Consider the following 110,433-nt stretch of genomic DNA (forward strand, 5'->3'; position numbering starts at 1 on the left):
CGCTCTCGGCGATCCAGGCGCCGGGCTGTTCCAGCCCGAGCAGCTTCGCCCAGTCGTCATAGACGCTCGTCTGGCGCGGCCGCGCGCGGCCCTGCAGCCATTTGTCGGCGCGGCCGAGATCGAACGCCGTCTTCGGGTTGACGGCGCGGAATGCCGCCGCAAGGTCCTTGCGGGTCACCGTTCCCAGCAAGGCCGAAGTCAGCCTCAGTTTTTGCGCGATGTGCTGCGCCATGCCACAAGCCCCTCGATGCTTCGCCGCTTCAGGTCCCTGTTTCGATGCATGTCGTTCTCCCAAAACCGCTTCGCACTTTTGGGCGACATGCACCTGTTTCGATGCATGTCGTTCTCCCAAAACCGCTTCGCACTTTTGGGCGACATGCATCTGAGCATTTCGGCGTTTGGCGGGAATCGCCGAGCTGCCCTAAGGATGTGGTTTAGCACGCCGGCAGACAGTCTCCATTCCCGGCCAGGCCGATTTTCCATGGCCTAATATTCCAGGAAATCCAGAGAATTCCACAGCGTTCCGCGCGCGCCACCTTTGCGGCCTGATGGCCAACGCTAGGTTCGCCTCGGGGTGGGTGCAGGGGAAGCTGTCATGAAGATCGTTCTATCCGCGCTCGTTGTGGCGCTCGCGCTATCGCAAGCCGCTGAAGCCAAAATGAAAATCCTGGCGACCGAGACAAAGACCAGCACCGAGAAAGCCCGGCCGCTCGATGGGACAGCCACCGGCGGCATCGCGCCTTCGGCCGATACGATGGCGAAGGAACCGGGCCAAGCCTATCCGCCGCCGCTGGATCTGCATTTCTAGAAGCGAGCCGGGAAAGTGCTCAGCGGTTTTTCGTCCGGAATTGCGCAAAACAAAAGGGAGCCGTTTGCCGGACGACCGCGTGGCGGTCGCCGGTCGACAGGCGAGGAAAAACGATCGGCCGGGCAAGGGCCGAACCGAACAGCCACCCGGCCAGCCTGAGCGTTGGGGGGCTTGGCGCCGCCGCGGGGGCAGGCGCCCGCCCGCGCGAACCGCAAAGCTGCGGTCCGCGCGGGCCATGCCAATCCGGTCAATTCCTGCGGTCTTGACGAAAGGACGGCGAACCGGAAAGCTCGGCATGGTCGCGGCCGGGCGCTGCAACGGCGCCGTGCGACGAGGCTCCGAGGGAGGCCATGCCATGCCGGGTGCCGACGAAAAGCTTGCCGCGCTCGGCATCGTGCTGCCGCCGCCGCTGAAACTGCCGCCGGGCATGGTGCTGCCCTTTCCCTGGGTGAACGTGCGCGGCGACCGCGCCTATATCTCCGGCCACGGACCGCAGGAGCCGGACGGTTCGCTCGCCGGCCCGTTCGGCATCGTCGGCAAGAGCGTGTCGCCGGAAGAAGCGCGGGCCTCCGCCCGCAAGGTCGGGCTGTCGATGCTCGCCAGCCTGAAGCGCGAGCTCGGCAGCCTCGACCGGATCACCGGCTGGTGCCGCGTGCACGGCATGGTCAATTCGGCGCCGGGCTTTATCCAGACGCCGGCTGTGATGAACGGCTTTTCCGATCTCATCCTCGAGGTCTTCGGGCCGGAGATCGGCCGCCACGCCCGCACCGCCATCGGCGTCGCGGCGCTACCCTTCGATCTCCCGGTCGAGATCGAGGCGGAGGTGACGATCAAGGAGCGAATGGCTTGACCAGATTGTCGTCGGCGCGATAGGCGGACGCACAGCCACCCAACCGATGAAAGACCCGCCATGACAGACGCCATCGTAAAGGACAGCAACGGCACGCCGCTGAAGGATGGCGACTCCGTCACCCTGATCAAGGACCTCAAGGTCAAGGGCACGTCCGAGACGATCAAGCGCGGCACGCTGGTGAAGAACATCCGCCTCAACGGCAATCCCGGCGAGATCGAATGCAACACCAAGCAGGTGAAGGGCCTGGTGCTGAAGACGGAGTTTTTGAAGAAGGCGTGAGTGCGGGGGCGCCGGCGCCCAGTCTCCCCTCAAGGCCTTGTAGGGAGGATGTCCGGCAGGACAAAGGGGCACTCCAACCCCTTCCTTCGTCATCCTAGGGTCTGCGCGCGTCGCTTCGCTCCTTGTTCCGTCCTAGGATGACGAAGACGAGATAGGCGGCGCCTTTAAGCCCTCGGTCCTGCCCGTCCTCCGCTGAAGCTGCGGAGGGTGGACCGGACATCTCCCCACAAGGACGAGATCGGCAGCTTTGGCGCTGCGCTGCCCCTCCATTTCGTCTTCGTCTCCCTCCCCTTATGTTGCACTGCGTTAGATTTGTTGCATTGCGATATAGACCCGTAGGCGCGAGGCTTGACCCCAGGCGGGATACGAACGACCGTTGCGAGGTTCGTCTTCGTGTCAGCACCATCGCCGGATTTCCGGCCAGACATCGAGGGGTTGCGAGCGCTTGCCGTGGCGGGCGTCGTCGCCTTCCATTTCGGCCTCGCCGCGCTGCCCGGCGGCTTTGCCGGCGTCGACATCTTCTTCGTCATCTCCGGCTATCTGATCACCCGCCATCTGACCACCGAGATTTCGCAGACCGGCCGGCTCGACTTCCTGCGCTTCTATGCCCGGCGCGCGCGCAGGCTGCTGCCGGTTGCGCTCTTCGTCATCGCCGCCACGCTTGCCGCGGGCGCGATCATCCTGTCGCCGGAGGAGCAGGCGCTTTATTCCAAAGGCGCGATGTGGGCCTCGGCCTATATCATCAACCTGTGGCTGATCCGCTGGTCGTTCGACTATTTCGCCAATGACGCCGCCAACAATCCTTTCATCCACTACTGGTCGCTGTCGGTGGAGGAGCAATTCTATCTCGCCTGGCCGGCGCTGTTGATGCTGGCGGCCTGGCTGAGACCGGGCAAGCGGACGATCATGCTTGCAATCGGCATTGCCGGCCTCGTCTCCTTCGCGGTCTGCGCGTGGCTGACGACCGTGTCGCAGCCCTGGGCCTTCTACTTCTCGCCGCTGCGCGCCTGGGAGTTCGCCGCCGGCGGGCTGGCCTCGATGGCGCCCGCATGGCTGCTCCAGAAGCGCCCGCGGCTCGCCCTGGCGTTCAGCCTGGCCGGGCTGGCGCTGATCGCTTTCGCATACCTCACCTTCAGCGAGGAGGCTCCCTTCCCCGGTCTCCTGGCACTGGTGCCGGTGGCCGGCACCGTCCTTCTTCTGCTGGCGGGAGCGGCAGGCGTCAGGGATGGCATTTTTTCACGCAATTCCGAACGGAAAACCGCGGGGCACTTTTCCTGGAGTTGCGTCAATGCCGCCCTGGCGCTGCCACCCTTGCAGTGGGTCGGAAAACTTTCCTATTCGCTCTATCTCTGGCACTGGCCGGTCATCGTCTATGCCGGCATGCTGGTGGAGGAGCTGACGCTCGCCCAACGCCTCGCCTGCCTCGGGCTGACGTTGGCGCTCTCGGCGCTGAGCTACCATTTCATCGAGAATCCGATCCGTCGCAACGGCTGGCTTATGGCCAATGCGGCGCGGGCGCTGGTGCCGGCCCTCCTCCTGACCGGCACCGGCGTCGCAGCCGCCTACGGCAATGCAGCACTTGCGGTGCGCCACCAGAACCCCGAGCAGCGCAGCATCGCGGCAAGTGCGGCCGAACCCGCCACCGCGCGCGCCAAGGCCTGCGTGGAGGGCTACGACACGGTGACGCCGAAACCCTGCGTGTTTGGCAATGGCCAGCGCATGATCGCGCTGTTCGGCGATTCCCATGCCGATCACTGGTCGACGCCGCTGATCGAGGCGGGAAAGAAGAACGGCTACCGCGTCGAAACTTGGCTGAAGAGCTCGTGCCGTCCCTCGCGCTACTCCTACTTCGTCACGAAGCTCAACCGCGACTACCGCGAATGCGACCAATGGCGCGAGCAGGCGATCAAGGAGATCATCGCCGCGAAGCCTTCGCTGGTGGTGATCTCGGAGCTGGCGCTGACCTCCTCACGCAAGATGGCGGCCGGCAAGGGCCAGCCGGACACGCCGGACGCCGTGTGGCGGGCCGGCCTGCGCTCGACGCTTACGAGCCTGAGCAAGGCCGGGCTGAAGATCGCCTTCATCCGCGACGTGCCGTTCAACGACGAGAACATCGACACCTGCGTGTCGCGCGCGCTGTGGCGCGACAAGGCGCCTTCGCTCTGCGACCAGACCCGCGCCGATGCCGCCAACGACAAGATGGCGGCGGTCGAGCGCGATATCGTGACCAGCGTGCCCAACGCCTCTTACGTCGACCTCACCGACCGTTTCTGCAACGCCACCACCTGCCACGTCTTCATCGACGGCCAGCTCGCCTTCCGCGACCAGCACCATCTGGCGACGCCATTCGCGGAATCGCTGGAGCCGGAGGTGGAGAAAAGGGTGATTTCGAAGGTGGGGAGGTAGGGCGAGCCTGTCTCCCCCCTTGAGGGGGAGATGTCGCCGAAGGCGACAGAGGGTCGCCGCGCGTGAAGCGCCTGCGTCTTTCTTGCAGAGACAGAGGGCGTTGGCGCTCTACGTGAGACGACCCCCTCTGGCCGTTTCACGGCCATCTCCCCCTCAATGGGGGAGATCGGCGCCACATTTTCCCGGGAACACCGCCCGTCCCGAAACCGTTTATCCGTCGAAGGGGCAACCATCGAAAGAGGAGGCAGCGATGAAAAAGCTTCTGCTTGCTTCGATGATCGCCATCGCCTCGGCGTTTGCGATCGCGCCGGCCAGCGCCGCCAGTGTCGAGTTCGGCATCGGCGTCGGTCCCGGCTACGACTATGGAGACTATTACGACGGGTATTACCCGCACCGTTATTACCGGACCGTCTATGATGACGACTACTACGCTCCCAGCGATCGTTACGTGGCTCGCTATCATCACCGGTATTATCGCGACAATTGCCGGGTCGAGTACGTAAGGCACTGGCGCCATCACCACCGCGTGATCGAGCGAGTGCGCGTTTGCGACTAACCGGCAATAGCTGATCTCCCCCTTCGCGGGGCAGATGCCGCCGAAAGCGGCAAAGGGGTCGCCGCGCGTGAAGCGCCAACGGCTTTTCTGCGACACGACGGCGATTTATGCGAGACGATCGGCCGCTTTGCGGTCATCTCCCCCTCAGAACCAATCGCCGCCCGTCCCGGGCGGCGACCCGGGCGGCGAATATTAGCGATCGGGAACATAGGCTGCCTCCGGCGCGTTGATGAGCTACCCCCAAGGAGGGAGGTAGCCATGAAAAAGCTCCTGCTTGCCTCCGTCATAGCCATTGCGTCGGCGGCCGCCGTGACCGCTCCCGCCAATGCCGGCCGCATCGAGTTCGGGATCGGCATCGGCGATGGCTATTACAATGACTATTATGACGACTACGGCCCTTACTACGGCGACTATTACGGCGATCGCTACATGTATAGACCGTATTATGGCGGATATTACAGCTACAGGCCGCATTACTATTATCGCCACTACTACGTTCGGCATCACTACTACTACAGGCACCACAGGCGCTGCCATGTCGAATATGTGCGGCGGCACCACAGGTTCTACGAGGCAATTCGCGTCTGCAGGTACTGAGCCGTGCGGCCGGCTTAAAGCGCGTCGCGCCCATACGGATCAGACGACGGCCGCCATGGATGCGTGGCGGCGGGCTGATTTGCCGCGCAAGCGTTGCCACGGGAAGCCTTTCGGCGCCGCACGCGTTGTCATGACGAACCTTCAGGAGGAGATCGTCATGAGAAAGCTTCTACTTGTTTCGACGATCGTCATCGCCGCGGCTGCGACCATGGCCCCGCCGGCGGAGGCGCGCGTGTTCCTCGGCAGCGGCGGCTATTTCGGTTTTGGCCCGTTCGGCGACTTCTACGACAGCTACGGCGAATATCCGTCCTACGGTCCCTATTGGGGCGGGCCCTATTACGACTACGGCCCTCGCGCCTACAACGACTATGACGGCAGCTACGTGGCGCGCTACGCCTACGGCCGACACTGCCGGCTGGAGCGGGTGAGCCACTGGCGCCACCACCACCGCGTGGTTGAACGCGTGCGCGTATGCGGGTAATGCGGCCTCCGAAAACCGGGCTTGGACAAGTTCAGCATTTGAATCGCTGAAGCGGTCCAAGTATTTGTTTCCACGCGATTTCGGCCGCGAACCCGCCAGACGGATTTCCTGGAATTCGCCTTGGCCGGCGCTGGGCCGGGTCGGTCTTCCCATGCCGCCGATTTCCGGTTGAACCGCGCGCAGGAAGCCTTTCGCAATCCTGAGCGTTATCACGGTGAACCTTCAGGAGGAGGTTGCCATGAAAAAACTCTTACTTGCATCGGCGATCGCCATCGCCTCGGCAGCGGCAACCGTCGCGCCGGCGGATGCGCACGGATTCTTCGGTTTCGGTCTCGGTTTCGGACCGTTCGGCGGCTATCCGTTCTACGGCGGCCCATTCTGCGGCGGCCCGTTCTGCGACTATGGCGGCCGCTACTACGGCCCGCGCTACTACGACGACTATTATCCCGGCTACGTGGTCCGCTATCCGCACTACTATCGGTACCATAGGCACTACTATTACAGGCACCACCACCGGTATCATCACCACTACCGGCACCACCATCGGTACTATTACAGGTATTAGATAGAAGCCGCAGCGGGCCGCTGGCGATCTCCCCCTTGAGGGGGAGATGTCGCCGAAGGCGACAGAGGGGGTCGCCGCGCGTGAAGCGTCAACGCGTTCCGCGACAAAAGACAACGCCGGCGCTTCATGGGAGACGACCCCCTCTGGCCGCTTCGGCCATCTCCCCCTCAAGGGGGGAAATTTGCGCCCACCTTGCAAATCCCCGCCAAAATGCCATCTAGAAAGCCGGCATTCACGGAGAAGCACACGTGACGCAGCGAAGCGGCAGCGCCGACCTGCCGCTGCATGGCGGGCGGGTTCCGAAATGGCTGGGCGAGCGCATGACCAGGCTCGGCGCGGTGTTGTGCGAAGCCATCATCCATCACTACGGCCGCGACGAGCTTTTGCGGCGCCTCGCCCATCCCTTCTGGTTCCAGTCCTTCGGCGCCGTGATGGGCATGGACTGGCATTCCTCCGGCATCACCACCTCGGTCATCGGCGCGCTGAAGCGCGGGCTGAACCCGATGTCCGGCGAGCTCGGCATCCATGTCTGCGGCGGGCGCGGCGCGCATTCGCGCAAGACGCCGGGCGAGCTCGTCGCCATCGGCGACCGCATCGGCCTCGACGGCGAGGCTCTCGCCACTGCCAGCCGCCTCGTCGCCAAGGTGGACAGCGCCGCCGTGCAGGACGGCTACGATCTCTATCTGCACGGCTTCATCGTCACCGATGACGGGCGCTGGGTGGTGGTGCAGCAGGGCATGAACGGCGAAGCCCGCCAGGCGCGCCGCTACCACTGGCGGTCGGAGGGGCTCAAAAGCTTCGTCGACCAGCCGCATGCGGCGATCGAGGGCGAGACGCAAGGCGAGATCGTCAACCTCACCGACCATCGCGCGGAGAAAGCGCGTGGAAGCCAGATCCAGCTTTTGAAGACGATGAGCCCGGAGAAGATCCTGAGCGAGCTTGCGGTGCTGGAGCCGCCGGCCGAAGCGCCCGAGCCCGCCGCGCAGCCGCTGTTGCCCAATCTCGTCATGCCCGCGCATCACGACGTGCGCGAAAGCGATATCGTCATGCGCCGCCTGCACGGCAATATCGCCTCCGCGATCGAAAGCGGCCCCAAGGATTTCCCCGAACTGCTCCTGGTGCCTGGCGTCGGCCCGCGCACCGTGCGCGCTCTGGCCATGGTCTCGGAAGTGGTGCACGGCGCGCCCTGCCGCTTCTCCGACCCGGCCCGCTTTTCGCTAGCCCACGGCGGCAAGGACCGCCACCCCTTCCCCGTGCCGCTGAAGGTCTATGACGAGACGATCGCGGTGCTGAAATCGGCGGTGGCGAAGGCAAAGCTCGGGCGGGACGAAGAGCTGCAGGCGCTCAAGCGGCTGGATGGGGAGTCGCGGCGGATGGAGCGGTATGTGACCGGGCCGAGCTTGAAGGAGATTGTGGCTGGGGAGATGGACCAGTCGCATCTGCTGGGCGGGCGGAGTGTGTTTGGGTGGGAGCCACATGACGGTGAGCCGAAGGCGCCGAAGAAAGGCGCTTGAGGCGCCGCGCTGTAACGCGCTGACAACGACCATCGGCCGGCGCTGCCCCTCATTGCCCTGCCGGGCATTTCTCCCCGTATAGTGACGGGGAGAAAGATGCTGTCATCGCCGCTTTCGCCAATTTTCAACGCTGCTATGGGCGCCAGCGTCGCGGCCAGCCACCTTCTCCCCGTCACTATACGGGGAGAAGGTGCCGGCAGGCGGATGAGGGGCAGCGCCAGCGTATGTGATCTGGGAATCAAGCGGTCGCGCAACTCACACTTTGATTCACCAAGCTACACCAAGCGGCTGATTTCGCGATATCGATTGGCTCCGTCACCCCGCCTTCCTCCCCATTATCCCGTAGTGCACCGTCAGCAGATCCAGCCCGATCTTCAGCAGCTTGACCACCACGTCGCGTCCGTCGCCGGTGCGTTCGGCGATGGCCTTCACCGACTGGCCTTCGAGGCAGATTCTTCGCACCACTTCCGCCACCTCCCAGTGGGCAAGCACGGCTGCGGCCTGCGCGTGGGCGCGGCCGGCTGACAGCACGCGGTCGGGGATGCCGCCGCCGACGCGGCCGCCGTCGACGCGCTCGCTCCAGGATTGCGGCTGCAGGCCCTCGCGGGCGGCGCGCTCGAAATCGTCGCGGAAGCGTTGGCCGGCCTCGCGCTGCTGGCGAGAGAGCGAGGTGATGCCCACCAGCGGATCGACATTGCGCAGGCGCACGATGCCGCCGGTGGAGGTGTAGCCGCCGTTCGACACCTCGTAGACGCGGCGCGCCTCGGCCGTGCCGGGGGTGAGGCGCTGGCGGCCGAAGCGGTCCTCCTTCAGCGCGAAGTCGTGGCCGATCTCGCGGCGTATGCGCACCTGCTCGGCCTCGCCCTTGGGGAGTTTCGGCGGTTGCGCTTTTTTCGAGGGTTTGCGGGGCATGAGGCGGTCCTTGGGTTGGGTGGCAATTGGCAAGGCTGGCGGGACAGCGCCCCCTCTGCCCTGCCGGGCATCTCCCCCACTTGGGGGGAGATTGGCTGTGTTGTTCGCCCCACCTTCTCCTGCAACGTAGGCGCTTAGCGAAAGCGGTGGCGAAAGCTGATCTCCCCCCTTGAGGGGGAGATGGCCGGCAGGCCAGAGGGGGGTGCCTGGCGCCGGCGTATCATCATTGCCGGCGGCGCTCCCCCTCTCCGTCCCGGCTGCGCCGCGCCACCTCGCTCTCGCGTTGCGGGGGCGAGGAAAGGAGCGCCCTTTTCGCCATCAACCCCCGCATCAGGCGTCTTTCCCGCACCTCGATCGAAAGCTGCGCGCTGGACGGACAGAACTGGACGTTGTCGACCTTGGCCTCGCCGCGGATGAAACGCTGGATCGCAGCCTGCACGTCGCAGAGCTCGGCGTCCTGCACGGCGGCCAGATAGCCGCGCAGCTGCATCTCGGCGTCAGCCAGTGCGGATTGCGGGAAGCAACTGAACATCGCGGCCAGTGCTTTCGCCGCCTGCTGCAATTCGGCTGCGGTCATTGATCTCCTCGATGATTGCGTTGGCGGCATCGACATGGGTCCTGCGGCGATGCCAGTTCTGTCCGGCTGAACGGCCCGAAGATGATTTCCCGTTCTTTTCCCGCGGAGCGGCAATCCTGGGAGAAAACGCCAGGGCGTTTTCTCCCGATGGATCTATGGCTTGTGGATTCATGGATTCTAGACTCTGGGATTCTGGACTCTGGGGTTTATCCTCCGCCTTATCCCCGCCCTTAACCCGTCGCTTATCAGACGGCGAAAAAAACCTTTCCTTCGAGAGGCTTGGGTTGCCGCCCTTCAAGCCGTTGCGGCGCGCCGCGCGGGCCTTGCGGGCGTCGGCGATCATGCGCCTGGAATAGATGCGGCCGTGGCGATCGCGCGAGAAGACGCGGTTCTGCTCGAGCTCGGCAAGCAGGAGCCCAAGCTCCGTTTCCGCGCAGCCGGCAAGGCGGGCAAGCGCCGCCTCGTCCAGCCCCTTGCCGGCGATCGCGACATAGCCGACCGGCTCGTGCGCGGCGGCAACGCACAGCATGCGCATCCACAGCCCCTGGGCTGCCAGCGAGCAGAGGCGCAGGTTCGGATCGGACTCCCAGTCCGACCAGAAGAATCTCGACCAGACCGTGCCGCTCATGGGGAGGGCTCGCAAAGGCGGCTGGGCTCGAATCTCCCCCCTCGAGGGGGAGATGGCCGGCAGGCCAGAGGGGTCGCCGCGCATGAAGCGCCAACGTCATCTCTGTCGCCGATGAGGCTGGCGCTCCATGCGCTAGGACCCCCTCTGTCGCCTTCGGCGACATCTCCCCCTCAAGGGGGGAGATTAACAGCGCCATCATCACATCCCCCTCCCACGATGGCCGTGAAACCTGGCATGGTGATGCGCGCAATAGCTCCGCGTGCCCGTGGTCGGCAGCCCACAGCACAGCATCTCCGGCCCCGGGCGCGCGCCGGGCGGATCGTCCTCGGCATCCTCGCGCAGTGCCAGGTCGATCGGCGCGCGGCAGCGGTTGAACAGGCAATCGAGGAAGCGCATGGCCGCGACATGCGGCTGGCGGCCGGGATTTACCGGGGGCGGCGGCGCGGGGAGCTTGTAGAGCTGGGCTTCGGATTTTTCGCGCGCGCCGGGGGCGAGCCAGGCGGGCGGCAAGCTGCGCGCGGGTTTTCGCGACTTGGGCTTCTTGGGTTTGGGTGGGGTGCGGGCATTCGGCGGCGTGGAGAGCTCACTTCTTGAGAGGTCGGCGGGACAGCGCCCCTTTCTGTCCTGCCGGACATCTCCCCCACGAGGGGGGAGATTGGCGGTTGCGGCGCTGGCGACCACCCTTCCCCGACGATCCGGCCGTGCGTGCTTCCTCGGCCTGCCGCCGGCGCGACCGCCTTTGGGGTTGGCGAAGCCGATGGCTCTAAGCCCGGCATTGCGATGCACGATGCCGATGATGGCGTTGCGCGAGACCGCGCTGCCGCGCAGCGCGCTGAAGCGGCCGGCGATGCGCGAGGCCGAAAGCCCCTCCCTCAGCCAGGCGGCGATCTCGTCGATTTCCTTTTCGGTGTAGGCGGCAGGCATGTCTCATTCCATTGCTTGCGAAAGGCTTGGGCTTGCGAAGCGCTTGGCTTGCGGCCACGCGCCAGGGTTCGGCCGCGAGGCCGTTGGTCAGGTCAGGGAAAGGGTTGGAATCAGGCGGCGCCGGGCGCCGCACCAAGCAGTCGAAGAAGCGCGGCTTCGGCCGCCGCGCGCGTCAGGCCCGACACCGCCCGGCCCGTCATCCGGTCGAACAGGATGACGGTGCCGTCCTCGGTGCGGATGCAGCTTGTGCCGCCCGAATTTGGGGCCGGAGAATTGGGGGCCGGAGCCGGGGGAGGAACGGCTCCGGCCGTTCCGGTGAACCGGGGTGCGGGCGGTTCGACCGGATCCGGGGCAAAAGCCCCGGAATGCGCCCGGACCGGGGAGGAGGACAGTCCGGACGATTGGAATTCGTGGATAGAGGGACGCGCGTTCATGCCGCCTCCCCTTGCATTGCGGCGGCGCGGCCGGCCAGCCACTCGTAGCTTACGCCGGCAATGCCCAGCCTGCGGCTTGCGGCCACCACATGCGGCCAGTGCTGCGGCGCGATGCGGCCACGGCGGCGCATCTGGCGGGCGGCCTCGTAGCCGCAGCCGACATCGGCGGCGAAGGCGCCGATGCTCTGCCAGGAATCAATTAGCTCCGAGATACTCGTGGGCAGCCCCGAGATGCTCGTGGGCGGCCGCGAGATGCTCGTGGGCGACCGCGAGATGATCACGGGTGATGCGGAAATGCTTGCGGGATGCTCATTCATGCGCTAAGCGTACGTTATGTACGAATGGCGCGCAAGCGAAATCGTACAATTCGGACGATAATTTTCAGGCATTTTGTACGATGATGGATTCCCGGCACCGATTGCAGCAGGCGCGCGCCCAGGCCGGCTATGCCACGCCCAGCGATGCGGCGCGCGCGCTGCGCGACATCAACAAGAACACCCTGATCAGCCACGAGAACGGCAACCGGCCGCTGTCGCGCAAGGCGGCTGAGAAATACGGCCGGCTGTTCAACGTCGACCCCGGCTGGCTCCTTTTCGATGCTGGCTTGGGGGGCGACGGCGCCGAAGCCGCGCCGGTGCACCTTGCCGCCTCGCCGGTCACCATCGACGTGCCGATCGTGTCCTGGATCAGCGCCGGCGAGCTCGGCAGCCAGGACAGCGTCGTCAACCTCTCGGACTATCCGACCATCCCGACCGCCGACCTCGAGGAAGGCGAGTGGATCGCGCTGCGCGTCGACGGTCCGTCGATGAACAAGATCTCGCCGCCGGATTCGATCATCTTCGTCAACCTGCGCGACAAGCGGCTGGTGACCAATGGCTGCTACGTGATCGCCGACGAGACGGGCCGCGCCACCTACAAGCGCTACCGCCCGAACGACACCCCGCCCTTCCAGCCGGCGTCCTATCTCGACATCCCGCCGCCGGAGCTGGAGGGGGCGATCACCATCATTGGGCGGGTGAGAAGGTCGATAATCGATATGTGAGGATAATATCGATCGAGGAGGAGAAAGCGCCTCGCAGTAGCGTCGCGGCTTCGCCGAAGAACAAAAAAAGAACTTCGGACTTGTACTTGTCCTCAAAATCCCCTTAGATCACGGATACGTGGGATTGGGGTCCCGTTTGCCGGGAGGGGGTCATGTACAAATCGATCAGGGGAAATCTGCGTTTCATCGTGCTGGCGCAGGCCTTTGTGCTGACGGAGCCGGCCGTCCTGCATGCCGAGGACGCGGACTATCATCCGCAGAACTTCACCCAGCCGCTGAGCGTCGCCAGGGGCACGATTAACCCGGCTGGCGGCGGCGCCGTCTACCTGAAGCCGGAGGACAGGTGCAATCTGGTGGTGAAGGAGTTCGGCTGGGACCGTGACCAGTGCGGCACGATCGACCAGCTGATCTTCGGCTTCACGCCGGAGATCGACAACCTCACCGTCGAGCAGCCCGTCTCGGACGGCTATGTCAGCCTGGCCGACTGGGACAGCGCCGGCCGCGGCGAAGAGATCAGCGCCATCGAGGAGAGCTTCAAGGAATCGGTGAAGGCGCAATCCGAGCGCGTCGGACAGGAGATCCGCTTCGACGGCTGGCTGGTCTATCCGCAAATCGACAAGGCCAGGAACATCCTCTATTACGCCAACATCCTGAACTGGGGCGGCGACAGGACGATCAACATCTCCGTCTCGATCTTCGACCGGCAGGGCTATGTCCCGATGAAGATCGTGCCGGTGAACGGCAACATCGCGGCCGAGTCCGTGCTGAAGATCGTCGAAGCATCGGCCACAGCCTACAAGCCGAAGGCCGGCTCTTCCTATTTCGAACATTCCAGCGGCGACAAGGTCGCCGGCTACGGCGCGCTGGGCGTGCTGGCGGCGATGCTCGGCGTCAAATTCGGCAAGGCCGCCGGCGTCGGCCTCATCGCGCTCGCCCTGGTGGTGCTGAAGAAAGGCGCCTTCCTGCTGTTGCTTCCGCTGGTCTGGCTGAGAAAGCTGTTCAGCAGGAACAAGGCGGACAGTTGAGCTTGGGAGGCCGGCAAATAGCAGACCGGGCGGATGAAAGCAGTCTGATACAGCTGATGCGAAAATGGCGCCTGCCGTTGTTGCTGCTGCTGGCCTGCCTTGTCGCGCTCGACGTCCGCGGCGCCATGGGGATCGCCGCCAATCTCACTTACGCGGCCTGCCTCGGCAATCCGGCTGACCCAGCCCAGCGGATCGAAGCCTGCACACAAATCATCGACAACAAGGCTGAGGGTCCAGACAAGCGCGCGACGGCCTACTTCAAGCGTGCCTACGCCTGGTCAATGGAAGGCGATCTCGACCGCGCCATCTCCGATAGCGACCAGGCGATAAGCCTCAATCCCGAATACGCATCCGCTTACTACAACCGAGGCTATGACTGGGCGCTAAAGGGCGATTACGACCGGGCTATTGCCGATTATGGTCAGGCGATCGCCTTCGATCCGACGCTCGTCGGAGTCTATGAAAATCGTGGCCAGAGCTGGGGCGGCAAAGGCGACTATGACCGCGCCATTGCCGACTTCAACGTGGCAATCGGGCTCGATCCGAAAGGCGCCTACGCCTATTACGGACGGGGCTTAGCCTGGTCCTACAAGGGCGACGACGACCTTGCGATCGCGGACTACGACCGGGCCGTGGACCTCGATCCGACGCTGGCCGATGCATATTACGCGCTGGGTCTCGCCTGGGCACACAAGGGCGACCACGACCAGGCCATTGTCGACTACGGCCGGGCAATCGCGCTCAATCAGAAATCCGCCGATTTCTACAACGCCCGAAGCAAATCATGGACGGCGAAGGGGAACCGCGAACGCGCCGAGGCCGACCGGAAGATGGCGGCCGGCATCCAAGGAAAGTAGCGCGCCGCCAGGGCCTTAGAAGCGCCGGCAGATCACGGTGCGGGAGTGCGAGAGCTCGTGTTGTAAGATCTCGCGGCTTTCTGAAACCATCGTTCAAATTGTACGAATCTTGCTTGACCGTATTTCGTACATAAAGTACGATAGTCTCTCCTCCGAGGGGACGTCCTTGAACACCGCGAACCATGCCGCTTTCGCCGATCTCTCCCGCCCATTGCTCTCGCCACTGCCGCTCGCCGTGCGTGAGCGGTTGGCCGGCGCCTGGCGCATGGCCAGCCAGGACATTGCCGACGACATCCGCTTCATCCGGCAATATCTGAAGGTGATCGCCGAGAAAGACGAGCGGCTTTCGACCGGCACGCTGGTGCACGGCCGCGCCTATGTCGAGGCCTGCGCGGCCTGGCTGCCGGAAACGGTGGCGCGATATTTGCGGAACCTCAGGCTGATCAGCGAGTGCGAATGCGCGATGACCGCGGCCGGCGTGCGGTTCGCGAAGTCGAGCGATGCGTGGGAATGATGCGCCCCTTCCTTTGCTCGGCAAAGAGAAGAACAAGACCGAACGCCGGCGGGACGGCGCCCCCCTGTCCTGCCGGACGTCTCCCCCACTTGGGGGAAGATTGGCAGTTTTGGCGACGGCGCCTTTCTTGCAACGTTGGCGATTAGCGAAAGCGACCGCGACAATCCGATCTCCCCACCTGTGGGGGAGATCTCCGGCAGGACAGAGGGGGCGCGAAGGAACGCGGCGAAGACAATTGCCGCCGCCGGAACGCGAACAATCATGGCCTCTGCAACCTTCGGCTCCGCGCCGCAAGAAATGCATCGTTTCACACAATTGCCAATTGGTGGACGCAGGCGAGCGGGCGGTAGTTAATTCGTCTCAGCGAACGAGGGTAAGCCGTAATACCAGGAGGAACTGGTTTGATGGACCACCAAATCGACATCGGCATACAGCCCGACGATCAGCCTTACGAAATCGCCTCATTTGCGAGGAAGCACGGCCTGACGATTCCCGTCGCGGACGCGGTCCTTTTCGCCAAGGGGCCGTCGCCGTCGCGGGCCGCCTGCGATACGGCAGCGCTGGCCCTCCTCTGCGCGGTCGCCCAATACGCCAGGAAGCAAGGGGCGCGCTAGAGCGTTTCACGGTTTCACGGAAACGGCGAACCGCTCTATCTCTTTGTTCTGACGCAATTCCGGACGGAAAACCGCTACGCACTTTTCCTGGAATTGCGCTAAAGCGGTCGTGATCTTTCAGATTCGCTCCATGCGCTTTAGGCTTTTGATCTTACGCATGTCTTTGTCCCGAAACCGGTTCCCGCTTTCGGGAGACATGATCTAACCGTTCGGAGCCCCTCCCTTCTCCTCTTGCAGGAGAAGGAAAGGGCGCGGCGTTCTCGTGCCCTTTCGGCTGTTGTCGGGATGGCCGGCGGCGCGTGGGCCGCCCGCTTGGGGCCGCCTGAAATCAGGCCTTGGCTTTCGGTTTGGCCGCCTTCGCGGGTTTGGCTGCCTTGGCGGGCTTTTCAGCCTTCGCCGCCTTTGGCTTGGCGGCCTTGGCGGCGGCCGCCTTCTTCGGCGCGGCCTTGGCTTTCGGCTTTGCAGCGCCGTCGATCTCGGCGGTCGCCTGGTCCCAGTGCTCCATATGCGCGCCCTCCGGCCGCCCTGCCTGTTCCCAGATCTCATGCGCCCGCCGGCGAATGCGTTCCTGCCTGTCGTCCGTCACTGTCGCCTCCATTTGGTTGGGGCCGTTCCCCGACGGAAACATTAGCCGAATTTTTCGGTGGCGTCTTGCGCATCGACGCTAGGGGGTCGGCAGCGATTTTCTTCAGTGCACGTCGGAGACGACGGCGACGCCGAGATGTGCTGCCTTTTTTGTGATCAATCCGGCCAGGTCGGCATCAGAGCGCTCGGTTCCCGTGCGCTCGCGCAAGATGGCGATCGCATCCTTCATCGACAGCAGGCCCGTGCAATGTTCGGCGAGAAGCTTGTCGACGTTCTTGGCGATGTCAGGTGATTCGACATGGGGATGGTGCATGGCTGCGACTCCTTTCTAGGAGCCGGCATCCCCCCGCCGGGCATGGCGGGAGGATCGGGGCTCGTAAGCACAAAGGTTTACTCGATAACCTGTACCACTCTGCGTGTGCCGGGGTCGACAAGAACCGTGTGGTCGTTGACGACAGTATACCTGTACTGAACGTCCGGCACCGTCTGCAATTCAACCGTATCCGGCACCGTCGAGCCTATGCCGAGCTCGAGGCCCAGAACGTTGACCGAAGCAACCGGGTGCCTGTGGACATATTCCTTGACGACGGTCTGCTGCTCAGGGGTGACGATCACCTCGTCCGCAGCCGCAACGCCGATACCGGCCATCAAAGCCAGGCCGGCGACAGCAGGAATGAGGGTGGTTTTCATCATAAGTCTCCTGTTGCGTTGGCGAGCTCCACACTGCCTCCGCCAGAGCGGAAACAGCGGCAGATCGAACATGGGAGCTCGTGGAGCAAACGCCCGCGGAAGACTCTTGTTCCGTCGGCGGCGGCCAATGGTTTTCTTCTCCCGCTTGCCGGCAGGGAACCGTCGCGGCGGCTTCGCATTGTTTGCGTTGAGCGATTCCAGATGCCGAGGGCCGCCGCCATGAGCAAGCCTACCGTCACAAGCGACATGCCGCTCCGCGCCCCGGTGGCGATCGCCGTGGGCGCGGGATTCAAGCGCGAGATCGCCTCGTTGGCGGCGATGCAGAATTTCCTCAAGGAATGGCCGCAGGCGGCGCGCGGCGACTGCTATGTCGCGGCGGCGCAGGCCTGCGAGGCGGCTTGGACCGGAGAGAGGAAACTCAAGGAAGCACGACAGGCTTTCCTCTGCTTCGCGGAGAAGGCCGGCATTCTGTGGACCGGCGTCGATCCGGTGACGGCGCTGCGCGAAGCCAAGATCAGGCGCGGCAAGACCAGGCGCGCAATCGCACCGCGGCAGCGCGCAAACCAACCGAGGCAGTAGGAAGAAAAAGCCCCCGCGCGAAGGGCTATGGCGCGCGAGCGACGCCGCACACTGCCGCCCATTTCCGGACGGCAGCTGGTCGACATCGGATGGCGGGGGAAGGCTTATTGTCAGTTAGGCGACGATTCGCCAAACGCCTCGGTGACGAAGGATGCGGCGATCAGGTCGTCCGCATCGATGCGTAGGGAGCCCTCGCCGCCCCCCATGATGGCCGCGACCTTCTGGAAGGTCTTCATCTCGTGTTCGGTGATCCGGGCGTCCCGCATCCTGGCTTTCAGATCGGCGACACGCATCCCGAGCGAACGGGATGTTCCGATTTCTCGTTTCGACATATTGGTCAGTCCTCCTCCCCCCAGCCCGTGCCTGTCTGTGCCTGTCTGCCGCCGCCCGAACGAATCCGCATGCTGCCGATGGCTTATGTTGCTTATGAGGCAACCGCGAACCCAGAGGCGGCAACGCGCTCCCGAACGGAAGGTTCCGTAAGCGTATGGTAACAAAATAATACTGCGCTGTGGCCCGCCGGCCGCAAGCAGGCGACGGGCCATTCGGTTTTGCCGGCCGAAATCAGCGGCCGGCTACTGCAGCACCTCGACGATCTTGCGGGTGCCGGGGTCGACGATCACGGTCTGGTTATCGACGACGACATAGCGGTATTTGACGTTCGGCACTTCGTGCAGTTCGACCGTATCTGGCAGGGTGCTGCCGACACTGAGCTTCACGCCGGGAACCTCTATCGAGGCCAGCGGCTGCTTGTGCACATATTCCTTGATGACGGTTTCCTGCTCGGGCTCGATGACAACGTCCTGCGCGGCTACGGCGCCAGCGCCGGCCAGAAGCAGAAGGCCTGCGGCAGCTGTGGTGATGTGCATTCTCATAGTCGTCTCCTTTTGCGGATAAAAGACGCCTCCTCCGCTGCGCCTGCGATTTTCCACAGCCGGTCGGCACTTGGTCTAACGCCATGTGCCCACGGCTTGTTCCGGCAAAATTGCCGACCGCGTTGTTCGCGAAGAACCTCCAAAGGGTCCGCCAAAACAATTTCGGAACAATGCTTTTCAGCCCGGGTTATCCGAATGAAGGGACCGACTTTCCGAGGAGGAATCCGATGAAACACCTGTTGATCACGAGCATGCTCGCGCTCGGCGTTTCTTGCGGCGCCGCGATGGCGCAGACCGAATCCACGCAGCCCAGCGGCGGCGACAATTGCGCCGCAGGTCAGGCCGACTGCCAGAAGGGCGGCAAGGCCCAGGGTGGGATGAAGTCGCAAACCGAGGAGAACACCCAGGGCGGGGCCAGCACCGAGCAGAAAGCCCAGGGCGGCACCAAGATGCAGACCAATGAGCAGGCTCAAGGTCAGGCCGGCACCAGCACCGAGCAGCAGGCCCAAGGCAAGGCCAAGATGAAGACCGACGAGCAGGCCCAGGGTCAGGCTGGCACCAAGACCGAGGAGCAGGCTCGGGGCACGGCCAAGTGCAAGACCGGCGAGACCAACTGCCCGAAGACGAACGAACAGGCCCAGGGCAAGGCCAAGATGAAGACCACCGAGCAGAACGCGCAGGGCAAGACTGGTACCAGCACTGAGCAGAATGCCCAGGGCACCACCAAGATGCAGACCCAGCAGAACGCCCAGGGCAAGACCGGTACCAGCACTGAGCAGAACGCCCAGGGCACCACCAAGATGCAGACCCAGCAGAATGCCCAGGGCAAGACCGGCACAACCACCGAGCAGAACGCTCAGGGCACCAACGTCCAGACCGATCAGAACAAGACGGCCTCGATCACCAATGTGACGGTCGAGCAGAAGACGCAGATCACGCAGATCATCCACGAGACCCACGTCAAGCCGGTCGCGAGTGTCGACTTCGACATCTCGGTCGGCGTCGAGATCCCGCGGCACAAGATCCGCCTGCATCGCGTGCCGGCCCGCATCGTCAAGATCGTCCCGGCCTATGAATCCTACGAGTATTTCGTGCTGGCCGACGGACGCATCGTCATCGTCGATCCGGACACCTACGAGATCGTGGCGATCCTGGAGGCTTGATCCGGACGGCGTTCCCGTCAGGAGGAGGCCCGCCGCGCCGCAAGGCCCGGCGGGTCGTTTTTGGTTCCTGCGCCAGCACGCCATCGAAGCTTAGCAGCCATCGATTCCGGCGAGAGATCGGACAAGGCCATATTCAGAAAGAGCCGGGAACCCGGACAGCCCGACCTGCTTATCGTGATGACACAGGATTTCGCAGGCCGGGCCGTGTCCAGCAGTGAATGCCGGGCATGAAGAATTTGCATCTATCAGGCTGGACGCGCAACTCACGGTATGCGAGGGGCTGAAATCTGGTTCGCCTTACAATCCCACCGCCTATCCATCGACCGGCTTCCGAGGACAGCAAACCGGCCGCGCCGCCTTCGCAGGAAGCAGCGGGCCGGCCCTCCCGCCGATGAAGGGACGTTCTCGGCGGTCGTGCGGGATTGCGCGATGGCTGAGGACAGGTTCTAGCCGAGCAGGATTCCGGCAGCCGCGAAGGCGATGCAGAAGCCGAAAACAGGCACGAGAAGCCACCGCGCCTCATAGACGCTGCGGTCCATCAGTTCCTCCTGATTAACGTAATGAAAGGGAACAGATCCGCCTCGGCTTGGTTCCTTAGTCAGAGGTCCCGGGCCGCAGGTCCTGATCGCATCGGCCCTAAGGCCTACGGCACCGAGGCTGCCTGAAGTCTTGCGATCCCGCCGGAAAAGGTGCAAGGGTCGAGACGGGTAGAGAAAAGGGCGAGATCGCCGGAGCCGGAAGCGGTTGCGGCGCTCGGTTGGGCAAATGTATTTTCCGCAGTTCCTTGTGGGAATGACGGCAACGCTCCTGGTGGTCCTGGGCTGGACCTACGCGTCCACGGGATCGGTCTGGGCGTCGCTGGGCTGGACATTCCTGGCGGGCGTGGTGCTGCAGGCAGGCTACTTCGTGGCCGTGCTGTGGCTCGTGAACGCCGAAAGCCGGGTGACGGACGAGAGCAAGGCGACCGACGCCGGCGCACCCGCCAAGCTGCCCGGCTCGTTCGAGCGCGACGGCATCATCCACGCGCTGATCTCGCGGCTGTTCCCGAGGCTGCTGCCCTGAGCAATTCCGTCAGGAATTGCGACAAGACAAAGACAGCAATTTCAGGAAAAGTGCGCAGCGGTTTTCCGCCGGGGACGCAATATCTGGCCAGCTCGGCGTTTTGGGAGGCGCGGGAGTTTCGGCATTCGCCGGCGCCGCGACCCTGCCGGCGCAATTGCACCCAAAAGTAGTCAAGCCGCCGGCTTGCTGACCGGAGCCGTTGCTGCATATATCGGCGTATAACCATTGCCAACGGCAACACGCGATGGATGACCCGAAACCAACAAGCAAGAAACAGCGCCGACTGTCGGCTTTCGAACTCGATTCCGTGCGGGAAGCCTTCCGGCGGTCGGTCCGCGAGAACAACGTCACGGAAGCCGACTGGGCCGAACACGCCAAGACGTTCATCCAGAACATGATCGGCAAACATGGCGGCATCAAGCAGCGCTGACTGCCCGGGGCGGGAGCGGCCCGGCGCCCTCATCAGTTTCGGGGAGTGAGAGCTACCGGGCCTAACCGGCGGGGACCGCTTACGGGGACTTCGCTACTTGGGCACACCGGCTAGCGAAGAAATATACGCTCCCGCTAATGTAATCGGAACGCATCCATAAGGACGAAGGCGGGAGTAGCTCGCCATGCCGGAACAGCTCGGCAAGGCCGATCGCCACGACCGGCTCGGCCCCTGACAGTCTCTCGCCGCTGCGCAAAGGCAGTTCTTCAATCGAAGCGGGCAAATTACGGCAAGTCCCGTTTTAAGTCAGCTTTAATACGTTTGGGTGCGAGATTGGCGGAAGCGCTCCCAACCTCTCGCGCAATTGGCGCTCGCGGGCGGGACTGGCCTCATCAGACCGGCGTTTATATGAAACGGTTGAAGGACGTTAGTGTCGGAACCAAGCTCTCTCTGGGCTTTGGATTGGCATTGCTGTGCATCGTCGGATTAGGAGTATTTGGGGTCGAGCAACTGCGATCGCTCAACAAGGTCACGAGCGAGATCACCGGCGTTTGGTTGCCGCAGGTCCAGATCGTGGAGGAGATGAAGCGCAACCTCGCGGAACACCAGCTCTATGCAACGCTGCGCATGCGCAGCGCCGATATTCGGCAGACGCCGGGTATCGATGACGAGATGGCAAAGGCGAGCGAAGAAATACTTCGAGACCGGCGTGCCTACCGCAGGAGTGCCGGATCGCCGGCCGAGCAGGACCTGTTCGATCAGTTCGTCTATCTGTGGACGGCCTATGAGGACTCCCTGACAACGATTTTCCCGCTGCTCGAAACAGGGGAGCAAGCGAAGGCCGTCAAAGAATTCGAAACGGTATCGCTGCCGACCGTGGCGGAGGCGGCTCAGCGGCTGGACGGACTGCTGGCCCTCACCAATCAGCGCAGCATGTCCGCCGCAGCCATGGCGGATCGTACCTATACCGTCGCGCAGCGGCTGGCCTGGGCCGCGATCGTCTTTGCCGCCGGGTGCCTCGGCATGCTTGTCGCCTGGATCCGACACAATGTCAGCAAGCCGATCCTCACCGTGAGCGAGGCGATGCATCGGTTGACGCTGGGTGACCGCCGCTCAACCCTCGTTGCGCTGAAAAGGGACCGGCGCGACGAGGTTGGGCTCTTGTTCTCGGCTTTTGCCGGCTACCGTGCCAGCCTGGAGCGGAGCGACGCCTTGGTCCGCGAGGCCGAGCTGGAACGGCAGCATCTGGCCGCCGCCGCCGCGAACATGCCGGTGGGTCTGTGCATGTTCGATGCCGAGCGACGGCTGGTTTTCTGCAACCAGGCCTACGGCGACCTCTACCACCTGCCGGAGACGCTGACCCGCCCCGGATCGCGGTGGGTCGATCTGATGCGGTTCCGGATCGCCGCCGGGCTTTATGTAGGCCAGGACCCGGACAGGTATCTGGAAGAGCTCTCGGCGACCATCGACCGCGCCGAACGTGTGGTGAGCCTGGTGGAGCTCAGGGACGGGCGCACCATCGACCTCATTCATCAGCCGTTGCCGGGCGGCGGGTGGCTCGCCACGCATCACGACGTGACCGACTTGCGGCGCAGCGAAGCCCGCATCTCCCATATGGCGCGCCATGACGGGCTTACTGATCTTCCAAACCGCATATTGTTCCGTGAACGTGCCGAGGAAGCCTTGGCCGAGATGGAACGCAGAGATGGCAAAGCCGCCTTCCTTTGCCTCGATCTCGATCATTTCAAGATGGTCAACGACACGCTCGGACATCCGATCGGCGACGCCTTGCTGAAGGAGGTTGCCTCCAGGCTGAGACAGGTCGTGCGTGAAGACGACACGGTGGCCAGGCTCGGCGGCGACGAGTTCGTGATCATTCAAAGGGAGGCTGGTCAGCCGGTCGAGGCCACGGCGCTTGCGCAACGGGTCATCGATGCGCTGAGCGCGCCTTACGTCGTCGATGGTCATGGAGTTGTGATCAGCGCCAGCGTCGGCATCTCGATTGCGCCGAACGATAGCAGGAACGCCGACCAGCTGCTCAAGAACGGCGACATGGCGCTCTATCGGGCAAAGGCGGAGGGACGCGGGACGTACAGGTTCTTCGAGCCGGAAATGGATGCCCGCATGCAGGCGCGGCGGTTTCTCGAACTCGACCTGCGCGAGGCGCTGGTCCGAGGGCAATTCGAGATCTACTACCAGCCGCTCCTCAATCTCGGCCGCGGCGAGGTCAGCTGCTTCGAGGCGCTGCTGCGCTGGCATCATCCGACGCGCGGCATTGTCTCCCCGGCCGAGTTCATTGCCCTGGCCGAGGAGATCGGCCTGATCGTCCCGATCGGCGAATGGGTGATCAAGCAGGCCTGTCTCGACGCGGCACGCTGGCCCGATGGCATCAAGGTTGCCGTCAATCTGTCGCCGACGCAGTTTCGCAGCTCGCGCTTGCTTTCGACGATCGTCGAGGCATTGGACGTCTCGGGGCTGCCCCCGAGCCGGCTCGAGCTCGAAATCACCGAGACGGTGCTGCTGGCCAACACCCAGGCGACCCTGGCGATGCTGCAGCATATCCACATGCTGGGCGTGCACATCGCGATGGACGACTTCGGAACCGGGTATTCGAGCTTGAGCTATCTGCGCTCGTTCCCGTTCGACAAGATCAAAATCGACCAGTCCTTCGTCAAGGATGCCAATGACGTCGACAGCTCGGTCGCCATCATCCGAGCCGTCACGAGCCTTGGCAGCAGCCTCGGAATGCAGACCACAGCCGAGGGGATCGAGACAGCCGAGCAGCTCGAGCGGGTACGAACGGAAGGCTGCACCGAGGCACAGGGCTTCCTGCTCAGTCGGCCGCTGCCTGCCCGGGAGATCCCCGCAATGCTGAAGCGGGTGCGTGCCGTCGTGGCCGGCGACCTCATCAGGCCTGCGCCCGAAATGACAGCAGGGCGGCGTCGCAGGAATGCAGCCGCCAGCGCTTAAAGCGCGTCGCGTTGAAACGCCTTGGCAGCCCATACCCTTCGATCGTCATCCTCGGGCTTGACCATGCCGTGATGGTGGCCGAGGAATGCGGTCGATCAAATTCTGCACCGTTGCACGGCTCAAAGGTAACGACATGGATCCTAGGGTCTGCGCTCCGCTTCGCGTCGCTCCGCCCTAGGATGATGGGTGGACGGCCCCTTGCGGCATCGAATGTGCCAAACTGGTCGTGTTGGAACCCAGCGGAGGAGACCGTCCGTCATGCAAGCTATCAGATTTGGAATCGATTTGGCCAAGAACGTGTTTCAGGTGCACGGCGTGGATGCAGCCGGGCAGGTGGTGGTGCAGCGCCAGCTGCGGCGCGCGCAGGTGGAGAAGTTCTTCGCCGCGCAGCCGCCGGCGCTGATCGGCATGGAGGCGTGCGGCTCGGCCCATCATTGGGCCCGCACGCTGAGCGCGCTCGGCCACGAGGTCAAGCTGATGCCGCCGGCCTATGTGAAGCCCTATGTTGCGCGCAACAAGAACGATGCCCGCGATGCGCAAGGCTGTTGCGAGGCGGTGAGCCGGCCCGACATGCGCTTCGTGCCGATCAAGACGGTCGAACAGCAATGGGCCCGAGCGCTGCATCGCACACGTGACCTTCTGGTGCGCCAGCGCACGCAACTGGCCAACGCCATGCGTGGGCAGCTCTATGAGATGGGTCTGATAGGTGCCAAGGGGGCCGCAGGCATCGAGGCCCTGCTGCAGCGCATCGAGGCAGCCGATGAAGCCATTCCCGCGGCGCTGTTGATCTGTCTGGCGCCTCTGGCCGGGCAATGGCGGGCGCTGGATGGCGAGATCGGCAAGCTGGACAAGCAGATCCTGGCTCAGGTCAGGCAGCAGCGAGCGGCCTTGCGGCTGACGACGATCCCGAGCGTCGGCCCGATCATCGCGCATGCAGCCGTCGCCACCATCGGCGATGGCCGCCAGTTCGCTTCGGCCAGGGACTTCGCCGCCTGGCTGGGCCTGACCCGCAAGAGCCATGACACCGGCGGCAAGCACAGCTTGACGGGCCATATCAGCCGCGCCGGCGACAGGGACCTGCGAAGGCTGCTCATTCTGGGCGCCAGTTCCTGGTTGCGCCAGGTCAGGGCCAAACCCGACAAGGGCTCACCCTGGGTTCGCGGCCTGCTGGCCAGGCGGCCGGTCAAGGTCGCCGTCGTCGCCCAAGACCGCCCGCATCATCTGGGCAATGCTGCAATCGGGACAGGAATACAGGGCGCCGACTGCGGCATAAACGCAAATCGAGGCCCTCAACAAGCGTAAGGAGCAAAAAGCAGCACGGCAAAATGGTCAGGACCTGGGTCGAGACACTCCGCCTTCGTCATCGCGATACAAAGCGCGCTAGAATGATTGGAACTCGATCCGCGTAACCCTTGCGGGCCAGCGGTCTTCGAAATCGACCGCACTAAAGGCCGAATACATGACCGCTCCAGACCTGCGCCGTCGTTGCCATTTTGCCTCTTGCCCAAAAGGGGCCGTCCATACATGACGAAGTGATGGCGTTCCGCCTCGCTGTTGGACGGACATCGAAACGCCGTGCGAACTTTCCGACTTTCCGCGCGGCGTTCGACTGCGTTTCGCTGCTGCCTCGGTCAGCGCGCGGCGGCCGGCGTGGCCGAACGCACCGTTTCCGGCGACGAGAAGACCACGAAGGCGAAGACCAGCACCGCGGCGGCAACGATCAGCGAGCCGATCGCCACGACCGGCTCGATCTGCGGATGGCCGCCCGCCAGCATCCAGTAGAGCGCCGGCAGCATGATGACGAGGCCGACCGTGTAGAGGCCGTAATGGATCATTGCGACGCGGCGCTCCGCCTTCGCGGGATTGAGCGCGTAATAGCCGCCGAAGATCGCGCTGGTGACCCAGCCGAGAAGGTTGATGTGGGCATGCGCCGGGAAGGCGCCGTGATCGCCCGAGATCGCCATCTGCAGCCCGGCCGCGATGCCGAGGATGAGAAACACGACGGCCGTCTTGAAGAAAAGTTCCGAAACCCGCGGCATTTGTTGTCCTCCCAATGCCCTGTGACTCCCTCACCCGCCAAGTCTACACGCCGCAATGCATATTAGCCACGACGCATTGAGGGCGAAGGCAGGTTTGGTGTGGATTGTGGGTCGTCGTGGACATTGCGGACGCAAGGATGCGCGAATGCGAACCATCTGCGTCGGCGGGACAGCGCCCCCTCCGTCTTGCCGGACAGAGGGGGCGCGAAGGAGTGCGGCGCTCGCCTTCTACCTAGCGGCGCCACGCTCAGCATTCGCGACGGTGACGACGATCGTCGACGATGCGTGCAAGCGCCTCGGTGGGGTCGCGGTCGACAGGCAGCGCGAGTGCGTTTTCGATGTCGAAGGCGGTGACGCCGATGTCGCGGCGCTCGCATTCGCTCATGGCGGCAAGGGCGGCGAGGTCGCGGCGCGCCTTCCAGAAGCGCGGCAGCCACAGCAGAGCCGACGTCACCGCGGCGAGCAACCGGAAAGGCCGCGAGGGAGAAGCATGCGACGGGCAGCCGGCTGCTATGCTGATGAGAGGAACCGTCGTGGTCATGATGTTGTCTCCATCCTCGAAACTGTCCGGGCGACAGCAAGGATGACGGTAGCCGGCTCTCGGCCGGAGATCGTGAGACCGTGGCGAAACTTCGGGGAAATTGCGGCGAAATCGGTAGGCGGGGGACCGGCCCCGGATCAGTCGGTTCGGCTGGATCACTCCGGCAGGCCGGCCTCGCGCAGGCCGGCGGCGATGCGTTCGCTCGTGCCCGCATCGAAGGGCGAGGCGTCGCCGACCCTGGCAATGGTGAGCCCCGGGTAGTTTTCCATGAGCCTGCGGCAAGCGCGCCGTGCCTCGTCCTTGCGACCGGCATGAACCAGCGCCGTGACTAGCAGGCGCAGTCCCCACCAGGCGCCTGGTTGCCGGCTAAGGCCGCGCTGCATCAGCGCCACCGCCTCGTCATAGCGCGCGGCGATGAAATGCGCCGTGCCGATGCCGATCTCGGCCATGTAGCCCATCGGGTCGCGCGGGCTCAGCCGTTCGAAATGCTCGAACTTCTCTATCGCCGCCTCGGGCCGCTCGCGATAGACGTCCAGCCAGGCGCTGCGCAGCCAGGCCCAGGCGGAATTCGGATCGAGCGCGCGCGCCCGCGCCAGATGCATGTCGGCGACATCGTAGTCGCGGGCAAAGGAATGCGCCGCACCCAGCACGGCAAGCACCATCGGGTCGTCGCCGGACAGCGCCGCGCCCTTCTGCGCCAGGCGCAGCCCCTCCTCCCGTGAAGCGGCCGGCGTTTCGGTCCAACGGTAGCCAGCGCGCTGCAGATGGCACCAGGCCAGCAGCGAAAGCGCCAGCGGATAGTCCGGCTCGATCGCGATCGCATGGTCAAGCAGCGTCCCTGCCTCCTCGTTCTGTGCCCGCTCGAGCGACCAGGTGAGCGGAAAGGCGCGCAGCACGTAGTCGTAGGCGGCGAGGCTTTCCGGCCGCTTGCGCCGCGAGCGCTCGATCTCGGCCGACAGGATGGAAGGCTGGATAGCGCCGACGACGCTCTCCGCAAGCCGGTCCTGCAGGTCGAACACGTCGGCCATGGTTCCGTCATAGCGGTTGGCCCAGATCGTCTTGCCGGACGACTGATCGATGAGCTGCCCCGTTAGACGGACGTGGTCGCCGGCCTTGCGGACGCTGCCGGTCAGCAGGTAGCGCACGCCGAGTTCGGCTCCGGCCCGTTTCAAGCCATCGGCCTGCCCCTTGTAGGCGAAGCTCGAATTGCGGGCGATGACAAACAGCCAACGCATGCGCGACAAGGCGGTGATGATCTCGTCGACCATGCCGTCGGCGAAATAGTCCTGCGCCGGATCGCCGCTGAGATTCTCGAAGGGCAGCACGGCGATCGACGGCGCGTCGCGGGCGCCCTGCCCCGCTTCCGTGGCCGGCGCATCGCGATCCCCCATGCGACGGACGCGATCCTCGTCTATCACATAGCCTCGCCGCAGCACGGTGCGGATCAGACCGTCCGCGTCCGGGCCGAGTGCCTTGCGGATATCCTTCATGCACTGAGTAAGGGAATCGTCGGAGACGGCGATGTTGGGCCAGACGGCGTTGACCAGCTCATCCTTGCCGACGACGCGGCCGGCGTTCTCCAGCAGATAGATGAGCAGCGAGAGCGATTTGGCGCGCAGGTCGACGTCGTGCCCGCCCCTCTGCAGCCTGCCCTTGTGCAGATCGAGCCTGTGGCCGGAGAATTCGAACGTCGTCATGTCGCCCCCAGGGAGACGTCCAGCCAGTTCGGCCGCGCGACGGAGAGCTGTCGATCAACACCCTAGCACATCCGAAGCCATCAAGCCTGTCCCGCGACATCGGGCCTCCGTCCGCTGAAGATCGCGTGGCCGGCGAACAGCCAGGCGCAATCGACTGCGGCGAACCCAACTTCGGCCAGCCAGGCAAGCTGCTCGGCCAGCGAGGACGGTTTGTCGATCGGCTCGCCGTCGGGATTGCGGAAATAGTTCCAGCCGAGGCGGTTGAACTCGGCGAAGGCCGCCAGGTCGCCGTCGATCGCGAGCGAGCGCGAACTCACCGCCTCGTCCCACTGCCGCGCGGCGATGGCGAGGCCCGCGGCGCTCGGCGGACGCACGATGTCGGCCACCACGAAGACGCCGCCCGGGCGCAATGCCGCCGCGACGTCCGCAAACAGCATCCGCTTCTGCCGGCCGTCGAGGTGGTGGATGGCGAGCGAAGAGACGATCGCTTGCGGCGGCTCGGAAAAGCTCCGCCAATCGCGATCCGCCAGATCGAAGGCGGCCGTGGTCAGGCGGCTTCCATGGTCGCTGCAGGTTTTTTGCGTCTGCTCGCGCATCCGCTCCGAACCGTCGAGCGCCAGCACCCGGCAATCGGGAAACCGCTCCAGCAAGGCGCGGCTGAGCAGCCCCTCGCCGCAGCAGAGCTCGACCATCAGGCCGTCAGGTGCGGCAGGGATCAGGTCGGCGATGATGTCGATCTGGCGCTCGCGCTCGGGAACGAAGTAGCGGCCATAGTCGAGAAAGCTGCGGGAATGGTTCTCGTCCCAATGCCGATCGCCTTGCATGTCCGCCATGATGCAATCCTTCCATTTTCGCCGACCCTGCCCGAGGCTGGGCCGACCGTCGTGATGCCCGGCTGAAATTCGGCTGAAATCGGCGTGAGGAGTGAATGGCGCCTTGTAGTGCTGGTCGACCCCCACTCCGTCTCGGCTTCGCCGAGCCACCTCTCCCCCGATCGACGGGGTAGAGGAAAGGCGCCAAGCTTCTTGCCGTCAACGCTTGTCCGGCAGCGCTCCCTTCCTTTCCCTCCGGAGGGGGGAAAGGTGGCGCTGCGAAGCAGCGACGGATTGGGGGAACCACGTGGCAATCAAGCCGCGGCCCGATCAGTCACGCCAGTCACAGAAGATGTGTGCATAGCGTAGTCCAAGTGGGGAGATGCCCGGCACGCCAGCTTTCGCCAATCGCCAAACAACAAAATGCCGCCGGGCGAGGCCCGGCGGCATGGCAGTCCACCCTCTGGCAGGTTCGCCGCTGTCGCGCCTTACGGCGTTGCCGCGGCTGCCTGGTCGATCTTGTCGGCCAGCACGCCCTTGGCCCAGTCGGTGACTTCGGCGTCGACCGGCTTGTTGGCCATGTCCTGGAGAGCGGCGTCGAGCGAGGCGTCGTCGGGGGCGACAGCGGCGTCTGCCGCGGCCTGGGCATCCGCGACCGCCTGGGTGTCAGCGGTGATTGTTGCGTTCTGGGCGTCGATCTGCGCCTGAACGTCGGCGATCTGCGCGGCCAGAGCCGCCTTCTCTTCGTCCGTCATGCTGGATTGGTCGATCGCGTTGAGATCGGTGAGCTGCTGATTGAGTGTGTCGAGCTGGGTCTGGTCGGCGGCCAGCTTGGCGTTCGCCTCGTCGAGCTTGGCCTGCGCCTTCTGGGCCGCAGCCGCCTGCGTCACATAGGCCTGGATGCCCGCGAACTTCTTGCTCTTGGAGTTCATGTAGGCGTTGATGTTGCGCTGCAAGGAGTTCAGCCGGCCGAGCTTGGCATGCAGGTTCTTTTCCTTCGGCGTCGCGGCGGTGGTCGTGTCGTCCGTGGTGTCGTCGGTCGTATCGTCCTGCGACTTCGCCAGCTGACCCGGCGCCGATGCCTTGCCACGCGAGGCACCGCTGTTGCCCTTGCCGCCACCGTTGCCGCCACCATTGCCATTGCCGCCGCCGTGGTCGCCGCTATTGCCGTGGCCGCCGCCATTGCCGCCTCCGTTGCCGCCGGCGCCGGCAAGCGCCGGAGCAGTCGCGAGTGCCAGGACGGCAAGTGAAGCCAGAAGTGTCTTTCGGATCGTCATCATGTTTCTCCGCAAGGTGAATCGCCACCACTGCCCAACCGCTAGGCCGCCTCATATGAGAATTCCCTAATGGCTTGGAGTAACTTTTAAACAAATTCGGTCGCGGCAAGAGAGCTACCGGAGAAACGATCGCGGCATTGGTCGAAAAGCTTCCTTAACTCACTGAAATCATTTGATAAATAATTGGGCCGGGCGTGATTCCGCCCTCTGGAACAATGAAGGCCCATGCCCCGTCGGACCATAGGCCCAACGCCATCCGGCCTGCGTCTGTCGAAGGGCTCCAGGCCCTTGTTTATGCATGTGATTTCCGCGCCAACGCGGCACAATTTCGGGTGCCATCCATGGGAGCCGTCAAAACGGCCGTCAGCGCCCTTCGACGGCCAGGCGCCGATGCCATTCCGGACGAAGGCTATCATATATTTATATATATTCTCGCATATACTTATATATATTCTTACTGGTACGCCCTTAGCTGTTGATCAGCGGCACGGTGACGGTCGTCGAGTAATTGATCGGGTAATCGCTGAAATAGGGGAAGTCGATGACGAAGGCGTAGCTGGCGCTGACATGCGCCATCTTGAAGCCGCCGCTCGGCGGGTCGGTGGTGATCGTGACTGTCACGTTCTGCAGGCCGAGCCCCTGCAGTTTCTGCGTCGCGATCGTCTGGATCTGAGCCTGGGTCAGCGTCTTGTCGAGCTGCAGCGAGCGGGCGGAGGCTTCCAGCGCGTAGCGCACGCTGGACTCGTTGTTCATCGACCAGCCGAAGGCGAAGATGCCGAACAAGAGCATGATAAGGAAAGGCGCGATCAGCGCGAATTCGATCGCGGCTCCGCCGGAGGCATTGCCGGCAAACGCCTTCGCTCTCCGTCTAGCGGACACGGATCACCTGCTGGTGATCGAGTGCGGTATTCTTTGGGAAGGGGCCGAAAGTGAAAGGCGGAACCCAGGTGCCCGACGCCGCGATCTGTACGAAGACCGAGGGCACCTTCGGCCCCGCGCAGATGGTCGTCGACGTGACCACGGTCGTTCCGCACTTGTAGGTGCGGGTTACTGCGACCGCCGCGTCGTCCGGCTTCTTTTCCCAGCTCGCAAGAGCAGCCGCCTGGACGGCAGTATCGTCGCTCGCGCCGGCCAGAAGCAGGTTTGCCGCCGTCTTCACGCCCGCCCGCATCGCCATCGAGCTGGTGGTATAGGACCAGCCATCGGCGACGCCGAAGAGCGCGGCGCACAGCACCGGCAGCACCAGCGCGAATTCCACCGCGGCGGCGCCGGAGCGGTTCTTGCGGAAGCGGGCTGCCGGCGTCCCCATGCGGCTACTCGACGATCGCAATCGACGGGGCGGCCGGTATGTCCTTCATCCCGAGGCTCGAGCAGTCCTGGTTGATGGTCGAACTGCCCGACCACTGGATGGTGTCGGCGACGACCTGCGTGCAGCCGTTCTTGCCGGAGAAATTGCCGAGATAGTCGACCTCCTGCCTGGGGAAGTAGATCGCGCCGGTCAGCAAGGAGTCCGCGGTGCCGTTGAAGTTGCTTTTTGCGCTGGTGCCATTCCTGTCACCATAGAACAGCACCCCCGAATAGATGCCCGAGGTCTGCGCGCTGAGCGTCACGGTGGCGTTGCCGTTCATGCTGACGGTGTTGCTGCCGGTCATGTAGATGGTAACCCCGCTGCCGGAGACGACCGCGCCCGCGTTGATCTTCAGGCTGCCCTGGACGACATAGATGCCGGGAGAAAGCGTGACATTGCCGCTTAGGTTCATGCCGTTGCAATAGGTGCCCTGGGTGAGTATTTGCGACGTTTTGTTCGCGTTGACTTTCGAGCACGAGTTCGAGGCTGCGGGCGCCGGCAGGCTGGAGAACGGATCTGACGTAGGCAAGGCCTGGGTGATCGGGCTCTTGCAGACCATGCTCACCGGATTGTTCAGCACGACGCCGCCCGCCGAGATCAGGCAGTCGGTCTGCAGAGACGCCGAACCCTGCACCTTGATGGCATCGCTGGCGATCGAATTCGCCATGGTGACGCAGCCGTTCTGCTTGACGGTGGTGCTGCCGGAATAGAGCACCGCCTGCGAGGCCGACTGACTAAGCGCGACGTTGCAGGCCTTGGAGGCGTCGGTGATGAGCGCCACCGCCCTCGCCTGTTCCGGCACCTTGCTCTGGGAGAAGATAGAGGTGAACACCCGGTCCAGGTTCTGGTTCAGAATCACCTCGACCGCCTTGTTGGCCGTGTTCGGCCCCGAGGTGGGAGGCGTGTGGACGACGATGGTGCCGGTGCCCAGCCCGTTGTCGGTTGCCGACTGCGTGGCGGCCGTCGTAATCGTCGCCGTGTCGGATCCCTGGATCTTCTCCAGAGCGCCGGCATAGGCGGCGGCGTCGGCCGTCGCCTGCAGCTTCAGGCTCGAATAGTACCAATAGGAGGTCTCGACGCCGAGCCCCGCCCCGCCGACGACGACCGGCAGGGTGAGCGCGAAGATGGTCGCGACGTTGCCGCCCTCGCCGCTTCGCAGGCGACGGAAGGCAAAGTGTCTCAAGATGCGACTGAATGACGCCATGGCCCAGCACGCCCAAGCTATCCCGGCTAACACGTTCAACATCCGCCGATAAACGAATGGCTAATTTTTTTGCTCGACTTGCGCCGGTCAGACCCCTGGAGGCATTTTTCTGCACCTTGTGTGCAAACGCTAGGACCTTAGGCCCAACCCCTATAGGACCTAAGGCTAAGCATCGGAAAACCCACCAATTTTAGGACTTTCTGCATTTTAACTTTTTCGGAAATCGCTCGTAGAGACGGCCGTCGTATCTCTGTCCCATCTCCGGTGAGGGCGGCTCCGATGATTGGACGGTTCTGGGCTTCGAAGCGTGGCAATTTCGCGCTGACGACCGCGATCGCCGTGGTGCCGCTGATGCTTGCCGTGGCTGGCGCCGTCGACCTGGTGGGTACCAGCGACGATGCCGCGCAGCTGCAGAACTCGCTGGACGCGGCCGGCCTTGCGATCGGCACGAAATACCAGGCGGGCATGTCGGCGAACGATGTGCGGCAGCTCGGCCAGACGTTGTTCGCGGCCAATATGAGCGCCGCCGACGCCGGGGAATATTCGGGCAGCGTCGCCGCCTTCCAGGCGACGGCGAGCGGCGATCCGAGCGCCTACTATATTTCGCTGTCGTCCGCCATCAGCCGGCCGGCCTTCGTCAGCGGCACGCCGGCCTGGCAGGCGACGCGCTCCGCCTCCGTCAAGATCAAGCCCGGGGCGCAGGCCTGCGTGCTGGCGCTCGATCCGCATGTGAGTTCCGCCGTCAGCCTGCAGGGATCCACCAATGTCGCCATGAAGGGCTGCGTGATCGCCGCCAACTCGGACGCAGCCGACGCCGTCAGCCGGGGCGGCTCGGCGATCGTCAGCGCCGGATGCGTCTCGACGGTCGGCGCGACCTCGGGCTTGACGCCACCCAACGCCACGCTTTCCTGCGGCACGCCGCAGGAAAGCCAGTACGCGTCCTTCGATCCGCTGGCCAACGTCACCCCGCCCGCCTACGGGCTCTGCCAGCCGATGCCCAACGGCAAGACGGTCACGCTCTCGCAAGGCACCTATTGCGACAAGACCTGGTCGGGAAAGATCACGCTCAATCCGGGCATCTACGTCCTGCGCAACGTCACCATAAAACCCGGCGGCAACGGCAGCCTGACCGGCCAGGGCGTGACGATCTTCCTGATGGAGAACTCGCAGCTCTATATCAACGCCAACGAGACGGTGAACCTCTCGCCGACCACCAGCGGCCCCTATGCCGGCATCACGATCTTCCAGGACCACGGCAACACGCAGGCGCTGACGCTGAACGGCGGAGCGGGTTCCGTGGTGAGCGGCTTCATCTACGCCCCCGACGCGGCCATCACCTATGCCGGCAATTCGGACATGAGCTCGCAGGGCAGCTGCCTGCGGCTGGTCGGCAAAACCGTCGATATAACGGGGAACTCGGCAGTGAAGTCGGACTGCGCGGCCGAGCTCGGCAACCGCGAAATGTATGCCGGCAGGATGATCACACTGGTGAAGTAGCGCCGGCCAATCCCGCTCCTCGATTGGCTTCAGCGGCAAGCATTTCAGAGTCCAGGAATATCAGGTTTTCGCCGTTCACCAGGCTGTCGATTCTCCTTCCGCTCATCGTCAACCATGAATACACATGGGTGAGGCAACCTCTGCCGGGGAACATGAAGTCGTGCGGTTCGACGATGACGCAAGGCGCACCCTTCAGGATATTGCCGTCTCGCGTTGCCTCCAGTTCGGCGCCTTCGATGTCCATTTTCAACATCAACAATTTCGCCCTGGGAAATTCGGCAAGAAGCCTCTTGAGGGTGATCGACCGAACGCCTTGTCCATCCGATACGGCCCGCGCCCAGGAAGGAGCCTCGCTGTTGACGAGTGCAACCTCACCGTCATGGCTCCAAAGCGCGCCGTGAACCGGTGCGATCCGGTCCAGATCGGCACAGTTCAATTGCAACGCTTCAAAGGTCTGACGGTCCGGTTCGACAGCTATCACGATGGCATCGGGATAGCCGTCTCGAAGGAAAATCGATGAGTAGCCGACGTTGGCGCCCGCGTCGACGATCATGGGTACGAGCCCCTCCTTCCTCCATTGAGCAGCAAGGCGGGTAAGCGCGTCGCGGCCCAGTTTTCCAATTTCGTATTCGCAATGCCCAAACACCTGGGAGACAACAAACAAGTCGCTGTCGGTCGGCCGCAGAAGCAGTTCGTGGCCCCGACAGCGAACTCTTATTGCCCGCCCGATCCCCAGGGCGCGACGGAGCAGCAGCGAGAACGTCGTTGTCCAACCGACAGCCCGCACGAGGCCGTCCAAATGATAGAGCTTGGGGTAGTCCATGGCTCAACTATTCCCATGAGGGTTGGAGTGGTCTGTGCCGACGCTCCGACCGGGGGCATGCCGTGCCATAGCCAGGTCATATGACTCTTCGAGGTAACGTTCCCCCGCCGCCAAACGGACCATGCAAGGTCCTCCATTTTTTAGCGTCAACGTGCAGCGCGGAACTGGCCGATGAAGGGCAGGAGCGAGAGCGGAAAGCAAGACAACCGAAGGAGGTAGAAGTACTTCTCAGGGTCGTGCTCCCTTAGGCGCATAGGAGCCGGCAACGGTCCATCCGCGCATGCGACGCAAGGCGCATCGAACTTACGCAGCAGCGACCAAGCCGGTGCGGTGAAGCGAACCGCTGCCGGCGATCGGCGATTTCAAGGCTCCGGCACGATATCCGCGCCCGGCTGTTCGTCGAACAGCACCGTGCAGCCGCGCTCCAGCGCCACCTGGCTCAAGGCATTCGCGGCGGCTTCGTCGGACGAGACGAAGTCGCCGGTCAGCACGCGCAGTTCCTCGACGGCTTTCGACATCGAGATGAGGCGTCCGGCCGCGCGATCGCTCGCGCAGGCGTCGACGACGCAGAGGAGATCGATGAGTTCGAAGCTATCCATGGTGGCCTCCGCCCACAGCATCCCTTCGCGGGAATCAACGGCGTGGCGGGCGGCGAGGTTCCGCCTTGAGTGTCCCCCGCTCACGAATCCGACGGCGGCCTTTGTGGTGCAAGCTTGAGATCGAAGCGGGGCGGCAGGCATGGGTCGAAGCAGACGCCGCGCACCGATCCAGCGGTCGTCGGATCGACCGGAAGCAGTACGACCATCTGCGCCTCACGGGCGGGCCATAGCGGCCTGCCGAAAAGCAGGAAGATGCCGGTGATCAGTGCCGCCAGCAAGAGTGCTGCGAATAGGTTCGCGATCATCTCGCCGAGCTGCATAGGCATCTCCTGGAGGGATGGGAACTGCCCGCCACATCGCAGGAAATGGCGGGCACTCCACTCTTGGTCGCCGATGAAGGGACATTGTTCGACGGCCTGTGAGGCAATGAATTGCCCGCGCACTTGTTTCCAGAAATCCGGCCGTTCGGGCCTCTGCGTTGCGAGGTGCGACTTCAGTCCGACCGGCACCATGGGACCGTAGCCCCGATGCGCAACCAGTTGCCAGGAGAACACGTTGACTGGGAGGCTACTCCAGCACCTGCCCGCGTCGGAAGGCGCGGGCTCTTTTTTCCGGGCTGCAACCGGCCCGCCCGCAATTACATTAGCAATCACTCATTGAAAGGCGTATGAATCCGGCAGCGGTCGCCGACGATCGCGTCCAGGCTGCGCTTGCAATCCTTGGAAATGGGAGGATGCCATGGCCGAAGCTGCAATGAACGTCACCAAACTCGAATCCAAGTCGCACAACAATCCCGACGAGGTCCGCTCGCCCGCCAAGACGCGCGTCGAAATCGTGCGGCTGCCGGGCTTCACGCTCGGGCGGATGAACATGCAGCCGGGCTGGAAATGGTCCGAATGCGTGAAGCCGGTGGTCAAGACCGAAAGCTGCCAAGTCTCGCATGTCGGCTATGTCGTGTCCGGGACGATCACCGTGCGCATGAACGACGGCACGCAAAAGACCTTCGAGGCCGGCACGTCCTACACCATTCCGCCCGGCCATGACGCCTGGGTGGAAGGCAATCAGCCGTTCCAGTGCATCGAGGTGCTCAGCGCAGAACAATACGCCAAGCCGGCATAAGCGCGGCACGTTGAATTCGGGCGGCATTCGAGGCGAAGGCCGGCACAGCTTGCTTGGCGCTGGCAGGCGGCATGGCCGCGGTGGCGGCACTTTTTCTGGCGGACGGACCATGGCCGAGCTTGCCCGGCTTCGTCCTTTTGGATGCATATCGATATCTTAGCAGGAGCGTATATTTCTCATCAGCCGGCGCCGTGTTTTTCTTCCGAGCCCCCGCCGGTCAGGCCCGGCGCATGCTGGCCTACCCCGCCAGAGCGCCGGGCCGCTCCCGCGTCGTGGTCTCCGTCGCCTCTCATCCGGAGTTTACGGCATGGTTCGTGAATTGCAGGCGTTGACGCCGCGGCCGGCGGCATGGCATTGCCGCAGAGTATCATATCAATCGATGCAGATTTGCCACACCCGACGACCGTTTAGCGACTGCTAACGTTAATTGATGCGGCCTGTCGGGCTGCTGGGGTGATATATGGTTATCACCCACGTCGGCGGGGGCTTTGGGTGAGGCCCGACCTGCAGGTGCCTTTGCGCGATCCTTCCGCGGCATGGCCTGCAAGTCGGGTCTTTTTTGTTCGGCAAGGGCCGTGCCGACGTCATATTCAAGAAACTCGCCGGGCGAGACCCAAGCTCCTCAAGCCAGCGAGCTCATCCTGGAACGCGACAGAAAGGCGGTCGGCCAGAAACAGGGGAAAACGTGCGGCCAGGGTTTGGATGCAGGGTCGCTAATATTACGATGTACCTAGCCGACTCGCACCAGTCGGTTAGGCCCGGCGGTCGGTGACCCTACCCACCCCAACGGACTGTCGGGCCGCTAGAGCTTCACCGTTTCACGGAAACGGCGAAGCGCTCTATCTCTTTGTTTTGACGCAATTCCGGACGGAAAGCCGCTCACACCTTTCCTGGAATTGCTTTGACTCTTTGTTTTGACGCAATTCCGGGCGGAAAGCCGCTCACACCTTTCCCGGAATTGCTTTAAAGGGGCGCGCCTCAAGCGCCGCGCACCGCCGAGATTTGCCAGCAAAAGCCCACCAGCCGCTGCCAATTTTGCAGCATGGGGCCATGCTCGCGCGTAAAGAGTATATGCGCAGGCGGATCATCCAAAAACCGTAGCGGAAGTTCCTACCTCTTTCCGCCAAGCACCCTAATCCAAAAGGCCGTGAACAAACTCATATTAGAAGCGGCTTCTATTTCGAACATGGGGAGAACAGAAAGGAACCGTCGCAGGGGCGCCGCGGGGCGACTTCGGGCCAGAGATCGCCGCCAGCAAACGCTCCGGTTGTGCGATACTGTGCAAGGTTGCAGATTTCAGCGTGGCAGGTTGACACAAGGCGCCTTTTGTTCTCTTTATGTTCGCCAAATCTCCCTTACGATAGACGCTGCTAATGCTGCAACGCCGCACAAATGGGGACGGAGCGCGATGCCCGCCACGAACGTCGCTTCAGCCGCCACCATCCTGCATGCCGACCTCGACGCCTTCTACGCCTCGGTCGAGCAGCTGCTCGATCCGTCGCTGCGCGGCAAGCCGATCGCGGTCGGCGGCGGCGTGGTGCTGGCCGCCTCCTATGAGGCGAAGGTTTTTGGCGTGCGCGGCGGCATGCCCGGCCGCAAGGCGCGCGAGCTTTGCCCGCAGCTGATCTTCGTCGGCGGCCGCTTCAGCGAATACCAGCGCCTCGGCGACGCCGCGATCAAGGTGCTCGACGATTTCACGCCGCTGGTCGAGCGCATCTCGATCGACGAGGCCTTTGCCGATGTGGCCGGCTGCACGCACCTGTTCGGGCCGCCGGAGGAGATTGCCAGAAGAATCCGCAGCCGCGTGAAGGCCGAGCTCGGCCTGCCGATCTCGATCGGCGTGGCGCGAACGAAGCATCTCGCCAAGATCGCGTCGCAGGTGGCGAAGCCCGATGGGCTGGTGGTGGTCGAGCCCGGCACCGAGCTCGCCTTCCTGCACGATCTGCCGGTGTCGCTGATGTGGGGCGTCGGCCCGGCGACCAAGGCCAGGCTCGCCGAGATCGGCGTCGAGACCATCGGCCAACTGGCGCGCACCCATAGCGGCGCGCTGGAGCGGCTGATCGGCCATGCCGCCGGCCAGAAGCTTGCGGCGCTCGCCTGGAACCGCGACCCGCGCCGGTTGGAGACGCATCGCCGCGCGCATTCCGCCGGCGCGCAGTCGGCGCTTGGCCGCAAGCCCGCGCTGCCGCGTGTCTTCGTGCCGACGCTCTTGCATCTCGCCGACCGCGTCGCCAGCCGCCTGCGCGCCAAGGACCGGCCGGGCCGCACGGTAACGGTGCGCGTGCGCTTCGCCGACCTGCGCGCGGTCACCCGCTCGGTGACGCTGGAACAGCCGATCCAGGCCACCACGATGCTCGCCGAAATCGCCGAGGAACTGGTGCGCGGCGTGCTCGCCGCCAACCGACACGAGAAGGAGATCTCGCTGCTCGCGATCTCGGTCTCGCATCTGGAAGAAAGTGCCGCGCTGCAGCTCGAACTGCCGCTCGGCCTGGCGGACGAGAAGCTGAAGCCCGGAAGCCGGCAGGGGCTCGCCCGCTTCGGCGCCGACCGCGCCGTCGACAAGATCCGCCAGCGCTTCGGCAAGGAGGCTGTCGGCTACGGCGCCGCGGCGCTGGAAGCAGCACGCTCGGTGCCGGATGAATTCAGGGAACTGGCGGAGAAGGAGCTGTGAGGAGAGCTGCTCCCGCGTCTGGCGTTGCAATGTTGGAGATTGGCGAAGGCTGACGTGACGTCCAATCTTCCCCCTTGTGGGGGAGATGCCCGGCAGGGCAGAGGGCTTAGGAGCGCCGCCCATCGTCTTCGTCATCCTAGGGCGGAGCAAGGAGCGAAGCGACGCGCGCAGACCCTAGGATCCATGCCGTGACGTTGGCCATAGAATGCAACTGTGCAGAATGGTCGCTTTGCAGCAGTGCCAGCTAACATCGATCCATGACCGGTTACGTCTACATGACCGCAAGCCAGAAGGGCGGCACGATCTATATCGGTGTCACCAATGATCTCGGACGTCGCATGCCCGAGCATAAGACCGGTCAGGGCTCGCGCTTCACCAGCCGCTACGGCGTGCAACGTCTGGTCTGGTATGAGGAACACTTCGACATCGCTGACGCCATCCAGCGCGAGAAGTCGCTGAAGCGCTGGCCACGCCAATGGAAGGTGGAACTGATCGAGAAGAACAATCCGGAATGGTTTGAACTCTTTCGCGGAGCCGGATGGTGAGGGTTCTGCACCGTTGTGGCGCCCGCAGGTCACGGCATGGATCCTAGGGTCTGCGCGCGTCGCTTCGCTCCTTGCTCCGCCCTAGGATGACGAAGGAAGGGTTGGCACGCCTCTGTCCTGCCGGACATCTCCCCACTTGGGGAAGATCAGCAGCTTAGGCGCTTTCGCCAATCTCCAATGCTTCCAGAATTACGCCTTCGCCGACGGCGCCCATCCCCTCAAGGGGCAGATTACGCTCCGCCGCCAGCGCTCAGTCAGTCTCCGCAATCTGCCAGTCCAATATCATGCCGGCGCTCATCGTCTCCCCATCATCCAGCGCCGTCAGCCCTGCGCCGTGATGCGCGTCGACCGGGTGCGAGACCGGTTCGAAGCAGAAGAAGCCGGCGTCGGGCGACGGCGAATAGAGGATGTAGACGGTAAGCTCCGGCGAGGCGCTCAGCGCAATCTTGATTCCATCCTCGAGCTGCGTGATCGAGGCGCGGCGGTCCCAGCCGTCGAAGGCGTTGTTCACCTACTCCAGCGGCAGCGGAATGGGGCGCTCGAAATTCCAGTCCGGACGCTCGCGCACCGGCACGACGCCGACAGGCAAATGGCGCTCGTCCTCAAGCCAGACGCGCCTGGCCCTTGCCTGCAGCAGCGTCGTGTCGCCACGCGGGAACCAGGGATGGAAGCCGAGACCGTAAGGCAAGCGCATGCCGGCGCGGTTCTCCACCGTGAGCTTGGCCTCGAGTGACCCATCGCGCAGCGCATAGGCGACCGATGCGGCATAACGATAAGGCCCGATCGCGCCGTCTTCGAGCACCAGCTCCGCCTCGGTGTCGGTGCGGCGGGCAAGCCGCCACGGTTTCTGGAAACCGTCGCCGTGGATCGGAAATGCTTCGCCTGGCACGTTCGGCGGGACGGCATGGAAGCGGCCGTCGAAGGTGAAACCGCCACCGGAAATGCGGTTCGACCACGGCACCAGGAGCTGGCAGCCGGACGCGCCGGTGCCGTCCCCGGGCTTAAGCAGCGCGACCGGCGCGCTGCCGATGACCAGCGCGTCGTAGCGGGTGATCGCGGCGCCGTTTTCCGGCGCCAGGACCAGCCGGGCGCGGCCGTCATCAAGCTCCACCATGCAGGTCCTCCTCGATGGCGATGTCGCCGCTCTTCTTTATGCGAACTGCCGGAAGAAGAGATGCAAAGTCCACGACCGCTTTCAAAAATCTTCTCCATCGATGTCGGGCTGGCCAAGCCTCGTTCGTCATAGGAGCATAGACCGGCAATCAACAGGAGAAACGATATGCCCAGCACTGTCCGCCTGCATCGCGTCCTCGCTACCAAGCCCGAGAAAGTCTATCGCGCCTTCGTCGAGGCGGACGCGCTGGCGAAATGGCTTCCGCCGAACGGCTTCACCTGCACCGTCCATCATTTCGAGGGGAAGGTCGGCGGCAATTTCAAAATGTCCTTCCGCAACTTCACCACGGGCGAGAGCCATTCCTTCGGCGGCGACTATGTCGAGCTCGTCCCGGGCGAGCTCGTGCGCTACACGGACAAGTTCGACGATCCCAACCTGCCCGGCGAGATGCAGGTGACCGTGAGCCTGAAGAAGGTCTCGGTCGGCACGGAGATGGAGATCACCCAGGCCGGCATTCCGGACGCCATTCCGGCCGAAGCCTGCTATCTCGGCTGGCAGGAATCGCTCAAGAACCTGGCAAGACTCGTCGAGCCAGAGATCAATCAGTAGAGGCCGATCGCGAGCGGTCGGCGCCGAACCATAAAGCGGCGGAGCGCCTAATCTCCCCCATGTTTGGCTACGCTGTGACTGGCGTGACTGATCGGGCTGAGGCTTGATTGCCAGGTGGTTCCCCCAATCCGTCGCTGCTTCGCAGCGCCACCTTTCCCCCCCTCCGGAGGGAAAGGAAGGGAGCCTTGCTGGACGAGCATTGACGGCAAAAAGCCTGGCGCCTTTCCTCTACCCCGTCGATCGGGGGAGAGGTGGCTCGGCGAAGCCGAGACGGAGTGGGGGTCGAGCAGCGCTACATTAGACAATGCATGCGCCAAGCCGCCATGCACGCTATCGCCAAAGACCAGCCGCTTGGAAATGTGTACATCTTGTTTGGGGGAGATTGCGCTCCGCCGCCGTCGCTCACTACCCCTTACGACAGAAAATAGTCGCGACTGGTCGGGATCGGATTCGGCTTGAACCAGCGCGCCTGCCAGTCGGCCGTGGTCCTCAGGAACCCGCCCGAATTGGCGACCGGCGGCTTTCCCGTCTCAAGCAACGACTTGCGCAGCCTGTCCGAGAGTTTCGCCCGCATCAGATAGTGATCATAGACATCCAGGACATGGACCGCATAGGCAATCGCAAGCGGCTGGTTGCCACGAATGACAAGCAGGTTCTCGTCGTTCTGGTAGGAGGCCTTGTAGCCGAAGTTGTGGCTGCCGGTGATCACCGTGCAACCCTGGGCGTCCAGCGGATCTATGACGATGATCTTGTCATGGATGATGGCATGGCCAGCCGAGAGAAGTTCCGGCCGCAAGTCCCCGGTCTGCATTGTGACCGCGGCGGCGCGGATGACCGCGATGCGGCTGGCATCGCCTCCCGGCCACCAGACCGCCGGCTGCGGCAGTTTCTTCGTCGTTCCATCGGGCGCTGTGTAGGTTGTGGGCTCGCCGGCCCTGGCCCGCGGCGGCAGGGCCTTCGGGTCGCTCACCGCCCCCTGGACCAGGAGTTCCGGGCGCTCGGCGGCAAGCTTCGCCGCCTCGCCGATGATGTTCTGGACGCCGTTGTAGCCGGGCAGGAAAGCCAGGAACAGGATCGCGTGGTTGGCGTGCTCCATCAGCGAATAGACCCGGCTGAGATCGACGGGCGTCGGTGAATCGGCGTTCTTCGTCTTCGCCTTGGTGTTCGGCGAGAACAGGACTTCTACGCTGGCGCCGCCGGCGAGAGTACCTGGTTTGGCGGGCGTTGCGTTCGCGGCGCGGAGCGCGGCTCCCTGCACGCCGTTGTTCTTTTCGAAGCCCGTCAGCGGCTTTTTCTTGTAGGTGATGGTGAGCTCCTGGCCGGCCGGTTGCGGATCTTCGAGCAGGCGCTTCCAATAGGCCAGATATTGTGCGGCTACCTGCTTGTCGTCGATGATGATGGCGTTGTTGGACTGCGTGCACAGGCCGGTTTCGGTCCAGTTCGTGCTGCCGGTCAGGACGGATTTCGCAACGCCGTTCTCCACATAGACGGCGAATTTGTTGTGACCGATATGCGCCGTGTTGTTGAAGAGCCTGTCCTGCACATTGGCGGCCGAGGCCCCGTGCAGGCCGGCGCGCGCCGCATGGTTCTCGGTATCCCAGACGACAGGCTGCTTCTGCTCGGGCGGCGTCTTCGGCGGGTTCGGGTCAGTGGAGCCCGCCGTCGACAGGATAACATGTGCCTTGCCTGCCTTGGTCAGCTTCGTCAGGCGCTCGATGAGTTCCGGATCATGCAACTCATAAAGAGCCATGTAGAGTTCGGCGCCCCTTTTCTTTTCGGCGCGATCGATCATCGACAGGAGGAACCCCAGCACATCGGCGGTGAGAAAGGTTCTGATCTCGTCGTCCTTGATCGGGATGTGCTTCAGCAGCGTCTCCAACAGGCCGGGCGTGATCTTGGTGGTCGGGCCGGCGGCAACGTTCTTGGGCTTGTTTCCCTGGACCGCCTCCAGCTGCTGCAGGAGATTTTGGGTGGACAGTATGCCGTTCGTGTAAGTGGCACGCACGCCGGCGTAGTCATGCGTGACGTCGATTGACAGCGTGTCGATGGGATCACCGACCTTGGCCAATGGATGCTGCGGCCCCTGATAACGAGGTTTGCCCTTGTCGTCGAGAAAGGGCGCCGTCGGCGACGCCGGAAGCGCAGGGCGCCCCGGGCCCGCCAGGCCCACGGGCGTGATCTCGTAGTGGACCCTGAAGTCGATGGGGCGCACCTTGGCCGTGTCGCGCGAACGCCGCAGCGTCAGGTCGCGCCATTCATATTGCTGGATCGGCCAGACCGAGCTGTCCTGGTCCAGCCAATCCGGATTGGATTGGTCGGTAAAACCGATCCACGTGGGCAGTATTCGGCGCTGCCCGGCGTCCGGACCCGTCTCATGTACGCGTGTTATCATGAAACCAACGCAATCGGCGATCGGCCCGTCGGCCTGCCACGACAGATAGGCGACCTCGCCGTTGCACCAAGCACGCGCCTTGATCAGCTTCCCCATGCCTCACCCCTCCGACGGCAAGCAAACGATACTTCTCTACTTACCTTGCGCTCTCTTCGAACATACAACTATTTCGCCGGCAAACGGCCAAAGCGCCTAATTCAACCTAATTTCGGTATGTAATACTTTGGTTTATTATGCTCGCAGATTTTCAAGACAACAACATGTGATCTATTTCACAGTTCCCTAATGAAATTTCGGCACCTTCGGCCTCTGCCCGTTTGCGCTCGATGGCCGGCCGGGTATGCTCGTCGCCTACGACACGCCGGACGGGCGCCGGCGCTCGGGCACCAAGGTGACCGTCGACTGGTTCGCATAAGCTCGCCGGCCGGCGAGGAGGCAGGGGGGACTACGATGGGCCCGGATACGGTCGAGGTCTTATCCGCGAACGGGGAGATGGCAACCCGCCAGGGCCTCGGCCTCTGCCTCTCGGGCGGCGGCTACCGTGCCATGCTCTTCCATGCCGGCGTGCTCGCGCGGCTCAGCGAGGCCGGGCTGCTCGGCAAGCTCGACATGGTGAGCTCGGTCTCCGGAGGATCGATCGCCGCCGGCCTGCTCGCCGTCATGTGGCCGAGGCTGGGCGTCGGCGACGACGGTGTCGCGGCCAATTTCGATGTCTATCTCAACAAGATCCTCGCCTTCTCGGAAGTCTTCCTCGATTTCCCCTCGACCCTCAAGGGCATCCTCAACCCGTTCTCCAGCGCGGCACACGAAGTTGCCGCCTGCTATGAGCGGCATCTGTTCGATGGCTCGAGGCCGATGCTGAAGAGCCTGGTCGACCGTCCATGGTTCGTGTTCTGCTCCAGCAATCTCGGCACCGGCTCGCTGTTTCGCATGTCGAACCGATACATCGCCGACTACCGGATCGGCATGGCCGAGGATGCCGATCTTCCAGTCGCGACGGCGATCGCGGCGTCCTCGGCCTTTCCGCCGTTCCTGTCGCCGCTGAGACTGGGCCTCGTTCCCTCCCAATGGGAAGACAAGAAGCTGGACCCCACGGTAGGACCGCGGATCGGCAAGGCGCGCCGCGCCGTGCTCACCGATGGCGGCGTCTACGACAATCACGGCATCGAGCCGGCGCTGAAACGCTGCCGCTGGCTTTTGGTCAGCGACGCCGGCGCGCCGTGGAGCGAATCCAGACGCGGCTACTGGAACTGGTTCTCGCAGTTGAAGCGCGTGCTCGACACCACCGACAACCAGGTCCGCTCGCTCAGGCGGCGCGATCTCAGCGCCCGTTTCCAGGCGGCGAAGGACGCCGACGAAAAAGCCTCCCCCAACGATCGCACAAGGCTCGAGAACGCGGCCACCCGCGGCGTCTACTGGTCTATCGCCAGCAAGCCGGACGCGACCGAACCGACCTTCGTGCGGAGCGCGGCCACCGCGCCCGCCGATATCGGCACCTCGCTGCATTTTCTCGGGGCCAAGGAAACGGTCGACCTCGTCAACTGGGGCTATTGCGCCAGCGACCAGGCCCTGCGCGCCTGGTACGAGCCGGCGGTGGTCGCCGGCAAGGGCGTGCCGCTGGAAGCAGGCGCGGTGAAGCCCGGCCGGTGCGCGGTGGTGTCGAAGGCGCTGATGAGCATGTTCAAGGTCTGAGGCGGTGGAGCTGCTAATCTCCCCCCTTGTGGGGGAGATGTCGCCGAAGGCGACAGAGGGGGTCGTCTCACGTAGAGCGCCAACCTGTCCTGCAACTTCAAGAAGACGCTGGTGCTTCACGCGCGGCGACGCCCTCTGGCCGCTTTGCGGCCATCTCCCCCTCAAGGGGGGAGATAACGCGCTCCGCCCTTGGCGCAATCCAAACCGGTTCGTGCTTTCCCGGCTCCATGCTAACAGAGGCGCCTTCATCAACAGGCGGCCTCCCCGCCTCAACGAATGGATAGAGAGATGGCGGACAAAGTAGCACTGGTGACGGCGGGCGGCAGCGGCATGGGGGCGGCGGCGGCGAAGCGGCTGGCGGCGGACGGCTTCAAGGTCGGCGTGCTGTCCTCCTCCGGCAAGGGCGAGGCGCTGGGCAACGAACTGGGTGGCTTCGGCGTCACCGGCTCCAACCAGTCGAACGAGGATTTGAAGCGTCTCACCGACGGCGCGCTCGAACGCTGGGGCCGCATCGACGTCCTGGTCAACAGCGCCGGGCACGGGCCGCGCGCGCAGATCATCGAGATCAGCGACGAGGACTGGCACAAGGGCATCGACACCTATTTCCTCAACGTCGTGCGCCCGACCCGGCTGGTGACGCCGGTGATGCAAAAACAGAAGTCGGGCGCCATCGTCAACATCTCGACCGCCTGGGCGTTCGAGCCGAGCGTCGCCTTCCCGACCTCGGCGGTGGCGCGCGCCGGGCTCGCCGCCTTCACCAAAATCTTCGCCGATACCTATGCCGCCGACAACATCCGCATGAACAACGTGCTGCCCGGCTGGATCGACAGCCTGCCCGCCGTGGAAGAGCGCCGCCAGAGCGTGCCGATGAAGCGCTACGGCACATCGGAGGAAGTGGCGGCGACGATTTCCTTCCTCGCTTCCGAGGGCGCGGCCTACATCACCGGCGAGAATATCCGTGTCGATGGCGGATTGATGCGGGGCTACTGAGCGCTTGAATGGAGCCTTGCCTCCGTTCGCAATTGCCTGTTTGATTTCAAATGCGGCCTTGGAGAGGCCAAATGGATGAGAGGGTCGAACAGCTTCGAAGCGCTGAGCGAGCCAGGATTGCTGGAGAGGCGATTGTCGCCCACCTTCTGGATGCTGCGTTTGCAGTTGTTTCTTACAATGATTTCCATCGGCGGTTCGGCCCGCTTCCTCATCCGCCTCCGATAGATTTAGATATCCTGAGGCACCGTTACTCCTGGGGCGAAATCAGCGAAGCATGCCGCAAGGCAAGGGCTCTTTTGCAGGATGCCTACTAAGTCGGCGACGATCTACTATCAGGGCGATCTACGCGTGCTGAGGCCGCCCGCAAGCTGCGGCAGAGTCATCCCGGCTTCTCCGAGAAGTGTTACGAGGATACCATCGGCCAAGGATGCTTCATGGCCCGCTGACACCGGCTGTTTGCGCCCTCTTCCCAAGAGGGTGACTCCCTCCGCTCATTCGAACCGTCGCTCGGATGAGACCGCCGAGCCGCGATAAATGCATTCATCCGCGCCGGCCTGCCCAATCTTTCGGCAGGGGTTTCTTGCAATATTGAGTAAAATTTACTAAGGCTCGCGCTTAGATTGCATTAGAACTCCCTTATTCTATCCCGCTTAAAGAATTGATCGCTGAAATGTATTTTTTGTCTGTACTATAGGACGAATCCTTGGAACGATAACCTGAATTATAAGTTGATCCGCAGCGATCGGTCGAAAACGCGCATCGGCCGGTTCAAGTGAGATGACGCTCCACGGAGGGTTCGGACTATGACCACCATCGTCAACGCGGTAGGCGTTCCTCTTGCCTATAGCGGCACGTCCACCCATTGGTTCTCGGCATCAGGGTCCGGGCCGGACTTGTGGGGCACCTCCGGCAACGACACCTTCTATGGAGCCTCCGGCGTCAACGTCACCATGCATGGCAGCTATGGCGATGACATCTATTACCTTTATGCCGCGGGCAACAAGGTGGCCGAGGGTTATGGGGCAGGCATCGACACGATCAGCACATGGATGAGCTACAAGCTCCCCGCCAACGTCGAGAACCTCATCGTCACCAACGCCAAGAACTTCGCCTTCGGAAACGACCTGGACAACATCATCACGGCCAAGGCCGGCCATCAGACGCTGGACGGCGGCAAGGGCAATGACGTTCTGATCGACGGCGGCGGCGGTTACGACACTTTCATCGTCGCAAAGGGCAATGGAAGCGACCTGATCGCCAATTTTGCCGCGACCGACACCGTCCGCCTCGATGGCTATGGGTTCACTTCCTTCGATGCCATTCACTCGAACATGGTCCAGGCGGGATCGAACGTGATCCTGAACCTCGGATCCGGCGAGATCCTCGAGTTCAAGGACACCACCGTCGACAAATTCCTGCCCAGCCAGTTCGAGCTGCCGATCGACAAGTCCGCAATGACGCTGTCCTTCGGCGACGAGTTCAACACGCTGAACCTTCACAACAGCCAAGGCGGCACCTGGGACACCAACTTCTGGTGGGGCGCGCCGAACGGCAGCACGCTCACCCGGAACAACGAGCTGCAGTGGTATATCGACGCCAATTACGCGCCGACGAGCTCGGTCCATCCGTTCAGCGTCAACAACGGCGTGCTCACCATCACCGCGGCACAGGCGCCGGCGGACATCAAGCCGCTGATCAACAATTACGAATACACCTCCGGCATCCTGACCACCCACGACACCTTCTCGCAGACCTACGGCTATTTCGAAATGCGCGCCGATCTGCCGGAGAACGCCGGCGCCTGGCCGGCCTTCTGGCTGCTGCCCGAGGACGGCTCGTGGCCGCCGGAGCTGGACGTCGTGGAGATGTACGGCCAGAGCCCGAATTCGCTGCTGATGACCGCGCATACGCTTCAGACCGGGACGCACACCACGGTCGGGTCCACGGTGAATGTCATGGATACCGCAGGTTTCCACACCTATGGCCTCTTGTGGACGCCGGACAAGCTGGTGTGGACCTATGACGGCGTGCAGGTCGCGGAGGCGGCGACGCCGTCCGACATGAACAAGCCGATGTACATGCTGGTCGATCTCGCGGTCGGCGGTCAGGCCGGCGCGCCGCCGGACCATCTGGCGACGCCGGCTCAGATGAAGATCGACTACATCCACGCCTACACGCTGGACAGCGCGCCGGCGACCGCGCTGAGCGTCGCCAGCAGCAGCACCACCACGCAGAGCGTAGCCACGCACAGTATCGCCGTCAGCACGCACGGCGGTTCCGAGTTCGGGGGCCACTCATAAGGTCCCGGGATCATGCAGCAGCGGGGAATGGGCGAATGACTGGACCGTCGAGCCTGCGGCCGGTCTTCCTGCGCGCCGTCACCGATGTCGGCGTCTTCTCGTTGCTGATCAACATCCTGCTGCTGGTGATCCCACTCTACCTGCTGCAGGTCTATGACCGCGTGCTGCCGTCCTCGAGCGTCGAGACGCTCCTTTACCTCTCGCTCATCGCGGTTCTGGCGCTCGCCTTCCTCGGCTTCCTGGACGCGGTGCGCGCCGTCTACACGCAGCGCGTCGCTGCGACCGTCGACCGTAGGCTGGGCGCCAAAACGTTCGCCCTTTCGCTTGCCGCCAAACAAGCCGGCGGCCTGTCGCCGCTGCACGACCTCGCCTCGGTCTGCGCCTTCATCCGCTCGCGCGGCGTGGCGGTGCTGTTCGACCTACCCTTCGCACCCGTCTTCCTCGCTCTGCTCTACCTCATCCATCCGGTCCTGTTCTGGGTGACGCTCGCCGGCACGGTGCTGCTCGTCGCGCTGGTCGTCGCAAACCAGCTTGCCATCGGCAGGAACGATGCCTTGTCCGCGGAACGTTCGGCATTGGCTGCCCAAGCGGAACAAGTCTTTGCCCGCAATGCCGAAACGCTGCGCGCCATGGGCATGGTCGGGAACGCTGCGCGAGTCTGGGGCCGGCATGTCGGCGATGCGCTCGTCCTGCACGACCGCTCCGCGAGCGCCAATGCGATCTTCAGCGGCACTTCCAGGGCGCTGCGCATGATGCTGCAGCTCGCGATCCTCGGCGCCGGCGCGTGGCTGGTGCTCGAGGGGCAGATGACGGCCGGAATGATCTTCGCCTCCTCGCTGGTGTCGTCGCGCGCGATGCAGCCGCTCGACCAGCTGATCGGCGCCTGGCGGCAGATCGTCGAGGCCAGGCGAGCTTGGAAGCGGCTGGATACGGCGCTTGCGGCGCATCCGGCTGAAGCGCGGAAACTGACCCTGCCCGATCCGTCCGGCGCGATCGCCGTGCAGGACGTCTTCTTCATGGCGCCGAATGCTCGGCCCGGCACCGAGCCGATCCTCAAGCGGCTGAACTTCCAGATCGGCGCCGGCGAGGCGGTGGCGATCGTCGGCCCGAGCGGCGCCGGCAAATCCACTTTGGCGCGGCTGCTTGTCGGCGCTGCCCAGCCGACCGGCGGCGCGGTCAGGATCGACAGCGCCGATCTCCGAACCTGGGACGAAGACCAGCTCGGAAAACACATCGGCTATCTCGCGCAGGAGGTGGAGCTTTTCCCCGGATCGATCGGCGAAAACGTCGCCCGCTTCGACGCGCAGGCGGATGACGCCGCGATCATCGAGGCGGCACGGCGTGCCCAGGCGCATGACGTGATCCTGGCGCTGCGCGACGGCTACCAGACCAAGGTCGGCCCGTCGGACAGAACGCTGTCGGGCGGCGAGCGCCAGCGGATCGGGCTGGCGCGCGCCTTCTACGGCAATCCGCGCATCCTGGTGCTCGACGAGCCCAGCACCCATCTCGACGGCAGCGGCGAAGCGGCGCTCGAAACGGTGCTTGCCGCCGCGCGGATCGCGGGCGTCACGACCATCGTCATCACGCATCGCCCTTCGATCGCCGCCGCCTGCAACCGCGTGATGCTTTTGCGCGGGGGCGTCATCGAAGCCTTCGGCCCGAGCGCCGAGGTGCTGCGGCAGCCAATTGCCGACAAGGGCGCCGGCAAGACCGCCGCCGCGCAGCAGGGCACGGTGGTGACGGGCTCGTTCGCCCCGACGATCCGCGCGCACGGCGTCCGGCTGGGATCGTAGACTATGACGATTGAGAGCCTCGCCTGGGACAGCCGGCCACGCACCGACTTCCGGCGCGTGGCCTTCGCCGGATATGCCGCAGTCGCACTCTTCGTCGGCTGCTTCGGCTATTGGGGAGCAAGCGCGCCGCTGTCCGGCGCGGTGATCACGCAAGGCACGATCTCGGCGACCGGCGGCAATATCCTCATCCAGCAGCCAGAGGGCGGCATCATCCAGCAACTGCTCGTCCATGAAGGGGACCGTGTGGAGCAAGGCCAAGACCTGATCCTCCTCGACCGGACGGCGGCGCAGGCGGACCTCAACCGGCTGACCAGGCAGTCGATCGCGCTCAAGGCGAGCGCGGCGCGGCTGGAGGCCGAGCGCGACGGGCTGGACTGGCTGGCGCCGATCACCGACGCGGCACCGGCGCCGTTCCAGCAGGACTTCCAGAATCTCATCCGCGAGCAGCAGAAGGAGTTCGACGCCAGGCTTGCCCGCTTCCGCTCCGAACAGTCGATCATGGCGCAGCGGATCGCCATGCATCGCGAGTCGGTCGTCGGCCTGAATGCCCAGAAGCTCGCCATCGAGCAGCAGTCGGAAGTGGTGAAGAAGGAGCTCGGCATCAAGACCGGCCTCTTGGACAAGGGGCTCACCAACCGCACCGAGTACTCCCAGCTTTTGCGCTCGGAGGCCGATCTCGTCGGGCAGGCCGGCGCGCTGGAGGCAAACCTCGCCGCGGCCAACAGCCAGATCGTCGAAGCCCAGGTGCAGGTCGAGCGCCTGACCACGCAACGGGTAGAAGAGGCGCTGGGCAAGCTCGATGAGGTCCGCACCAACCTCGCCGACATCGGGGAACAGATGCGGGCGGCCGAGGCGGTGCTTCGGCGCACGACGATCAAGGCGCCGGCGGCGGGCATCGTGGTGTCGTCGACCTATAATTCGAAAGGCAGCGTGATCGCCCCCGGCGAGAAGATCATGGAGATCCTGCCCACCGCATCTGGCCTCAACGTCGATGCCAAGCTGCGGCCGAAGGACGTCGACCAGGTGCGCGTCGGCCAGCTGGCGAAACTCAGACTGTCGGCGCTGAACATGCGCCTGACGCCCGAAGTGTCGGCAACGGTCACGCAGATCTCCGCCGACCGGCTGGTCGACCAGGTCACGCACGAACCTTATTTCCGCGCCAAGCTGAAGATCGGCGACACCCTGCCGCCCGGCGTGAAGGCCGAGCAGCTTTATCCCGGGACGCCGGTCGAAGCCTTCATCAGCACCGGCGACCGGACCTTCTTCCAGTATCTCGCCCGGCCGATGATGGATTCCTTCGCGCGGGCGTTCGCGGAGCGGTAGAAGACAAGCGTACCCCGCGGCTCGCGAGCCCTGGAACCAAAGACGTGCGAGACTGTTCAGCTATAGCTGACGCCGTCGTGCCCGCCGGTTGGGCAAGCGGCGCTCTCGAGGAGTCTCATCATGTCCAGATTTCGTTCAGTCGCGGTTGCGGTCATCGCGGCCGCAGGAATTAGCTTTGCCAGTGCCGCGCACGCCGACACCGGTTCGATCCGCTTCTCCGTCTACAAGGCTGCCTTCTTCATCGGCGGCGCCGGCGGCGAAGGCACGCTGACCTTCCATGGTCGCCGCTATCCCATCTCGATCGGCGGCATCTCGGGCGGCCTCGCCTTCGGCGCCTCCAAGACCTATTTCCAAGGCACCGTGCGCCATATTCGCCGCGCCCGGGACGTAACGGGGGTGTACGGCGCGGCAGGCGGCGGCGGCGCGCTCGGCAGGGGAGCCCAGGTCATCGTCATGACCAACGACAAGGGCGCCGAACTCCAACTCACGGGCCGGCAGGTGGGCCTGCAGGTCAACGCCGATCTCAGCGGCATGAGCATAGGGCTGAGGTAAGGGCGGTCACCCCGCTCGCCGTTCCTGGACGGGCCTGATTTGCCAGGGCGAGCCGCTGGCGGCACGACCGCCCTCAGCTCCCCTGCACTGCCTTTGGCGCAATCGCGAGCACCGGTCTGGCAGAATGGAATTTGGACCGCCGCCTGTGGACATGGCGGCGGCAATGAAACAATCTTCACTGCGGGAACAAGAAGCGCTTCGAAGAAAGCGCGGACCTTCGGGTGCGCATGAAAAATCGATGGACCTTGTATGATCCACGGCTGGCCTGGATGCTGATCGCGCCGGTGCTGTTGCTGCTGATCTTCTTCCTGGTGCTGCCGATCGCCGTGATGGCGGCCTACACCTTCTTCACCTTCGTCACCGCCGGCGTGGAGACCAGCCAGCTCACGAGCGCCAACTGGCACGAATTCCTCACCGACAGCTACTATCACGGCTTCCTCTTGAAGACGCTGAGGGTCGGCGCCATCACCGCCCTGCTCTGCGGCGTGCTCGGTTATTTTCCGGCCTATTTCATCTGGGCCACCAGCTTCAAGCACAAGTGGCTGCTTTTGCTTCTGCTGATCGTGCCGTTCTGGATCAGCTTCACCATCCGCACCTTTTCCTGGATCAACATCCTGGGCGAACAGGGCGTCATCAACGTCGCGCTCATGAAAATGGGCATCATCAGCGAGCCGCTGCCGATGCTCTACACCGAGGGGGCGGTGATCATGGGGCTGCTGCACTTCCTGCTGCCCTACATGATCCTCAACGTCTATGTCAGCCTGGAAAGCATCGACCGCACGCTGATTTCGGCGGCCCGCTCGATGGGCTGCACCAGCGCGCAGGCGTTCCGCGAGGTCACGCTGCCGCTCTCCCTGCCAGGCCTCGCAGCTGGCCTGCTGCTCTGCTTCGTGCTGGCCGCCGGCAGCTACGTGACGCCGCAGCTTCTGGGATCGGGGCGCGACGCGCTGTTCGGCAATCTGATCTACGACACCATCATGGGCGAGCTGAACTGGCCGATGGGCGCCACGCTTTCCATCGTGCTGTTCGTCGTGCTCGGCTTCTTCGCCGCCATCTACACCCGCTACATGGGCATGTCGCAGATCGTGAAAGGCCTTGGAGGATGACGGGGATTGGGCGGATGAAAGCGGCACGGCCGAACCAGGAAGGCAAATGGGCCTGGCGGCTGACCCGCTTCGTCACCTTGTGCGTCTACATCTTCATGTTCGCGCCGATCGCGGCGACCGTGATCCTGTCGTTCAACGCCTCGATGTTCGGCGGCTTCCCGATGACCGGCTTTTCCCTGCAATGGTACGGCAAGCTGATGGCCAACGAGGCAGTTTTGGCCGCGTTCCGCACCTCGCTGTGGATCGCCCTGGTCACGGCGGTCGCCACCACGGCGATCGGCGTCGTCACCTCATTCGCGCTGGTGCGCTTCGACTTCCCCGGCAAGCAGATGCTGAGCACGCTAGTGATCCTGCCGGCGCTGGTGCCGGAAACCATCCTGGGCGTCGGCCTGCTGGTGCTGATCAAGGCGGTCGACCAGCCGCGGACGTTGCTTCTCCTGGTGCTCGGCCACATCCTGCTTGCCGTGCCCTACGTGGTGCTGATCACCCAGGCGCGCATGGTCGGTATCCGGCGCGTCTTTGAGGAGGCGGCACTTTCGCTCGGCGCCTCGCGCTTCTCGTCCTTCCGCGAGATCACGCTGCCGCTGCTCATCCCGGCGGTCGTGGCGGGCGCGCTGCTCGCCTTCACCATCTCGTTCGACAACACCTCGGCCAGCCTGTTCTGGCGGCCGGCCGGCGTCGAGACGATGCCGACGCAGATCCTGTCGATGCTGAAAATCTCGATCAGCCCCGAGATCAACGCGCTCGGCACCGTCATGATCCTGGTGACCGTCGGCATCCCGCTGATCGGCGGCGTGCTCATGCAAAGCCTGACCAGATTGAAGAGACGAGGCGAACCAAAGGAGGAAGCACGATGAAACTATCCACCACCAAGCGGCTGGAACGGCTGCACGATAGATATGTCAACGGCGATCTCAGCCGCCGCACTTTCCTGAGCCTGACCGCCGCCGCCGCGGCCTCGGCGGGCCTTTCCATGCCGTGGATGAGCCGGGCGCTCGCCGCGGTCGAACAGGTCCGCTTCGACGGCTGGGGCGGGACGGTGCAGGACGCGATCGACAAATACGCCTTCCAGCCCTACACGGCCAAGACCAAGATCAAGGTGGTCCAGGGCACGTTCGGCGACGAGAACGAGCTCATCACCAAGATCAAGACGGCGAAGCCCGGCGACTTCCAGATCGTGCATTCGTCCGGCGTCAACTACTACATCAAATACATCAACGCCGGCATGAACTCGGAGATCAACGAAGCCAACATTCCCAACATGGCGAATGTGCTGCAGCCGATGATCGAGCCGTTCCGCAAGCTGACGCCAAAACTCTCGGCCGTGCCTTACGACTACGGCACCACCGGCATCGCCTACAACACCAAGGTGATCTCGCCGGAGGAGGCGAAGGAGAAGGGTGCTGCCCTGCTGCTCGACAAGAAATATGCCGGCAAGGTCGGCGGCTATGCCGACATGACCACGCGCGTCTGGTACGCGGCCCTGGCCACCGGGCAGGACCCCAACAACATCAAGGACATGGACACGATCTGGGCCAAGGTGCGCGAGACGCGCGACCTCGCCAAGAAGTTCTGGAGCTCCGGCGCGGAGCTGATGGACCTGCTCTCCAAGGGCGAGATCGTGGTGACCGATGCCTGGTCGGGCCGCGTCGCCGCGCTCCAGGATCAGGGCCATCCGATCGGCTATCTCGATCCGGCCGGCTCCTACGCCTGGATGGAGGACATGCTGATCCTGAAAGGCTCGCCGATGGCCGAGTGCGAGGAGCTGATCAATTTCATGCTCGATCCGGCGACCTCGATCGCGGTTGCCGAGGGCCAGAGCTATCCGCCGTCGCTCGACCCGACCAAGGTCAAGCTCACCGAGAAGATCGAGAAGCTGCCGGCCTTCGACAAGACCGGCTCGATGAAGGCGCTGACCTTCGCCGATCCGGTCTACTGGGCGACCAACGAGGACGCCTGGACCAAGCAGTGGGACAGGATCGCGAAAGGTGCCTGACAGAAGCGAAGCGTCAACCAGTCCCCGGCCGGCCTCGGCCGGGGCACCCTCCCCCGGCGCGGCTTCCGGTACGGGCGCGGACAAGCCGGCGGTCGAGTTCCGCGACATCGACATCGCCTATGGCAAGTTCGTCGCGGTGCGCGATTTCTCGCTGTCGATCCGCAAGGGCAGCTTCGTCACGCTGCTCGGGCCGTCGGGCTGCGGCAAGACGACCATCCTGCGCTCTATCGCCGGGCTGGTCGACATTTCGGGCGGCCAGATCATGATCGACGGGCGACGCGTTGACGACGTGCCGATCTACAAGCGCAATATCGGGCTGGTGTTCCAGAGCTACGCGCTGTTCCCGCACAAGACCGTGTTCGACAATGTCGCCTTCGGCCTGAAATACCGCAACGTGCCGAAGCCGGAAATCGCGCGCAAGGTGGGCCAGGTGCTCGACATGGTGCGGCTGCCGGGCAGCGAGAAGAAGCTGCCCTCGCAATTGTCGGGCGGCCAGCAGCAGCGCATCGCGCTGGCACGGGCCATCGTCTTCGAGCCGCAGGTGCTCTTGCTCGACGAGCCGCTGTCGGCGCTCGACGCCAACATGCGCGAGGAGATGCGCGTCGAGATCAAGAAGATCCAGAAGGCGACCGGCATCACCGCCATCTTCGTCACGCACGACCAGGAAGAAGCGCTCTCCATGTCGGACCGCATCGTGGTGATGAACGCCGGTTCGGTGGAACAGATCGGCACGCCGGAAGAAGTCTATGAGACGCCCGCCACCGCCTTCGTCGCCGATTTCCTCGGCAAGGCCAACATGCTTGCCGGCACCGTCAGCAAATCCGATCGCACGACGGCTGTCGCGCTTGCCGCCGGCCAGACGGTCGACGTGACGCCGCCCAGGCCGCTGGTGCCCGGCAGCAAGGTCACCGTCGTGGTCCGGCCGCAGAAGCTGTCGGTCGGCGCAGGCGCCAACCGGCTGTCCGGCCGCGTCGTGTCGACCTCCTATCTCGGCGGCAGCGCCATCTACGAGATCGACATTGGCGGCAAGACCAGCGTGCGGGCCAACGCGGCGATCAATGGCCGCATTGTCCGCGAGGGCGAGACCATCGAGGTCGGCTTCGATCCGGGCGGCTGCGTTCTGCTCGACGAAAGCGGGCAGCGGATCTCGTAGGGCGTGTTGATATTCAGGCGACGCCGGCCTGACCTGAATCTCGACACACCCTGGGACGCCGCGCGTCGCTTGCAGAAGCATCATTTCGCCGCTTGAGCAGCCAAGCGGTTGGGATGCCTGAGATGGGTCGGCGTGATGCCGGTGTGCTGGCGGAACACCCGGCTGAAATGCCCGGCATTTTCGAAGCCGCATCTGTAGGCGATGTCCCCGACTGCCAAGTCGCTGCCTTCCAGCAGCGACTTGGCGTAATGCACCCGCAGCGCCAGATAGGCGGCCATCGGGCTGGTGCCCAGTTCGGTCGCGAAAAGACGCTCGAGCTGGCGCCGCGAGCAATTCAGGCGGCTGGCGATCTCGGTGACCGACACCTTCTCCTGGAGGTTGCTTTCCATCAAGAGCAAGGCCCGCTTGACCGCGCGGCTCGCGGCCTCGGGAAACAGGTCGCCCACGGGCTGCACGTCCGTGATGTTGCGGATGCGATCCAGCACCAGGATCTTGGCGGCCTTCTCCGCCGCCTTCTGGCCGATGAACTGCGACACGAAATAGCCGGCGAGGTCCGCCGCGCCGGCGCCGCCGGCGCATGTCGCGCGACCGCGGTCGACGGAAAACAAACTGTCCGCATGCGCGTTCACGTCGGGGAATTGGGCGCGAAAATCCTTGATGTGGAACCAGCTGACGGCGGCGCTGTAGCCGTCCAGCAAGCCGTAGCGGGCCAGCACGAAGCTTCCCGTGCACAGCGCGGTTATGGGCACGCCCTTTTCGGCTGCCCGCAAAAGGAAGGCCTCCTTTTCGGCGCTCAGATTGCGGTTGGTGTCGAGCAGGCCGCCGACCACGACGACGTTGTCGAAATCCTCCGGATTGCCGACCGCCCTAGTCGGCAGCAATTCGACGCCGCAGCTCGCCCTGATCGGCAGGCCGCGCTCGCCGACGATCTGCCAGTCGAACTCCACTCTGCGGCTGCGATCGCCCTCATCGCCAGCCAGGCGCAGCGTGTCGATGAAAAGCGACAGCGGCGACAAGGTGAAGTCGCGCACCAGGAGAAACGCAAACTTCTTGGCCATTGGTTTCCGGGACCGTCACATGTTTTATCCGGCGCTTATTCCGCGAGGACACTATCCTCGAGCGCTGGTCGACGCATTTATCAAAAGCGGCACTGGATTTCTCCGAATATTTTGATCGTCGTTGCGGGTCCTCGCGATCCAGCGCTACGCGTTCGCCGCGGACAAGGTCGGTGCCGCCGAGGTGTTCAAGCTGCCGATGCGGGCGTCGCCGGCGTTCGTCAATGATGCGTTCGTCGATCGGGTTCGGGACGCTGGGCTGCGGGCGGTGTCGTTCAAGCCCAGATGGACATCGGACGGAAGCATCGGGGATGAACGACCCTCGGCAGAGCCCCCCGCGCCGCTGTCGGAGAACCGCGGCCTAAGCGACGCGAGCAGGGCTCGGCTTGGGCTTGACTATCGTGGCAAGCACGATGCCCACGACGATGAAGGCGGCGCCGACGAGGTCGTAGTCGTGCAGGCTCTCGCCGAGCAGCAGATAAGCGAGGATGGCGACGAACAGCGTCTGCAGGTAGAGCAGCATGCTCGCCCGGCTGGCGCCGAGCGTCTCGACGCTGCGGTTGTAGAGATAGTACATCAGGGCGCCGCCGGGGCCGGCCAGATAGGCGAGCGCGAGCCAGCCATGGACGTTCAAGGCGGAGCGTTCGTCGTTGAACAGTTCCCACAGATGGAAAGGCAGGGCGACCAGCGCGCCGGCGCCGAGCAGGAGCACGACCAGCGGCAGCAATTCGATGCCGAATTTGGACCGGCGCACCAGCACGGTGTAGAGCGCCCAGCAGAAGGCGCTGCCGACGATCCATAATTCGCCGAGGTTGAACTTGAGCTGCACCAGCGCCGTCAGGTCGCTTTGCGCGACGATGACCAGCATGCCGGCGAGCGCCGCCAGCGCGCCGAGCGCCTGCCAGAGTCCGAGCGGCTCGCCGAGCACGATACGCGCGAGCACCATTGTCATGACCGGAGACAGCGCCATGATGATGCCGGCCGTGGTCGCGTCTGTGTCGGCGAGGCCGCGATAGATCATGCCCTGGCAGAACGTGAGCCCAATCGCGCCCACGGCGACGATCTCCAGCGGCCGGGATTTGAGCAGCGCCAGCATCGCGCCGTGATGGCGATGCACGATCGGCAGCAAGATGGCGCAGGCGAGCGCAAGCCGCCAGAAGCAGAGCCCCCAAGGCGGCATTTCCGGCGCCACCCATTTGGCCGCGATATAGACGCCGGCCGACAGAAGCCAGCACAGCACGGCGGCCGGATAGCCGGAGAGCGAAGGCGTCGACGCGACCGCGGGTAGTTCCGCCGGATGAGCTATCGGCACTGCCTGCATGCCATCCCCCCGTCGATGAATGTCCGCCCAAGGACGCGACCGAAGTATAGCATCAGGCGTGACGGCTTAATACGTCTCCGATCGCCCGATGCTCTCCCGCACGCGTTGTTGTGTCCAACTCAATTGTGGATCAGCCGACATGAGCTTGTGACCGGAAGCAACAACGACAATTGTCCGCGTTGCGCGATTGCCGCGATTTGATCGAGCGGGTCTGGTCCGGATCAGTGCGGCGTGCCGTCTGACAGGTGCAGAAGCTCCCAGGTCAAGCCGACGCGACCGCGGAACCTCGAAGCGAATTGTTCGGCCTCGACGTTCTCCAAACCATCATCGACCAGAGCCTCGATGCTTCGTTCCATCAAGGCGAGCTGCATCGCCCGGGCGTGCGCCGGGTTGGTCTCTCTCATGATTGCGGTGACGTGGTAGGCAACGACGGGCTGGCCGAGGCAAGACACAAGCGTGCCGGCGTCGGCCGTCGCTTGGGTGACTGCTTCTTCGATCTGCATTTGGCGCTCCTCATCAAAGCCGATGACGGCGCCTCCCCGGGGAGACGACGGTGGTCCGTCGCTTCTTTTCAACGTCAGCCGCACTGACGACTCGCGGCCTGGTCCACTATCCTCCAGAACCTTATTGAAGGCCACCGGATAGTTAACTGATGGTTAACACGAAGGCTCGCATCTTAAGCGTCGGCGCAGCGGGCCCGGCGCGCGTCCGGCGCACCAGACGCGCCCGTCAATTGACAGCGATGTTGCGTCCTGCCGACGGCAGCAGGCTCTCCGTGCCGGGCGCGGAAACCGGAGCGCCGTGAAGAACCCAGTCGGCCGCGATCTGGCCGATCACCGGGGCAAGTTGGATACCATAGCCGCCGGCGCCCGCGGCGGTCACCAGGCTTGGCTCGGACGCATCGATCGGGCCGACGAAAGGGCGATGGTCGGCGGTCACCGGGTAAAGCCCCGCCCAGCCGCGGCCAAGCCGCGCGCCGGGCAAATCGGGCAGCCGCTCGAGCAGGAGTTCCGCCAGTCTGACCTTCGACTGTTCCTCGCACTGGTCGTTGTAGTTGTCGGGGTCCTCCGGCGCGGCCGAGTCCACCTTGTGGATCTCGGCGATCAGTTCGGTGCGCTTCTCGTGGCGGAAATTGAGGCCGCTTCCCTCGCCGTTCACGAGATCCATGACCATCGGCATCGTGTAATCGAGCGGCTCGTCGAGATGGACGACGACCGCCTCGTGACGCTCGGGCCAAATGTGCAGGCGCTGGCCGAAGAGTTCGGCGACCTGAGGCGCCCAGGCGCCGCCCGCATTGACCACGACATCGCAATCGATCGGATCGCCACTGGTCTCCAGCGTGTAGCCGCCTGACCGCCGCTTCGCCCCGAGCAGCTTGCGATACTGGCGTATTTCGCCGCCCTGGGCGCGGACCATCCGCGCCAGGAAATCGCACATCTCGTGAGGATCGAGGAAGCCATTGTCGGGTCCGAACAGCCCACCTTCCAGCCCATCCGGGCTGATATGAGGAACCAGTTGCTTGAGTTCGTCCGCACGATAGAGGCGCGACCGCAGGCCGGCCTCTTCCTGGATTTCCGCCGACTTCGCAAACAGCTCCATCTGCTTTTGCGTCCTTGCCAGCCGCAAATAGCCGATATGGTTGAAGCCAAGCCCCTGGCTCTCCCATTGACGGAAGCGGCGCAGCGAATGAACGCGAAGCATGATCTCGAACGGATCGGTGAATTGCGATCCGACCACGCCGACCGCCCTGCCGCTCGACCCGGAAGCGATCGACTGGCCTTCAAGCACCGTCACGCGCGCGCCCTGTTCGACCAGGTGGAGCGCCGAGCACAAGCCCAGCGTGCCCGCGCCGATCACCACGACATGAGGAGAAGCTGTCATCCATGGTCCTCCTGGCGGTTCGTCTCAGAACTGCCGGGCGATGTCGCCCAGGATCTCGTCGATCGCCCGCAGAATGGCTCGAGCGTCCTCCTCGGTCATGGGCGTCGACAGCGCGAACAGGCCATAGCTAGCGGACAGGACGCCGCGGCCGAGCAGGCCCTTATGAAAGGCATCGAGCTTCCGGCGCTCGGACTGGCCGGGATAGACGGACCTATAATCCGTGACGGGATGGGCCGTGAAATGGACCTTGAACAGCGAGCCCAGGCCGACGCATTGGCCGGCAAGACCATGCTTGTCGAACGAGGCGGCGACGCCGTCGCGCAGCAGCGTCCCGAGATGATCGAGATGGACAAAGCTTTCCCTGGTAAGCGCCCGCATGGCGACCAGCCCGGCGCGCATCGTCACCGGATTGGCGGTGAAGGTGCCGCCATGCGGAAGCGCGGGCTTGCCCCGGGTAGGATCGAACACCGCCATGATGTCGGCCCGGCCGCCGACGGCGCCCACGGGGAATCCCCCGCCGATGATCTTGCCGAGCGCGGTCAGGTCCGGCACGATTCCCCACAGCCCCTGCGCGCCGGAGTAGCCGAGGCGAAAAGAGATGACCTCGTCGAAGATGACCAGGGCGCCCGCCGCGTGGGCGATCTCGACCATGGCGCGCAGATAGTCCTGCCGCGCCGGGATCAGCCCGGCGCGGTTCGGCATGGGATCGATCAGCACGCCGGCAATCGAATCGCCCTGAGCGGCGAAGACCGCGCGCAAGGCCTCCGTGTCGTTGAAGGGCACGGCGATCACGTCGTCCAGCACCCCGCGCGGCGTGCCCCTCGCATAGGGCGTCGAATTCGGCAGGTCGCCCCAGTTGGCGGGAGAACTGTCCAGGCTGACTTCAGCGAAGTCGTAGGAGCCGTGATAGGCGCCCTCGATCTTGACGATCCTGGGTCGCCCGGTGAAGGCGCGAGCGGCCTTGATGGCCATCATCACGCCCTCGGTTCCCGAGTTGGCGAAGCGGATCTGGTCGACCGAGGGCAGCCGTTCGACCAAGAGTTCGGCAAGCTCGATCTCGCTGACCGTCGGCGCGCCGAAGGCCGTGCCGAACGGCAGCTGATCAACCACCGCCACCGCTACATCCGGCTGCGTGTAGCCATGGATCATGGCCGTGAAATTGTTGATGCAGTCGTAGTAGACGTTGCCGTCCACGTCCCAGACCCTGCATCCCTCGCCTCTCGCGGCATAGATCGGAAAGGGATCGACGAAGACCGTCGTGCGCGTGTTGCCGCCCGGCATCACCTTTTTGGCGCGCTCGAACAGGCTCTTCGATAGGGGCATGTCGTTTGGATAGTGCGGCATGGCTCGATCGTATGGCTTCGTTGGCGCAGTGTGCAATCGGCCACGGAAGACATGCAACGTGACCACACCCACCTATCTTCGCAAGATCGAGCGCCAAGGCGCGACATGACTTCCATGCCTATCATTTTAGTAAATTGTGATATAAAGCTTCCCGACATAGAGTGGAGAGTAAAGCGTATGGGTGAGAAGTCAGGGTTCACAGACAAGGAAGTCGAAGAGCATCTTAGAACACGCCGCCAAGTGGCCTTTCACCGTGACGGCGGTTCCGTTTCCAAGGTCGAATGCATTCATTGCGGCCAGCCCTTCGACCCTATACTCGCAACCGCAAGCCATCTTGGTCTTTGCAACTATTGTTTCGACAAAGACTAGTCTGTCGCCGGTCTGATCCGGTGCAATTGGTCGCGGACAAACCCGTGATCGGCGCAGCGCCGCCGGATTTTGTGCCGGCTGAGACGAGCACTACGACAGCCCGGCCGCGCGAAGGCCGCCGATGTAAAGCGCGCGCTTCTCCGGCTTCACGATCGGATGGTGTTCCTCCACCCATGCAACCGAAAGGTTCGGCTGCAGACGCAGCGCTTCCTGGAGGGCAGCCGCGGCAGTAGCAGTGTCTCCGGCCAGGGCGGCGGTTGCAGCATAGGTGCGCCACGCCGTGCCGAAAGTCGGCCTGAGCTGAATTGCCCTGCGCTCCAGATCGGCGGCCACGTCGAACCGCCCGGCAGTGAAATGGCATATGCCCATGGTGGAAAAGATCGCCGCCTGAATGAAGTCGCGCGGGCTGAGGCGCGCGGCAATCCCGAGATGATGCAGGCCGTCCTCGGCCATGTCGCCATAGCCGTAAGTCGAGCCCAGAATGCAGTGCGCCAGCGACAGGCCGGGATTGCGTTCGATCGCTTCCAGCAACTCGTCGACGGCAGAGCGGAAATTGCGCGACACCATATGGACATAGCCGGCCGACAGGTGCGCCCAGGGATCGTCCTGGTCGCGCACGATAGCCGCCTGGGCCCTCGCCAGCGCCGAGGCCAGCAGTTCTCGGGGCGTGGGCGTCAGGCCGAGCGCCGCCCGCGCGCCGGTCGTCCAGGCAAGCAGGCTGTTGGCGCGGGCATAGTCGGGATCGATCTCGAGGGCCTTGACGAGCAGATCCTCGGCGAGATCGAGGTCTTTCTGCGATCCCCACGTCCAGACATGCGGCATCGCCTTCATGACGAAGCCCCAGGCGTCGAGTTTCTCAGCGGGACGGCTGTGCAGGCGCAGCCGCTCGGCTTCGTAAAGCTGGGGCTCGATCGAGGCCATCACCTTGTGGGTGATCTGGTCCTGCAGCGCCAGGAATTCGCCGCTTTCGACATCGAAGCGTTCCGCCCACACCTGCGTACCCGCGCTGGCGTCGCTCAGCGTCGCCGTGATCCTCAGAGCCTGACCGGACTGGCGCACGCTGCCTTGGAGCACGTAGCGAACCTTCAACTCGCGGCGCAACCGATCGAGCTCGATACGCTGCGGATCGTAGGCGAAGGAAGAGCTGCGGTCGCGCACATGCAGGCCGCGCAACCGCGACAGGCCGGTGATGATGTCCTCGGATAGCCCGTCGGCGAAATAGGCCTTGTCGGGATCATCGCCGATCAAGCGAAAGCGGGTCACCGCGATCGACGGCCCCTCGTCCGCTTCGGCCGCGCCGTTCCGCGCATCGCTTGCGTCAAGCCGCACCTCGCCGGTCAGCCGGTAGCCCACGCGCGCGACCGACAGGATCGAATGCGAGGCGTCGGGCCCCTCGTCCAGGACCTTGCGCAAGGCTGCGATCTGCACCGACAGGTTGCCTTCCTCGACCGCCAGCCCGTTCCAGGCTGCATCGAGCAGTTCATCCTTGCCGACCACGGTTCCGGCCGAGCGCAACAGGCGCTCCAGAAGCAGCATGGCCCGGTAGCCTACCGAAATCGGCACTCCGCGTCGGTAAAGCATTCCCGCTCCCGCATCGAGCAAGAAGGGACCAAAACTGTAGCGCCGCTCCTCCATGAGCTCACGCTAATGCAACAAGGCTTTTTTTGGAAGTTTTCGGAAGTTTTAGCACCTCGGTTCGCTACATTTAGCGGCCCGCATTTCACCTTGATTGCTCCAGACCGAGAGGAGCGATCCCATGACCGCCGCCACAAAAATCGAACTTGCCGTGACCCCCTCCGCCCTGTTCCAAGAGATGTGGGGCATCTATCGCAAGGTCTTGGACAACAACTACCTGTTTCACCGTGAAGCTTATGCAGTGCTTCGCCAGTTGCTGCAAAGCCAACGCCCCGGCTTCACTTTCCTGGACATTGCGTGCGGAGACGCCTCGTTCAGCGCGGCTGCCTTGGAGGGCTTGCCCGTCGGTCGCTATGTCGGCATCGACCTGTCGCCGACAGCGCTTGACGAGGCGACCGCCAATATCGCCGGTCTGCCATGCGCCGCCGAACTGCGGCGCGGGGATTTCGTAGAGTGGCTGACCGCCTCGGAGGAGGCTGTCGATGTCGCCTGGGTCGGCCTGTCCTTGCACCATTTATCCTTCGACAAAAAACTCGAGGTGATGCACCAGTTGCGGCGCCTTGTCGGCCCATCAGGGACGCTCCTGGTCTACGAGAATACATGCAAAATGTGGGAGAGCCGGGCCGGCTGGATGAGACGATGGGAACGGCAGCGCAAAGATTTTGCAGCGCTCAGCAGCCTCGAATGGTTGCTGCTCGCCACCCACGTGCATAGCATGGACCACCCTGAGACGGCATCTTCCTGGCGGAATCTTGGCCAGCGAGCCGGCTTCCGCGAGGTGCGGGAGCACTACAGGAGTCCTTCGAACCTGTTCCGGCTGTTCAGCTTCAAGGGTTAGCGGCTGACGCGGCCGACAACTTCACCGCGTCGAGGAGCCGGGCCGGCGAATACACACGTGAACCAAGGCGGCGCGAGCGGGGCGGGAAACCTGAGTTTCTTCACACGGTGACGATCGTATGGCTCGCCTCCGAATATCCGCAGCGGCCAGACCGGCCAGGCGACGCGGGCCACAGATATCCTTTTCCGTCGCAACATCGAGCTGCGAGGTCAGGGAATTCGCTCATGGACTATTTGAATTGATCGGCGTGGCACGGCACGAGCAAAACCCTATTGTGTTGGTTTGGGCTGCATCAAACGGAGCGCCAAACCCATGACCCTGACCAATCGAGATCTCGTCGAGCTGACGGAATGGCGCCGCAAGCTGCACCGGCAGCCGGAGATCTCCAACGAGGAGGAGAAGACGGCGCGCGAGGTCGTCGATTTCCTCGCCGATACCGGGCCGGACAAGGTGCTGACCGGACTGGGCGGCCACGGCGTGGCGGCGGTCTATGACAGCGGTGAAGCCGGGCCGACGGTGCTGTTCCGCTCGGAGCTCGACGCGTTGCCGATCCACGAGCTTTCGGGCGTGGCGCATTCATCGCAGGTGCCGGGCAAGTCGCATATGTGCGGCCATGACGGACACACGGCGATCCTTGCCGCGCTCGGCCGCCAGCTTGGGCGCCAGAGGCCGGCGCGCGGCCGCGTAGTGCTGATGTTCCAGCCGGCGGAGGAGACCGGCAACGGTGCGGCCGGCGTCGTCGCCGATCCGCGCTTTTGCGAGATCCAGCCTGATTTCGCCTTCTCGCTGCACAATCTGCCGGGCGTGCCGTTCGGCGAGGTGCGGCTCAAAGCCGGCGTGGTGAACTGCGCCTCGCGCGGCATGCGGATCGTGCTCGAGGGCAAGACCGCGCACTCCTCCATGCCCGAAACCGGCACCTCGCCGATGCTGGCGGTGAGCGAGCTGATGCCGCAGCTTCCGGCGCTCGGACGCGGCACCTTTGCCGATGACGATTTCGGCATGGTGACCGTCACCCATTGCTCGATGGGCGAAGCGGTGTTCGGCATCGCGCCCGGCCATGCCGAGGTGTGGGCGACGCTGCGCACCCGCCGCGACGAGCGCATGACGTATCTGTGCACCGCCGCGGAGGCACTGACGGCGAAGATCGCCGCCCAGCACGGCCTTTCCGCCCGCCACGACTATCACGAGATTTTCGTCGCCAGCGTCAACGCGCCGGACGCGGTGGAGCATCTGAACCGGGCGCTGGACGAGGAAGGCGTGACACGCAGCGAGGAAGCGCTGCCGATGCGCGCCTCGGAGGATTTCGGCATCTTCGGCCACAACGCCAAGTCGGCGATGTTCTTCCTCGGCGCCGGCGAGCGCCACCCTTCGCTCCACAATCCCGACTACGATTTTCCGGACGACCTGATCCCGATCGGCTCGCGGATATTCATGCGCACGGCGCGCAATCTGCTCGGCTGATCGTCTCGAGGGAAAGGCGTATCAGTTTACGGAAAATCTGAACCGGTCCGACTGTTCGTCGCCGGTTTCCAGCGCGTCCGGCGCAAGGATGCCTTGAGCCAGGGCGAAGGCTTCGAAGGCAAGGCGCGCCGATTCCACATCGGTTTTGCCAGCCAGGGCGGACCGGCAGGCAGCGGATGTGGCTGCATGGATCGAGGTGCGGCTGCCCGACCACTCGTCCAAGACCTGACAGGCTTCCATCACGGACGATATCTCGTATGGGAAGCCAAGCCCGACAAACACGTGAATTGGATGGGAAAAGGATCCGACCTTCATCGCTAACCCTGCCGTTGTGGACGCGAGACTTTGTCTTGGCAAGCCAAACCGCGTCGCGCGGAAACGGATTCACGCGCCGCGCTTAAGTTTTGTTCGATGCATGTCGTTCTCCCAAAACCGCTGCGCACTTTTGGGCGACATGCATTGGTCACCGGGAGGCCCGACTGCCTGGAGGCCAGAAATAAAGCCGAGCAGTCGGGCCGAGGACCATTGCTGGCCCTCAGAAAATGCCTCACGTCAAATCTACTCTTCAAGTCAGCCAATCGGCGGTCGGATATAGCCGAACGAGGTGTGAGCCACGCTTGCGCCTCAACCCCGGGAGAAATTGCGCAATGAAAATGCCCGCCGGCCGAAGCCGGCGGGCATTGCCCCCTACCCCAAGAATAGGTCGCCTTGTACCAGGCTTCCGCCGGATGGTCCGCCCAATGGATGATCCAGCATTCCTATGCCGTGAAGACTACGCCTGTTGGGGGAAAAGCGCTGTAACCCCGCCGCAACAGCACGGGGGATTCGCAGGTTCCGCGTTGCGGTTCAGCGCGTCACGCGCCGCCCCCTCGCGCACATATATTGTTATGTCGGCTTACCGCCTGTATGAGCGGGGATGATTTCGATCTCCCGCCTTGCCGCGCTCGTCCTGCTTGCGGCGATCACCTTCGCCACGCTTTCGCCGATCCAGATGCGGCCGCATTTGAGCGACGCGAACGTGGAACGTGCGCTGGCCTATATCCTGTTCGGCCTTGCGCTTGCCCTCGGCTTCCCAGCCCGCCTTGTGCAGACGATGCTGTTCGTCTGCGCCGTGGCAGGCGTGCTGGAGTTGCTTCAGGTGATCGATCCCGGCCGGCATGCCCGGCTGCAAGATGGCCTCCTGAAAGCAGCGGCCGGTCTCATTGGGATAGCGATGGGAAGGCTCATCCTTGCAGCCGCGAAGAGGGCCGCCGCACGCCGCAATCCAGGCAACCGCGATCGCCCTCTAAGCCCCACTCGATCGGGAAACCCCACTTGATCGAGATGATTGTCGGCCGTGTTCAGTGTTTCCGGCGAGCGGGCGATCGACCAGTGCCGCAGGATAATCATGGCCTGTCCGACCAGCGTTGATCGCCATGCCGCCTGGAGCCGGTTCCGATGCGCTACGCGACTTCTTTGCCCGCGATGCAACCTTGGTGGCGCGTGCATTGATCGGCGCGCGGCTCGGGCTCGCCGGCGTCGGCGGCATCATCGTCGAGACCGAGGCCTATCGGCCCGACGATCCGGCCTCGCACAGTTATCGCGGCCGCACGCCGCGCAACGCGCCGATGTATGGCGCTCCCGGCAGCGCCTATGTCTACCGCTCCTACGGCCTGCACTGGTGCCTGAACGCGGTGTGCCTGCCCGGCAGCGCGGTACTGATCCGCGCGATCCAGCCGCAATCCGGCATCGCAGCCATGCGCGACAGGCGAGGAACCGACGACGACCGGCTGCTTTGCTCCGGTCCGGGCAAGCTCTGCCAGGCGCTCGGCATCGACGGCTCGCATAACGGGCTGTTGCTCACCGCACCGCCTTTCGAACTTGCCCGCTCCGAGACCACAGCGGCGGCGATCGTCACGGGGCGCAGGATCGGAATTTCGAGAGGCGTGGAAGCGCTATGGCGTTTCGGGCTCGCGGTTTCCCCCTATCTCAGCCGGAAATTTTGAGGCATCGGGCAGAGGCGACGCAACCGAAAGCATGCCGCGCTGAAATGGATTCAAACTTCTGGCGACAGGCAATAGAGTGTGGGAACCCGACACGACTTGGTTTGCGCGACCGCTGGTAGTGTGCTGAGAGTTCTGCAAATTCGCTGAGAGAGGGCGGTCATGGCAGGCTGGTGATTGTTCACGTCACCTGATTCCCGCGAAGGAACGCCACCATGACCAAGATCGAAGATAAATCCGCCATAGCTGCCGTCAAAGACATTCTGCTTTCGAACCCGGATGGGCTGCACGAAGTGATCCGCGCAGTGATGCAGGAGGTCCTCGAGGCCGAGATGGACGAGGCGCTGGGCGCTTCGAAGAGCGAACGGACACCGGAGCGGCTCGGCTATCGCTCTGGGTATTACGGCCGCACGCTTGTCACCCGTGTCGGCAAGCTGGAGCTGCGGGTTCCGCAGGACCGGCAGGGGCGCTTCTCCACCGAGCTGTTCGAGCGCTACCAGCGCTCCGAGCGGGCCTTGGTGGCGACGCTTGCCGAGATGTACGTGCAAGGCGTGTCGACCCGCAAGGTCAAGGCGATCACCGAGGAGCTGTGCGGGCATGCCTTCTCGGCCTCGTCGATCTCGGCCATCAACAAACGGCTGGACGAAAGCCTGAAGGCCTTTGCCGAGCGCCCGCTTCAAGAGCCCTTTGCTTACCTCGTGCTCGATGCCCGCTACGAGAAGGTGCGCGAGGCCGGCATCGTCATGAGCCAGGCGGTGCTGATCGCGGTCGGCATCGACTGGGACGGGCGGCGCCAGATCCTGGCCGTGGAGATGGCCAATCGCGAGAGCCGCTCGGCCTGGAAGGACTTCCTCGTGGCGCTCAAGGCGCGCGGTCTCAGGGGCGTCGAACTGGTCGTGTCCGACGACCATGCCGGCCTGGTCGCGGCGATCGGCGAGGTGATTCCGGAAGCGGCCTGGCAACGCTGCTACGTGCACTTCCTCAGGAACGCGCTCGATCACCTGCCGCGCAAGCACGGCGACGACTGCCTGCAGGAGCTCAGATGGCTCTACGACCGGCGCGACCTCGCCGAGGCCAAGGCCGATCTCGCCGCGTGGCTTGCCAAATGGTCGGGCCGCTATCCGCGGCTGACGACGTGGGTGGAGGAGACCATCGAGCGCACGCTGACCTTCTTTCGCCTGCCGCGCCAGCACCACAAGCACCTGAAGTCGACCAACATGCTGGAACGCCTCAACGAAGAGATCAGGCGCCGCACCTATGTCGTGCGCATCTTTCCCAACGCCGAAAGCTGCCTGCGCCTGGTCAGGGCGCTGGCCGTCGAAACCAACGAAAACTGGATGGAGGCCAACCGCTACATCAACATGGACGACCTGCGCGAGCACAAGAAGCTCGCTCTGCGCCAAGCCGCATGACCAGCCTCATGGCCGCCCCTTTTTGCAGAACTTGACGCACACAACCCGACCGCTGCGCTTACTCATGGTTTTTACCCATGGTTTTGCACGAACTTTCGGCAAGCGGGCGATAATTGTTCGATCCTCTCCGCAAGGTCGCACTTTCCCATCGGTATCGTGGGGCAAAGCCGTGCGTAGTCGCGACGACATGCCTTGCCTTCGAAAAGTTTGAAGGTTCTTACCTGCTTCGGGTTAGTTCCGCTGACTGAACTGGGCACCAGCCCCGTACCGATGTCCATCGCTCCATCGCGGCCGGCGCCTTTGCCGCCTCCTCCTTTCGCGCATGCAGCACCGCCAAAGGCGGCGGAAACAAAACTTGCACCCAACATGGAAAGCAAAGCACGGCGTAACATAAACATTGTCCGATCTCCCCTCCACTAGCACGCTACGAACTGCCGTTTGCAGCAGCTCCCGAAACTACTCGGGCGAAACGGAACCGACGTGCCCTAGCCGGAACGGCAGCCTCATCTGCTTGGACGACATCGCCGACAAAGCCCGTCGCGACGAGCCCCCCGACCACTGCTTGTCTGCCGAGCTCATGAACTGGGGAGGCGTCATCCGGTCGACGCACGCGGTCGTCAACTTGCGTGTGGGATTTGCCAGGAAATCGGCAACCACCTCAGACCCGCAAGGATCGGAATCGATTACATCGTGCCCAATTCCGCGAAAGACGACCACTTGCCCGAGAGCAAGCGCTTCGGCCGCGCGGTTTGCCCACTCGGTCGGAGTCGCCGGATCGTACTCACCCGACAACAAAAGAGTGGGTATGTCGGTATGGCGCGGCCGGATTTGAGGCGTCGATCCGTTGATATCTTTCCAAATGGGGCACCCCCACGAATATTCATCCGACTGAGCCCATTTCACCCAGTATTTGCTACTTTCTTTGCTCCAATCCGGGCGACCATTATCTGAACATGTCACAGAATAATCCATCCCCTGTGAAATCTCCAGATCCTCTGGTTCAAATGCCAACTCAGCCAGCGGTTCGTAATCCTGCTTATATGTCCTCTCGATCAACTCCGGCAACATTAAGATATCTTCACGGTCATATAGCATTCCAAAAATAAGCTCCAGGAAATCCACTCCGGAAAAGTACTTGTATCGATATTTCTTTTCTTTACTTCTCAACAACAACGGCTGCCTGTCTAACTGAGTAGAAATCAACTGAACCGCTTTCGATATGTTTTCCATGCATATATCTTGCTTCCGACAATCTCTCTCAAGTACTTTTAACGACTTTTCAAGACTTTCACCGTCTTCTGCAATATAATTAACGTCTAATGGAACAACAGAATCGAGTATGCTTGCCGAAATCCCTTCCGGGTGCCGATTCATCACTTCCAGTGCAAGTCTGGTTCCGTAGGAAACACCGTAGAGAACCCATTTCTCTATGCCGAGAGCGCTTCGAAGGTCATTGATGTCCTCGGCATTTTCCCCGGTATTGTAGGAGTCGAGATCAACCCCCCTGGCGATCAGCGCGGTCTTACACGCGATAAGCTCTTTCTGCCGGAAGGTGTCAAAGCCGGCATCGGCAGCGACATCCGAAAGAATGGAGTTCCAATGGTCAGGCTCGAAATATCGAGTGCAACCCAGATTTGGGGCAGACCTGCCAATTCCACGCTGATCGACGACAACGACCCGGCGTCCAATCATCCAGCTTTGGGTGCTGATGAATTCCCACCAGTCATCGATGTCTTCCCTATCTGCAATATCGGTGGGTTGGCCCGGACCGCCTGTAAGAAAGACAACAGGCTCATGCCGTTCGCGGTCCGGATCGAAAATCACAATCGATAGTACAATTTGATTGCCGCTCGGTTTCTTACGGTTTTCCGGGACACTCAGCGTCCCGCACGTCATCGCGCGGTCCTGCGGTATTTCGAACCAGCAGTCAGTCTTCTTGAACTCTCTGGCAAAAAGCGGCCGGCAGTAAAGAACAAGCGCAATGGATGCGATGGCAAGGAAGAGCAACTTATCAGACTTTAAGATGTATCGAATAAGCATTCTGCCATTCGTCAACATATGTCGCCCCAGAAGTGCGCAGCGGTTCTACGCACAGTGCCCCACGAAAGCACTGCAGGCGCATTGCTACACCCGACCAATGCTTTCAAGATCGAATTACCGATCAATGTCGTCAGGCACAGCCGCTAAAGTTGTGGTCGAATTCCATAGATACCTGAGGCTTGTTAACGCCCCTCATTCGGTTTACCCAAGCTATTAAATATTAGTGTATTCTAACACTCAAAGCAAGCCGGATGAGGTTGTCGCGGCGATCTTTGCGGCCCGACGCTCTCGCGTCAAACATCGCGGCGCCCGCTCCGAGACCGATCCGGCCGCGATCGTCTCGGGGCGCAGGATCGGCCTTACCAAGGGCGTGGAGGCGGAGTGGCGCTTCGGCCCCGGGGGATCGCCTTATCTCAGCCGCAGGTTCTGAGCCGTTTCGTGACACGTCCCATTCAGCCAATCGCGGCGGCGATTTCGAAGCCCTCGACGAGATGATCGCTGTGTTCCGGCCTTTCGAATTCGATACTCGTGCGCAAGTGGCTCGCCGGCGAGAAGCCAGGGTCGGATCTGCGAACGTGTTCGACGCATTCCCGCGCCCCTGCCCTGTCGCCCGCGCGCGCCAGCGCAGCCGCAAGCAGCGACCACCGTCGAGGCCCGTAAGGCAGGCGCCGTATCGCCGTCGCGGCGCCGGCATAGTCGCCGGCGGCGTAGAGCGCGAGGGCGCGATCGCAATGATACCATTCGGCATGAAGAGGATTTGCGGCGACCGCCCTGTCCATCAGCTCCAGCCCGTCGCGCGGCCGCCCGCGCAAGGACAGCAGGTGCCCCATCTGCATCATCGTGTCGGCATCGTAGGGGTTGATGTCGAGCGCGCGCCGCATGTGGTGCTCGGCAGCCGCATGATCGCGCGCCGCAAGCCGCGCCTGTGCCAGGATACGATGGCAGCGGGGCTCATCCGGCGCCAGCGCCACGGCGAGCGAGGCGCGCTCGGTACAGCTTGCGATGACATCCTCCGGCGCGCTTCCGTAGTCGGCAATCGCCAGCTCCACCAGCGCCATGTAGGCATGGGCAAGCCCATAGTCCGGGTCGCGTGAAATCGCTGCCTTGAGCAGGCTCAAGGCTTCGCTATTGTCGTCGGGCCGATAACCGCGGAAGCGCACGATCGCTCGCGTCACCAGTTCGTAGGCCGCGAGGTCCCGCGTCGGCTTACCGGCGGTTCGCCGCAACGCGGCCGCCTCAAGGTTTGAAACCAGCCGGTTCACGACACGATAGGCAATGTCATCCTGAACGGCGAACAGGTCCGGCCCGGCCGCCGTGTAGCTCTCGCCCCAGACCAGCGTTCCGGCTCGAGCGTCGACCAGCTTGGCGCTGATCTTCAACTGGTCGCCGCCGCGAACGACGGACCCTCGCACGAAGTAGTCCGGCCGCACCGTCACCGGCGGTCCGTTGTCCTGCGCCTGCCGGAATGCGGCAAGCGCCGTCTCCCGGTTCAGGATCGTCAACGTGCGGAAGCGAGCGAGCCTGTCCGCCACATCCTCCGCGAAGGCGCTGCTTACGGGATCCGACGTCCCGCCGTGCGCCCGGCCATCCTCGAACGGCACGACCGCGACGACCGGTTGCGATGCCGGCGAAGGCTTGCGACAGGGAGGCGAAAGCACATAGCCGCGCTTGGGGACGGCCTTCAGAATCGCTTGGTCGCCGTCGTCGAGCGCCTTCCTTATGTCCCGCACCGCCTGCGTGAGGGAATCCTCGGTGACGGTTATGTTGCCCCAGACCGCGGAGATCAGGTCGGATTTGGTGACGACCTTGCCGTCGTTTCGAGCCAGATATGAAAGCAGGCTGAACGCCTTCGAGCGTAGCGGCACCGTTGCCCCATCCCGCAGCAGCAGGCCGCGCTCCAGGTCAAGCTGGCAGTCGCCGAGTTGCAAGACTCCCTGCGATGCGGATTCCGCCATGGAACAGCGCCCTGCCCTTGCGCAACATCCAGTAGCCTATTCGCCTACCATTCCGCGCCGGGGTCAAGATGTCCGTTGGACTGGGGGCGCGGTCGGCCTTCAGGTCCATCGCCGCGATCTCGAGCATTTCGATGAGCGCGCCGGGCGGCGCATAGCCGGGATTGACCATTCCGCCGACGACAATCTCGAAGAGTTCCTGGCGTGCAAGGGCGCGGGCTTGATCGTCGAGCATGGCTGCCTCCGTCTATTGGAGCAGCATGCCCGACATCGCCCGCGCCGTACCGACGGAGTTCTGAAATTCTGCTGAAATGCGAACGGTCTGCATTGCAATTGGCGAGTATTGCGGCGGGCTCGGCAACGAGCGCGTTGATCGAGGCCGTGTCACCTGTTCGCCTTTCGGCCACCGCCGCCTGACGCAAAACCGAGATGGCCAACAGGCCGGAATCCGTCAGAGCTTGTTTTCCGAGAACGGCAAGTAGACCGTTACGAGAGATAGCGGGTTTAGACGTCGATGTTGCGTGGTTATCGACTGACCAGCGATAAGAAGTTCTGCGACGGGCGGAAAATAAAAGCGGACGGAAGTCTTGTTTAATCGGCAATTCGGGTCTAGATGTAAAATTCGTTGATTTGGCCGATTTGGCTTTAGCGGTGTCAGAGACCCGCCATTTTACTCCGAATTTTCGACGATAGCGCGTTGCCGGGCCGGCACAACCGCTCGCACGTCCCGACCTCGGAACAATCGCTGCTGACCACGGATGTACTGGCAGCAGATATGTCGCTCCGAAAGTCGGGGCGGAACACTTCGGCGCACTTTCCGTCTTTCGGGAGGATCATGCGCACGAATATCCGCACCGCACAGAGGCTGGCCCACGGCGCCAGAGACGCCGCTATTTCGGGGCGCTACCTCGGCAAGAACGCCTCGTCGATTGCGACCAGCCGAGCGAATTGGCTCAAGGCTGATTGACCGATCGATCCGCCTTCTCGAAGGCCCAGTGCAGCAGGAGGAGTAAACAATCATGATCTCGACACACCCTGAGAGGCTTAATAGCCGCTTGACCCGCCGCGAGGCTGCAACCCATCGCTACTCCCTGGGGCAAAGTGTCCGGCTGAAGAGCAGCTTCAACACGGTTCAGGATTCGCGCGAAATCTATCAGATCACCGCAAGGCTGCCGGCTCGGGGAGACTCCCTCCAGTATCGCATCCGAAGTGAGGCCGAGCGCCACGAGCGCATGGCGACAGAGGACAGCCTCGAACCCGTGCGCGCGTCGCGGGATGATGAAGATGCAGCTCTTCTCAAAAGGACATTCGACAATGGCCAAGGGACAAAGGCGTAGCAATCGCGATATCCGAAAACCGAAACAGGCCAAGGCATTCCCGAAGGCCCGCCGGTTTGGCAACCCGGTCAAGATTGCGTCGCCGGCTACAGAGCAGTGATCGCCTAAAGCGCGTCGCGCTGAAACGGACCCAGGCGACGCGCTTTAGGTCTTTGTTTTTATGCATGTCGTTTTCGCAAAACCGCTGCACACTTTCTGCGCGACATGCATTAAGCCGATGGAGAGTGACCATGCCGCTCGAATTTCCCAATCCAAGTCGAAGTTTCGACGAAGTGCGCAATGCGGTCCGTTTCATCGGCCACGACGGCATGTTTGCGGTGCCATTCTTCATCGAAGCCGGTGCGTTGGGCGCAAGCGGCCGTAAGGGGCCGGAAACGGCGGAAGCCGCATGCCTGGCGGCCTTCGACGCGGCGCGGCATTCCATCCATATCAGCGCACGGAAGCTCTACTCGGGTGGGAAGCGGACCACCTATACCATAACCGCCGCCGATATGCGGTGACGATGAACTCACACATCCGCGACATGAGGATTGAACGTGCGGATGCCGTCTACTTAGTCGCATTTGTTGGGGACCGACCGGGCTTGGGTGGACCAGTCCCGGATAACAGCCGCAGCCCTTGAGGCTGGCGGCAGCTGAGGAGATGAATTGCGAGTTGACGTGCGGAACAATGATGTCGATCAGGCCCTGCGGGCGCTGAAAAGGAAACTGCAGCGCGAGGGTCTTCTTCGCGAACTGAAGCGGCGCCGAGCCTACGAGAAACCCTCGGAACGGCGTATCCGGGAAAGGGACGATGCCATCCGGAGGGCGCGTAAGCTCGCCCGCAAGCAGGCGCAACGCGAAGGACTGCTTCCCGCTCCGAAGAAAAAGCTCCCGCTTGTCGCCCGTCATGGACGGAACGGTCCTGCCCGATCCGGCTGAATCAGTATCCCGTCAATCTGTCGGGCAGTTCGGTTTCGTCTATCCGAAAGCGAAAAAGCGGCGCACAGTGAAGTCTCGCTGGTGCGGCGAGGACAGTCCGGCTTTTGAGCCTCTTGCCAGCAGGCCGGGCTGTCCGGGTTCCTTCACTCGATCTCGACTGCGCGCTTTTGCAGGAACCACGCTTGCCTTCAAACTGAGATTTCCGAAAAGCTCGAAAAATCCCTTGAAAGCACCTTGCTAAAGCGCGTCGCGATCCTTCGGATTCGCTCCATGCGCTTTAGGCTTTTGATTTTGCGCATGTCTTTGTCCCGAAACCGGTTCCCACTTTCGGGAGACATGCTTTAAGCCTCCGAGGTCCGTCCTCCGCCGGTGGCGATCCTGCGGAAGTTTCTGCTCTCGACATCGATAATGGCCCCGCAGCCCTGGCATTCCACCTGCGTATGCGCGCGCAGCCAACCGACGCTCTTGCGCGTCTCATAGGCGCAGTCCGCACAGACGACGCCTATCTCGTCGTCTTCGAGCGATCTGTCGGTTTCCACGGATTTGCCGCTTAGATCAACCGGTGACGCGCCGCCGTCTCGCGGTCGCGCCGTCGCATTCCACATGTGTCGTTGTCGATCCAGCGCCGCGCCTCGGTTCGCGGTTCTGTTCCGATAGCGCCGCCATCACTTTTCCATTGAGCGAGGGCGTCCTGGTGCGAGTCCAAGCGTTTCACGTATGCGTTGAGGATCGTGCACAAATGCGTTTTCGATTCGCCATCGAAGCGTTCGACAAGAAAGCGTGCGGCAGCCGTTCGACGGCGGCTGCCCTGGATCAACGCTGGGCGAAACTCGGCGAGAATTTTCTCGATCGCCGTCATTTGCTCGGTTGTCGGATAGATGGAAGACACGGCGCCCTCCTTCCCGTTGGGGCTAGGGCACTCTGGCCGCCCTCGGTCGGCATCGCCCGTTGCAGAAGCTGCCGACAAACGACGATACGCCTGTTGCGGATGAATAGCGATGACCAATCGGGAAATAGTCAGCGGAGTCGGCATGCCGGTCCAGCCGTCTCCTTGCCCGAAGAAGCGTTCTGTGTTTTCTCCCGCGCACATTAGGAAAGGCTTGCGGATGCGAATTGCAATGGTCGCCGCGTTTTGCGCGGCGGTGGCTGGATGTGTGACGTCTCCGGTCGACTACGAAGCGAGGCTTTCGCAGCAGGACCCGAAATGGGCGTCGCCGGAATGCCAGCAGGCCCGCATGGCGGCCGCGGACTATGCCCGGCGCGAGAAGGACCACCCCGGCTGGGGGTTTGGCGTGCTGCTCGGGCCTTACAGCATGGGGATGGTGGCGGCGGTGAAAGAGCATGAGCGGCAGCAGCGAAGGCTTCTCGCCCGCCAGGTGCATCTGCAATGCTCCAGCCAGCCGCTGCCGAAGGAGCTGGATTTCGACCCGGCGATCTACGCACCGAAGAAGGCGCGGTACCCGTAGAGGGAACGGCCCGATGCCGTTCTCAGGTCAGCGAGCGGCTGTTTCCTGAACGTCGAACACATAGGTGAGGATAGCCACGCCCGTTGTGGTTACGACGTGGCTCGACAGTTTGAGCCTCGAGGGCACCTGCCCAGCTTCGAAAAGGCGAATGCCTTCGCCCAGCACCAGCGGATGGATCATCAACATCAGTTCGTCGACGAGCCCATGCTGCATCAGCGTGCGCAACAACGCACCGCTGCCGAACATGATCAGCGACTTGTCGTGATCTTGCTTGAGCTCGCGCACGGTCGCCGCCGCCTCGCCGGAGAGCAACGTCGAATTCTCCCAGAGGAGCGCGTAACGCGCGTCATGGGAAACGACGAACTTGCTCACGTCGGTCAGCGCTTTTGTCATCGGACTGGCAGGCTGGCGGACCGCCCAGCCTTCGTAGAGATCCTCATAGGTCGTTCGGCCAGCGAGCAGCGACCATCCGCCGGCCATGGCTCGGCCAATGGCCTCCTGCATCTTGAGGTCGCTGCCAGGATTGCCCCAGCCGCCGTGTTCGAAACCATTGCGCGTGTCTTCGTCGGCACGCGCCGGCGCCTGGAAAACACCGTCGAGGGTCAGATGCTCGATGGCGACGATCCGTGCCACTCCGTCAGCCTTCGCTCCACGCCGCTAGCAGCGGGCCTTCGCTGCCATAGACCGGGTCCTTCTCCGGACGGCCGACATTGGGAATCGTGCGCAGCGCCTCGGCGTGCTGCTCGGCGCGCGTGCACAAATCATAGGTGCCGAAGGGCGGATAGGCGCCGACGACGAGCAAATCGGCCGACGAGGACAGGCGGTGGTGGCCGGTGCCGGCCGGCAGGATCGCCACGTCGCCGGCCTTGACCGTCAGCACCTCACCCCTCTCGCCGCCGAAGCGTACCTTGGCGTTGCCGCGCGCGATGCCCAGCACTTCGTGGATGCGCGAATGGTAATGGACGTAGTCATAGATGCCGTTCCGCCAGCCGTCGCCCCAGCCATTCGTGCTGAATAGATCCTCGAAGACGGCCGCCGGATTGAGATCGTCCGGCAGCGTCACGGCCCCAGGGTAGACGATCATCGGCCAGCGCGGGTGGTTGGGCACAAGGCCGTCGTCCTCGAAGCGGAGGGTGAGCGGTTCCCGCCGCTCGACAAGTTCCGCAAGTTTCGCTGCTCCTGGCATGGCGTGACCTTTCCGCCGCTTTCCCGCTCAAGGCACCAGTGCCTCCTGATGAACCCGCAAAGCGCGGCCGCTCGATTGCTGACCGTTCTCAACCGGCGGCGGCGCGCTTTGTTCCCGGCGCGCGCCTTGCGGCGGAGCACGTAGTCTCCCCCCATGTGGGCTACGGCATGCACACATTTCCAAGCGGCCGGTCTTTGGCGATAGCGTGCATGGCGGCTTGGCGCATGCATTGTCTAATGTAGCGCTGGTCGACCCCCACTCCGTCTCGGCTTCGCCGAGCCACCTCTCCCCCGATCGACGGGGTAGAGGAAAGGCGCCAGGCTTTTTGCCGTCAACGCTCGTCCAGCAAGGCTCCCTTCCTTTCCCTCCGGAGGGGGGAAAGGTGGCGCTGCGAAGCAGCGACGGATTGGGGGAACCACGTGGCAATCAAGCCGCGCCCCGATCAGTCACGCCAGTCACAGAAGATGTGTGCATGCCGTAGCCCACGTGGGGAGAGATTGCCAGCAGCCTAGATCTCGAGCATGACCTTGATGGCGCGGCGCTCGTCCATGGCGCGGTGATCGTCGAGGCGCTGCGGCATCAGGGCTGATGTTGGACACGGATCAAGTCAGTCCGGTAGCGCATCGGCGCGCGGATGCTTGTCGGCCGCGGTCGAGACGGTCACCTTCTCGCCGGACCTCGAGAACGTGTAGAGCGAGCCCCGGTAGCCCGGCATGGAGAAGGCCACGGAGTCGCGGTCGGCGAGGCCCATGACGACGCGCTGCGGATCGCCTCCGCCCTTCGGCGCAAAGGTGGCGGTGACCTCCAGGAGGTCGCCTTTGACCGGGACGTAATAGACCACCATGTCGAGGCGTCCCTCGTGCAGGCTGCCTGCTTCGATGGGGCGTCCGACGTGGGTTTCCTCGGCAAAGACCGGCGTCGCCACCAACAGCGTGGCCAGGAGCGATGCGCCCAGGGTTCTGCGGATCATCTTCGTATCTCCTCTTGTTAGATTTCGATCGAACTCTATACTATATAGATGTCGAGTGAAATCTAAAAAAGGAGAGGCTTTCAGTCCGCGGCAAGCCGACGCACCGATCACGCGGCGAGCCGTCTGTTTCGCATCCCCTTGATAGATTGCGTTCGGTCTCTAATTGAGATATAGATTTTGTACGCAATCTAAGAATGGAGACCGACGATGCGCGTGAGCCGCATTCAGGCCGAGAAGAACCGACAAACCGTGATCGACGTGGCCAGCCGGCTTTTTCGGGAGCACGGCTTCGACGGCATCGGCCTCAAGGATCTGATGAAGGGCGCCGGGCTGACCCAAGGCGCCTTCTATAAGCAGTTCGCGTCGAAGGAGGATTTGGCTGCCCAGGCATCCAGGCGGGCGATGGAGAGCGCTGCCGACCGATGGGCGGCGGCGACCGCAGCGAATCCTGGCGATCCGCTTGGGGCGGTCATCGCATTCTACCTCAGCATGGACCATCGCGAGGAAAGGATGGACGGCTGCCCGGTCGCGGCGCTCGGCTCGGATGCCGCCAGGCAAGGGACCGACGTGAAGGCGTCGTTCGAAGCCGGCATCAAGGGGTATCTCGAAATCATCGGCCGTTTGATTGGCGAGACCGACGGCGAGAAGCCCAATGGCAAGGCCATGGCCGTCCTCTCGACGATGGTCGGTGCGGTGGTCCTCTCGCGCGTCGTCAACGACCCCGACCTCGCTCAGGGCTTTCTGGATGCGGCGACCGAACAGGTGCGCGACACCGTCGCCGCTTGAACGGCGCCGGGCCGGCGCTTCAGATTGATAGGAGCATAGATGCGACGGATAGTCGTAACAGGCATGGGCGCGGTCACGCCCCTGGCCGCGGATGTCGAGACTTCGTGGTCGCGCCTCCTGGCCGGCCGCTCCGGCATCCGCAGGCTTGCGGACGACGTGGTGGCAGATTTGCCCGCCAAGATCGGCGGCGTGGTTCCCTCCCTGGAGGAAGACCCCGAAGCCGGCCTCGATGCGAATGCCTTCCTGGCGCCAAAGGACCAGCGCAAGATCGACCGCTTCATTCTCTTCGCTCTGGCGGCGGCGGAAGAGGCACTTGCCCGGGCGAAATGGAAGCCGGCCTCGGAAGATGAACGGATCCGTACCGCGACGATCATTGCTTCAGGTGTCGGCGGGTTCCCTGCCATAACCGAGGCGGTGCGGACGGTCGACCAGCGTGGCGTTCGGCGTCTTTCGCCTTTCACGGTGCCGTCTTTCCTTGTGAACCTCGCGGCAGGCCACATCTCGATCCGCCACGGCTTCAAAGGCCACATCGGCGCACCGGTGACGGCATGCGCCGCCGGCATCCAGGCTATCGGCGATGCGGCTCGCATCATCCGCGCCGATGAAGCCGATATCGCCGTGTGCGGCGGCACCGAAGCATGCATGAACGTCGTCAGTCTGGGCGGCTTTGCGGCGGCACGCTCGCTTTCAACCTCTTACAATCACCGTCCCGACCAGGCCTCCCGTCCGTTCGACGTATCGCGGGACGGCTTCGTCATGGGCGAAGGCGCCGGCATCCTGGTCATCGAGGAATTGAACCATGCGCTGGCGCGCGGCGCCAAACCGCTCGCCGAGGTGGTCGGCTACGGCACCACGGCGGATGCGCATCATGTTACGTCCGGTCCCGAGGACGGGGATGGCGCGCGCCGTGCCATGGAGATCGCGATCGCCCAGGCTGGCATTTCACCACGTGAGATCAGCCACCTCAACGCACACGCGACCTCCACGCCGGTGGGCGACCTGGGCGAAATCGAAGCGATCAAAAGCGTCTTCGGCGCGGATTTCTCGATAGCCGTCAGCGGAACGAAGTCGGCGACCGGACACCTGCTCGGGGCCGCCGGCGGGCTTGGCGCGATCTTCACGATCCTGGCGCTCAGGGATCAGGTAGCGCCGCCGACCCTCAATCTGAGCGCCCCCGATCCGGCAGCCGACGGAATAGACTTCGTGGCCAACCGCGCCCGGCCGATGGAGATGGATTACGCGATCGCCAACGGTTTCGGCTTCGGAGGCGTCAACGCCAGCGCCCTGTTCAGGCGCTGGGACGGACACAATGTGAGCGGTCGAGCAGCTCCCGGCTGACGCTTTCGGTCCGGACTTCCTGCTTCTCCAATCCAACCAACCCAAAGAAAGTGATCTCCATGAACAAAACCAATCCTGGGGTCGCCATCGTCACAGGGGCATCCTCCGGCATCGGGCATGCAACGGCCAAGGCTCTGCAGAACGCGGGCTTTCGCGTGTTCGGAACCAGCCGTCGCGCGGCACCGGCAAAATCCGACGGCGTCACCATGCTGACCTGCGATGTGACCGACGACGCGTCCGTGGCGAAGCTGGTCGACGAGGTGCTGGCCGAGGCGGGGCGCATCGACTTGCTCGTCAACAATGCCGGCATGGGCCTGCTTGGCGGCGCTGAGGAATCCTCGACCGCGCAGGCTCGGGCTTTGTTCGACGTGAATGTCTTCGGCGTCATCCGGATGACCAACGCGGTGCTGCCGACCATGCGACGGCAAGGAAAGGGCAGAATCGTGAATTTGAGCTCGGTGCAGGGATTCATCCCGGCTCCCTATTTCGCGCTCTATTCGTCGACCAAGCACGCCGTAGAAGGCTATTCCGAATCGCTTGACCACGAACTGCGGCCGTTCGGAATTCGCGTCGCTTTGGTCGAGCCGGCCTATACCCGCACCTCCTTCGAAGACAATCTCGCCAGGCCGGACCAGTTGCTCGATATCTATGACGCCGCGCGCGCCGGCATGACCACAGCCGTGCGGAAAGCGATCGAAAAAGGCGATGCGCCCGAAGTGGTCGCCAACACCGTCTTGGCGGCCGCGACCGATCCCACTCCGAAGCGGCGCTATGCGGCGGGAAAAACGGCGCGCCAGGTCAGTCTCCTGCGCCGCTTCGTCCCCGCGTCAGCATTCGACAAGAGCCTGCGAAAGCAGCTCGGGCTGCCGGTCTGATATCCGAGCCGGCGCAGCCTTCGTCGGCGATGAGGGTCGTCATCGACCCGCCTCGGCGTCGTGGTTGAGCAGTTGCAGTCGGATCGAGGCCGTTGGCCATCGCGACGCTCGCCGCTCAGGCAGCGCTGCCGGTTCGGCGTGACGGTATGGGATCGAGGGAGGCTTTGGCCGAGTCGTCGAAACGCTTTGCTTCGAAGGCAAGAGCGTCGTGCATGGGAAGCGCTGCCGAGAAGAGGAAGCCCTGCACGATCGTGCAATCGAGCGAGCGCAGGATCAGGCGATCGGCATCGGTTTCCACGCCCTCCGCCATCACCTCTATGCCCAGCGTTCGCCCGAGATCGATGACGGCCTTGACCAGAGCCTGGTCTTCCACGGACCTGGCCAGATCGCGAACGAAGTCCTTGTCGATCTTGATCTTGCGGATGCGGCTGTCCTTCAGTGAAACCAGGGTCGAGAAGCCGGTGCCGAAATCGTCGAGCACGATCGATATGCCCGCGTCGGCCAGGCGCTCCAGCTTTTCGTCGACCCTGTCGCGATCCACGGGTGCCTCTTCCGTGATCTCCAGCTCGAGCATCGCCGCCGGGACATTCCTTGCCTGGAGGCCGCCCAGTATCATATCGTCGACATTGCCTGCCTCGAGTTCGCGCGGCGAAAGATTCATCGCGACGCGCACATCCCGGCGCCCGTTCCTCGCCAGCTCCTCGATCATGGAGCAGCAATTGAGAAACACCGTCTCCGTCAGCAGGGAAAGCAGGCCGGTTTCGCGCGCCGCGGTGACGATCTCGGGCGGGGCAATGGCCCCATGAAGCGGGTGCTGCCACCGCAGCAGCGCTTCGAAACCGACCACAGCGTGGGTATCCAGCCGCACGATGGGCTGGAACCATGGGCAAAGCGTGCCCGCTTCGATGGCTCCGCGCAGGTCGCGCTCGATGCACTGCTTGCGTTCGAGCCCGTGGTCGAGCTCGGCATCGAAGAGGCAGTATTCGTTCCTGCCGCCGCGCTTGGCCGCATAAAGCGCGAAATCCGCGCGCAGCAGCATCTCCGTCAATTGCGGTTTCTCCGACACGTAGATGCCGATCGACGCGCCGACGCGCACCGAATTCAACACCGGATCCGGATCGGCGATGGCCGCGATGATCGCTGATGCAAGTCCGTCGGCCGAATGCCGGGACATCGAGGCGGGAAAGAGCAGCACGAACTCGTCGCCGCCGATGCGCGCGATCGTTGCCTCCGGCGGGGCATGGTTCTCGATCCTGCGAGCGACCCGGACCAAAAGGTCGTCCCCAATATTGTGACCATAGGTGTCGTTGACCGATTTGCAGCCGTCGAGGTCGATCAGCATGGCCACGAACGGACCGTCGGAACGCCCCAGTTGCGAGATAGCCCGCTCCAGCCCATACCTGTTGAGCAAATTCGTCAGCGGATCCCGCCTGGAGTTTTGTTCCATCCGGGCGGCGAATGCCCTCGCCTCGTATTTGAGACGGCTCGTCTCCCGGAAGCGGGCCTGCCCGAGTAGCGAGCTTCTGATCATTCCCGCGAGAAAAAGCAGGACGGTGAAACCGAGGACGTAATTTTCGATATTGCCTTTCGCCAGCACGCACGCAGCGCTGACCAGCAGCGGCAGCGTCATGAAGTTGATCGAAGCCGGCGCGTATGATGCTCCATAGGTGACCGAACCGGCCGACAGACCTGCAAGGACGATCAGATAGAGCGGCGCCTGGGACGTGGTGTACCCGTCCGACAGCACGGCCAGAAAAGACCACGCGATGCCGGATGCCAGAGCCAGCAGCCCGTAAAGCGAAAGCCGGGCGGCGACCGGCTTCAACCCGCCATCGGGCCTATCATCGGGAACGTCCGCCCGGGCGAGGGCAAGCCCTATGCGGGCGCCATTTATGACGCTGACGGCCGCGAACCACACCAGTGCCGCAAGGCCGACGCCCGAGAGCATCAGCACGGCCAGGATCAGGGCCGACAGCACCGTGCCGATGGGCATCGAAATGAAGAGCCCCATCCTGAGATCGGCGAGTTGGTCCCTCAGGATTCCCGCTTCCACGGTTTCGCTTTGCCCCTCGGGGGCAGAACCTGGGCCAGGTTGCTCGGAATCGCTCATATGCCAGGTGGCTAAACCAGTGGCATGAAAATCGCGTTAAGGATTTCAGCGGCTTACGGCGCTCTATCTAGCCTGACGGGGCCGGTGCGAACGGCAAAATTGGGTCGCAAGCGGACCTCGAACGCGATCTCCTGCCTGCTCGGTCAGATCAGTCCACGGTCGTTCCAGATCCAGGCGCACCCCATCGCTGCCGTGAGCCAAAACAGGCCGGCCTTGGCGCCAGTTCCGGCTCTTCGGTTGACTGCAGCTGCTGTCGGCAATATTGATCTAGCGGGGACTTAATGCGGGCGGTGTCAAAGCAAATGCTTGTGGGGGCGGATCGTGCCGTTTTTTGGTGCGATGCAATACAATTTTTCGATTTGGCGAAGGTTGTGGCGTTTTTCGTGCGCCTTCCCTCGCATCGACTGTCGGACTATCGCTCATTGATTTGGCTGTGCATAAAGGGTTGCAGTCGCGCGCGCTGGAAAGCCGATGCACGCGTCGCTTGGGGCTTTGACGAAACATTTGTCGAGTGGGGCACGCAGGATGCGAACTTCCGTCTTCCGCCTGCATGACGAGGATATCATCCGGCGACCCGGCGCCAGAGCGGAGGTGCTGCCCCTTTGGCACAAACCTGCCGATCGCAGCCGCACCGCCGCGAATGAGGGGATCGTGCTTGGCAAAATAGCAGCCGCTCATACCCGCGAAAGCGCAGGTCAGACGGCGAGCATTGTCCCATGAATATACCCAGGAATCTCGGTCACATCTGGATTGGGCCCAAGGTCGCTCCGACAGCGTGGATGCGGACGTGGATCGACAGGCATCCCGGCTGGAACTACACGCTTTACGACAATGATTTCCTGAACGGCGGAGAGTTCAGGACCGGACCTCAGATCAACGAGTACATGAAGCGGGGATGGTATGCCGGCGCCGCCGATTTGCTGCGCTACGAAATACTGTACAGGCATGGCGGCTACATCGCCGGCGCAGACAGTATTTGCGTCAATCCCATCGATGAATTGTTCGACAACGGAGGCGAGCTCTACACCGTCTATGAGAACGAGTTTCTAAGAGGACAACTGGTTGCCCCCATCGTGGCGTCAGCGCCAAACCATCCTTTCCTGAAGGAAATCATCGACCGCCTGTCGAGAATACCGCCGCAGCAGCTTGATCATCCTTGGCGTCAAACAGGCAATCTCTTTGTTGCCGAGCTCATAGAAGAACTCCGCCCCGAGATTGTCATCTGGCCTTCTCACACCCTTATCCCGGAGCACTTCCTCGGCCGGAAATATACCGGGCCGGGAAAAATCTATGCCCATCAGAAATTCGGAGAGACGACAGGCGCGTACAAATTCGGATCGCTGGTTGACAAAATTCGCGAAATTCCCCGCTCGCTCTATGCCTCTTCCGCGAGGAAAAGGCTGAGGGCACTGAAGGCGTCGGCGGCCAAAGACCATGGATAGCTCTTCCTCTCGAGCAATCGAATTTCCGAAGTTGGCCGTATTCGTCCTGACTGTGGAGCCGGCGGGCGGAGCCCGCAGGATGCACGCCGCCAACGAACTAGGCCGCCTCGGCCTTTCCTTCGATTTCGTCCACGGCGTCGATCAAAACAGCGCCGAGATCGATCGCGCCTACTCACGCCTTCTGAATTGGACCCTTCACAAGCGCTCGCTTACGAGGGGCGAGATTTCCGTCTATCTCGGGCACCGGAAGATCTGGCAAGAGGTGATGCGCAAAGGGATGGATTTTGCGTTGGTTTTTGAGGACGATTTCAAAATCCGCAATGACGAGCAATTCATCCAGGCGATAAACGATGCCATTTCTCACCGAGGCATTTGGAGCATCGTAAAGTTCTTCGATTTCAACCATAAGAAGGTTGTGGAGTCGATTAGAGTTGGGGCCACGCATCTGGTCGGATACAAGTACCCGGCCTCGGGCGCGGTAGCCTATCTGATCAACAGGCAGGCGGCTCAATCGCTTCTGCGTCGCCGTCATTTGTTCAGGCCTATCGATGAGGACTTTTCCCATCCGTGGGAGTTTGCCATCCGCGTGTGGTCGACTTCTCCCAATCTGGTCGACGAGGTAAGCCCCCAGCTCGGTGGGTCCATTCTGGAAAGTGAACGGAGCGACCTAAGAAGCAAGAGGATTGTGGTTCGGTCCGTATGGGGGAATTTCCTGCAGGCGAGGAAATTCCTGCGGTCGCTTTGGTATCGCCGAGCGCGTGCGGCCAACGCGCCGGAGACTGTAACAACGCAGGCGGCCGCGGACGACCCGGCCAACCTGTAAAGACGCCTGATTATGGCGGGTTCATACCCCGGAACAGCCTGAAAGGCGCGGCGACCAGACGCCTGATCTTTTCCCTGCGCCGACGGCGTTTCTCACGACGCCGAATTCGGCCATGTTCGTGGAAAGGGTGGGTGTAGAGCCCGCAACTTACACAGCCGATGGTGAAACCACATCGCTTTTCCCAGCATTTGACATCGCTGGTCCAGGCAAGCGCAACTCTCTCCAGATGCAGGCTGCCCGAACTTTTCAACAGGATGAGGTCGCCTTCGACAGCCGTTTTCTTGAAGTAGGAGTAGACCTCGTGGACGTCGCGGAATCGGTGGAACCGTCCCGACGCGATGTCCTCTTCCGTAGCGCGAACCTTGTGTGCATTGTCTCCCACCGCGATAACCTCGTCGGCAACCGCCCGCGCCCGCTGATACGCCTTCGTGTATTTGGAATAAGGATTTCCTGCATAGTCGGAGATCTGCCCGATGACGACTTTGCGGCGTCTGTCGGTGGCGTCGCTCATAACATCGAAGGCGAGGTCTATCGTCCCAAAGGGCGCCTTGGCTGCATCGACGATGAAGGTGGGGCCGTGAGGCACCTCCATGATCTGGCAGCGATTGGGAACGCCGCCAAAGCCGGCTATCCGTTCCTTGATCTGTTCGGGCGAAACACCGAGTTCGACGGCCGCCGCAAAAGCAGCCGTGACCGCGAGCCAAAAGTGCTTCGCCGGAAGGGGAGAAACGACGGTCTCCTCATTGCCCTTCCAGGCGATGCGAACGCGCAACGGACCTGGAAAGGAGAACTCGGCTGACAGGACGCGGAAGTCGGCCCCCTCGTCCCGGCCATAGGTAACGATGCGCTCGCGCGTGCGGCGACGCATGGCGAGCACGTGTTCGTCATCCGCGTTGAGAAGCGCAAAGCCTCCGGGTCGGACCGCATTCACCAGCCAGCCCTTTTCGTCGGCCACCGCTTCGAGGCTGCGAAACACACTATAGTGTTCCAGATCGACGATGGTGACGATCGCGACATCGGGCTCTATCAAACGAGCGGATCGAGCCACCGATCCCTTTTTCGAAGCGCCGATTTCCAGAACGACGAACTCGCTGTTTCGAGATGCGGATGCCACCGCCGGCGCGATGTCAACAGCGGTGTTGTAGATCGCTTGGGTGGTGGTTGGCGCATATGCCTCGAGCACGTGTCCCAGCAGGCTGGCGGTGGTTGTCTTGCCCGAACTTCCCGTGATGCCGATGAACGTCGCCGGGTGGCCACGTCGATTGGAGCGCGCTCTCGATGCCTCAAGTTTTCGCCGAATGGCGTTTGGCAACTCGCGCCGGATTGGCCGCGACACGGAGCGCAGCCAACCTTTTCTTGCAAATGGATTCAAGGATATCATGACCGCCCGCCCCCGGGCATAATGGCGAAACAGAGCCATATCTGCAATGAGGGCCGTGCCGGACGCCCGCCAGGTCCGCGTGGCTTGATCGCCAGCCGGGAAGACTGGTCAAATGGACTTCCGCGCAAGCTGCCGCCTTGCTCGGCGACCCGTGGCAGCAAGCCACGCGTGCGGGTTCGCCGCGGTCGCGCATGCCTTGCCGATCCCGGATCTTGCTGCGACGCAGCGGTATCCTCTCAACGCGGGAGCAGTCGAGAAATCTCGACCCGAGGCGCGAAAAAACAGCGCAAATAGGGCTGGTTGGTTATGACGTAGTTATTCTCGCAGATATGGTATTGGCCGTCCGGCGATTCCTGCACCCGGTCTCGCGGGATGTTGAAACCATCGGGCAGATAGACGTAGCCCCCGTCGACCCTGGACTGAACCGAAGACTGCGGTATGGCGCGGCAGTCATGACCGCCGCAGCACTTGAACTTTGTTACCGGATCAACCTTGTTTTCGTACCAGTCATGGGCATTGGCGCCTGTGGCGGCGGCAATGCACATGGCCGTGAAGACGAACTTTCGCATGGCATTCCTCTTATGCGGAGGCGCTGCTCATCGAACGTCATGTATATTGGCGCTCCGCTGAAAATGCCATTGGTCCGAATGCCCGGCAAGGTCCAAGCAGGCCTGCTCAGACCAGCCGCTGCCCGCCGTCGATGTGGATGGTCTCGCCGGTCATGAACGCGTTCTGCATCAGATAAAGATAGGCCGGCGCCACGTCGGCCGGCGTCGCGATCCTTCCCGCCGGAATGCGGGCGCCCATCTGGTCGAAATAGCCCGATTTGGCTTCGCCGACGATCTCGTCCCACATCTCGGTATCCACCCAGCCGGGCGAGACGATGTTGACGCGTGTCGGTGCAAGCTCCAGCGCCAGCGCGCGGGCGAAATAGCTGAAGGAGCCGGCGATCGCCGAGACGACCGAGCCGCCAGGGACGGGCGGCCGGTCCTTGTTGATGCCGGAGGTGAAGGTCATGGAGCCGCCCTTCCTCAGTGTGCGCACCGCGTGCTTGGCGAGCATGACCGCGCCGATCAGCTTGCCGTCGACGAACTGGCGCGCGAACGCCATGTCGGCTTCGCCGATCGGATGATTGGGCGGCGGCGTGCCGGCGGTCGCCACCAGATGATCGAAGGCGCCGACTTCGTCGAACAGGCGGGCGACATCCGCCTCGCTGGCCATGTCGGCCGCAACGCCCGTCACGCGCCCAGCCCCGGCGAGCCTCTTTTCCGCGGCCTTCAGCTTCTCCGCCGAGCGGCCGACGATCACCACCTCCGCGCCGTTTTCCAGCGCGGCCGCCGCAACGCCGAAGCCGATGCCGGAGCTGCCTCCAACGACAATGATTTTCTTTCCCGTGAGCTTGGTCATGGGTTCCTCCATCTTCCAGCGGTGATTTGTCGAGTTAGGCGCGGCCGGCATGGGCGGCTTCGATATCGGCGAGGATGATCTTGCTCATCTTGTACATCGCTTGCCGCGCCCGGTCGGCCTTGTCGCGATCCGGGTCGTTCATCAGGCGCAGCGCCGGTTCCGGGATGACCTGCCAGTAGACGCCGAACTTGTCCCGCAGCCAGCCGCAGGGCTTTTCCGACCCGCCGCCCGCCGTCAGCGCGTTCCAGTAATAGTCGGTCTCGGCCTGGTCCCTGGTCTCGACGTAGAGCGAGATCCTTTCGTTGAAGGGCGGCACCCCGCCGGCATTGAGCGCCGTGAAGCGCTGGCCTTCGAGCTCGAAGTCGAAGATCGCGTGCGGCGTGTCGGTGCCGGCGACATTGTCGGTGAGGGTGATCGTCTCCAGCGCCCGACCGTTCTTGAACACCGAGAGATAGAAGTCGCGCGCCTGTTCGGCGTCGAGATTGAACCAGAGGAAAGGATGAACGGTAGCCATTTTGTCCTCGCAGCGTTTGCTCTGAAGTGAGCGCTAATCACAGATGCTGTGAGGATTTTTGACTGGAAAACTCTCGACAGACAAATCAAAGTTTGGCAAGTATTTGTTACCAATTCTCACAAATAGATTTGCACCATGGCCCGCAGACTGCCGCCGCTCAACGCATTGCCCGCCTTCGAGGCCGCCGCTCGCCACCTGAATTTCTCCAGGGCGGCGGACGAGCTCAACCTCACGCACGGCGCCATCAGCCGGGCGGTGAAGCATCTGGAGGACCAGCTCGGCGTGCAGCTCTTCGAGCGCGCGACGCGCTCGGTGCGGCTGACCGCCGTCGGCGAGCCCTATGCGCGTGCGGTGCGCGAGGCGCTCGACCAGCTATCGGTCGCCACCGAGACGGCGACCTCGCGCCTTTCGAACTCGACCCTGAACGTCAGCACGTCCGACGGCTTTGCGGGGAAATGGCTGGTGCCCAGGCTTTACCGTTTCCACCGCGCGCACGGAGATATCGACGTGCGGGTTTCGACCACGGGCAGGCTCACCAATTTCCGCGGCGACGGCATCGATGTCGCCATCCGCTACGGCGCCGGGAACTATCATGGGTTGACGTCGGAATTCCTCACCGGCGAGGAGGTGTTCCCGGTCTGCAGCCCGAAGCTCTTGCAGGGGCCGCATCCCTTGAGGACTCCGCAAGACCTCAAGCACCACACGCTGATCCGCGACGGCTACCGGATCGACTGGGCGGCGTGGCTGGCCAGCGCAGGCGTCGAGGGCGTCGACCCGAACAGCGGGCTCACCTTCGATTCAGCTACCTTCGCGGTGGAATCCGCCGTGCAGGGCGAAGGCGTGGTGCTCGGCCGCACCATGCTCGTTTCGGCCGACCTCGCCACCGGCAGGCTGGTCCGCCCCTTCGATCACGCGCTGAAGGCCGTTTCCAGCTTCTACCTTGTCTACCCGCCGGAAGCGATCCGCCAGCGCAAGGTCAAGGCCTTTCGGGATTGGCTGTTTTCCGAGATCGGGCCGCTTTGAAGCAGGAAGTTCGTCGACACCTTCCTCGGCTTGCGCAGGTATGCCGATTGGGCGATGCTGCGCATTATGGTCGGCATGGTCGGCGAGTACCTGAACCACAAATTGGAATGCCCGTTCTGCGGGGTCATCCGTTTGCAGATTCCAGCCGATGCCCAGCCTACAACTCCAATCCGTTGCGCCGAGTGCGGCAAATATCTGGGCACATGGGACGAGCTTCAGACCGATTTCGAGAGCCAGGGCGGCACGGATGGAGTGTTCCGTTTGGATAAGGGACGTATCCGGAAGCTCAATTCCAGTCGATGAGGCCTCCGTCGGGCGAGGTTGTTGTCCAGGCCGGTGGATTTGTCGGAACAAATCCCCTGGTTGAACGTTGCGCGCCAACAGGGGACTCCCATGGCGCTCAAATCTGAAAACCAGTTACAGGAAACCATTGTTCAACGGCTTGTCCGGGAGATCGGCATTACCGAGGCGCAGGCTTTGGAGCTCATTTCTTTCCTGGGGTTGAACTGGGGTTCGCTCGTTCGCGAAGCGAAGGCGCTCTCGAGCAAGTCGCCGTCCTAAAGCGCGTCGCGATCTTTCAGATTCGCTCCGTGCGCTTTAGGTTTTTGATTTTACGCATGTCTTTGTCCCGAAACCGGTTCCCACTTTCGGGAGACATGCTTTAGGTGGAGCTTCTCGGTCCAACTTCGCTATCGATCTCGACCTACCGCGCCCCGATCTTGACGGCCCAAGACCACAAACCCATATCGCAGACGGGCGCGGACCGCTGTCGGTCCCGGCCTATCCCAAACTCAAATTGTTCGTTCGACTTGGAGGATCCTATGAACGATCGGATGTTTGACAGCCCGGTTTTCGTGAAGAACGGGAACAACCTCATCCAGGAAATCGCATGCCTCGAGGACGCCCTGGAATTTCTCTACGAATGGCCCAGGAACAGACGCGGCACCATCTATGAGACCACCCTGCGTGCCTGCCAGCGAGCATTCGACAGCAGCTTTCCGCTGACGGCCGCCAGAGATGCGTTTTGCGGTTTCGCAAAGTCGGTCAAAATCCACGAGGACGTGAGCGTCACCTTGCCTTGGATGGCCGGCAGGGGCAATCGCGGCGGCGGAGTGGTCGCGTAGAATCGTCGCGGAACGAGGCGGTTTCGCAATGCTCGCCGAACCATTCGAAAAGCCCATCCGCATCTGGGTCGGACTGGGATTCCCGCGTCAATTGAACACCGTCGCGGACGCCTATCAATTTGTCATCGACTGGTGTGGCAACAGCCCCGAGCAGAAGGCGGCGATCCGCGCTTGCAAGGCCGCGCTGGCCGGAGACATCGATGCAGAAACGGCCAGAGGTGTCTTCGCTGCCTTTGCCCGCAGGAAGGACATCCTTATCGAGGATGGAGCAATTCCTCCCGCGACAGGAAAAGTCCAGTCGAAGCATCCTTGATGTGACTGAGGCGGCGACCGGCGCCGCCTCGTCCAGCTGGCGGGTTGGCCGACTGGCTCTGCAGGTCCTGGGTCACGAACGGGCAACCGACGGCATGGGCGGGGGGCGTTGGGGAGCCGTCGGTCACCAGGGACAGGGGGCCATGGAATCAGAAAATGCATAGGCCCTTATATAAGCATGACATCAATTTGCGTTCTTGGGAACTGCTTCCAGCTTAAAATTCAACCGCATATGGCCAAGAGTGCACGTTCGCGATGATCTTCGCGCGAGCCGACAGGAACCAGATCGGCCGTCCCGCGTCATAGAGACAGGTACTTGGCGCGGTCCCGGAGTGACGTCGATGGTCAGGCTCCTTCCAGTCGTCGCGGTAGCGCTTGCCCTTGCATGCGGCGCGGCGCTGGCGGCCAGGCTGGACCTCGAGGCGGTCAATCAAGCGCAATTCAGCGACAGCGAGCCGAAAGACGTCGACCCCATGCTGGTCAAGGCGCAGGTCCTTCTCGATCGCGCCCGCTTCTCGCCCGGCCTGATCGACGGCCGGCTTTCCGACAATTTCGCCAAGGCCGTCGCGGCGTTCCAGGCGGCGAACGGACTGCCTTCCGACGGCAAGCTGACGCGAGAAACCTGGGACCAGCTTGCGGCGACCTCCGCCGAGCCCGTGCTGGTGACCTATGAGGTCACGGCCAAGGATGTGCGCGGGCCTTTCACCAGGCGCATCCCCGCCCGCATGGAGAGGATGGCGCATCTCAGGCGGCTCGGCTACCGCAACGCGCGCGAGAGGCTGGCGGAGCGTTTCCACGTCAGCGAACAGGTGCTGCGGACACTCAATCCCAAAACCGACTTCAGGAAGGCCGACACGAGCCTGGTGGTGCCCGATGTCGGCCGCGCCCCTCCCCCTGCGGCCATCGCGAGCGTCGAGGTCGACAAGGCGTCCCGCCAGGTGCGCGCGCTCGATCCGTCCGGCAAACCGATTGCGGTCTACCCCGCCTCGATCGGCAGCGAGGAGAAGCCGGCGCCGAGCGGCGCCGCGGAAGTCAAGCGCGTGGTGCACAATCCGACCTATCGCTACGATCCGAAATTCGCCTTCAAGGGCGTCAGGAGCAAGCGGCCCTTCACCCTCGCCAAGGGGCCGAACAATCCGGTCGGATCGGTCTGGATCGACCTCTCCATCGAAAGCTACGGCATCCACGGCTCGCCCGATCCCGGCAAGATCGGCACGACCTACTCGCATGGCTGCATCCGGCTGACCAACTGGGACGCCGAGGACCTCGCCGCCATGGTGAAGCCGGGCACGAAGGTCGAGTTCAAGGACGAGACGGCGCAGGACGGGCAAGCGCAGTGACCGCGGACAATTTGCCGACCCGCCCAGGCGGACCGCTGCATAAGCCAAATTTATCACAATCCCTAGTTTTTCAGAACGTTACACGGCCTTCAGCCGCCTGTAGCTTCGGCGGCGCGCTTTTGAAAACGGTCCGGAATTGGTGGTTCGATGCAAGCTCATGCGAGAGCGGTGATTGTCGGCGGAGGCTGCGTCGGGGCAGGCATCCTCTATGGCTTGGCAAAGCGCGGCTGGACCGACGTGGCGCTGCTCGAGCGCACCCAACTGACCGCAGGCTCGACCTGGCACGCCGCGGGCCTGATCCCCTCCTATGCCCGCAACATCAATATCGGGCGGATGATCAAGAAAACCATCGAGATCTACGAAGGGCTGGAGGCCGAGACCGGACAGCCGGTCGGCTGGCACAAATGCGGCCAGTTGCGCATCGCCAATTCCAGGGACCGGCTCGACGAATTCAAGAGCTATATGAGCGTCGCCGACGTCCAGGGCATGCGTGCGCGATTGCTGACGCCGGCCGAGGCCAGGGAGCTCTGCCCGCTGCTTCACAACGACCACATGCTCGGCGCGCTTTATCATCCCGATGACGGCCATATCGCGCCGGCCGACGTGACCATTGCCATGGCCAAGGGCGCGCGAGACCTGGGTGCCAAGGTCTACTTGAATACCGAGGTGACCGGCTTCAGGCGGGCGCCTAGCGGCGAGTGGCTGGTTGAGACGAATAAGGGCGACATCACCTGCGAGCACGTCATCTCAGCCACCGGCAATTACGCGCGCCAGACCGGCGCGCTGCTCGGCCTCGAAATCCCGGCGATCCCGATCCTGCATCAGTACTGGATCACCGAGGCGGTCCCGGAGATCGTGGAGCGGAAAAGGCAGGGACGGCCGGAGATGCCGATCCTGCGCGACGAAGGTTTCGAGGGCTATCTGCGCGAAGAAGGCGACGGGCTGATGTTCGGTCCTTACGAGCGCACCGCGAACCTCAAGCTGTTTGCCGAGAACGGCGTCCCCGCCTGGTTCGGCGCCGATCTGGTCGAAGAAGATTTCGAGGCGGTGTCGTGGAACTGGGAGCAGGCGCTGCAGCTGGTGCCGGCGCTGGGACGCGTGGGCATCAAGGCCAATGTGCGCGGCCCCTTCCAGATGACGGCGGACGAGCTGCCGCTGATGGGACCGGCCTGGGGCCTGCCCAATGTATGGCTGGCCGAGGGCGTGCCGGGCGGCATCCTGTGGGGCGGCGCGATCGGCTACTATCTGTCGGAGCGGATCGTCGAGGGCGGCAACAGCCTCGACACGTCCGATCTCGACCCGCGCCGCTTCGGCGACTACGCCAACAAGGCCTGGACGCGCGAGAAGGTCCGCGAGGCCTGGGGAACGCATGCCGAGCAGAAATATCCGGGGCAGGACATGCCCGCGGCCCGCCCGCAGAAGACCGCGCCGTCCTATGACCGGCTGACCGAGCTCGGCGCCGTTTGGGGCGTGCTCAACGGCTGGGAAATGCCCAACTGGTTCGCGCGCGACGGCGTCGAGGCCAAGGACCAGTATAGCTGGCGCTGGACGCCGAAGGGGAACCTCGTCGCCGAGGAAGTGCTGGCGGTGCGCAACGCCGTCGGCCTGGTCGAGATGACGCCGATGACCAAGTTCGAGGTGTCTGGGCCGAACGCCGCCGCCTGGCTGGACAGGATCCTGGCCAACCGGCTGCCCGCGGTCGGCAAGGTGACCTTGGCGCACCACCTCACCGCCGGCGGCGGCGTGCAGGCGGAATACATGGTTGCGCGCCTCGGCGAAGAGAGCTTCTACCTGATCTCGACGCCGCGCGCGGAACGCTGGAATTTCGACGATCTCTCAAGGCTGTTGCCCGCCGACGGCAGAGTATCCTTGAGGAACGTCACCAACGATCGCGGCTGCTTCACCGTGGTCGGACCGAACGCGCGGGAGGTGCTGCAACCCCTCACCGAGGTCGATCTTTCGAATGCTCAATTCCCATGGTTCGGCGTCAGGACCGGCAGCGTCGCCCTGGCCAGCGACGTGCGGCTGCTGCGCGTCAACTACGAAGGCGAGCTAGGATGGGAACTCTACCATCCGCTGCCCTACCAGCGGCAATTGCTGGATGCGATCCTGAAGGATGGCGAGAAGCACGGCATGCGCCTCGTCGGGCTGCATGCGCTGGAGTCGCTCAGGCTGGAGAAATCCTACCGTGCGATGTACCGCGACATGAACCCGGAGCTCAATGCGCTGGAGAGCGGGCTCGAGCGTTTCATCCGCCTGGACAAGGGCGATTTCGTCGGGCGCGAGGCGGTGCTGAAATACAAGGCGAGGAAGGACCAGCGCCGGTCGGTGACGCTCAAGATCGAAACCGACGGCGCCAGCGCGCTCGCCTCCGAAGGACTCTATGTCAACGGCGAGCTGGTCGGGCGCATCACGTCGGGCGGATACGGCTATACGCTCGGGCATGACGTGGCGCTGGCCCTCTTGCCGGAGCGTTTTTCCAAACCCGGCACGAAGCTCGACGTCGCGATCCTGGGAGAATGGAAGAGCGCTGAGGTGATCGCGGATTCGCCTTACGATCCGACGTCGGCCAGGGCGCGGATGTGATGCGCATCGACCGGATCAACGTCTACTCGGCGCGGCTGCCGGTGAAGGGCGGCGCCTACCGGATGGCCAGCGCCGACGTCGAGGCGCTGGACTCGACGCTGGTCGAGATCGTGACGGATGACGGGCTGGTCGGCTGGGGCGAGACCTGCCCGATCGGCCCGGTCTACCAGCCGCACCATGCGCTGGGCGCCCGCGCGGCGATTGCCGAAATCGCTCCAGGGCTGGTCGGTGCGGAGATCGCCTCGATCAGGCTGCTGGCCCAACAGATGGACGAGCGGCTCAACGGGCACGGCTATGCCAAGGCCGCCTTCGACATGGCTTTTCTCGACCTGCTTGGCCAGAAGCTCGGCGTGCCGGTCTCGACGCTGCTCGGCGGCGCGCTCACCGACCGCGTACCGGCCTACTATTCGCTGATCGTCGGCCCGCCGGATGAGACGGCCAGGATAGCGGCCGACAAGGTGAAAGCCGGCTATCCGCGCCTGCAGGTCAAGATCGGCGGGCGCGACCTGGAAGAGGACGTCGCCGTCGTGCACAAGGTCTGGGAAGCGGTCGGCCACAAGGCGCGGCTGGCGGTCGACGGCAACCGGGGCCTGACGGTCGCGGCCGCCATCCATCTCGACCGGCTCTGCCAGGCGATCCCCTTCGTGTTCGAGCAGCCCTGCAACACCATGGACGAGGTCGCGACGCTCAAGGGTCGCGTCACGCATCCGGTCTATCTCGACGAAAGCACCGAGGACCAGAACGCGGTGCTGCGAGCAATCTCGCTCGGCATCGCCGACGGCTTCGGCTTCAAGGTGACGCGCCTCGGCGGGCTGACCAAGACGACGACGGTGCGCGACCTTTGCGCCATCCGCTCGCTGCCGCACAGCTGCGACGATGCCTGGGGCGGCGACATCATCGCGGCCGCCTGCGTGCATCTTGCCGCGACCGTCGAGCCGCGGCGCATGGAAGGCGCCTGGATCGCCCAGGAATATATCGACGGACACTTCGACACGAAGAATCCGGTCGTCATCCGCAACGGGCACATCGCCGTACCGCAACGGCCGGGGCTGGGCGTGAAACCGGAACCCGGCATGTTCGGCAATCCGGTGGCGAGATACGGGTCCTGACCGATATGCCGGCCAACCCGGTCCAACCCGTGCCGCCGATCACTTCTCGAACAGCGCGGATCGTTCCGCCTCGCCCTGCGTTGAAGACGACGCACGGAGGAAAAGGCGATGAACGACGATCGGACCGAGAAGATCAGGCAGCGTGCCTATGAGATCTGGCAGCGCGAAGGCGGCATCCATGGCGACCACGAGCGCCACTGGCACCAGGCCGAGATGGAGATCGACCGCGAGGCCGCCCTGCCGCTCACGGCGGACGATGCGCTGCCTGAAACGCGCGAGGTCGACAGCTCGGATGTGCTGACGGTGGAGTCGCTTGCGATGCGTACCGGAATCAGCAGCGGAGAGGCGCAGGAATTGCTCGACAGGCTGGGCAACGACCGCGCCGCGATCGAACAGGCGGCGCGAGCGATCCAGGCTCGGAAAGGGCTATAAAGCCCGTCGCGATCTTTCGGATCCGCTGCATACGCTTGATCTCGCGCATGTCTTCGCAAGAGAGCGTCGTTTGGAAAACCGCTTGTTTGTGACACGCTCCTCGATTGTACTTTCCAGAACGGAACCTTGTTTGAGGAGGCAAGGCGATGAACTGGAAAGCGGCGGCAGTTTCCTGTCTGGCTAGCTTGACGATGTACGGCCACGCGCTGGCCTGGGGCCAGGAAGGCCATGCGGTGATCGCCGAGATCGCGCAGCACAGGCTGAGCCAAGGCGCCTATGACGTGATCGAGCAGCTCTTGCGTTCGCATCTCAAGCTCGAGCCGCCGGCGACGGTCTCGCTGGCCTCGGTCGCGAGCTGGCCCGACGACTATCGCGCCGAGAACCACAAGGAGACGTCGAACTGGCATTTCGTCGACATCCCGCTGGCGTCGAAGCCGGGCGACGCGAGCGCCAGCACCACCGCCTATGACCCGGCGCGCGACTGCAAGGACGACGCGACCTTCGGCTTCTGCCTGATGAAGGCACTGCCGGCGCAGGAAAAAATCCTCGCCGATCCGAAGAAGAGCGACGAGGAGCGCTGGAAGGCGCTCGCCTTCGTCATCCATCTGGTCGGCGACCTGTCGCAGCCGCTGCATTGCGTCGAGCGCCTGGACGGCAACCAGGGCGATCAGGGCGGCAACACGCTGACCGTGACCTTCAACGTCTCGCGGCCGAAGCCGGACGGCTCCACCTATCGCGACCTAACCACCTTCCACGCGGTGTGGGATTCGAGCCTGATCCTGTTCAAATACTATGACTGGGGCAAGGTCGCGCTCGACCTCGAGACCGATGTCATCCCAAATCTCGCGCCATTGCCGGCAGCCGACCAGACGCCGGAGAAATGGCTGGCCGCGTGCCATGGAATTGCCGAGGACGCCTATCGCGCGCTGCCCAAGGGCACGTCGATCAAGTCGGACAACCCGCATGCGGTGATCCTCGACCAGGCCTATTTCGACAAATTCTCGCCGGTCGCCATCCGGCAGCTCGCGCTCGGCGGTCTGCATCTGGCTGCCGTGCTCAATGAGACGCTGGCGGTGGACAAGTAGGCAACTGCGCGCACGGATCCTGGCGGTAGGCAAATACGCCGATGCTCGGCATCGGACGAAGAATGCGGCAACGAACCGCCATGTCTTCAGCCGCTGCCGGCCTTCTCGGTCAAGGCACGCACTTCCGTAGGCGTCACGCCGTAGCGCAGCCGGAACTGCCGATAGAAGGTGGACGGCTCGTTGAAGCCGACCTCAAAGGCGATGTCGGCGATGCGCCGCAGCAGCTGTCGGCGATCGGTGAGGCAGCTATGGACATAGGCGAGCCGCTCCCCGTTGACATAGTCGGAAAAGCTTGTGCCTTCCCCGGCAAAGAGCTGGCGGACATAGCGCTCGCTGATGCCGAACTTGCGCGATACCTGCCCGGCGCCGAGCCCGGGATCGGTGAGATTTCGGGCAATGTGCTGCTTGATGGCCGCAAGCCTCGCCGCGCGGACGCCGGGTGGATGCGCATGGACCTCCATGCCACCGAAGGAAACGGCAAGAAGATCAGTGATATGGCGGGAAGCAAGAGCCGCGAGCGTCTCGGGCTCCTCCATGTGCAGCAGTGACCAGAGGTAATCGAACAGCAGCCGGTGGGCCGGGAGCGTGCGGCCGAGACTGTCGGGACGCACATCGTCGAGGTTCTTCACCAGCGGGGCCAGCAGCGAGCGCTTGAACTGGAGCGCCATGGTCCATTGCGAATCCTCGCTGACGACCGAGTAGCGGCGGTCCAACGGGAAGATGGCGGCGGTGCCGGGATCGGTGCTGAAGTCGCCGCGCCCAGGCATGGTGAAGCGGTAGCCGCCCTTGTTCCAGGATAGGATGATATCGTCGTTGCCGTCGGCCATCAGGGCGCTGTTGCGCTCCCAGACCATGGGAGAGACCGTGCCCTTGGTGAGATTCATCTCAGGCAGGATCAGGGTGCGGGCAGAGAATTTGAGAGGCGTGTCGGCGCGCGGCGTGATGTCCAACCGCATCTGGATGCGGCCGTAGAAATCGCGGATGAACTCGTCCCGGTGATCTTCGGGGATGTCGTCCGCCGAGAATGTGGCCACTAGATCAGCGCTCGGCATCGTGCTCCCTGTCGAAGAACGCCTGGAGTCGGCCGGCGCCTGCCTGCAATTGGCATTTGCCTGTCCGCTGGCGCTTGAGAAACCTCATTTCCGCCTTGGTTCGATCCCGTTCCAAAATGGTGTCTCAGCTTTCTGAAAATGAGTTAGGTGTGACAAATTTGCAAGACTGAAATTCTGGAACAACAACTGTTCCGTTATTGCAATTTTGACTTCCGTATTCGCCACACGCACCCGGATTTTCTCTGCTAGCGGTGCGTCGAAGGGGCGGTACTCGATTTTCATGTCCGCAATGAGCGGACATGTCTTCGCAAATTGACTGACGTCCCGGAGGCCCGCTCACGCATGAGCGGGAAGAAATGCGGACGGAATTTTGAACTGGCAATCCAACGAGGAAAGTATCCGATGAAGATCATACCTGTGTCCATGGCCGCCATGGCGATCGCTCTTGCCGCCGGCAGGGCTTTCGCGGCCGATGCGATCGCCCTCGAGGCGGCCCCAGTGCCACCGGCGGAGGAAAGTTTCGACTGGACGGGACCCTATTTCGGCGGCTTCGGCTCGTTTGCCGTGGGTGACATGAAACTTGCTTCGCGGCAGATCTTTGCCGACGGGAACCCGCCGCCGATCAACGGCGCGTTCGAGATTTCCGCGAGCGGCTTCCTCGGCGGCGTCCAGGCCGGCTACGACTGGCAGTTTGCCGACCGATGGGTGGTCGGTGCGGTGGCAGACATCGCCGCATCCAGCTACGGCGCTTCGGTGACGGCCTCGGTGGACGGTACCGAGATCTTCAATGGCGAAGTGGACGTCAAGTATCTCGGCACCGTGCGCGCACGGCTGGGGCACGCCTGGGACCGCACGCTCATCTACGGCCATGGCGGCCTTGCCTTCGGCAAGACGGAGCAGACGCTGACCGTTGGCGGCACGACCGTCTTCAACGAGGAGCAGACGCGCGCCGGCTGGACGATCGGCGCAGGCCTCGAACACGCCATCACCGATCGCGTTTCCTTCGGCACCGAGTACGCCTATGTGGACCTTGGCTCGAAGCAGATACTCGACAATGGCGAGGGGCTGACGATCAAGGACGACGTGGCTTTCCACACGCTGAAGGCCTTCGTGAATTTCCGTTTCTAGTGGAATGATTTGACGAGGCGCTAGCGCCGTTCCAGGAAAAGCGCGCGACGGGTCTCCGTCCGGAAATGCGTAAGAACAAATGCTCGGAGCGGGTCGGCTAAACCGTCGAACTGGACCGCTCCGAGGGTCACCGACGCACGGCCGCAACCAGGCAGATACAGAGCCCCACATTGAGCGTTGCGGCCAACGCGAGCGTCATCAGAACGAGATTCCCGCCGCCCGCGCCCAAGAGGAGCGCCCCGACCGAGGGCGCCGCCGCCTGGACGATAAGGCTGGGCGTTGACAGCCTGCCCATGAGCGCTGCGTATTGCTGCGGGTCGAACAGCACCAGCGGCAGGGCACCGCGAGCGATCGTATGGATGCCATTGCCGGCGCCATAGAGGATCAACGCCAGCGCAATGAAGGCTTGGCTGGTAAAGAGCAACCAGACCCCGGCGGCCAGCAGCGATACCGATGTCAGCATCGTCCAGATCGGATGGTGCCGGTTGCGGCCGATCAGCATTTCGGCCACGCGCGCGCCGACCTGCGAAGGGCCGACCAGGGCGCCCAGCCCGACCGCGACAGCCAGGCTGACGCCGCGCAGCTGCAGAAGGGTGAGAAGGTGGACGGAGAGCATCGACGCGATCAGCGCCGATACCGTCTGGATCGAGGCAAGGAGGATGAAGCGTATCCTCGCCCGGCCCGCGGCATGCGCCTGTCCGCGTTCGCTCCTTGCCGGCGCGGGCGCCGCGCCCGGAGGCGGCGGTATCACCCGGAGGTGAAGCGGCAGGCAGATCAACAGGTGGATCGCCGCGTAGCAAAGACAGGCGATGCGCCAACCTTCATGCTCGACGAGGAAGGCGCTGAGCGGCCAGCAAACCGTGCTGGCGAAGCCGCCGAAAAGCGTCAGGTTGGTGATCGCGCCGCGCGCCCCTTGTCCATAGAGGCGGCCGAGTGTGGCGAAGCCGGCATCGTAAAGGCCGCTCGACATGCCTAATCCCATAAGCAGCCAGGCAAGCAGGTAGAGCGGATAGGCGTTGGCCGCCGCCATCAGCAGGTGAGCGGCGGCCAAAAGCATCGAACTCGCGGCGAGCACCGGCCGGCCGCCATGGCGCTGGATCAGCCGCCCGGTGACGGGCGACACCAGCCCGGCAAGCAAGAGCCCGCAAGAGAGTCCGGCAACGACCGAGGCCAGCGACCAGCCGGTATCGGCGGCGATCGGCGCGGCGAGCACGGCGGGCAGATAGTAGGACGATCCCCAGGCGAGGATCTGCGTGATGCCGAGCGCCGAGACGAGGACGTGGCGGCTGCGGGCGGCCGGCGCTGCGACTTCCGCCTTCACGAAACGCTCAAAGCCCATTATCTGTCATGCCTAAAAGGGGCAGCGTATGCGCATCGCGGTGATCGACGAGACCGAGGCAACGGCTCAACTCGGCGCTCTTGCCGAGATCTTGATGCAGACCATCGAGGACGGCGCGCTGGTCGGCTTCGTACTGCCGTTCGGCGCCGAGCAGGCGCAGGCTTATTGGCGGGGCCTCTTCGGCTCCCTGGCGGACGGAGACCGCCTGCTCATCTGCGCCTATGTCGATGACAAGCTGGTCGGCACCGTCCAGCTCTATTTGTCGCCGGAACCGAACGCCCTGCACCGGGCGGAAGTCTACAAGCTTCTCGTGCACCGGGGCTTCCAGCGGCAAGGGATCGGTTCGGCGCTCATGGCATTCATCGAAGACGAGGCAAGGAAGAGAAAGCGCTCCCTGCTCCTTCTCGACACCGCCGAGGGCGGAGCAAGCGAGCGGCTCTATCGGCGCATGAACTGGCGGGAAGTCGGTGTCGTGCCGCATCACTTCGTCGATCCGTTCGGCAAACCACGAGCCTCGATCTACTTCATGAAGCATCTGCAGCCCTAAGTTTGTTCCATGCACGTCGTCTTCCCAAGGGCGACATGCATTAGGCCGGAGGCATATAGGCGACCTTCTCGCCATCTTCCTTGACGAATTCGCGCACGGGATTGTCGAGCAGCGGAAGCACCGCCTCCGACGGCCGGCAGAGCCTTGTGCCCTTCGGCGTTTCGACTATGGGCCGGTTGATGAGGATCGGATGGGAGAGCATGAATTCGATCAGCTCGTCGTCGCTCCATTTCGGATCGGCGAGGCCAAGTTCCGCATAAGGCGTTCCCTTCTCCCTCAGCAGCTCGCGCGGGGTAATCCCCATCGCCGAGATCAGGTCCAGCAACCGTTCGCGGCTCGGCGGCGTCTTCAGATATTCGATCACCACCGGCTCCTCGCCGCTGGCGCGGATCATGGCGAGCGTGTTGCGCGAGGTGCCGCAGGCGGGATTGTGATAGATCGTGACCGTCATGGTTTGGCTTTCAGTGGTTCGGATTGCTGAACGATTTCAGGCCTCAGCAGCCAGCCCATCAGCGCCGATGCGATCAAGGCGCCGAGCAGCTCGGCAACGATGAAGCCCGGCAGATCGGCCGGCCTGATGCCGGAAAAGGTGTCGGTGAGCGAGCGCGCCAGCGCGACCGCCGGATTGGCGAAAGAAGTGGAGGCGGTGAACCAATAGGCGGCGGTGATGTAGAGGCCGACCAGCCATGGCACGGCGCGTTGTTCGAACCGGAGGCCTGAGAGAATGACCGCGACCAGCCCGAAGGTCGCGACCGCTTCGGAGAACCACTGCGCGGGTCCGGCACGGAGCTTCGTCGCGACTTCCAGAACCGGCAGGGAGAACATGAGATGCGCCGCGACGGTGCCGGCGATGCCGCCGACGACCTGCGCGACCAGATAGGCGGCGAAATCGCGGACCGGCAGCGAACGGTTGAGGCAAAACACCAGCGAGACGGCCGGATTGAAATGCGCGCCGGAGATCGGCCCGAGAATGGTGATCAAGACCACCAGCATGGCGCCGGTGGCGAGCGTGTTGCCGAGCAGCGCCAGCGCCACATCATGCGTCAGCGTCTCGGCCATGATGCCGGAGCCGACCACGGTCGCGACAAGGAGACCGGTGCCCAGCGCTTCGGCGACAACCCGGCGCGGAAGATCGAAGGATATCATTGCCGGGTCCCCTCGCCCGGCAGGCAGCAGGGTGCAGCAAGCGCCGGCGCGCAGATTTCCGGCCGGCCGGAGCAGCAATCCTCCATCAGGAAGCGGATCAGGCCGGACAGCGCATCGTATTCGGCGCTGTAGACGATCGAGCGCGCGTCACGCCGCGCGCTCACCAGGCCGGCGCGCTCCAGCTCCTTGAGATGGAAGCTGACATTGGACGGCGAAACCGCGACCTGTTCGGCGAGCGAGCCGGCGGCGATGCCTTCCGGCCCTGCGACGACCAGCAATCGCAGCAGCTGCAGCCTGGTCTCCTGCGACAGCGCGCCAAAGGCGGTCAGGGCTTGACGTTCATCCATATTTCAATAATCCTTGAAATGTTGAAATGAGGAATAGCCGACATGCTCTCTCCTGACAACCATAAAATAGCACCTGCCCATGCCATGGACCCATCGGATCTCACCATCGGCGATCTGCTCGACGCGCTGGCCGACCACACGGAAAAACCGCTGGTGTTCCGCTATGACGGCCGGCCGGTAAAGTCGGGCTATCACGTGACCGAGGTCAAGGCGGGACAGTTCTCGGCGCTCGATTGCGGCGCCAATCCGGAAGCCTGGTCGGAGATTTTCGTGCAGCTGTGGGACGTCGACGAAGGCGGGCCGGTCCATATGGCGGCCGGCAAGTTCGTTGCCATCATCCGCAAGGTGGCCGACCATGTGGCCCTCGACCCGTCGGCCAAGTTGACCTTCGAAGTCAGCGACGGCATCCGGCCGATGGAACTTCACCGGGCGGCCCAACCGGCATTGGTTGGCGATACCGTCGAGGTCGAGCTGTCACCACGGCCGGCAAGCTGCAAGCCGCGCGACCGCTGGCTGGAAGAACAGAAAGCTGCCGGCGCGTCGTGCTGCGGCGCGAGCGGCTGTTGCTAGCGGCGCATGCCGCGTGCAGCCGGCATGTGCCTGCAAAGCGCCCGCGCCATCCAAAAACCCAGTTGGCGATGCCGATTGTCGGCGAGCAGCCGACATCGGCTGACACGGATACAACCTAAGCCCGCTTGAACGGGTGAGCGGTTTGCGCGATTGTCGTCCGTCCCAGTCAACATAGGCGAACGATGAATCGCAGGGACAAGGCGCCCCCTTTCGTGCCGACCGAAATCCATGTCGGCACAGTCAAGGACGAGAAGGGACACATAGGCATCCTCTCGATCCGGACAACGGAAGGCCTGTTGGACATTGCTTTGGATCTGCAAGCCGCCGAGGCCATCGAAAAAGCCATCGGCTCGATACGATCCAAGCTGGAGACGGTTGACAGCTAGAAAAAAGCCCGGTCGAAACCGGGCAGGAGGTCTTCTGGGAGCCGATCGGATCAGCGTATTCGGTGTCGCTAATATGCGGCATGAACATGACGACCGGATGAAGCTTCGTGAACCTCCGACGAAGCTCCAAATTTAGGTTCGGACCGGCGGAAATGGCGATGAACGGCGAGAAGGACAGTCCCGGCGTCGCGGTGTTCCCACCGCTGCTGTTCCTCGTGGCGCTGATCCTGATGCTGGCGCTGCGCTATGTCTGGCCGCTCGCTATCGGCGGCAGGCCGCTGACCATGGTGCTGGGCATCGTGCTGGCGGCCCTCGCGATCGCCGTTATCGCCTGGGGGCGCATGACGATGCAGCGCGGCGGCACCAATATCGATCCGACGAAACCGACGCTGGCGATCGTCACCGGCGGCCCGTTCGGCTTCAGCCGCAACCCGCTCTATGTCGGCCTGATGGGCCTGCTCCTCGGCATCGGACTCATCTTCGACACATGGTGGGGCGTGCTCGCTCTCGTTCCGGTGTTCCTCATCCTGCATTCCGGCGTGGTGCTGCGCGAGGAGGCCTATCTGGAGCGCAAGTTCGGCGAGCCCTACCGCACCTACAAGGCGAGCGTGCGCCGCTATCTTTGATCAGGTCCCGGGCGGAGGCGCGGGATACCACTCCTCGGGCTGCGGAAACACAAACCCCGCGGGCACACGGTAGATCTCGACAGTGGTCCGCAAATCGTCCTCGGCCGAAAAATAGTGGAAATCGATACCGCCGAATATGGTGCCGGCCTGCACAGCCTCATAGCCGCGCGCCTCGAACTGACGGACACGCTCATCATAGTCGATCCCGTTGCAGTTGAAGGCGAGATGCTGGATACCCTCGCCATGTCGATCCAGGAACTCCGTATAGATCGACTGTCCGCGGATCAACTCGATGATCTCCCAGTTCATGTTCTGACCGTTGGCGAGGCAAACCTTGACCGAGAAATCGGCCGGCCGGCCGCGATAGGTTGCCTCGATGTTCGAGGCATCGACCGTCCGGATCGTCCAGGGGCCGATCCCGAGCCTGACAAAACCCTCCATCATGCGACGGCAATCGCGTGTGACGAAGCAAACCTGAACCAGATTGCCTAGAAATCCGTTGGACAGCTCCGTGGCTCCGAGCACTTCAGGCAAGACGTTCATGATCCTCTCCAGCCGGGGATGCGATGCTATCCGATCGTCTGCCGCGCCAACAAGGCGAGCGTGCGGGACTATCTCTGATAGCTATGCCACTCGCCTGATCCCTGTGATCGGGAGCCCGAGGCGAGTTGGTCGTCAGCCCTTCATCGAATTGCTGTAGACCTGCACGCCGACGCGCTCGTTGCGCCGCCAGCGCACCACGGCGCGATAGACGGCATCGTCGTCGGGAACAATGAGCGTGAAGCGGTCCGGCAGCTCCACCTGCGCGCCGACGCGCAGCTCGGCGCCATGCTCGTGCTGGTTGCGGATGGAGCACCTGATGCTGGCGTCGCCGGTGACGATGGTCGCCTCCTTCAGCACGAACTCTCGCGCATAAAGGCGACGCTCGACATGGGGAAAAGTGGCCATGGTATACTCGTCCCGAAGTTCCTCGGCGGGGTTCAGCCGCCCCGCCGCAACGTAGAACCATAGCAGCGAGGCGTTTCCGTTCCGTTAGCGTTTTCTAATTGCGATCGGCCGGCCGGTCCCGTTTCCGAACACATACCGGCGCCAACATTGGCAGATCGGCTGTCCCGCGGCCGCTGCGCATTTCGGACGACAGACCCAACATTCGACACTGGCATGGAAACCATCAGCAGCATGATGCACAGCGATCAGGTTCATATCGATGCAGACATCGTTCGCGATATGATCTCCGCCCAATTCCCGCAATATCGCCACCAGCGGATCGAGCCGCTCGGCGCGATCGGGACCGTCAATGCGATCTTCCGGATTGGATCGAGCGTGGCGGCGAGATTTCCCCTGCGCTTCGCGGACCCGATCGAGTGCGTCAACATACTGAACAGCGAGGCCGCAGCCATGGCCGAATTTGCACGGCATTCCCCGTTTGCCGCTCCTCGACCGCTCGGTATCGGCAGACCCGGCCCGCGCTACCCGATGCCGTGGACGCTGCAGAGCTGGATAGACGGTGATGCCGCTACGCCGGACGGGCTTGCAAATTCGGCGAGCTTCGCGCTCGACATTGCCGGGCTTATCGCGTCATTGCGCGCGGCGGACACCAGGGGCCGCCGCTTCGATCGGCGGGGAAGGGGCGGACATCTTCCCGACCATGACGACTGGATGTCGATCTGCTTCAGGAACAGCGAGGATATCCTCGACGTGCCGCGGCTCCGCCGCAAATGGGGCGATCTGCGCGAATTGCCGCCGTCCGGTCCCGACGTCATGAACCACGGGGATCTCATTCCGGCCAACCTCCTCGTGCGAGGGGAACGCCTCGTCGGCGTGCTCGACTGCGGCAGCTTCGGACCGGCCGACCCTGCGCTGGACCTCGTCGCCGCATGGCATCTTCTCGATCGCGACCGGCGCGAGACGGTGCGCATTCATCTTCGATCAAGCACGATCGAGTGGAAACGCGGAGCGGCGTGGGCGTTCCAGCAAGCGATGGGCTTGGTATGGTATTACCAAAATACCAACCCGGCCATGAGCGCGCTCGGCCGCAGCACGCTCCGTCGCATCCTCGACGATCCGGAAATCTGAACCCGATTTCGAATAACCGCTACGACCCAGGCGCAATCAACAACAGCGGCCCAAGGCGCGTTGCATTCGGGTAGCTGCAGGCAATGTGCTTTATGCCCAGGCATGCCTCCCGAAAGTGGGAATCCGTTTCGGAACAAAGACAGGCGTAAAATCAAAAACCTAAGGCGCGTGGAACGAATTTGAAAGATCGCCACGGGCTTCAGGCATCGTGCCGAATGGCGAGAAGCACAGCCGGCAGCGTAACCGGCGGAGTACGCATCACAATTGCGCGAGAACGTTGGTAATTTTGGAACCGCAGACGTTTTCCAGTTGGGCACCTGGGGCTGAGCACAGGAGCAAACCATGCATGGAAAAATCATAGCTAGGCTCGCGTTTGCAGCCTGCCTTGGAATTACCCAGCCTTCCCTTGCCGCACCTGACTGGAAGGCAGTGGCGCAGGCGCTGGGGAAATCCGGCTCAGAGGCGTCGGGTGGCGTCTATCGGGTCGGACTGCCTCGTTCGGATCTGAAGGTTACGCTCGACGGAGTAGAACTCAAACCGGCCTTGGCGCTCGGCTCGTGGCTCGCATTCAAGCCCATGGGCGATCACAATACCATGGTGATGGGTGATCTCGTGTTGACCGAATCCGAGATCAGCCCGGTGATGATGAAACTGATCGAAAGCGGCATCGAGGTCACGGCGCTCCACAATCACCTGCGGAGGGCTCAGCCGGAGACGATGTACATGCATGTCCTGGGCCATGGCGATCCGGAAAAGTTGGCCACAGCGCTACATTCGGCGCTGCAGCAGAGTGCTACGCCGCTTTCGGACACACCGGCGAGTGCCACCGCTGCTTCGAAGGCGATCGATCTCGATACGTCGACCATCGACCAGGCACTTGGCCGCAAGGGCAAGGTCAATGGCGGTGTCTATCAGGTCAGCATCCCGCGTGCGGAGTCCATCAAGGATGACGGTATGGAAGTGCCGGACGCAATGGGTTCTGCGATCGCTATCAACTTTCAACCGACCGGGAGTGGCAAGGCGGCGATCACCGGTGACTTCGTTCTGATCGCTTCCGAAGTGAATCCGGTGCTAAGAGCCTTGCGGGAAAGTGGAATAGAGGTGACGGCCGTGCACAACCATATGCTCGACGACCAACCCCGGCTGTTCTTCATGCATTTCTGGGCGAATGACGACGTTGGGAAGTTGGCCAAAGGGCTGAAGCTGGCGCTCGATCAAGTGCACCTCA

Annotated in this window: 120 protein-coding genes and 2 pseudogenes (2 of these 122 running past the window's edge); 68 read left to right on the plus strand and 54 right to left on the minus strand. The window is 63.4% G+C overall.

Annotated features, from left to right (window positions below; genetic code table 11):
* On the minus strand, positions 1-232 hold the 5' end (the start) of the coding sequence (locus tag QAZ47_RS24500; protein WP_278231051.1) for a hypothetical protein. Its footprint begins 701 nt before the window's first position; only the first 232 of its 933 coding nucleotides appear in the window; its start codon is at positions 230-232; the stop codon falls past the left edge of the window.
* 363 nt (positions 233-595) lie between these two features.
* Between QAZ47_RS24500 and QAZ47_RS24505 the strand changes: the two genes are divergently transcribed.
* From QAZ47_RS24505 to QAZ47_RS24545, 9 genes are all read left to right on the plus strand, one after another.
* On the plus strand, positions 596-808 hold the full coding sequence (locus QAZ47_RS24505) for a hypothetical protein (protein WP_278231052.1): 213 nt from the start codon (positions 596-598) through the stop codon (positions 806-808).
* Positions 809-1,163: 355 nt separating this feature from the next.
* Positions 1,164-1,658 carry a RidA family protein gene (locus QAZ47_RS24510; protein ID WP_278231054.1) on the plus strand — a complete coding sequence of 165 codons (495 nt, stop codon included), beginning with the start codon at positions 1,164-1,166 and terminating at the stop codon, positions 1,656-1,658.
* Positions 1,659-1,718: 60 nt separating this feature from the next.
* Entirely contained in the window at positions 1,719-1,940 is a 222-nt protein-coding gene (locus QAZ47_RS24515) for an alkylphosphonate utilization protein (protein ID WP_278231055.1), read from the plus strand.
* A gap of 393 nt (positions 1,941-2,333) precedes the next feature.
* Positions 2,334-4,346 carry an acyltransferase family protein gene (locus tag QAZ47_RS24520; RefSeq protein ID WP_278203342.1) on the plus strand — a complete coding sequence of 671 codons (2,013 nt, stop codon included), beginning with the start codon at positions 2,334-2,336 and terminating at the stop codon, positions 4,344-4,346.
* Positions 4,347-4,596: 250 nt separating this feature from the next.
* On the plus strand, positions 4,597-4,902 hold the full coding sequence (locus QAZ47_RS24525) for a hypothetical protein (protein WP_278203343.1): 306 nt from the start codon (positions 4,597-4,599) through the stop codon (positions 4,900-4,902).
* Between the two features lie 258 nt (positions 4,903-5,160).
* Positions 5,161-5,499, plus strand: a complete 339-nt coding sequence (locus QAZ47_RS24530; protein WP_278231056.1) for a hypothetical protein — start codon at positions 5,161-5,163, stop codon at positions 5,497-5,499.
* Between the two features lie 157 nt (positions 5,500-5,656).
* Positions 5,657-5,980 carry a hypothetical protein gene (locus QAZ47_RS24535; RefSeq protein WP_278231057.1) on the plus strand — a complete coding sequence of 108 codons (324 nt, stop codon included), beginning with the start codon at positions 5,657-5,659 and terminating at the stop codon, positions 5,978-5,980.
* A 238-nt stretch (positions 5,981-6,218) separates the two neighbouring features.
* The gene (locus tag QAZ47_RS24540) at positions 6,219-6,545 is read left to right on the plus strand and encodes a hypothetical protein (protein ID WP_278231058.1); all 327 of its coding nucleotides are present in this window, start codon (positions 6,219-6,221) and stop codon (positions 6,543-6,545) included.
* Positions 6,546-6,793: 248 nt separating this feature from the next.
* Positions 6,794-8,059, plus strand: coding sequence for a DUF763 domain-containing protein (locus tag QAZ47_RS24545; protein WP_278231059.1), 1,266 nt, complete (start codon positions 6,794-6,796; stop codon positions 8,057-8,059).
* Positions 8,060-8,374: 315 nt separating this feature from the next.
* Here the strand turns inward: QAZ47_RS24545 and QAZ47_RS24550 are convergent, their stop codons facing one another.
* The 6 genes from QAZ47_RS24550 to QAZ47_RS24575 form a co-directional block, all read right to left on the minus strand.
* On the minus strand, positions 8,375-8,971 hold the full coding sequence (locus QAZ47_RS24550) for a DUF6456 domain-containing protein (protein WP_278231060.1): 597 nt from the start codon (positions 8,969-8,971) through the stop codon (positions 8,375-8,377).
* A 223-nt stretch (positions 8,972-9,194) separates the two neighbouring features.
* Positions 9,195-9,548: a hypothetical protein gene (locus QAZ47_RS24555; RefSeq protein WP_278231061.1), complete on the minus strand. Its 354-nt coding sequence runs from the start codon at positions 9,546-9,548 to the stop codon at positions 9,195-9,197.
* Positions 9,469-10,176, minus strand: a complete 708-nt coding sequence (locus QAZ47_RS24560) for a hypothetical protein (RefSeq protein WP_278231063.1) — start codon at positions 10,174-10,176, stop codon at positions 9,469-9,471. Before QAZ47_RS24560 ends, QAZ47_RS24555 begins: the two co-directional genes overlap by 80 nt.
* A gap of 198 nt (positions 10,177-10,374) precedes the next feature.
* Positions 10,375-11,100 carry a GcrA cell cycle regulator gene (locus tag QAZ47_RS24565; protein ID WP_278231064.1) on the minus strand — a complete coding sequence of 242 codons (726 nt, stop codon included), beginning with the start codon at positions 11,098-11,100 and terminating at the stop codon, positions 10,375-10,377.
* A 110-nt stretch (positions 11,101-11,210) separates the two neighbouring features.
* Positions 11,211-11,534: a hypothetical protein gene (locus QAZ47_RS24570; protein ID WP_278203352.1), complete on the minus strand. Its 324-nt coding sequence runs from the start codon at positions 11,532-11,534 to the stop codon at positions 11,211-11,213.
* Complete coding sequence (locus QAZ47_RS24575) at positions 11,531-11,851, minus strand: hypothetical protein (RefSeq protein WP_278231065.1); 321 nt, start codon at positions 11,849-11,851, stop codon at positions 11,531-11,533. The genes QAZ47_RS24570 and QAZ47_RS24575 overlap by 4 nt, the downstream gene beginning before the upstream one ends.
* 80 nt (positions 11,852-11,931) lie before the next feature.
* Here QAZ47_RS24575 and QAZ47_RS24580 point away from each other — a divergent pair, with 80 nt between their 5' ends.
* The 5 genes from QAZ47_RS24580 to QAZ47_RS24600 all read left to right on the plus strand — a co-directional run bounded on the left by QAZ47_RS24580 (position 11,932) and on the right by QAZ47_RS24600 (position 15,586).
* Positions 11,932-12,576, plus strand: a complete 645-nt coding sequence (locus QAZ47_RS24580; protein WP_278231066.1) for a S24 family peptidase — start codon at positions 11,932-11,934, stop codon at positions 12,574-12,576.
* A 152-nt stretch (positions 12,577-12,728) separates the two neighbouring features.
* Positions 12,729-13,601 carry a DUF2167 domain-containing protein gene (locus QAZ47_RS24585; RefSeq protein ID WP_278203355.1) on the plus strand — a complete coding sequence of 291 codons (873 nt, stop codon included), beginning with the start codon at positions 12,729-12,731 and terminating at the stop codon, positions 13,599-13,601.
* Positions 13,598-14,458 (plus strand): tetratricopeptide repeat protein, encoded by an 861-nt coding sequence (locus QAZ47_RS24590; protein WP_278231067.1) that lies wholly within the window; start codon positions 13,598-13,600, stop codon positions 14,456-14,458. Before QAZ47_RS24585 ends, QAZ47_RS24590 begins: the two co-directional genes overlap by 4 nt.
* A 166-nt stretch (positions 14,459-14,624) precedes the next feature.
* Positions 14,625-14,972 (plus strand): hypothetical protein, encoded by a 348-nt coding sequence (locus QAZ47_RS24595; protein WP_278203357.1) that lies wholly within the window; start codon positions 14,625-14,627, stop codon positions 14,970-14,972.
* A gap of 404 nt (positions 14,973-15,376) precedes the next feature.
* Positions 15,377-15,586, plus strand: a complete 210-nt coding sequence (locus QAZ47_RS24600; protein WP_278203358.1) for a hypothetical protein — start codon at positions 15,377-15,379, stop codon at positions 15,584-15,586.
* 328 nt (positions 15,587-15,914) lie between these two features.
* Here the strand turns inward: QAZ47_RS24600 and QAZ47_RS24605 are convergent, their stop codons facing one another.
* From QAZ47_RS24605 to QAZ47_RS24615, 3 genes are all read right to left on the minus strand, one after another.
* A complete protein-coding gene (locus QAZ47_RS24605) occupies positions 15,915-16,172 on the minus strand; it encodes a DUF2934 domain-containing protein (protein WP_278203359.1) in 258 nt (85 codons plus the stop codon).
* 102 nt (positions 16,173-16,274) lie between these two features.
* Positions 16,275-16,484: a hypothetical protein gene (locus QAZ47_RS24610; RefSeq protein WP_278075617.1), complete on the minus strand. Its 210-nt coding sequence runs from the start codon at positions 16,482-16,484 to the stop codon at positions 16,275-16,277.
* 77 nt (positions 16,485-16,561) lie between these two features.
* Positions 16,562-16,861 carry a DUF1236 domain-containing protein gene (locus QAZ47_RS24615; protein ID WP_278207934.1) on the minus strand — a complete coding sequence of 100 codons (300 nt, stop codon included), beginning with the start codon at positions 16,859-16,861 and terminating at the stop codon, positions 16,562-16,564.
* Positions 16,862-17,080: 219 nt separating this feature from the next.
* On the opposite strand from QAZ47_RS24615, the gene QAZ47_RS24620 reads away from it, so the two are divergent.
* Positions 17,081-17,440, plus strand: a complete 360-nt coding sequence (locus QAZ47_RS24620; protein WP_278231068.1) for a DUF982 domain-containing protein — start codon at positions 17,081-17,083, stop codon at positions 17,438-17,440.
* A gap of 110 nt (positions 17,441-17,550) precedes the next feature.
* Here QAZ47_RS24620 and QAZ47_RS24625 read toward each other — a convergent pair whose 3' ends face one another.
* Together QAZ47_RS24625 and QAZ47_RS24630 are read right to left on the minus strand one after the other, a co-directional pair.
* A complete protein-coding gene (locus tag QAZ47_RS24625; RefSeq protein WP_278207935.1) occupies positions 17,551-17,772 on the minus strand; it encodes a hypothetical protein in 222 nt (73 codons plus the stop codon).
* A gap of 243 nt (positions 17,773-18,015) precedes the next feature.
* Positions 18,016-18,315 (minus strand): DUF1236 domain-containing protein, encoded by a 300-nt coding sequence (locus tag QAZ47_RS24630; protein WP_278203361.1) that lies wholly within the window; start codon positions 18,313-18,315, stop codon positions 18,016-18,018.
* Positions 18,316-18,542: 227 nt separating this feature from the next.
* Here QAZ47_RS24630 and QAZ47_RS24635 point away from each other — a divergent pair, with 227 nt between their 5' ends.
* The 5 genes and pseudogenes from QAZ47_RS24635 (at position 18,543) to QAZ47_RS24655 (ending at position 25,213) form a co-directional block, all read left to right on the plus strand.
* The gene (locus tag QAZ47_RS24635; RefSeq protein WP_278231069.1) at positions 18,543-19,478 is read left to right on the plus strand and encodes a DUF1236 domain-containing protein; all 936 of its coding nucleotides are present in this window, start codon (positions 18,543-18,545) and stop codon (positions 19,476-19,478) included.
* 765 nt (positions 19,479-20,243) lie between these two features.
* A complete protein-coding gene (locus QAZ47_RS24640) occupies positions 20,244-20,540 on the plus strand; it encodes a hypothetical protein (RefSeq protein WP_278203363.1) in 297 nt (98 codons plus the stop codon).
* A gap of 244 nt (positions 20,541-20,784) precedes the next feature.
* Positions 20,785-20,970: a hypothetical protein gene (locus QAZ47_RS24645; RefSeq protein WP_278203364.1), complete on the plus strand. Its 186-nt coding sequence runs from the start codon at positions 20,785-20,787 to the stop codon at positions 20,968-20,970.
* A 333-nt stretch (positions 20,971-21,303) separates the two neighbouring features.
* Complete coding sequence (locus QAZ47_RS24650; protein WP_278231070.1) at positions 21,304-23,940, plus strand: EAL domain-containing protein; 2,637 nt, start codon at positions 21,304-21,306, stop codon at positions 23,938-23,940.
* 258 nt (positions 23,941-24,198) lie between these two features.
* Positions 24,199-25,213, plus strand: a pseudogene (locus QAZ47_RS24655) (IS110 family transposase).
* Positions 25,214-25,571: 358 nt separating this feature from the next.
* On the opposite strand, the gene QAZ47_RS24660 reads toward QAZ47_RS24655, so the two are convergent.
* The 8 genes from QAZ47_RS24660 to QAZ47_RS24695 form a co-directional block, all read right to left on the minus strand.
* Positions 25,572-25,979, minus strand: a complete 408-nt coding sequence (locus QAZ47_RS24660; protein WP_278231071.1) for a hypothetical protein — start codon at positions 25,977-25,979, stop codon at positions 25,572-25,574.
* 247 nt (positions 25,980-26,226) lie between these two features.
* Positions 26,227-26,520: a hypothetical protein gene (locus tag QAZ47_RS24665; protein WP_278231072.1), complete on the minus strand. Its 294-nt coding sequence runs from the start codon at positions 26,518-26,520 to the stop codon at positions 26,227-26,229.
* A 155-nt stretch (positions 26,521-26,675) separates the two neighbouring features.
* Positions 26,676-28,217 (minus strand): winged helix-turn-helix domain-containing protein, encoded by a 1,542-nt coding sequence (locus tag QAZ47_RS24670; RefSeq protein WP_278231073.1) that lies wholly within the window; start codon positions 28,215-28,217, stop codon positions 26,676-26,678.
* Between the two features lie 80 nt (positions 28,218-28,297).
* The gene (locus QAZ47_RS24675) at positions 28,298-29,050 is read right to left on the minus strand and encodes a class I SAM-dependent methyltransferase (protein ID WP_278231075.1); all 753 of its coding nucleotides are present in this window, start codon (positions 29,048-29,050) and stop codon (positions 28,298-28,300) included.
* Between the two features lie 467 nt (positions 29,051-29,517).
* Complete coding sequence (locus QAZ47_RS24680; protein WP_278231076.1) at positions 29,518-30,306, minus strand: hypothetical protein; 789 nt, start codon at positions 30,304-30,306, stop codon at positions 29,518-29,520.
* A 468-nt stretch (positions 30,307-30,774) separates the two neighbouring features.
* Positions 30,775-31,185 (minus strand): TadE/TadG family type IV pilus assembly protein, encoded by a 411-nt coding sequence (locus QAZ47_RS24685; RefSeq protein WP_278231077.1) that lies wholly within the window; start codon positions 31,183-31,185, stop codon positions 30,775-30,777.
* Positions 31,175-31,615, minus strand: coding sequence for a TadE/TadG family type IV pilus assembly protein (locus QAZ47_RS24690; protein ID WP_278231078.1), 441 nt, complete (start codon positions 31,613-31,615; stop codon positions 31,175-31,177). The genes QAZ47_RS24685 and QAZ47_RS24690 overlap by 11 nt, the downstream gene beginning before the upstream one ends.
* A 4-nt stretch (positions 31,616-31,619) precedes the next feature.
* Positions 31,620-32,858: a pilus assembly protein TadG-related protein gene (locus tag QAZ47_RS24695; protein WP_278231079.1), complete on the minus strand. Its 1,239-nt coding sequence runs from the start codon at positions 32,856-32,858 to the stop codon at positions 31,620-31,622.
* A gap of 279 nt (positions 32,859-33,137) precedes the next feature.
* Between QAZ47_RS24695 and QAZ47_RS24700 the strand changes: the two genes are divergently transcribed.
* On the plus strand, positions 33,138-34,355 hold the full coding sequence (locus QAZ47_RS24700; protein WP_278231080.1) for a TadE/TadG family type IV pilus assembly protein: 1,218 nt from the start codon (positions 33,138-33,140) through the stop codon (positions 34,353-34,355).
* Here the strand turns inward: QAZ47_RS24700 and QAZ47_RS24705 are convergent.
* From QAZ47_RS24705 to QAZ47_RS24715, 3 genes are all read right to left on the minus strand, one after another.
* Complete coding sequence (locus QAZ47_RS24705; RefSeq protein ID WP_278203375.1) at positions 34,339-35,178, minus strand: FkbM family methyltransferase; 840 nt, start codon at positions 35,176-35,178, stop codon at positions 34,339-34,341. The two genes, QAZ47_RS24700 and QAZ47_RS24705, sit on opposite strands and share 17 nt — an antisense overlap.
* A gap of 362 nt (positions 35,179-35,540) precedes the next feature.
* On the minus strand, positions 35,541-35,777 hold the full coding sequence (locus QAZ47_RS24710) for a hypothetical protein (protein WP_278203376.1): 237 nt from the start codon (positions 35,775-35,777) through the stop codon (positions 35,541-35,543).
* Between the two features lie 80 nt (positions 35,778-35,857).
* The gene (locus QAZ47_RS24715) at positions 35,858-36,097 is read right to left on the minus strand and encodes a polymerase (protein WP_278231081.1); all 240 of its coding nucleotides are present in this window, start codon (positions 36,095-36,097) and stop codon (positions 35,858-35,860) included.
* A 418-nt stretch (positions 36,098-36,515) separates the two neighbouring features.
* Here QAZ47_RS24715 and QAZ47_RS24720 point away from each other — a divergent pair, with 418 nt between their 5' ends.
* From QAZ47_RS24720 to QAZ47_RS24730, 3 genes are all read left to right on the plus strand, one after another.
* The gene (locus QAZ47_RS24720; protein WP_278231082.1) at positions 36,516-36,896 is read left to right on the plus strand and encodes a cupin domain-containing protein; all 381 of its coding nucleotides are present in this window, start codon (positions 36,516-36,518) and stop codon (positions 36,894-36,896) included.
* Positions 36,897-38,304: 1,408 nt separating this feature from the next.
* Complete coding sequence (dinB, locus tag QAZ47_RS24725) at positions 38,305-39,567, plus strand: DNA polymerase IV (protein WP_278231083.1); 1,263 nt, start codon at positions 38,305-38,307, stop codon at positions 39,565-39,567.
* Between the two features lie 257 nt (positions 39,568-39,824).
* The gene (locus QAZ47_RS24730) at positions 39,825-40,112 is read left to right on the plus strand and encodes a GIY-YIG nuclease family protein (RefSeq protein ID WP_278231084.1); all 288 of its coding nucleotides are present in this window, start codon (positions 39,825-39,827) and stop codon (positions 40,110-40,112) included.
* A 250-nt stretch (positions 40,113-40,362) separates the two neighbouring features.
* On the opposite strand, the gene QAZ47_RS24735 is transcribed toward QAZ47_RS24730, so the two are convergent.
* Both QAZ47_RS24735 and QAZ47_RS24740 read right to left on the minus strand, forming a co-directional pair.
* Complete coding sequence (locus QAZ47_RS24735) at positions 40,363-40,623, minus strand: hypothetical protein (protein ID WP_278231085.1); 261 nt, start codon at positions 40,621-40,623, stop codon at positions 40,363-40,365.
* Positions 40,624-41,226: a hypothetical protein gene (locus QAZ47_RS24740; RefSeq protein WP_278231086.1), complete on the minus strand. Its 603-nt coding sequence runs from the start codon at positions 41,224-41,226 to the stop codon at positions 40,624-40,626.
* A 165-nt stretch (positions 41,227-41,391) separates the two neighbouring features.
* On the opposite strand from QAZ47_RS24740, the gene QAZ47_RS24745 reads away from it, so the two are divergent.
* Complete coding sequence (locus QAZ47_RS24745; RefSeq protein ID WP_278203381.1) at positions 41,392-41,835, plus strand: SRPBCC family protein; 444 nt, start codon at positions 41,392-41,394, stop codon at positions 41,833-41,835.
* A 412-nt stretch (positions 41,836-42,247) separates the two neighbouring features.
* Here the strand turns inward: QAZ47_RS24745 and QAZ47_RS24750 are convergent, their stop codons facing one another.
* Positions 42,248-44,323: a phospholipase D-like domain-containing protein gene (locus tag QAZ47_RS24750; protein ID WP_278231087.1), complete on the minus strand. Its 2,076-nt coding sequence runs from the start codon at positions 44,321-44,323 to the stop codon at positions 42,248-42,250.
* 396 nt (positions 44,324-44,719) lie between these two features.
* Here QAZ47_RS24750 and QAZ47_RS24755 point away from each other — a divergent pair, with 396 nt between their 5' ends.
* The 11 genes from QAZ47_RS24755 to QAZ47_RS24805 all read left to right on the plus strand — a co-directional run bounded on the left by QAZ47_RS24755 (position 44,720) and on the right by QAZ47_RS24805 (position 57,132).
* Positions 44,720-45,919, plus strand: coding sequence for a patatin-like phospholipase family protein (locus QAZ47_RS24755; protein WP_278231088.1), 1,200 nt, complete (start codon positions 44,720-44,722; stop codon positions 45,917-45,919).
* A gap of 288 nt (positions 45,920-46,207) precedes the next feature.
* The gene (locus QAZ47_RS24760) at positions 46,208-46,909 is read left to right on the plus strand and encodes an SDR family oxidoreductase (RefSeq protein ID WP_278231089.1); all 702 of its coding nucleotides are present in this window, start codon (positions 46,208-46,210) and stop codon (positions 46,907-46,909) included.
* Positions 46,910-46,980: 71 nt separating this feature from the next.
* On the plus strand, positions 46,981-47,223 hold the full coding sequence (locus tag QAZ47_RS24765) for a hypothetical protein (RefSeq protein ID WP_278231090.1): 243 nt from the start codon (positions 46,981-46,983) through the stop codon (positions 47,221-47,223).
* A gap of 489 nt (positions 47,224-47,712) precedes the next feature.
* Positions 47,713-49,209 carry a family 16 glycosylhydrolase gene (locus tag QAZ47_RS24770; RefSeq protein ID WP_278231091.1) on the plus strand — a complete coding sequence of 499 codons (1,497 nt, stop codon included), beginning with the start codon at positions 47,713-47,715 and terminating at the stop codon, positions 49,207-49,209.
* 35 nt (positions 49,210-49,244) lie between these two features.
* Positions 49,245-51,002, plus strand: coding sequence for a type I secretion system permease/ATPase (locus QAZ47_RS24775; protein WP_278231092.1), 1,758 nt, complete (start codon positions 49,245-49,247; stop codon positions 51,000-51,002).
* A gap of 3 nt (positions 51,003-51,005) precedes the next feature.
* Positions 51,006-52,325, plus strand: a complete 1,320-nt coding sequence (locus QAZ47_RS24780) for an HlyD family type I secretion periplasmic adaptor subunit (protein ID WP_278231093.1) — start codon at positions 51,006-51,008, stop codon at positions 52,323-52,325.
* 120 nt (positions 52,326-52,445) lie between these two features.
* Positions 52,446-52,877, plus strand: a complete 432-nt coding sequence (locus tag QAZ47_RS24785; protein WP_278203389.1) for a hypothetical protein — start codon at positions 52,446-52,448, stop codon at positions 52,875-52,877.
* A 227-nt stretch (positions 52,878-53,104) separates the two neighbouring features.
* Positions 53,105-53,983 carry an ABC transporter permease gene (locus tag QAZ47_RS24790; RefSeq protein WP_278203390.1) on the plus strand — a complete coding sequence of 293 codons (879 nt, stop codon included), beginning with the start codon at positions 53,105-53,107 and terminating at the stop codon, positions 53,981-53,983.
* 14 nt (positions 53,984-53,997) lie between these two features.
* On the plus strand, positions 53,998-54,840 hold the full coding sequence (locus QAZ47_RS24795) for an ABC transporter permease (RefSeq protein WP_278231094.1): 843 nt from the start codon (positions 53,998-54,000) through the stop codon (positions 54,838-54,840).
* Entirely contained in the window at positions 54,837-55,979 is a 1,143-nt protein-coding gene (locus QAZ47_RS24800) for an extracellular solute-binding protein (protein ID WP_278231095.1), read from the plus strand. The genes QAZ47_RS24795 and QAZ47_RS24800 overlap by 4 nt, the downstream gene beginning before the upstream one ends.
* On the plus strand, positions 55,972-57,132 hold the full coding sequence (locus tag QAZ47_RS24805) for an ABC transporter ATP-binding protein (protein WP_278231096.1): 1,161 nt from the start codon (positions 55,972-55,974) through the stop codon (positions 57,130-57,132). The genes QAZ47_RS24800 and QAZ47_RS24805 overlap by 8 nt, the downstream gene beginning before the upstream one ends.
* Before the next feature lie 80 nt (positions 57,133-57,212).
* On the opposite strand, the gene QAZ47_RS24810 is transcribed toward QAZ47_RS24805, so the two are convergent.
* The 6 genes from QAZ47_RS24810 to QAZ47_RS24835 form a co-directional block, all read right to left on the minus strand.
* Positions 57,213-58,190: a GlxA family transcriptional regulator gene (locus QAZ47_RS24810; RefSeq protein ID WP_278231097.1), complete on the minus strand. Its 978-nt coding sequence runs from the start codon at positions 58,188-58,190 to the stop codon at positions 57,213-57,215.
* Positions 58,191-58,548: 358 nt separating this feature from the next.
* Entirely contained in the window at positions 58,549-59,508 is a 960-nt protein-coding gene (locus tag QAZ47_RS24815; RefSeq protein WP_278231098.1) for a DMT family transporter, read from the minus strand.
* Positions 59,509-59,729: 221 nt separating this feature from the next.
* Complete coding sequence (locus QAZ47_RS24820) at positions 59,730-60,011, minus strand: hypothetical protein (protein WP_278231099.1); 282 nt, start codon at positions 60,009-60,011, stop codon at positions 59,730-59,732.
* Between the two features lie 226 nt (positions 60,012-60,237).
* On the minus strand, positions 60,238-61,389 hold the full coding sequence (locus QAZ47_RS24825; RefSeq protein WP_278231100.1) for an FAD-binding oxidoreductase: 1,152 nt from the start codon (positions 61,387-61,389) through the stop codon (positions 60,238-60,240).
* Between the two features lie 24 nt (positions 61,390-61,413).
* The gene (locus tag QAZ47_RS24830) at positions 61,414-62,733 is read right to left on the minus strand and encodes an aspartate aminotransferase family protein (RefSeq protein WP_278231102.1); all 1,320 of its coding nucleotides are present in this window, start codon (positions 62,731-62,733) and stop codon (positions 61,414-61,416) included.
* 459 nt (positions 62,734-63,192) lie between these two features.
* Positions 63,193-64,683, minus strand: a complete 1,491-nt coding sequence (locus QAZ47_RS24835) for a winged helix-turn-helix domain-containing protein (protein ID WP_278231103.1) — start codon at positions 64,681-64,683, stop codon at positions 63,193-63,195.
* A gap of 175 nt (positions 64,684-64,858) precedes the next feature.
* Here QAZ47_RS24835 and QAZ47_RS24840 point away from each other — a divergent pair, with 175 nt between their 5' ends.
* A complete protein-coding gene (locus tag QAZ47_RS24840; RefSeq protein WP_278231104.1) occupies positions 64,859-65,575 on the plus strand; it encodes a class I SAM-dependent methyltransferase in 717 nt (238 codons plus the stop codon).
* Between the two features lie 312 nt (positions 65,576-65,887).
* A complete protein-coding gene (locus QAZ47_RS24845; protein ID WP_278231105.1) occupies positions 65,888-67,036 on the plus strand; it encodes an amidohydrolase in 1,149 nt (382 codons plus the stop codon).
* Between the two features lie 21 nt (positions 67,037-67,057).
* Here the strand turns inward: QAZ47_RS24845 and QAZ47_RS24850 are convergent, their stop codons facing one another.
* Positions 67,058-67,351 (minus strand): DUF982 domain-containing protein, encoded by a 294-nt coding sequence (locus tag QAZ47_RS24850; protein WP_278203400.1) that lies wholly within the window; start codon positions 67,349-67,351, stop codon positions 67,058-67,060.
* A gap of 601 nt (positions 67,352-67,952) precedes the next feature.
* Between QAZ47_RS24850 and QAZ47_RS24855 the strand changes: the two genes are divergently transcribed.
* From QAZ47_RS24855 to QAZ47_RS24865, 3 genes are all read left to right on the plus strand, one after another.
* Positions 67,953-68,354, plus strand: a complete 402-nt coding sequence (locus tag QAZ47_RS24855; protein ID WP_278231106.1) for a VanZ family protein — start codon at positions 67,953-67,955, stop codon at positions 68,352-68,354.
* A 97-nt stretch (positions 68,355-68,451) separates the two neighbouring features.
* Positions 68,452-69,021, plus strand: coding sequence for a DNA-3-methyladenine glycosylase (locus QAZ47_RS24860; RefSeq protein WP_278231107.1), 570 nt, complete (start codon positions 68,452-68,454; stop codon positions 69,019-69,021).
* Positions 69,022-69,233: 212 nt separating this feature from the next.
* A complete protein-coding gene (locus QAZ47_RS24865; protein ID WP_278203348.1) occupies positions 69,234-70,430 on the plus strand; it encodes an IS256 family transposase in 1,197 nt (398 codons plus the stop codon).
* 71 nt (positions 70,431-70,501) lie between these two features.
* Here the strand turns inward: QAZ47_RS24865 and QAZ47_RS24870 are convergent, their stop codons facing one another.
* Both QAZ47_RS24870 and QAZ47_RS24875 read right to left on the minus strand, forming a co-directional pair.
* The gene (locus tag QAZ47_RS24870) at positions 70,502-70,828 is read right to left on the minus strand and encodes a hypothetical protein (protein WP_278231109.1); all 327 of its coding nucleotides are present in this window, start codon (positions 70,826-70,828) and stop codon (positions 70,502-70,504) included.
* Between the two features lie 58 nt (positions 70,829-70,886).
* The gene (locus QAZ47_RS24875; RefSeq protein WP_278231110.1) at positions 70,887-72,470 is read right to left on the minus strand and encodes an alpha/beta hydrolase; all 1,584 of its coding nucleotides are present in this window, start codon (positions 72,468-72,470) and stop codon (positions 70,887-70,889) included.
* Positions 72,471-72,804: 334 nt separating this feature from the next.
* Between QAZ47_RS24875 and QAZ47_RS24880 the strand changes: the two are divergent.
* Positions 72,805-72,900 (plus strand): annotated as a pseudogene (locus tag QAZ47_RS24880) (3-methyladenine DNA glycosylase); the annotation flags it as partial.
* Positions 72,901-72,922: 22 nt separating this feature from the next.
* Here the strand turns inward: QAZ47_RS24880 and QAZ47_RS24885 are convergent.
* Complete coding sequence (locus tag QAZ47_RS24885) at positions 72,923-74,425, minus strand: winged helix-turn-helix domain-containing protein (RefSeq protein WP_278231111.1); 1,503 nt, start codon at positions 74,423-74,425, stop codon at positions 72,923-72,925.
* Complete coding sequence (locus QAZ47_RS24890) at positions 74,373-74,657, minus strand: hypothetical protein (RefSeq protein WP_278203406.1); 285 nt, start codon at positions 74,655-74,657, stop codon at positions 74,373-74,375. Before QAZ47_RS24890 ends, QAZ47_RS24885 begins: the two co-directional genes overlap by 53 nt.
* Positions 74,658-75,441: 784 nt before the next feature.
* Here QAZ47_RS24890 and QAZ47_RS24895 point away from each other — a divergent pair.
* From QAZ47_RS24895 to rpsU, 3 genes are all read left to right on the plus strand, one after another.
* A complete protein-coding gene (locus QAZ47_RS24895) occupies positions 75,442-75,759 on the plus strand; it encodes a hypothetical protein (RefSeq protein ID WP_278231112.1) in 318 nt (105 codons plus the stop codon).
* A gap of 230 nt (positions 75,760-75,989) precedes the next feature.
* Positions 75,990-76,259 carry a DUF1488 family protein gene (locus tag QAZ47_RS24900; RefSeq protein WP_278231113.1) on the plus strand — a complete coding sequence of 90 codons (270 nt, stop codon included), beginning with the start codon at positions 75,990-75,992 and terminating at the stop codon, positions 76,257-76,259.
* Positions 76,260-76,406: 147 nt separating this feature from the next.
* Entirely contained in the window at positions 76,407-76,679 is a 273-nt protein-coding gene (gene rpsU / locus QAZ47_RS24905; protein ID WP_278231114.1) for a 30S ribosomal protein S21, read from the plus strand.
* Between the two features lie 341 nt (positions 76,680-77,020).
* Here rpsU and QAZ47_RS24910 read toward each other — a convergent pair whose 3' ends face one another.
* Complete coding sequence (locus tag QAZ47_RS24910; RefSeq protein ID WP_278203410.1) at positions 77,021-77,218, minus strand: hypothetical protein; 198 nt, start codon at positions 77,216-77,218, stop codon at positions 77,021-77,023.
* Positions 77,219-77,229: 11 nt separating this feature from the next.
* Positions 77,230-77,568, minus strand: coding sequence for a hypothetical protein (locus QAZ47_RS24915; protein ID WP_278231115.1), 339 nt, complete (start codon positions 77,566-77,568; stop codon positions 77,230-77,232).
* 217 nt (positions 77,569-77,785) lie between these two features.
* Here QAZ47_RS24915 and QAZ47_RS24920 point away from each other — a divergent pair, with 217 nt between their 5' ends.
* Positions 77,786-78,145, plus strand: coding sequence for a hypothetical protein (locus QAZ47_RS24920; protein ID WP_278233868.1), 360 nt, complete (start codon positions 77,786-77,788; stop codon positions 78,143-78,145).
* Positions 78,146-78,172: 27 nt separating this feature from the next.
* On the opposite strand, the gene QAZ47_RS24925 is transcribed toward QAZ47_RS24920, so the two are convergent.
* The 3 genes from QAZ47_RS24925 to QAZ47_RS24935 form a co-directional block, all read right to left on the minus strand.
* Positions 78,173-78,778 (minus strand): dihydrofolate reductase family protein, encoded by a 606-nt coding sequence (locus tag QAZ47_RS24925; RefSeq protein ID WP_278231116.1) that lies wholly within the window; start codon positions 78,776-78,778, stop codon positions 78,173-78,175.
* Positions 78,779-78,782: 4 nt separating this feature from the next.
* Positions 78,783-79,331 (minus strand): cupin, encoded by a 549-nt coding sequence (locus QAZ47_RS24930; RefSeq protein ID WP_278231117.1) that lies wholly within the window; start codon positions 79,329-79,331, stop codon positions 78,783-78,785.
* A gap of 607 nt (positions 79,332-79,938) precedes the next feature.
* Positions 79,939-80,301: a hypothetical protein gene (locus tag QAZ47_RS24935; RefSeq protein WP_278231118.1), complete on the minus strand. Its 363-nt coding sequence runs from the start codon at positions 80,299-80,301 to the stop codon at positions 79,939-79,941.
* Positions 80,302-80,508: 207 nt separating this feature from the next.
* Between QAZ47_RS24935 and QAZ47_RS24940 the strand changes: the two genes are divergently transcribed.
* Genes QAZ47_RS24940 through QAZ47_RS24950 form a run of 3 tightly spaced genes read left to right on the plus strand, consistent with a single transcriptional unit; the run spans position 80,509 to position 83,300 of the window.
* Positions 80,509-81,087: a TetR/AcrR family transcriptional regulator gene (locus tag QAZ47_RS24940; protein ID WP_278231119.1), complete on the plus strand. Its 579-nt coding sequence runs from the start codon at positions 80,509-80,511 to the stop codon at positions 81,085-81,087.
* Between the two features lie 39 nt (positions 81,088-81,126).
* Positions 81,127-82,425: a beta-ketoacyl-ACP synthase II gene (gene fabF / locus QAZ47_RS24945; protein WP_278231120.1), complete on the plus strand. Its 1,299-nt coding sequence runs from the start codon at positions 81,127-81,129 to the stop codon at positions 82,423-82,425.
* Positions 82,426-82,484: 59 nt separating this feature from the next.
* Positions 82,485-83,300: an oxidoreductase gene (locus tag QAZ47_RS24950; protein WP_278231121.1), complete on the plus strand. Its 816-nt coding sequence runs from the start codon at positions 82,485-82,487 to the stop codon at positions 83,298-83,300.
* Positions 83,301-83,415: 115 nt separating this feature from the next.
* Here QAZ47_RS24950 and QAZ47_RS24955 read toward each other — a convergent pair whose 3' ends face one another.
* Positions 83,416-85,353, minus strand: a complete 1,938-nt coding sequence (locus tag QAZ47_RS24955; RefSeq protein ID WP_278231122.1) for a GGDEF domain-containing phosphodiesterase — start codon at positions 85,351-85,353, stop codon at positions 83,416-83,418.
* Positions 85,354-86,189: 836 nt separating this feature from the next.
* Here QAZ47_RS24955 and QAZ47_RS24960 point away from each other — a divergent pair.
* Positions 86,190-86,852, plus strand: coding sequence for a glycosyltransferase (locus QAZ47_RS24960; RefSeq protein ID WP_278231124.1), 663 nt, complete (start codon positions 86,190-86,192; stop codon positions 86,850-86,852).
* Between the two features lie 79 nt (positions 86,853-86,931).
* Positions 86,932-87,675, plus strand: a complete 744-nt coding sequence (locus QAZ47_RS24965; protein ID WP_278231125.1) for a glycosyltransferase family 25 protein — start codon at positions 86,932-86,934, stop codon at positions 87,673-87,675.
* A gap of 10 nt (positions 87,676-87,685) precedes the next feature.
* Here QAZ47_RS24965 and QAZ47_RS24970 read toward each other — a convergent pair whose 3' ends face one another.
* The 4 genes from QAZ47_RS24970 to QAZ47_RS24985 form a co-directional block, all read right to left on the minus strand.
* Positions 87,686-89,056 (minus strand): Mur ligase family protein, encoded by a 1,371-nt coding sequence (locus QAZ47_RS24970; protein WP_278231126.1) that lies wholly within the window; start codon positions 89,054-89,056, stop codon positions 87,686-87,688.
* Positions 89,057-89,292: 236 nt separating this feature from the next.
* Positions 89,293-89,625, minus strand: a complete 333-nt coding sequence (locus QAZ47_RS24975; protein WP_278203420.1) for a hypothetical protein — start codon at positions 89,623-89,625, stop codon at positions 89,293-89,295.
* A 106-nt stretch (positions 89,626-89,731) separates the two neighbouring features.
* Positions 89,732-90,463: an SDR family oxidoreductase gene (locus QAZ47_RS24980; protein ID WP_278231127.1), complete on the minus strand. Its 732-nt coding sequence runs from the start codon at positions 90,461-90,463 to the stop codon at positions 89,732-89,734.
* Between the two features lie 34 nt (positions 90,464-90,497).
* A complete protein-coding gene (locus QAZ47_RS24985; RefSeq protein WP_278203422.1) occupies positions 90,498-90,977 on the minus strand; it encodes a VOC family protein in 480 nt (159 codons plus the stop codon).
* Positions 90,978-91,112: 135 nt separating this feature from the next.
* On the opposite strand from QAZ47_RS24985, the gene QAZ47_RS24990 reads away from it, so the two are divergent.
* From QAZ47_RS24990 to QAZ47_RS25035, 10 genes are all read left to right on the plus strand, one after another.
* Positions 91,113-92,000 carry a transcriptional regulator GcvA gene (locus QAZ47_RS24990; protein WP_278231128.1) on the plus strand — a complete coding sequence of 296 codons (888 nt, stop codon included), beginning with the start codon at positions 91,113-91,115 and terminating at the stop codon, positions 91,998-92,000.
* A gap of 54 nt (positions 92,001-92,054) precedes the next feature.
* Complete coding sequence (locus QAZ47_RS24995; RefSeq protein WP_278231129.1) at positions 92,055-92,303, plus strand: hypothetical protein; 249 nt, start codon at positions 92,055-92,057, stop codon at positions 92,301-92,303.
* Positions 92,304-92,393: 90 nt separating this feature from the next.
* Positions 92,394-92,561 carry a hypothetical protein gene (locus tag QAZ47_RS25000; RefSeq protein ID WP_278231130.1) on the plus strand — a complete coding sequence of 56 codons (168 nt, stop codon included), beginning with the start codon at positions 92,394-92,396 and terminating at the stop codon, positions 92,559-92,561.
* 260 nt (positions 92,562-92,821) lie between these two features.
* Positions 92,822-93,124 carry a DUF982 domain-containing protein gene (locus tag QAZ47_RS25005; RefSeq protein ID WP_278231131.1) on the plus strand — a complete coding sequence of 101 codons (303 nt, stop codon included), beginning with the start codon at positions 92,822-92,824 and terminating at the stop codon, positions 93,122-93,124.
* A gap of 28 nt (positions 93,125-93,152) precedes the next feature.
* Positions 93,153-93,437 (plus strand): DUF982 domain-containing protein, encoded by a 285-nt coding sequence (locus QAZ47_RS25010; RefSeq protein WP_278231132.1) that lies wholly within the window; start codon positions 93,153-93,155, stop codon positions 93,435-93,437.
* Positions 93,438-93,777: 340 nt separating this feature from the next.
* A complete protein-coding gene (locus QAZ47_RS25015; protein WP_278231133.1) occupies positions 93,778-94,776 on the plus strand; it encodes a L,D-transpeptidase in 999 nt (332 codons plus the stop codon).
* Positions 94,777-94,923: 147 nt separating this feature from the next.
* A complete protein-coding gene (locus QAZ47_RS25020; RefSeq protein WP_278231134.1) occupies positions 94,924-97,362 on the plus strand; it encodes an FAD-dependent oxidoreductase in 2,439 nt (812 codons plus the stop codon).
* A complete protein-coding gene (locus tag QAZ47_RS25025; RefSeq protein WP_278231135.1) occupies positions 97,362-98,471 on the plus strand; it encodes a mandelate racemase/muconate lactonizing enzyme family protein in 1,110 nt (369 codons plus the stop codon). The genes QAZ47_RS25020 and QAZ47_RS25025 overlap by 1 nt, the downstream gene beginning before the upstream one ends.
* Before the next feature lie 108 nt (positions 98,472-98,579).
* Entirely contained in the window at positions 98,580-98,903 is a 324-nt protein-coding gene (locus QAZ47_RS25030) for a DUF2934 domain-containing protein (RefSeq protein ID WP_278203431.1), read from the plus strand.
* Positions 98,904-99,049: 146 nt separating this feature from the next.
* Positions 99,050-99,988 carry a S1/P1 nuclease gene (locus tag QAZ47_RS25035; protein WP_278231136.1) on the plus strand — a complete coding sequence of 313 codons (939 nt, stop codon included), beginning with the start codon at positions 99,050-99,052 and terminating at the stop codon, positions 99,986-99,988.
* An 86-nt stretch (positions 99,989-100,074) separates the two neighbouring features.
* On the opposite strand, the gene QAZ47_RS25040 is transcribed toward QAZ47_RS25035, so the two are convergent.
* Positions 100,075-101,040, minus strand: coding sequence for an AraC family transcriptional regulator (locus QAZ47_RS25040; RefSeq protein WP_278231137.1), 966 nt, complete (start codon positions 101,038-101,040; stop codon positions 100,075-100,077).
* A gap of 402 nt (positions 101,041-101,442) precedes the next feature.
* Between QAZ47_RS25040 and QAZ47_RS25045 the strand changes: the two genes are divergently transcribed.
* Positions 101,443-102,168 (plus strand): outer membrane beta-barrel protein, encoded by a 726-nt coding sequence (locus QAZ47_RS25045; RefSeq protein WP_278231138.1) that lies wholly within the window; start codon positions 101,443-101,445, stop codon positions 102,166-102,168.
* A gap of 127 nt (positions 102,169-102,295) precedes the next feature.
* Here QAZ47_RS25045 and QAZ47_RS25050 read toward each other — a convergent pair whose 3' ends face one another.
* A complete protein-coding gene (locus QAZ47_RS25050; RefSeq protein ID WP_278231139.1) occupies positions 102,296-103,489 on the minus strand; it encodes an MFS transporter in 1,194 nt (397 codons plus the stop codon).
* Between the two features lie 46 nt (positions 103,490-103,535).
* Between QAZ47_RS25050 and QAZ47_RS25055 the strand changes: the two genes are divergently transcribed.
* The gene (locus QAZ47_RS25055) at positions 103,536-104,054 is read left to right on the plus strand and encodes a GNAT family N-acetyltransferase (protein WP_278231140.1); all 519 of its coding nucleotides are present in this window, start codon (positions 103,536-103,538) and stop codon (positions 104,052-104,054) included.
* Positions 104,055-104,094: 40 nt separating this feature from the next.
* Here the strand turns inward: QAZ47_RS25055 and arsC are convergent, their stop codons facing one another.
* The 3 genes from arsC to QAZ47_RS25070 are packed head-to-tail and all read right to left on the minus strand — an operon-like array spanning position 104,095 to position 105,547.
* Positions 104,095-104,505, minus strand: a complete 411-nt coding sequence (gene arsC, locus QAZ47_RS25060) for an arsenate reductase (glutaredoxin) (protein ID WP_278231141.1) — start codon at positions 104,503-104,505, stop codon at positions 104,095-104,097.
* The gene (locus tag QAZ47_RS25065; protein ID WP_278231142.1) at positions 104,502-105,200 is read right to left on the minus strand and encodes an MIP/aquaporin family protein; all 699 of its coding nucleotides are present in this window, start codon (positions 105,198-105,200) and stop codon (positions 104,502-104,504) included. Before QAZ47_RS25065 ends, arsC begins: the two co-directional genes overlap by 4 nt.
* The gene (locus QAZ47_RS25070) at positions 105,197-105,547 is read right to left on the minus strand and encodes a metalloregulator ArsR/SmtB family transcription factor (RefSeq protein WP_278203437.1); all 351 of its coding nucleotides are present in this window, start codon (positions 105,545-105,547) and stop codon (positions 105,197-105,199) included. The genes QAZ47_RS25065 and QAZ47_RS25070 overlap by 4 nt, the downstream gene beginning before the upstream one ends.
* 42 nt (positions 105,548-105,589) lie before the next feature.
* On the opposite strand from QAZ47_RS25070, the gene QAZ47_RS25075 reads away from it, so the two are divergent.
* The 3 genes from QAZ47_RS25075 to QAZ47_RS25085 all read left to right on the plus strand — a co-directional run bounded on the left by QAZ47_RS25075 (position 105,590) and on the right by QAZ47_RS25085 (position 107,129).
* A complete protein-coding gene (locus tag QAZ47_RS25075) occupies positions 105,590-106,117 on the plus strand; it encodes a DUF6428 family protein (protein ID WP_278231143.1) in 528 nt (175 codons plus the stop codon).
* A 212-nt stretch (positions 106,118-106,329) separates the two neighbouring features.
* Positions 106,330-106,503 (plus strand): hypothetical protein, encoded by a 174-nt coding sequence (locus tag QAZ47_RS25080; RefSeq protein WP_278231144.1) that lies wholly within the window; start codon positions 106,330-106,332, stop codon positions 106,501-106,503.
* 158 nt (positions 106,504-106,661) lie between these two features.
* Positions 106,662-107,129: an isoprenylcysteine carboxylmethyltransferase family protein gene (locus tag QAZ47_RS25085; RefSeq protein ID WP_278231145.1), complete on the plus strand. Its 468-nt coding sequence runs from the start codon at positions 106,662-106,664 to the stop codon at positions 107,127-107,129.
* Here QAZ47_RS25085 and QAZ47_RS25090 read toward each other — a convergent pair whose 3' ends face one another.
* Positions 107,130-107,672: a VOC family protein gene (locus QAZ47_RS25090; protein ID WP_278231146.1), complete on the minus strand. Its 543-nt coding sequence runs from the start codon at positions 107,670-107,672 to the stop codon at positions 107,130-107,132. It abuts the gene before it with no gap.
* 132 nt (positions 107,673-107,804) lie between these two features.
* Positions 107,805-108,077: a PilZ domain-containing protein gene (locus QAZ47_RS25095; RefSeq protein WP_278076812.1), complete on the minus strand. Its 273-nt coding sequence runs from the start codon at positions 108,075-108,077 to the stop codon at positions 107,805-107,807.
* 147 nt (positions 108,078-108,224) lie between these two features.
* Here QAZ47_RS25095 and QAZ47_RS25100 point away from each other — a divergent pair, with 147 nt between their 5' ends.
* Both QAZ47_RS25100 and QAZ47_RS25105 read left to right on the plus strand, forming a co-directional pair.
* Positions 108,225-109,205, plus strand: a complete 981-nt coding sequence (locus QAZ47_RS25100) for an aminoglycoside phosphotransferase family protein (protein ID WP_347567165.1) — start codon at positions 108,225-108,227, stop codon at positions 109,203-109,205.
* A 342-nt stretch (positions 109,206-109,547) separates the two neighbouring features.
* Positions 109,548-110,433, plus strand: partial view of a DUF1259 domain-containing protein gene (locus tag QAZ47_RS25105; protein ID WP_278231147.1) — the 5' portion only. Its footprint extends 14 nt past the window's final position; the window shows 886 of its 900 coding nt (coding positions 1-886); the start codon lies at positions 109,548-109,550; the stop codon falls past the right edge of the window.

Origin of the sequence: Mesorhizobium sp. WSM4904 (assembly GCF_029674545.1) — a bacterium.
In the GTDB taxonomy this organism is placed as follows: Bacteria; Pseudomonadota; Alphaproteobacteria; order Rhizobiales; family Rhizobiaceae; genus Mesorhizobium.

Bases quoted from the DNA above. Each gene is read 5' to 3' on its own strand.
- QAZ47_RS24505 (WP_278231052.1), top strand. From the start codon at position 596: ATGAAGATCGTTCTATCCGCGCTCGTTGTGGCGCTCGCGCTATCGCAA.
- QAZ47_RS24510 (WP_278231054.1), top strand. From the start codon at position 1,164: ATGCCGGGTGCCGACGAAAAGCTTGCCGCGCTCGGCATCGTGCTGCCG.
- QAZ47_RS24515 (WP_278231055.1), top strand. From the start codon at position 1,719: ATGACAGACGCCATCGTAAAGGACAGCAACGGCACGCCGCTGAAGGAT.
- QAZ47_RS24525 (WP_278203343.1), top strand. From the start codon at position 4,597: ATGAAAAAGCTTCTGCTTGCTTCGATGATCGCCATCGCCTCGGCGTTT.
- QAZ47_RS24530 (WP_278231056.1), top strand. From the start codon at position 5,161: ATGAAAAAGCTCCTGCTTGCCTCCGTCATAGCCATTGCGTCGGCGGCC.
- QAZ47_RS24535 (WP_278231057.1), top strand. From the start codon at position 5,657: ATGAGAAAGCTTCTACTTGTTTCGACGATCGTCATCGCCGCGGCTGCG.
- QAZ47_RS24540 (WP_278231058.1), top strand. From the start codon at position 6,219: ATGAAAAAACTCTTACTTGCATCGGCGATCGCCATCGCCTCGGCAGCG.
- QAZ47_RS24550 (WP_278231060.1), bottom strand. From the start codon at position 8,971: ATGCCCCGCAAACCCTCGAAAAAAGCGCAACCGCCGAAACTCCCCAAG.
- QAZ47_RS24555 (WP_278231061.1), bottom strand. From the start codon at position 9,548: ATGACCGCAGCCGAATTGCAGCAGGCGGCGAAAGCACTGGCCGCGATG.
- QAZ47_RS24560 (WP_278231063.1), bottom strand. From the start codon at position 10,176: ATGAGCGGCACGGTCTGGTCGAGATTCTTCTGGTCGGACTGGGAGTCC.
- QAZ47_RS24565 (WP_278231064.1), bottom strand. From the start codon at position 11,100: ATGCCTGCCGCCTACACCGAAAAGGAAATCGACGAGATCGCCGCCTGG.
- QAZ47_RS24570 (WP_278203352.1), bottom strand. From the start codon at position 11,534: ATGAACGCGCGTCCCTCTATCCACGAATTCCAATCGTCCGGACTGTCC.
- QAZ47_RS24575 (WP_278231065.1), bottom strand. From the start codon at position 11,851: ATGAATGAGCATCCCGCAAGCATTTCCGCATCACCCGTGATCATCTCG.
- QAZ47_RS24580 (WP_278231066.1), top strand. From the start codon at position 11,932: ATGATGGATTCCCGGCACCGATTGCAGCAGGCGCGCGCCCAGGCCGGC.
- QAZ47_RS24585 (WP_278203355.1), top strand. From the start codon at position 12,729: ATGTACAAATCGATCAGGGGAAATCTGCGTTTCATCGTGCTGGCGCAG.
- QAZ47_RS24600 (WP_278203358.1), top strand. From the start codon at position 15,377: ATGGACCACCAAATCGACATCGGCATACAGCCCGACGATCAGCCTTAC.
- QAZ47_RS24610 (WP_278075617.1), bottom strand. From the start codon at position 16,484: ATGCACCATCCCCATGTCGAATCACCTGACATCGCCAAGAACGTCGAC.
- QAZ47_RS24615 (WP_278207934.1), bottom strand. From the start codon at position 16,861: ATGAAAACCACCCTCATTCCTGCTGTCGCCGGCCTGGCTTTGATGGCC.
- QAZ47_RS24620 (WP_278231068.1), top strand. From the start codon at position 17,081: ATGAGCAAGCCTACCGTCACAAGCGACATGCCGCTCCGCGCCCCGGTG.
- QAZ47_RS24625 (WP_278207935.1), bottom strand. From the start codon at position 17,772: ATGTCGAAACGAGAAATCGGAACATCCCGTTCGCTCGGGATGCGTGTC.
- QAZ47_RS24630 (WP_278203361.1), bottom strand. From the start codon at position 18,315: ATGAGAATGCACATCACCACAGCTGCCGCAGGCCTTCTGCTTCTGGCC.
- QAZ47_RS24635 (WP_278231069.1), top strand. From the start codon at position 18,543: ATGAAACACCTGTTGATCACGAGCATGCTCGCGCTCGGCGTTTCTTGC.
- QAZ47_RS24640 (WP_278203363.1), top strand. From the start codon at position 20,244: ATGTATTTTCCGCAGTTCCTTGTGGGAATGACGGCAACGCTCCTGGTG.
- QAZ47_RS24645 (WP_278203364.1), top strand. From the start codon at position 20,785: ATGGATGACCCGAAACCAACAAGCAAGAAACAGCGCCGACTGTCGGCT.
- QAZ47_RS24660 (WP_278231071.1), bottom strand. From the start codon at position 25,979: ATGCCGCGGGTTTCGGAACTTTTCTTCAAGACGGCCGTCGTGTTTCTC.
- QAZ47_RS24665 (WP_278231072.1), bottom strand. From the start codon at position 26,520: ATGACCACGACGGTTCCTCTCATCAGCATAGCAGCCGGCTGCCCGTCG.
- QAZ47_RS24670 (WP_278231073.1), bottom strand. From the start codon at position 28,217: ATGACGACGTTCGAATTCTCCGGCCACAGGCTCGATCTGCACAAGGGC.
- QAZ47_RS24675 (WP_278231075.1), bottom strand. From the start codon at position 29,050: ATGGCGGACATGCAAGGCGATCGGCATTGGGACGAGAACCATTCCCGC.
- QAZ47_RS24680 (WP_278231076.1), bottom strand. From the start codon at position 30,306: ATGACGATCCGAAAGACACTTCTGGCTTCACTTGCCGTCCTGGCACTC.
- QAZ47_RS24690 (WP_278231078.1), bottom strand. From the start codon at position 31,615: ATGGGGACGCCGGCAGCCCGCTTCCGCAAGAACCGCTCCGGCGCCGCC.
- QAZ47_RS24695 (WP_278231079.1), bottom strand. From the start codon at position 32,858: ATGGCGTCATTCAGTCGCATCTTGAGACACTTTGCCTTCCGTCGCCTG.
- QAZ47_RS24700 (WP_278231080.1), top strand. From the start codon at position 33,138: ATGATTGGACGGTTCTGGGCTTCGAAGCGTGGCAATTTCGCGCTGACG.
- QAZ47_RS24705 (WP_278203375.1), bottom strand. From the start codon at position 35,178: ATGGACTACCCCAAGCTCTATCATTTGGACGGCCTCGTGCGGGCTGTC.
- QAZ47_RS24710 (WP_278203376.1), bottom strand. From the start codon at position 35,777: ATGGATAGCTTCGAACTCATCGATCTCCTCTGCGTCGTCGACGCCTGC.
- QAZ47_RS24715 (WP_278231081.1), bottom strand. From the start codon at position 36,097: ATGCAGCTCGGCGAGATGATCGCGAACCTATTCGCAGCACTCTTGCTG.
- QAZ47_RS24720 (WP_278231082.1), top strand. From the start codon at position 36,516: ATGGCCGAAGCTGCAATGAACGTCACCAAACTCGAATCCAAGTCGCAC.
- dinB (WP_278231083.1), top strand. From the start codon at position 38,305: ATGCCCGCCACGAACGTCGCTTCAGCCGCCACCATCCTGCATGCCGAC.
- QAZ47_RS24730 (WP_278231084.1), top strand. From the start codon at position 39,825: ATGACCGGTTACGTCTACATGACCGCAAGCCAGAAGGGCGGCACGATC.
- QAZ47_RS24740 (WP_278231086.1), bottom strand. From the start codon at position 41,226: ATGGTGGAGCTTGATGACGGCCGCGCCCGGCTGGTCCTGGCGCCGGAA.
- QAZ47_RS24745 (WP_278203381.1), top strand. From the start codon at position 41,392: ATGCCCAGCACTGTCCGCCTGCATCGCGTCCTCGCTACCAAGCCCGAG.
- QAZ47_RS24750 (WP_278231087.1), bottom strand. From the start codon at position 44,323: ATGGGGAAGCTGATCAAGGCGCGTGCTTGGTGCAACGGCGAGGTCGCC.
- QAZ47_RS24755 (WP_278231088.1), top strand. From the start codon at position 44,720: ATGGCAACCCGCCAGGGCCTCGGCCTCTGCCTCTCGGGCGGCGGCTAC.
- QAZ47_RS24760 (WP_278231089.1), top strand. From the start codon at position 46,208: ATGGCGGACAAAGTAGCACTGGTGACGGCGGGCGGCAGCGGCATGGGG.
- QAZ47_RS24765 (WP_278231090.1), top strand. From the start codon at position 46,981: ATGGATGAGAGGGTCGAACAGCTTCGAAGCGCTGAGCGAGCCAGGATT.
- QAZ47_RS24770 (WP_278231091.1), top strand. From the start codon at position 47,713: ATGACCACCATCGTCAACGCGGTAGGCGTTCCTCTTGCCTATAGCGGC.
- QAZ47_RS24775 (WP_278231092.1), top strand. From the start codon at position 49,245: ATGACTGGACCGTCGAGCCTGCGGCCGGTCTTCCTGCGCGCCGTCACC.
- QAZ47_RS24780 (WP_278231093.1), top strand. From the start codon at position 51,006: ATGACGATTGAGAGCCTCGCCTGGGACAGCCGGCCACGCACCGACTTC.
- QAZ47_RS24785 (WP_278203389.1), top strand. From the start codon at position 52,446: ATGTCCAGATTTCGTTCAGTCGCGGTTGCGGTCATCGCGGCCGCAGGA.
- QAZ47_RS24790 (WP_278203390.1), top strand. From the start codon at position 53,105: ATGAAAAATCGATGGACCTTGTATGATCCACGGCTGGCCTGGATGCTG.
- QAZ47_RS24795 (WP_278231094.1), top strand. From the start codon at position 53,998: ATGAAAGCGGCACGGCCGAACCAGGAAGGCAAATGGGCCTGGCGGCTG.
- QAZ47_RS24800 (WP_278231095.1), top strand. From the start codon at position 54,837: ATGAAACTATCCACCACCAAGCGGCTGGAACGGCTGCACGATAGATAT.
- QAZ47_RS24810 (WP_278231097.1), bottom strand. From the start codon at position 58,190: ATGGCCAAGAAGTTTGCGTTTCTCCTGGTGCGCGACTTCACCTTGTCG.
- QAZ47_RS24815 (WP_278231098.1), bottom strand. From the start codon at position 59,508: ATGCAGGCAGTGCCGATAGCTCATCCGGCGGAACTACCCGCGGTCGCG.
- QAZ47_RS24820 (WP_278231099.1), bottom strand. From the start codon at position 60,011: ATGCAGATCGAAGAAGCAGTCACCCAAGCGACGGCCGACGCCGGCACG.
- QAZ47_RS24825 (WP_278231100.1), bottom strand. From the start codon at position 61,389: ATGACAGCTTCTCCTCATGTCGTGGTGATCGGCGCGGGCACGCTGGGC.
- QAZ47_RS24830 (WP_278231102.1), bottom strand. From the start codon at position 62,733: ATGCCGCACTATCCAAACGACATGCCCCTATCGAAGAGCCTGTTCGAG.
- QAZ47_RS24835 (WP_278231103.1), bottom strand. From the start codon at position 64,683: ATGCTTTACCGACGCGGAGTGCCGATTTCGGTAGGCTACCGGGCCATG.
- QAZ47_RS24840 (WP_278231104.1), top strand. From the start codon at position 64,859: ATGACCGCCGCCACAAAAATCGAACTTGCCGTGACCCCCTCCGCCCTG.
- QAZ47_RS24845 (WP_278231105.1), top strand. From the start codon at position 65,888: ATGACCCTGACCAATCGAGATCTCGTCGAGCTGACGGAATGGCGCCGC.
- QAZ47_RS24850 (WP_278203400.1), bottom strand. From the start codon at position 67,351: ATGAAGGTCGGATCCTTTTCCCATCCAATTCACGTGTTTGTCGGGCTT.
- QAZ47_RS24855 (WP_278231106.1), top strand. From the start codon at position 67,953: ATGATTTCGATCTCCCGCCTTGCCGCGCTCGTCCTGCTTGCGGCGATC.
- QAZ47_RS24860 (WP_278231107.1), top strand. From the start codon at position 68,452: ATGCCGCCTGGAGCCGGTTCCGATGCGCTACGCGACTTCTTTGCCCGC.
- QAZ47_RS24865 (WP_278203348.1), top strand. From the start codon at position 69,234: ATGACCAAGATCGAAGATAAATCCGCCATAGCTGCCGTCAAAGACATT.
- QAZ47_RS24870 (WP_278231109.1), bottom strand. From the start codon at position 70,828: ATGTTTATGTTACGCCGTGCTTTGCTTTCCATGTTGGGTGCAAGTTTT.
- QAZ47_RS24875 (WP_278231110.1), bottom strand. From the start codon at position 72,470: ATGCTTATTCGATACATCTTAAAGTCTGATAAGTTGCTCTTCCTTGCC.
- QAZ47_RS24885 (WP_278231111.1), bottom strand. From the start codon at position 74,425: ATGGCGGAATCCGCATCGCAGGGAGTCTTGCAACTCGGCGACTGCCAG.
- QAZ47_RS24890 (WP_278203406.1), bottom strand. From the start codon at position 74,657: ATGCTCGACGATCAAGCCCGCGCCCTTGCACGCCAGGAACTCTTCGAG.
- QAZ47_RS24895 (WP_278231112.1), top strand. From the start codon at position 75,442: ATGATCTCGACACACCCTGAGAGGCTTAATAGCCGCTTGACCCGCCGC.
- QAZ47_RS24900 (WP_278231113.1), top strand. From the start codon at position 75,990: ATGCCGCTCGAATTTCCCAATCCAAGTCGAAGTTTCGACGAAGTGCGC.
- QAZ47_RS24920 (WP_278233868.1), top strand. From the start codon at position 77,786: ATGCGAATTGCAATGGTCGCCGCGTTTTGCGCGGCGGTGGCTGGATGT.
- QAZ47_RS24930 (WP_278231117.1), bottom strand. From the start codon at position 79,331: ATGCCAGGAGCAGCGAAACTTGCGGAACTTGTCGAGCGGCGGGAACCG.
- QAZ47_RS24935 (WP_278231118.1), bottom strand. From the start codon at position 80,301: ATGATCCGCAGAACCCTGGGCGCATCGCTCCTGGCCACGCTGTTGGTG.
- QAZ47_RS24940 (WP_278231119.1), top strand. From the start codon at position 80,509: ATGCGCGTGAGCCGCATTCAGGCCGAGAAGAACCGACAAACCGTGATC.
- fabF (WP_278231120.1), top strand. From the start codon at position 81,127: ATGCGACGGATAGTCGTAACAGGCATGGGCGCGGTCACGCCCCTGGCC.
- QAZ47_RS24950 (WP_278231121.1), top strand. From the start codon at position 82,485: ATGAACAAAACCAATCCTGGGGTCGCCATCGTCACAGGGGCATCCTCC.
- QAZ47_RS24960 (WP_278231124.1), top strand. From the start codon at position 86,190: ATGCGGACGTGGATCGACAGGCATCCCGGCTGGAACTACACGCTTTAC.
- QAZ47_RS24965 (WP_278231125.1), top strand. From the start codon at position 86,932: ATGCACGCCGCCAACGAACTAGGCCGCCTCGGCCTTTCCTTCGATTTC.
- QAZ47_RS24970 (WP_278231126.1), bottom strand. From the start codon at position 89,056: ATGATATCCTTGAATCCATTTGCAAGAAAAGGTTGGCTGCGCTCCGTG.
- QAZ47_RS24975 (WP_278203420.1), bottom strand. From the start codon at position 89,625: ATGCGAAAGTTCGTCTTCACGGCCATGTGCATTGCCGCCGCCACAGGC.
- QAZ47_RS24980 (WP_278231127.1), bottom strand. From the start codon at position 90,463: ATGACCAAGCTCACGGGAAAGAAAATCATTGTCGTTGGAGGCAGCTCC.
- QAZ47_RS24985 (WP_278203422.1), bottom strand. From the start codon at position 90,977: ATGGCTACCGTTCATCCTTTCCTCTGGTTCAATCTCGACGCCGAACAG.
- QAZ47_RS24990 (WP_278231128.1), top strand. From the start codon at position 91,113: ATGGCCCGCAGACTGCCGCCGCTCAACGCATTGCCCGCCTTCGAGGCC.
- QAZ47_RS24995 (WP_278231129.1), top strand. From the start codon at position 92,055: ATGCTGCGCATTATGGTCGGCATGGTCGGCGAGTACCTGAACCACAAA.
- QAZ47_RS25000 (WP_278231130.1), top strand. From the start codon at position 92,394: ATGGCGCTCAAATCTGAAAACCAGTTACAGGAAACCATTGTTCAACGG.
- QAZ47_RS25005 (WP_278231131.1), top strand. From the start codon at position 92,822: ATGAACGATCGGATGTTTGACAGCCCGGTTTTCGTGAAGAACGGGAAC.
- QAZ47_RS25010 (WP_278231132.1), top strand. From the start codon at position 93,153: ATGCTCGCCGAACCATTCGAAAAGCCCATCCGCATCTGGGTCGGACTG.
- QAZ47_RS25015 (WP_278231133.1), top strand. From the start codon at position 93,778: ATGGTCAGGCTCCTTCCAGTCGTCGCGGTAGCGCTTGCCCTTGCATGC.
- QAZ47_RS25020 (WP_278231134.1), top strand. From the start codon at position 94,924: ATGCAAGCTCATGCGAGAGCGGTGATTGTCGGCGGAGGCTGCGTCGGG.
- QAZ47_RS25025 (WP_278231135.1), top strand. From the start codon at position 97,362: ATGCGCATCGACCGGATCAACGTCTACTCGGCGCGGCTGCCGGTGAAG.
- QAZ47_RS25030 (WP_278203431.1), top strand. From the start codon at position 98,580: ATGAACGACGATCGGACCGAGAAGATCAGGCAGCGTGCCTATGAGATC.
- QAZ47_RS25035 (WP_278231136.1), top strand. From the start codon at position 99,050: ATGAACTGGAAAGCGGCGGCAGTTTCCTGTCTGGCTAGCTTGACGATG.
- QAZ47_RS25040 (WP_278231137.1), bottom strand. From the start codon at position 101,040: ATGCCGAGCGCTGATCTAGTGGCCACATTCTCGGCGGACGACATCCCC.
- QAZ47_RS25045 (WP_278231138.1), top strand. From the start codon at position 101,443: ATGAAGATCATACCTGTGTCCATGGCCGCCATGGCGATCGCTCTTGCC.
- QAZ47_RS25055 (WP_278231140.1), top strand. From the start codon at position 103,536: ATGCGCATCGCGGTGATCGACGAGACCGAGGCAACGGCTCAACTCGGC.
- arsC (WP_278231141.1), bottom strand. From the start codon at position 104,505: ATGACGGTCACGATCTATCACAATCCCGCCTGCGGCACCTCGCGCAAC.
- QAZ47_RS25065 (WP_278231142.1), bottom strand. From the start codon at position 105,200: ATGATATCCTTCGATCTTCCGCGCCGGGTTGTCGCCGAAGCGCTGGGC.
- QAZ47_RS25070 (WP_278203437.1), bottom strand. From the start codon at position 105,547: ATGGATGAACGTCAAGCCCTGACCGCCTTTGGCGCGCTGTCGCAGGAG.
- QAZ47_RS25075 (WP_278231143.1), top strand. From the start codon at position 105,590: ATGCTCTCTCCTGACAACCATAAAATAGCACCTGCCCATGCCATGGAC.
- QAZ47_RS25085 (WP_278231145.1), top strand. From the start codon at position 106,662: ATGAACGGCGAGAAGGACAGTCCCGGCGTCGCGGTGTTCCCACCGCTG.
- QAZ47_RS25090 (WP_278231146.1), bottom strand. From the start codon at position 107,672: ATGAACGTCTTGCCTGAAGTGCTCGGAGCCACGGAGCTGTCCAACGGA.
- QAZ47_RS25095 (WP_278076812.1), bottom strand. From the start codon at position 108,077: ATGGCCACTTTTCCCCATGTCGAGCGTCGCCTTTATGCGCGAGAGTTC.